The organism is Rhizobium sp. P38BS-XIX (assembly GCF_012641435.1).
Taxonomy (GTDB): domain Bacteria; phylum Pseudomonadota; class Alphaproteobacteria; order Rhizobiales; family Rhizobiaceae; genus Rhizobium.
In genome coordinates, this window is the sequence record NZ_JABAIJ010000014.1 from 57107 (window position 1) to 153035 (window position 95929).

Annotated in this window: 89 protein-coding genes and 1 pseudogene (1 of these 90 only partly in view); 49 read left to right on the top strand and 41 right to left on the bottom strand. The window is 59.1% G+C overall.

What is annotated here, in order from left to right:
• Both HGP17_RS29750 and HGP17_RS29755 read left to right on the top strand, forming a co-directional pair.
• Window positions 1–297, top strand: the 3' end of a protein-coding gene (locus HGP17_RS29750; protein WP_168814912.1) for a LysR substrate-binding domain-containing protein. It extends 609 nt beyond the left edge of the window; 297 of the gene's 906 nt are visible here — the last part of the coding sequence; its start codon lies off the left edge, out of view; it ends in the stop codon at window positions 295–297.
• 49 nt (window positions 298–346) lie between these two features.
• Window positions 347–1468: an HPP family protein gene (locus tag HGP17_RS29755; RefSeq protein ID WP_168814913.1), complete on the top strand. Its 1122-nt coding sequence runs from the start codon at window positions 347–349 to the stop codon at window positions 1466–1468.
• 176 nt (window positions 1469–1644) lie between these two features.
• On the opposite strand, the pseudogene HGP17_RS29760 reads toward HGP17_RS29755, so the two are convergent.
• The 11 genes and pseudogenes from HGP17_RS29760 to HGP17_RS29810 all read right to left on the bottom strand — a co-directional run.
• A pseudogene (locus HGP17_RS29760) lies at window positions 1645–1908 on the bottom strand (BA14K family protein); the annotation flags it as partial.
• Window positions 1909–2150: 242 nt separating this feature from the next.
• Window positions 2151–4271 carry a carboxy terminal-processing peptidase gene (locus HGP17_RS29765; RefSeq protein WP_168814915.1) on the bottom strand — a complete coding sequence of 707 codons (2121 nt, stop codon included), beginning with the start codon at window positions 4269–4271 and terminating at the stop codon, window positions 2151–2153.
• A 287-nt stretch (window positions 4272–4558) separates the two neighbouring features.
• A complete protein-coding gene (locus HGP17_RS29770; RefSeq protein ID WP_168814916.1) occupies window positions 4559–4936 on the bottom strand; it encodes a hypothetical protein in 378 nt (125 codons plus the stop codon).
• 274 nt (window positions 4937–5210) lie between these two features.
• Window positions 5211–6941: an ABC transporter substrate-binding protein gene (locus HGP17_RS29775; protein ID WP_168814917.1), complete on the bottom strand. Its 1731-nt coding sequence runs from the start codon at window positions 6939–6941 to the stop codon at window positions 5211–5213.
• 69 nt (window positions 6942–7010) lie between these two features.
• On the bottom strand, window positions 7011–7298 hold the full coding sequence (locus HGP17_RS29780; protein WP_168814918.1) for a DUF2160 domain-containing protein: 288 nt from the start codon (window positions 7296–7298) through the stop codon (window positions 7011–7013).
• A 12-nt stretch (window positions 7299–7310) separates the two neighbouring features.
• Window positions 7311–8234 carry a carbohydrate ABC transporter permease gene (locus tag HGP17_RS29785; protein ID WP_168814920.1) on the bottom strand — a complete coding sequence of 308 codons (924 nt, stop codon included), beginning with the start codon at window positions 8232–8234 and terminating at the stop codon, window positions 7311–7313.
• On the bottom strand, window positions 8231–9103 hold the full coding sequence (locus HGP17_RS29790; protein ID WP_168814922.1) for a sugar ABC transporter permease: 873 nt from the start codon (window positions 9101–9103) through the stop codon (window positions 8231–8233). The genes HGP17_RS29785 and HGP17_RS29790 overlap by 4 nt, the downstream gene beginning before the upstream one ends.
• A gap of 2 nt (window positions 9104–9105) precedes the next feature.
• Window positions 9106–10176 (bottom strand): ABC transporter ATP-binding protein, encoded by a 1071-nt coding sequence (locus tag HGP17_RS29795; protein ID WP_168814924.1) that lies wholly within the window; start codon window positions 10174–10176, stop codon window positions 9106–9108.
• Window positions 10177–10185: 9 nt separating this feature from the next.
• Window positions 10186–11268 (bottom strand): ABC transporter ATP-binding protein, encoded by a 1083-nt coding sequence (locus HGP17_RS29800; protein WP_168814926.1) that lies wholly within the window; start codon window positions 11266–11268, stop codon window positions 10186–10188.
• Window positions 11269–11975: 707 nt separating this feature from the next.
• Window positions 11976–12263 carry a hypothetical protein gene (locus HGP17_RS29805; protein WP_168814928.1) on the bottom strand — a complete coding sequence of 96 codons (288 nt, stop codon included), beginning with the start codon at window positions 12261–12263 and terminating at the stop codon, window positions 11976–11978.
• Between the two features lie 111 nt (window positions 12264–12374).
• The gene (locus HGP17_RS29810; protein WP_168815083.1) at window positions 12375–13232 is read right to left on the bottom strand and encodes a LysR substrate-binding domain-containing protein; all 858 of its coding nucleotides are present in this window, start codon (window positions 13230–13232) and stop codon (window positions 12375–12377) included.
• An 89-nt stretch (window positions 13233–13321) separates the two neighbouring features.
• Here HGP17_RS29810 and HGP17_RS29815 point away from each other — a divergent pair, with 89 nt between their 5' ends.
• On the top strand, window positions 13322–14632 hold the full coding sequence (locus tag HGP17_RS29815; RefSeq protein WP_168814930.1) for an aspartate aminotransferase family protein: 1311 nt from the start codon (window positions 13322–13324) through the stop codon (window positions 14630–14632).
• Between the two features lie 535 nt (window positions 14633–15167).
• The gene (locus HGP17_RS29820) at window positions 15168–15530 is read left to right on the top strand and encodes a hypothetical protein (RefSeq protein ID WP_168814932.1); all 363 of its coding nucleotides are present in this window, start codon (window positions 15168–15170) and stop codon (window positions 15528–15530) included.
• 48 nt (window positions 15531–15578) lie between these two features.
• Here HGP17_RS29820 and HGP17_RS29825 read toward each other — a convergent pair whose 3' ends face one another.
• Window positions 15579–16244: a YiiX/YebB-like N1pC/P60 family cysteine hydrolase gene (locus tag HGP17_RS29825; protein WP_168814934.1), complete on the bottom strand. Its 666-nt coding sequence runs from the start codon at window positions 16242–16244 to the stop codon at window positions 15579–15581.
• Window positions 16245–16464: 220 nt separating this feature from the next.
• Here HGP17_RS29825 and HGP17_RS29830 point away from each other — a divergent pair, with 220 nt between their 5' ends.
• From HGP17_RS29830 to HGP17_RS29880, 11 genes are all read left to right on the top strand, one after another.
• The gene (locus HGP17_RS29830) at window positions 16465–17214 is read left to right on the top strand and encodes an SDR family oxidoreductase (protein WP_168814936.1); all 750 of its coding nucleotides are present in this window, start codon (window positions 16465–16467) and stop codon (window positions 17212–17214) included.
• A gap of 185 nt (window positions 17215–17399) precedes the next feature.
• A complete protein-coding gene (locus HGP17_RS29835; protein WP_168814938.1) occupies window positions 17400–18260 on the top strand; it encodes a MurR/RpiR family transcriptional regulator in 861 nt (286 codons plus the stop codon).
• Between the two features lie 277 nt (window positions 18261–18537).
• A complete protein-coding gene (locus tag HGP17_RS29840) occupies window positions 18538–20727 on the top strand; it encodes a TonB-dependent siderophore receptor (RefSeq protein WP_168814940.1) in 2190 nt (729 codons plus the stop codon).
• A gap of 123 nt (window positions 20728–20850) precedes the next feature.
• Window positions 20851–21795, top strand: coding sequence for an ABC transporter substrate-binding protein (locus HGP17_RS29845; protein ID WP_246704287.1), 945 nt, complete (start codon window positions 20851–20853; stop codon window positions 21793–21795).
• A gap of 6 nt (window positions 21796–21801) precedes the next feature.
• Window positions 21802–22812, top strand: coding sequence for an iron ABC transporter permease (locus HGP17_RS29850; protein WP_246704288.1), 1011 nt, complete (start codon window positions 21802–21804; stop codon window positions 22810–22812).
• Entirely contained in the window at window positions 22812–23819 is a 1008-nt protein-coding gene (locus HGP17_RS29855; protein ID WP_168814942.1) for an iron ABC transporter permease, read from the top strand. Before HGP17_RS29850 ends, HGP17_RS29855 begins: the two co-directional genes overlap by 1 nt.
• On the top strand, window positions 23812–24627 hold the full coding sequence (locus HGP17_RS29860) for an ABC transporter ATP-binding protein (RefSeq protein WP_168814943.1): 816 nt from the start codon (window positions 23812–23814) through the stop codon (window positions 24625–24627). The genes HGP17_RS29855 and HGP17_RS29860 overlap by 8 nt, the downstream gene beginning before the upstream one ends.
• A 331-nt stretch (window positions 24628–24958) precedes the next feature.
• Window positions 24959–25942, top strand: a complete 984-nt coding sequence (locus tag HGP17_RS29865; RefSeq protein ID WP_168814945.1) for an arabinose ABC transporter substrate-binding protein — start codon at window positions 24959–24961, stop codon at window positions 25940–25942.
• A gap of 68 nt (window positions 25943–26010) precedes the next feature.
• Complete coding sequence (gene araG / locus HGP17_RS29870) at window positions 26011–27516, top strand: L-arabinose ABC transporter ATP-binding protein AraG (protein WP_168814947.1); 1506 nt, start codon at window positions 26011–26013, stop codon at window positions 27514–27516.
• Between the two features lie 15 nt (window positions 27517–27531).
• Window positions 27532–28488, top strand: a complete 957-nt coding sequence (araH, locus tag HGP17_RS29875; protein WP_168814949.1) for an L-arabinose ABC transporter permease AraH — start codon at window positions 27532–27534, stop codon at window positions 28486–28488.
• A 108-nt stretch (window positions 28489–28596) separates the two neighbouring features.
• Complete coding sequence (locus tag HGP17_RS29880; RefSeq protein ID WP_348649006.1) at window positions 28597–29373, top strand: FadR/GntR family transcriptional regulator; 777 nt, start codon at window positions 28597–28599, stop codon at window positions 29371–29373.
• Window positions 29374–29433: 60 nt separating this feature from the next.
• Here HGP17_RS29880 and HGP17_RS29885 read toward each other — a convergent pair whose 3' ends face one another.
• From HGP17_RS29885 to HGP17_RS29920, 8 genes are all read right to left on the bottom strand, one after another.
• On the bottom strand, window positions 29434–30264 hold the full coding sequence (locus HGP17_RS29885; RefSeq protein WP_168814951.1) for a PD40 domain-containing protein: 831 nt from the start codon (window positions 30262–30264) through the stop codon (window positions 29434–29436).
• Between the two features lie 26 nt (window positions 30265–30290).
• On the bottom strand, window positions 30291–31487 hold the full coding sequence (locus tag HGP17_RS29890; RefSeq protein WP_168814953.1) for a mandelate racemase/muconate lactonizing enzyme family protein: 1197 nt from the start codon (window positions 31485–31487) through the stop codon (window positions 30291–30293).
• A 5-nt stretch (window positions 31488–31492) separates the two neighbouring features.
• Window positions 31493–32248 carry a sugar phosphate isomerase/epimerase gene (locus tag HGP17_RS29895; protein WP_168814955.1) on the bottom strand — a complete coding sequence of 252 codons (756 nt, stop codon included), beginning with the start codon at window positions 32246–32248 and terminating at the stop codon, window positions 31493–31495.
• A gap of 55 nt (window positions 32249–32303) precedes the next feature.
• On the bottom strand, window positions 32304–32783 hold the full coding sequence (locus HGP17_RS29900) for a VOC family protein (protein ID WP_168814957.1): 480 nt from the start codon (window positions 32781–32783) through the stop codon (window positions 32304–32306).
• Between the two features lie 75 nt (window positions 32784–32858).
• A complete protein-coding gene (locus tag HGP17_RS29905; protein ID WP_168814959.1) occupies window positions 32859–34106 on the bottom strand; it encodes an ABC transporter substrate-binding protein in 1248 nt (415 codons plus the stop codon).
• A gap of 32 nt (window positions 34107–34138) precedes the next feature.
• The gene (locus HGP17_RS29910; RefSeq protein WP_168814961.1) at window positions 34139–35239 is read right to left on the bottom strand and encodes an ABC transporter ATP-binding protein; all 1101 of its coding nucleotides are present in this window, start codon (window positions 35237–35239) and stop codon (window positions 34139–34141) included.
• Between the two features lie 24 nt (window positions 35240–35263).
• On the bottom strand, window positions 35264–36217 hold the full coding sequence (locus tag HGP17_RS29915) for a carbohydrate ABC transporter permease (RefSeq protein ID WP_246704289.1): 954 nt from the start codon (window positions 36215–36217) through the stop codon (window positions 35264–35266).
• Window positions 36214–37113 (bottom strand): sugar ABC transporter permease, encoded by a 900-nt coding sequence (locus HGP17_RS29920; protein WP_168814963.1) that lies wholly within the window; start codon window positions 37111–37113, stop codon window positions 36214–36216. Before HGP17_RS29920 ends, HGP17_RS29915 begins: the two co-directional genes overlap by 4 nt.
• Before the next feature lie 174 nt (window positions 37114–37287).
• Between HGP17_RS29920 and HGP17_RS29925 the strand changes: the two genes are divergently transcribed.
• From HGP17_RS29925 to HGP17_RS29940, 4 genes are all read left to right on the top strand, one after another.
• Complete coding sequence (locus tag HGP17_RS29925; protein ID WP_168814965.1) at window positions 37288–38109, top strand: aldo/keto reductase; 822 nt, start codon at window positions 37288–37290, stop codon at window positions 38107–38109.
• Between the two features lie 122 nt (window positions 38110–38231).
• Window positions 38232–38678 (top strand): VOC family protein, encoded by a 447-nt coding sequence (locus HGP17_RS29930; RefSeq protein WP_168814967.1) that lies wholly within the window; start codon window positions 38232–38234, stop codon window positions 38676–38678.
• Window positions 38679–38696: 18 nt separating this feature from the next.
• Window positions 38697–39746 (top strand): LacI family DNA-binding transcriptional regulator, encoded by a 1050-nt coding sequence (locus tag HGP17_RS29935; RefSeq protein ID WP_168814969.1) that lies wholly within the window; start codon window positions 38697–38699, stop codon window positions 39744–39746.
• Between the two features lie 124 nt (window positions 39747–39870).
• Window positions 39871–41235, top strand: a complete 1365-nt coding sequence (locus HGP17_RS29940) for an amidase (protein ID WP_168814971.1) — start codon at window positions 39871–39873, stop codon at window positions 41233–41235.
• Between the two features lie 113 nt (window positions 41236–41348).
• On the opposite strand, the gene HGP17_RS29945 is transcribed toward HGP17_RS29940, so the two are convergent.
• The 3 genes from HGP17_RS29945 to HGP17_RS29955 form a co-directional block, all read right to left on the bottom strand.
• The gene (locus HGP17_RS29945) at window positions 41349–42410 is read right to left on the bottom strand and encodes a porin (protein WP_168814973.1); all 1062 of its coding nucleotides are present in this window, start codon (window positions 42408–42410) and stop codon (window positions 41349–41351) included.
• A gap of 705 nt (window positions 42411–43115) precedes the next feature.
• On the bottom strand, window positions 43116–43910 hold the full coding sequence (locus tag HGP17_RS29950) for a pyrroline-5-carboxylate reductase dimerization domain-containing protein (protein WP_168814975.1): 795 nt from the start codon (window positions 43908–43910) through the stop codon (window positions 43116–43118).
• A 13-nt stretch (window positions 43911–43923) separates the two neighbouring features.
• Window positions 43924–44553, bottom strand: a complete 630-nt coding sequence (locus HGP17_RS29955) for a TetR/AcrR family transcriptional regulator (RefSeq protein WP_168814977.1) — start codon at window positions 44551–44553, stop codon at window positions 43924–43926.
• A 142-nt stretch (window positions 44554–44695) separates the two neighbouring features.
• Here HGP17_RS29955 and HGP17_RS29960 point away from each other — a divergent pair, with 142 nt between their 5' ends.
• From HGP17_RS29960 to HGP17_RS29995, 9 genes are all read left to right on the top strand, one after another.
• Entirely contained in the window at window positions 44696–46732 is a 2037-nt protein-coding gene (locus tag HGP17_RS29960) for an NADH:flavin oxidoreductase (RefSeq protein WP_168814979.1), read from the top strand.
• Between the two features lie 45 nt (window positions 46733–46777).
• Window positions 46778–47380 carry a dimethylsulfoniopropionate lyase gene (locus HGP17_RS29965; RefSeq protein WP_168814980.1) on the top strand — a complete coding sequence of 201 codons (603 nt, stop codon included), beginning with the start codon at window positions 46778–46780 and terminating at the stop codon, window positions 47378–47380.
• Between the two features lie 85 nt (window positions 47381–47465).
• Entirely contained in the window at window positions 47466–47681 is a 216-nt protein-coding gene (locus tag HGP17_RS33835) for a hypothetical protein (RefSeq protein ID WP_246704290.1), read from the top strand.
• The gene (locus HGP17_RS33840) at window positions 47665–47889 is read left to right on the top strand and encodes a PsiF family protein (RefSeq protein ID WP_246704291.1); all 225 of its coding nucleotides are present in this window, start codon (window positions 47665–47667) and stop codon (window positions 47887–47889) included. The genes HGP17_RS33835 and HGP17_RS33840 overlap by 17 nt, the downstream gene beginning before the upstream one ends.
• 151 nt (window positions 47890–48040) lie before the next feature.
• Window positions 48041–48949, top strand: a complete 909-nt coding sequence (locus HGP17_RS29975) for a TIGR03571 family LLM class oxidoreductase (RefSeq protein ID WP_168814984.1) — start codon at window positions 48041–48043, stop codon at window positions 48947–48949.
• 85 nt (window positions 48950–49034) lie between these two features.
• Window positions 49035–50327: a hemolysin family protein gene (locus HGP17_RS29980; RefSeq protein ID WP_168814986.1), complete on the top strand. Its 1293-nt coding sequence runs from the start codon at window positions 49035–49037 to the stop codon at window positions 50325–50327.
• A gap of 393 nt (window positions 50328–50720) precedes the next feature.
• Complete coding sequence (locus HGP17_RS29985) at window positions 50721–51959, top strand: HlyD family secretion protein (RefSeq protein ID WP_168814988.1); 1239 nt, start codon at window positions 50721–50723, stop codon at window positions 51957–51959.
• A gap of 24 nt (window positions 51960–51983) precedes the next feature.
• Window positions 51984–53582 carry a DHA2 family efflux MFS transporter permease subunit gene (locus HGP17_RS29990; protein ID WP_168814990.1) on the top strand — a complete coding sequence of 533 codons (1599 nt, stop codon included), beginning with the start codon at window positions 51984–51986 and terminating at the stop codon, window positions 53580–53582.
• A gap of 107 nt (window positions 53583–53689) precedes the next feature.
• Window positions 53690–53974 (top strand): hypothetical protein, encoded by a 285-nt coding sequence (locus tag HGP17_RS29995; RefSeq protein WP_168814992.1) that lies wholly within the window; start codon window positions 53690–53692, stop codon window positions 53972–53974.
• A 109-nt stretch (window positions 53975–54083) separates the two neighbouring features.
• Here the strand turns inward: HGP17_RS29995 and HGP17_RS30000 are convergent, their stop codons facing one another.
• On the bottom strand, window positions 54084–55346 hold the full coding sequence (locus HGP17_RS30000) for an alpha/beta hydrolase (RefSeq protein ID WP_168814994.1): 1263 nt from the start codon (window positions 55344–55346) through the stop codon (window positions 54084–54086).
• Between the two features lie 60 nt (window positions 55347–55406).
• Here HGP17_RS30000 and HGP17_RS30005 point away from each other — a divergent pair, with 60 nt between their 5' ends.
• Window positions 55407–56219, top strand: a complete 813-nt coding sequence (locus HGP17_RS30005) for a TetR/AcrR family transcriptional regulator (protein ID WP_168814996.1) — start codon at window positions 55407–55409, stop codon at window positions 56217–56219.
• Between the two features lie 93 nt (window positions 56220–56312).
• Here the strand turns inward: HGP17_RS30005 and HGP17_RS30010 are convergent, their stop codons facing one another.
• The 3 genes from HGP17_RS30010 to HGP17_RS30020 form a co-directional block, all read right to left on the bottom strand.
• On the bottom strand, window positions 56313–56750 hold the full coding sequence (locus tag HGP17_RS30010; RefSeq protein ID WP_168814998.1) for a DoxX family protein: 438 nt from the start codon (window positions 56748–56750) through the stop codon (window positions 56313–56315).
• 189 nt (window positions 56751–56939) lie between these two features.
• A complete protein-coding gene (locus HGP17_RS30015) occupies window positions 56940–58298 on the bottom strand; it encodes an MFS transporter (protein ID WP_168815002.1) in 1359 nt (452 codons plus the stop codon).
• A gap of 48 nt (window positions 58299–58346) precedes the next feature.
• Window positions 58347–59324: an amidohydrolase family protein gene (locus HGP17_RS30020; RefSeq protein ID WP_168815005.1), complete on the bottom strand. Its 978-nt coding sequence runs from the start codon at window positions 59322–59324 to the stop codon at window positions 58347–58349.
• A 146-nt stretch (window positions 59325–59470) separates the two neighbouring features.
• On the opposite strand from HGP17_RS30020, the gene HGP17_RS30025 reads away from it, so the two are divergent.
• The 10 genes from HGP17_RS30025 to HGP17_RS30070 all read left to right on the top strand — a co-directional run bounded on the left by HGP17_RS30025 (window position 59471) and on the right by HGP17_RS30070 (window position 70017).
• Entirely contained in the window at window positions 59471–60019 is a 549-nt protein-coding gene (locus tag HGP17_RS30025; protein ID WP_168815015.1) for a MarR family transcriptional regulator, read from the top strand.
• A gap of 20 nt (window positions 60020–60039) precedes the next feature.
• Entirely contained in the window at window positions 60040–61236 is a 1197-nt protein-coding gene (locus HGP17_RS30030) for a 3-hydroxybenzoate 6-monooxygenase (RefSeq protein ID WP_168815017.1), read from the top strand.
• A 254-nt stretch (window positions 61237–61490) separates the two neighbouring features.
• The gene (locus tag HGP17_RS30035) at window positions 61491–62360 is read left to right on the top strand and encodes an alpha/beta hydrolase (RefSeq protein ID WP_168815019.1); all 870 of its coding nucleotides are present in this window, start codon (window positions 61491–61493) and stop codon (window positions 62358–62360) included.
• A gap of 60 nt (window positions 62361–62420) precedes the next feature.
• Window positions 62421–63326, top strand: a complete 906-nt coding sequence (locus HGP17_RS30040; protein WP_168815021.1) for a LysR family transcriptional regulator — start codon at window positions 62421–62423, stop codon at window positions 63324–63326.
• 150 nt (window positions 63327–63476) lie between these two features.
• On the top strand, window positions 63477–64298 hold the full coding sequence (locus HGP17_RS30045; protein ID WP_168815023.1) for a transporter substrate-binding domain-containing protein: 822 nt from the start codon (window positions 63477–63479) through the stop codon (window positions 64296–64298).
• 15 nt (window positions 64299–64313) lie between these two features.
• Window positions 64314–65042, top strand: a complete 729-nt coding sequence (locus HGP17_RS30050) for an amino acid ABC transporter permease (protein WP_168815025.1) — start codon at window positions 64314–64316, stop codon at window positions 65040–65042.
• Complete coding sequence (locus tag HGP17_RS30055; RefSeq protein WP_168815027.1) at window positions 65032–65775, top strand: amino acid ABC transporter ATP-binding protein; 744 nt, start codon at window positions 65032–65034, stop codon at window positions 65773–65775. The genes HGP17_RS30050 and HGP17_RS30055 overlap by 11 nt, the downstream gene beginning before the upstream one ends.
• 21 nt (window positions 65776–65796) lie before the next feature.
• Window positions 65797–67152, top strand: coding sequence for an adenylosuccinate lyase family protein (locus tag HGP17_RS30060; protein WP_168815029.1), 1356 nt, complete (start codon window positions 65797–65799; stop codon window positions 67150–67152).
• Between the two features lie 148 nt (window positions 67153–67300).
• Complete coding sequence (locus tag HGP17_RS30065; RefSeq protein ID WP_168815031.1) at window positions 67301–67912, top strand: glutathione S-transferase; 612 nt, start codon at window positions 67301–67303, stop codon at window positions 67910–67912.
• A 29-nt stretch (window positions 67913–67941) separates the two neighbouring features.
• Complete coding sequence (locus tag HGP17_RS30070; protein ID WP_168815033.1) at window positions 67942–70017, top strand: pyridoxamine 5'-phosphate oxidase family protein; 2076 nt, start codon at window positions 67942–67944, stop codon at window positions 70015–70017.
• A gap of 34 nt (window positions 70018–70051) precedes the next feature.
• Here the strand turns inward: HGP17_RS30070 and HGP17_RS30075 are convergent, their stop codons facing one another.
• Both HGP17_RS30075 and HGP17_RS30080 read right to left on the bottom strand, forming a co-directional pair.
• Complete coding sequence (locus tag HGP17_RS30075; RefSeq protein WP_168815035.1) at window positions 70052–70948, bottom strand: LysR family transcriptional regulator; 897 nt, start codon at window positions 70946–70948, stop codon at window positions 70052–70054.
• 136 nt (window positions 70949–71084) lie between these two features.
• A complete protein-coding gene (locus HGP17_RS30080) occupies window positions 71085–72299 on the bottom strand; it encodes an MFS transporter (RefSeq protein WP_168815037.1) in 1215 nt (404 codons plus the stop codon).
• Window positions 72300–72528: 229 nt separating this feature from the next.
• On the opposite strand from HGP17_RS30080, the gene HGP17_RS30085 reads away from it, so the two are divergent.
• Entirely contained in the window at window positions 72529–73407 is an 879-nt protein-coding gene (locus HGP17_RS30085) for a LysR substrate-binding domain-containing protein (RefSeq protein WP_168815038.1), read from the top strand.
• A 79-nt stretch (window positions 73408–73486) separates the two neighbouring features.
• Here the strand turns inward: HGP17_RS30085 and HGP17_RS30090 are convergent, their stop codons facing one another.
• Complete coding sequence (locus HGP17_RS30090) at window positions 73487–74203, bottom strand: class II aldolase/adducin family protein (RefSeq protein ID WP_168815040.1); 717 nt, start codon at window positions 74201–74203, stop codon at window positions 73487–73489.
• Window positions 74204–74301: 98 nt separating this feature from the next.
• Between HGP17_RS30090 and HGP17_RS30095 the strand changes: the two genes are divergently transcribed.
• Window positions 74302–74793 carry a MarR family transcriptional regulator gene (locus HGP17_RS30095; protein ID WP_168815042.1) on the top strand — a complete coding sequence of 164 codons (492 nt, stop codon included), beginning with the start codon at window positions 74302–74304 and terminating at the stop codon, window positions 74791–74793.
• A 51-nt stretch (window positions 74794–74844) separates the two neighbouring features.
• Window positions 74845–76200: an MFS transporter gene (locus HGP17_RS30100; protein WP_168815044.1), complete on the top strand. Its 1356-nt coding sequence runs from the start codon at window positions 74845–74847 to the stop codon at window positions 76198–76200.
• A 97-nt stretch (window positions 76201–76297) separates the two neighbouring features.
• Here the strand turns inward: HGP17_RS30100 and HGP17_RS30105 are convergent, their stop codons facing one another.
• A complete protein-coding gene (locus HGP17_RS30105; protein WP_168815045.1) occupies window positions 76298–77548 on the bottom strand; it encodes an ROK family transcriptional regulator in 1251 nt (416 codons plus the stop codon).
• 195 nt (window positions 77549–77743) lie between these two features.
• Between HGP17_RS30105 and HGP17_RS30110 the strand changes: the two genes are divergently transcribed.
• The 4 genes from HGP17_RS30110 to HGP17_RS30125 all read left to right on the top strand — a co-directional run bounded on the left by HGP17_RS30110 (window position 77744) and on the right by HGP17_RS30125 (window position 82669).
• Complete coding sequence (locus HGP17_RS30110; protein WP_168815046.1) at window positions 77744–78766, top strand: Gfo/Idh/MocA family oxidoreductase; 1023 nt, start codon at window positions 77744–77746, stop codon at window positions 78764–78766.
• 66 nt (window positions 78767–78832) lie between these two features.
• Complete coding sequence (locus tag HGP17_RS30115) at window positions 78833–79615, top strand: SDR family NAD(P)-dependent oxidoreductase (protein WP_168815047.1); 783 nt, start codon at window positions 78833–78835, stop codon at window positions 79613–79615.
• A gap of 112 nt (window positions 79616–79727) precedes the next feature.
• The gene (locus HGP17_RS30120) at window positions 79728–80987 is read left to right on the top strand and encodes an ABC transporter substrate-binding protein (protein ID WP_168815048.1); all 1260 of its coding nucleotides are present in this window, start codon (window positions 79728–79730) and stop codon (window positions 80985–80987) included.
• A 227-nt stretch (window positions 80988–81214) separates the two neighbouring features.
• Window positions 81215–82669: an NCS1 family nucleobase:cation symporter-1 gene (locus HGP17_RS30125; RefSeq protein WP_168815049.1), complete on the top strand. Its 1455-nt coding sequence runs from the start codon at window positions 81215–81217 to the stop codon at window positions 82667–82669.
• Window positions 82670–82829: 160 nt separating this feature from the next.
• Here HGP17_RS30125 and HGP17_RS30130 read toward each other — a convergent pair whose 3' ends face one another.
• The 4 genes from HGP17_RS30130 to HGP17_RS30145 form a co-directional block, all read right to left on the bottom strand.
• Window positions 82830–83015: a DUF3309 domain-containing protein gene (locus HGP17_RS30130; protein ID WP_168815050.1), complete on the bottom strand. Its 186-nt coding sequence runs from the start codon at window positions 83013–83015 to the stop codon at window positions 82830–82832.
• A 110-nt stretch (window positions 83016–83125) separates the two neighbouring features.
• Window positions 83126–84322, bottom strand: coding sequence for a M20 aminoacylase family protein (locus HGP17_RS30135; protein ID WP_168815051.1), 1197 nt, complete (start codon window positions 84320–84322; stop codon window positions 83126–83128).
• 184 nt (window positions 84323–84506) lie between these two features.
• Complete coding sequence (locus HGP17_RS30140; RefSeq protein WP_168815053.1) at window positions 84507–85493, bottom strand: NAD(P)H-quinone oxidoreductase; 987 nt, start codon at window positions 85491–85493, stop codon at window positions 84507–84509.
• A 9-nt stretch (window positions 85494–85502) separates the two neighbouring features.
• Window positions 85503–86039 carry a hypothetical protein gene (locus HGP17_RS30145; RefSeq protein WP_168815055.1) on the bottom strand — a complete coding sequence of 179 codons (537 nt, stop codon included), beginning with the start codon at window positions 86037–86039 and terminating at the stop codon, window positions 85503–85505.
• Between the two features lie 123 nt (window positions 86040–86162).
• On the opposite strand from HGP17_RS30145, the gene HGP17_RS30150 reads away from it, so the two are divergent.
• Together HGP17_RS30150 and HGP17_RS30155 are read left to right on the top strand one after the other, a co-directional pair.
• A complete protein-coding gene (locus tag HGP17_RS30150; protein WP_168815057.1) occupies window positions 86163–87080 on the top strand; it encodes a LysR family transcriptional regulator in 918 nt (305 codons plus the stop codon).
• Window positions 87081–87246: 166 nt separating this feature from the next.
• Window positions 87247–88128 (top strand): LysR family transcriptional regulator, encoded by an 882-nt coding sequence (locus HGP17_RS30155; RefSeq protein ID WP_246704292.1) that lies wholly within the window; start codon window positions 87247–87249, stop codon window positions 88126–88128.
• Between the two features lie 39 nt (window positions 88129–88167).
• Here HGP17_RS30155 and HGP17_RS30160 read toward each other — a convergent pair whose 3' ends face one another.
• On the bottom strand, window positions 88168–89139 hold the full coding sequence (locus HGP17_RS30160; protein WP_168815059.1) for a gluconolaconase: 972 nt from the start codon (window positions 89137–89139) through the stop codon (window positions 88168–88170).
• Between the two features lie 288 nt (window positions 89140–89427).
• On the opposite strand from HGP17_RS30160, the gene HGP17_RS30165 reads away from it, so the two are divergent.
• Entirely contained in the window at window positions 89428–90096 is a 669-nt protein-coding gene (locus HGP17_RS30165; RefSeq protein WP_168815061.1) for a glutathione S-transferase N-terminal domain-containing protein, read from the top strand.
• A gap of 154 nt (window positions 90097–90250) precedes the next feature.
• On the opposite strand, the gene HGP17_RS30170 is transcribed toward HGP17_RS30165, so the two are convergent.
• From HGP17_RS30170 to dinB, 5 genes are all read right to left on the bottom strand, one after another.
• Complete coding sequence (locus HGP17_RS30170) at window positions 90251–91837, bottom strand: DHA2 family efflux MFS transporter permease subunit (RefSeq protein ID WP_348649007.1); 1587 nt, start codon at window positions 91835–91837, stop codon at window positions 90251–90253.
• Between the two features lie 12 nt (window positions 91838–91849).
• Entirely contained in the window at window positions 91850–92938 is a 1089-nt protein-coding gene (locus HGP17_RS30175; RefSeq protein WP_168815063.1) for an HlyD family secretion protein, read from the bottom strand.
• Between the two features lie 18 nt (window positions 92939–92956).
• Window positions 92957–93493, bottom strand: coding sequence for a helix-turn-helix domain-containing protein (locus tag HGP17_RS30180; RefSeq protein ID WP_168815065.1), 537 nt, complete (start codon window positions 93491–93493; stop codon window positions 92957–92959).
• Window positions 93494–93875: 382 nt separating this feature from the next.
• Window positions 93876–94175, bottom strand: a complete 300-nt coding sequence (locus tag HGP17_RS30185; RefSeq protein ID WP_168815066.1) for a BA14K family protein — start codon at window positions 94173–94175, stop codon at window positions 93876–93878.
• A gap of 233 nt (window positions 94176–94408) precedes the next feature.
• The gene (dinB, locus tag HGP17_RS30190; protein ID WP_168815068.1) at window positions 94409–95506 is read right to left on the bottom strand and encodes a DNA polymerase IV; all 1098 of its coding nucleotides are present in this window, start codon (window positions 95504–95506) and stop codon (window positions 94409–94411) included.
• Window positions 95507–95929: the final 423 nt, after the last annotated feature.

A 95929-nucleotide genomic window follows, 5' to 3' on the forward strand; every position in this document is an offset into this window, starting at 1 on the left:
TGCACCTATCGGCGGATCGCAGAAGGCTGGGCACGCAAATCGAGTGCCGTCCAGACAAGCGAGCTCGGCTCCTACCACGCAATCCTCGCCAGCGTTGCCACCGGCAAATGCGCCGGGGTCATGCCAAAATCGGTGCTGGATCTCATGCATTGGCCGGGAGCTTCGCTCACGCATCAACTCGCTGTCGTCGACACTGTTCTTCTGTCTCGTAAAAACGATCGCCCGAACGCATTTGATGCGTTTCAAGAGGTTCTCGCTGCGACCAAAGGCAGGGACGCACGGCTAATCACAAACTAGCGGTCGAACGGCCTTACCCACAAACTTGCTTCCTGGAAACTGGCTCCCTATGCAAAATCCCGACGCCCCGAAAGCGAAGCCACACCGGTTCCGCCTGTTCGATCCGATCCTCGCCGGCGCAACCCTGCGCGACCGATTGATTGCCTGCCTTGGTGCGCTCGTCTGTATTGCTCTTACCGGCGCAATCAGCGGCTATCTGTTCGGGCAGGGACCGTATCTTCCATTCATCGTCGCGCCCATGGGCGCCTCTGCCGTGCTGCTGTTTGCCGTTCCGGCAAGTCCGCTTGCGCAGCCATGGTCGATTATCGGCGGCAACACCATCTCCGCCATGATGGGCGTCATTGCCGCTTACCTTGTTCACGATCCGGTCATTGCTATTGGCGTCGGCGTCGGGCTTGCCATTGGTGCAATGTCGCTAACGCGTTGCCTGCACCCACCGGGAGGTGCCGCGGCTCTGACGGCGGTTCTCGGAGGGCCGGTTGTCGCAAGTTGGGGTTTCCTGTTTCCGCTCGTGCCGGTTGGCCTGAATTCATGCCTGCTCGTCGGGCTCGGGCTGCTATTTCACAAGCTGTCCCGACGCAATTATCCGCATGTCGTGCCGAAGCCTGCGGAAAATACGCATCAGACCCGTGACATCCCGCCCGCCCTGCGAGTGGGGTTTCAGGAAGAGGATCTGGACGCAGCGCTTGCCGTCTTCGACGAGGCGTTCGATATCGACCGGCAGGATCTGAGCCGGTTGTTGCGTCAGGTCGAATTACAGGCGGCGGTAAGGTCGCATGGGGATATCCGTTGTGCCGATATCATGTCGCGCGATGTCATCGCGATCGGCGAGGACACGGAGCCGGATCATGCGCGTCATCTTCTGCTGAAGCACAACATCCGCACCCTGCCGGTCAAGGATCGAGACGGCCGGCTTATCGGAACGGTCGGCCTGCGCGAGCTTTCGCGAAGTGACGGCGCCATCCTACATGTCCTGTCGGAAGCCGCGGTTGCGGATATCGACGATCCCGCCCTATCGCTGCTTCCGGTGCTGACGGACGGGCGCACGCATGCTGTCATCGTCGTTGACGGAGATCGGCGAGTTCTCGGCCTGATTTCACAGACGGATCTGCTGAGCGCCATGGCGCGCCGTCTGCCAATCGACGACGCGGCGACAAAGATCGTTGCTTGAAAGAGTTGGTCGGTCATCGGCGTCCGATTCATTAATGCCGCCCGACGAGCGCAAAGCCGATAGCGCCGGCTGGGACTAAGACCACCTAACAAATACGGCCGGGATGACCCGGCCGCTCGGTATTGCAACCATGCTGGCCAAGGCGGAGCGCCTTGATCATGATGGCATCAGTTGTTCAGCGCGCCGCCGATGATGGCGCCAAGCGCGAAGGCGGCGGCCGGGTACCAAAGACCGTCCTTGTTGCGGCGGTAGCCGGGGCGGCGATCCCGATATCCGCGATAGCCGTGATAGTAACCGGGACCATCATTGCCGCGATGCGGACCCCATCCACGTCGTCCAGCATCCCTTGGCGGCATGTTGCGATGAACTTCGCCGGAACGGTTATCGCGATGATGGCGCGGCCATTCCTGAGCCTGTGCAAGAGGGGCGGAGAGGGTTGTCGCCGCAAGCGCAGCGATGAAAAGCTTCTTCATTGATTCGGTTCCTTGTCATTAGCAAGCGAACCTTAGTAGTCCAAAAGTGAATACAACGTGAAGTAAAGCTGGGTGCTCCGATTCACGATTCCGTCAAGGCTTTCGCCCGCTTGAAAAACTTCGCCCGACCAGCAGCTGTGATGATCACATTGTTGGCCGGGCGATGATGAAGGTTTGGCAAGTCCGTTGCCGGACCTGCTTGAGTGCCGTTATTTGCCGACCGTATTTCCCGATCGCTGTGCCGCAGTCTTTTGCCCTGAAGGCAGAAGATCAGCTTCATCGGCTACGATGGCGGCTGCTTCGTTCAACAGCACATCCTTCGCGTTTTTGCGGGCTTTCTCGATGGCGATATCGTCGCTGAGGCTGCGCTCATTCGCCTGCAGGCCATCGTCTTCGCCTACATCCACGCCATCATTGATCTGCTCGCGTGACTTCAGGCGCTTTGCCTGGGCCGCCAGCTCATCGCGTCGTTGAGCCTCGTTGAGCGAGACGACCTTCTTTTCGCGCTGGGTCTTCAGTTCCGCGACGTCTTCAACGAAGCGCTTGAAGTCCTGATCGGTCTGGATTCGGGCCTCGTGTCGGCTTTGCAGCTGCGGCAGCAACGACTTTATCGTATCGGAAGCCGTATATTTTGCCGGCTTGACCTGGCTCCAAGGCAGCGCGTTGTCGTAGCTCGCCTCGCCGAAGGTCTTGGGGTCGGAAAGTCCCGGCAGGGTGATGTCGGGCGTGACGCCGCGCAGCTGCGTTGTGCCACCATTCACCCGGAAAAACTGAGCGACCGTCAACTTCAGCTCGCCGAATTTCGGCTTTGCATTGTGAGCGACCTGATCGAGATTGACCACGGTCTGTACCGTGCCCTTGCCAAAGCTCGGTTCGCCGATGATGACGCCGCGACCGTAATCCTGGATCGCTGCCGCAAAAATCTCGGACGCCGAAGCCGAGCCACGGTTGATCAGCACGCCCAGCGGACCGGCCCAGGCCGGCGTGGGAAGATCGTCGCTCTCGACTTCGACCTTGCCATCAGCGTCGCGTTGTTGAACGACCGGGCCCTTGCCGACGAACAGGCCCGTCAAGTCAATCGCCTCGGACAGAGAGCCGCCGCCATTGTTGCGCAAGTCGACGACGACACCATCGACGTTGTCCTGCTTGAGTTCATCCAGCAGCTTGGCGACATCGCGGCTTGCGCTGCGATAATCCTTGTCGCCCTTACGACGAGCCTCGAAATCCTCGTAGAAGGCAGGCAGCGTAATCACGCCGATCTTCCGCGTAGAGTCGCCATCCTTGACCGAAAGAATGGTCTTCTTGGCCGCTTGCTTGTCCAGGCTGATCTTGTCGCGCACGAGGCTGATGACCGTGTGCTTGCCATCCGGTCCGGCATCCGCCGGCAGGATATCCAGACGCACGACCGAATCCTTGGCGCCGCGGATCATCTGCACGATTTCGTCGAGACGCGTTCCCACCACTTCCTTGATCGGGCCATCCGCGCCTTGTCCGACGCCGATGATGCGATCGCCGACGGCAAGCTTTCCGGACAATTGCGCCGGGCCACCCGCAACGAGTTCGCGGATGGTCGTGTAGTCGTCTCTTTCCTGCAGGACTGCGCCGATCCCCACCAGAGAGAGCTTCATGGAGATGTCGAATTCAGCGGACGCCGTTGCGCCGAAATAGTCCGTGTGCGGGTCGACGGACGTCGTGTAGGCATCCATGAATGTCTGGAAGACATCGTCGTTTTTGTATTTGTATGCACGCTCGAGCGAGTTCTGATAGCGCTTGTCGAGCGTATCGCGGATCGCCGCATCGGCCTTGCCTGCCAGTTTCAGGCGCAGCCAGTCGCTCTTGACGCGCTTGCGCCAAAGCTCATTACTTTCGGCTTCCGTCTGCGGCCACGGATCCTTGTCGCGCGACACGGTGTAGTCTTCCTTTGTGCTGAAATCGAAACCCTGTTTCAGCAGACTGCGCGCATAGGTCATCCGGTCGACAACGCGCTGCTCATAAAGATTGAAGATGGAAAACGGAATGTTGAGGTCTTCCTGGTCGATCGCATCGTCGATCTTCGTGCTGCCGGCCATGAACTTGTCGATGTCCGTCTGCATGAAAATGACGCGGTCCGGATCCAGAGACTTGATGTACCGGTTCATGATCCTCGCTGACAGAACATCATCGAGCGGGACGGGCTTATAGTGAAACCGCTCCAGGAACTGTGCGCTCAGATGCGCGGCCTGCCCCTGCTGCGGCAGCGGCGTCAAAACGGGAGGTGGGCCGGATTCCTGGGCAAATGCCGGGGGAGCAAATGCCAGGACCATGCTGAGAAAGCCATATTTTATACGCATTAAGCCTTGATCCGATTTTGTACGTTGCGTGTCTGATGTGTGATGTTGGTGGAATAATTATGGTTTTTTGGCAACCCGACAATGGTGCTGCATCTTAAAGATGTCAGAAACCCCGCCGTGAACAATCGGGCAGAGCCTTTATCGGTCCACCAAAGTCAGCTCGATTGCCGAGCAAATCCGCCGCCGACCCATTCTTGCCCTGAAACCGTAACCACGAACTATGGCACGATCGCGCCACGGAGCGACTGCAATTGGCAAGATGCTCTAGGGATCGCTTCAATGCTTCGCTAAACCTCCATGACATCATCGAAAGCTTCCGGAAAATTCTCCCGCGCCAGCTTTTCGTTGATGACCAGCATCGCTTCGTAGGACATAGGGTCGAATTCCTTGCTTGCAGGCAGCACTTCGCGCCCGAAAAGCAGGTTCAGCCTGGCGGCATCGAGGTTGCCGCGCTCGAAAGGATCCGGCCCGAAATGATGCCAAAGTGCATGCAGGAAGGCCGCATCGACCCGATGCTCGGCAGAGCCGGGACGAGCGCGACGAGGCAGGGTTTTGATCGGCGTAACGCCTCTCGGATTGCCACGCCGAATGGTGAATTGAATACCGGTTCCGGGCATTCCTGAGGGAAAGCCGCGATGCTTTGTCATTTCGGAAATTTTCGCCATAGCTACTTTTTCTCTCTCGCCATGGGATCTCGACGAAGCCTCTTCCAACACCAGGGTAACCCAATCGAAAGGCCCGCGGAACCGCACTTTGTCGTGATTTCTATCGCAGCGTCAATCCCGAGATCAAGTCTTCGCATGCCGCAAGCTGTGCGCAGACACCTGTTTCGGTTGCATGGCGATGGCAATTTCGCCATTCGATGCCTTGTAAAGACTATGCCCTCCCTGAGGTCCGCTTCAGGGAGGGCACGGTCACTTCGAAGGTCGCTATGGCCGATTATTTCTTCGCGTCGGCCCAGCTCTTGACCAGCTCGTCATAGTTGATGGTGACGGGCTTTTCCTTCTCTTCGGCGATCTTCAGCTGTGGAGCAAGATGGCCGTTCTTGACGGCATCGGCGTTCCAATAGGCAAGATCGTGCTCTTCGGCGAGCTTCGGCCCGATGTCGCCCTGAACGCCGGCGCGTTCCAGGCGCTGCATGACGCGTTCCTGATCGGCGCAAAGCGCGTCCATGGCACCTTGGGCATCCTTGGCACCCGATGCGGCATCGCCGATCGCCTGCCACCAAAGCTGGGCGAGCTTCGGATAGTCAGGAACGTTCGTACCGGTCGGCGACCACTGCACGCGGGCCGGCGAACGGTAGAACTCGATCAGGCCGCCCAGTTCCGGTGCGCGCTTGGTGAAGCTCTTGTCGCGGATGGTGGATTCTCGGATGAAGGTGAGGCCGACATGGCTCTTCTTGACGTCCACCGTCTTCGAGGTGACGAACTGCGCGTAGAGCCATGCGGCCTTGGCGCGGTCGAGCGGGGTCGATTTCATCAGCGTCCAGGAGCCGACGTCCTGATAGCCGAGCTTCATGCCTTCCTTCCAATAGACACCGTGCGGCGAAGGCGCCATGCGCCATTTCGGGGTGGCATCGGCGTTCATGACCGGCAGGCCGGGCTTGACCATGTCGGCGGTGAAGGCCGTGTACCAGAAGACCTGCTGGGCGACATTGCCTTGAGCCGGAACCGGGCCGGATTCCGAGAAGGTCATGCCCTGTGCTTCCGGCGGTGCATAAGCCTTCAGCCAGTCGAGGTATTTCTGGATGGAGTAAACGGCGGCCGGGCCGTTGGTATCGCCGCCGCGTGCGACGCAGGAGCCGACCGGGCGGGAATTGGCATCGACCTTGATGCCCCACTCATCGACAGGCAGGCCGTTCGGCAGGCCCTTGTCGCCGTTGCCGGCCATGGAGAGCCAAGCATCGGTGAAGCGCCAGCCGAGGGACGGGTCCTTCTTGCCATAATCCATATGGCCGAAGACTTTCTTTCCATCGACATCGCGGCCTGTGAAGAACTGGGCGATGTCCTCATAGGCCGACCAATTGACCGGCACGCCGAGATCATAGCCGTACTTGGCCTTGAAATCGGCCTTGTTCTTCTCGTCGTTGAACCAGTCGTAACGGAACCAGTAGAGGTTCGCGAACTGCTGGTCGGGAAGCTGGTAGAGCTTCTTGTCGGGCGCGGTCGTAAAGCTGGTGCCGATGAAATCGGCGAGATCAAGACCGGGATTGGTGACATCCTTGCCTTCGCCGGACATGAAGTCCGTCAGGTTGCGTACCTGCTTGTAGCGCCAATGCGTGCCGATGAGGTCGGAATCGTTGACCCAGCCGTCGTAGAGGTTCTGACCGGTCTGCATCTGGGTCTGGATCTTCTCGACGACGTCGCCTTCCTGGATGACGTCATGCGTGACCTTGATGCCGGTGATGGCCGTGAAGGCCGGCGCGAGAACCTGCGATTCATACTGATGGGTCGTCAGCGTTTCGGATACGACCTTGATTTCCATGCCCTGGAAAGGCTTGGCCGCATCGATGAACCATTGCATTTCCTTTTCCTGATCGGCGCGCGAGAGCGACGAGACATCGCCGATCTCCTTGTCCAGGAATGCCTTTGCCTCGTTCATGCCGGCGTGCGCGGTGCCGGCAATGGCCAGCAGAGCGACAGCCGTCGTCGCCAAGAGATGTCTTCGCATAAATTCCTCCCTACAGGTTGCGAGTACATGCCAGGACGGCCGGGAACCCCAGCCGCCATATCGGATTGCTCAGACCAGACGGAAGACGCCGATGGCGTAGACCACGGAGAGAGCAAGAGCCCACCACAGGCTTGGGCCTCCCAAGCCCAGCCAAGCGAGATGAATGAAGGCGGCGCCGAGCAGCGATATGAAAAGCCGGTCGCCGCGCGTCGTTTCGAAGCGTAGGATGCCGAGGCGCGGATTGCCGCCCGGCGAACAATATTCCCAGACTGCCATGCCGATCAAAAGCAGCAGGATGGTCGCGAAAAAGAGTGCCGTCGGCAGCGTCCAGGCCATCCAGGAAAAGTCTGTGTTCATGGCGGTTTTCCTTCAGACGCGGCCGAGCGCGAAGCCCTTGGCGATGTAGTTGCGGACGAAATAGATGACGAGCGCGCCGGGCACTAAGGTGAGCACGCCGGCGGCGGCAAGCAGTCCCCAGTCCATGCCGGCAGCCGACACCGTGCGCGTCATGATGGCGGCGATCGGCTTGGCGTCGGTCACCGTCAGCGTGCGGGCGATCAGCAGCTCGACCCAGGAGAACATGAAGCAGAAGAAGGCGGCGACCCCGATACCGCTTGCGATCAAGGGAATGAAGATCTTGATGAAGAAGCGGGGGAACGAGTAACCGTCGATATAGGCGGTTTCGTCGATCTCCTTCGGCACGCCGGACATGAAGCCTTCGAGAATCCAGACCGCCAGCGGCACGTTGAACAGGCAGTGCGCCAGCGCCACCGCGATGTGGGTGTCGATCAGGCCAAAGGCCGAATAGAGCTGGAAGAAGGGAAGCGCAAAGACGGCCGGCGGCGCCATGCGGTTGGTCAGCAGCCAGAAGAAGACATGCTTGTCGCCGAGGAAACGGTAGCGCGAGAAGGCGTAAGCGGCGGGAAGAGCACAGGCGACCGAGATCACCATATTCATGACGACATAGGTGATGGAGTTGATATAGCCCTTGTACCAGGACGGGTCGGTGAAGATGATCGCGTAATTGCGCAGCGTCGGCTGATGCGGATAGAGCGTCAGGCCGCTGACGATTTCCTCATTGGTCTTGAAGCTCATGTTGACGAGCCAATAGATCGGCAACAGCAGCAGGATGATGTAGATCGTCGGCACCAGCCAGGACCAGCGTCCTGCCTCGCCATGGCGCCGGCGGACCCTTGCACTCGTCGAGGCGATCGATGCGGATACCGCATCGGAAGGCGTGAGCGTATGCGTTGCAGCATCGTTGGCTGTGGTGGAGAGAGATTTGCCGCTCATCGGCTCTCTCCTGCATCGTAATTGGTCATGACGGTGTAGAAGACCCAGGACAGCAACAGGACAATCAGGAAGTAGACCAGCGACATGGCCGCCGCCGGTCCGAGGTCGAATTGGCCGAGCGCCATTTTCACGAGATCGATCGACAGGAAGGTGGTCGAATTGCCGGGGCCGCCGCCGGTTACGACGAAGGGCTCGGTATAGATCATGAAACTGTCCATGAAGCGCAGCAGCACGGCGATCAACAGCACGCGGTTCATCTTCGGCAGCTGGATGTAGCGGAAGACGGACCAGCGTGAGGCGCCGTCGATCTTGGCGGCCTGGTAGAACGCGTCGGGAATGGAAGCGAGACCGGCATAGCAGAGCAACACGACAAGGCTCGTCCAGTGCCAGACGTCCATGATGATGATCGTCGCCCAGGCGTCGGCCGGATCGGAGACATAATTGTAGTCGATGCCGAGATTGACGAGGACGTAGCCCATCAGGCCGATATCGCTGCGGCCGAAAACCTGCCAGATCGTGCCGACGACGTTCCACGGGATGAGCAGCGGCAACGCCATCAGCACGAGGCAGACTGGAACGCCAATCCCCTTTTTCGGCATGTTAAGCGCGATGAAAATGCCGAGCGGTACCTCGATCGCCAGAATGACGAAGGAGAAGATCAGGTTGCGGATCATCGAATCCCAGAAGCGGCCGGAGCGAAGAATTTCCTCGAACCATTGCGTGCCCGCCCAGAAGAATTGATTGTTTCCGAAAGTGTCCTGCACCGAGTAATTGACCACCGTCATCAACGGAATGACGGCGGAAAAGCCGACGAGCAGCAGAACCGGAATGAGCATGAACCAGGCTTTGTTGTTCCAGGTCTTTTCCATCGTCAGGCTCCCATCTCGATGCGCCAGGAGTCGGCGTAGATATTGATGCCGGCGGGGTCGAAGGCGATGTGCGGTTCGGCTGGCACGGTCTGGTCCTCGCCGATGACGGCGACGATGTCCTGGCCGTCGAGCTTGGCGCGCACCACCTTGCGGCGGCCGAGATCCTCAACCTTGGTCACGGTGGCGGGCATGCCCTCGCGGCCGATGCGAACGAATTCGGGGCGGATGCCAAGCTCGGAGCGGCCGGCGCCCTTGGCCTGCGGCGCACCCGGCAGCGCGATCGTGCGATTGCCGATCCGCGCGCTGCTGCCCTCGATCTCGACGGGCATCACATTCATGCCGGGCGAGCCGATGAAATAGCCGACGAAGGTGTGTCGCGGACGCTCGAACAGATCGTTCGGCGTGCCGATCTGCACGACTTCGCCATTGTACATGACCACAACCTTGTCGGCGAAGGTCAGCGCTTCGGTCTGGTCATGGGTGACGTAGACCATGGTGAAGCCGAAGCGACGATGCAACTGCTTCAACTGTGAGCGCAACACCCACTTCATATGCGGGTCGATGACGGTCAGCGGCTCGTCGAACAGGATGGCGTTGACATCCGAGCGCACGAGGCCGCGGCCGAGCGAGATCTTCTGCTTGGCATCGGCCGTCAACCCGCGCGCCTTGCGGTGCGCGCTGTCGGAAAGGCCGATCATCTCGATGATCTCGTCGACCTTGCGCTTCACGTCTGCTTCCGGAACATGCCGGTTACGCAGCGGGAAGGCGAGATTGTCGTAGACGGTCATCGTGTCGTAGACGACTGGAAACTGGAAGACCTGGGCGATGTTGCGCTCCTGGGTCGAAAGACGGGTCACGTCCTTGCCATCGAACAGGATTCGGCCCTCGGAGGCCTGCACCAGGCCTGAGACGATGTTGAGCAGCGTGGTCTTGCCGCAGCCGGAAGGGCCGAGCAGCGCATAGGCGCTGCCGTCTTCCCAACTATGGTTGACTTCCTTCAGCGCGTAATCGGCTTCGGATTTAGGGTGATCGTTGTAGGCGTGCCGGATGTGGTCGAGATCGATGCGGGCCATTGTCCCTCCTCAGGCGGCTTGTTTAAGGGCGGGAGTGACGGCGGCGCCATCGGTGTCGAAGACCATGATGTGGCGCGGGTCGATATAGACGTCGATCGCGTCGTCGACATCGATGTCCTGAACGCCCTGGGTCAGCATGACCCAGCGATGCCCCGCAAAGTCGATATGAATGAAGCTCTCGGAGCCGGTAATCTCGGTCACCATGACCTTTGCCGGCGCGGCCACGGCCTCTGGCGTCTGAGGCGATAGCGCGAGGTGGTGCGGCTGAAATGCGATGGTGTAGCGACCATCCGGCTGGTTCTCGAGGCCTGTTGGGACAGGCAGGCGGATATTGCCGTCCAGCCCGAATTCGCGACCGCGCTTGTCGAGGATGATCGTGTTCAGCGGCGGGTCGGCGAAGGTAGTGGCGGTAATCAGGTCTTTCGGATTGCGGAAGACGTCGATCGTTGGGCCAAACTGCGTAATGCGGCCTTTCGAAAGTGTTGCGGTGTTGCCGCCAAGAAGCAGCGCTTCCGACGGTTCGGTCGTGGCATAGACGAAGATGGCGCCGGATTCCGCAAAGATTTTCGGCAGTTCGGCGCGCAACTCCTCGCGCAACTTATAGTCGAGATTGGCGAGCGGCTCATCGAGCAGCACTAGCCCTGCGTTCTTGACGATGGCGCGGGCCAGTGCCGTGCGCTGCTGCTGACCACCGGAAAGACTGAGCGGCAGGCGATCCAGAAAAGGACCAAGCCGCAGGATATCGGCGGCCTTCTTCACTTCCCGGTCGATGATAGCGGCACTTTTGCCGCTCAGCCGCATCGGCGAGGCAATGTTGTCGTAGACGGTCATGGCGGGATAGTTGATGAACTGCTGGTAGACCATGGCGACGTTGCGGCGCTGCACCGGCTGCCCGGTAACATCGACGCCGTCGACATGCACCGTGCCCGTGGTCGGCTTGTCGAGGCCGGCCATCAGCCGCATCAACGAGGTCTTGCCGGCAAGCGTCGGGCCGAGAAGCACGTTCAATGTGCCGCGCTGCAATGTGAGGTCGGTTTCCGCGATATGCGTTTCGCCGCCAACCGACTTCGATACGCCCTTGAGTTCAAGCACGATACGTTCCTTCCATGCGCCGCGGTTTGATGCCGCCACGAGGATTTCGAAAACTGAATTGTTCGGGTTCGGCCTAGCCCTTCCGGGCGCCGTCTGCTGTCGAGGCTATGGTCGCGAGAGGCTTTGCATCGATCGACTTGCGCAGGCTTTGTCGCAGTAAAAACCGCGATGCGCGAAACGGACGGCGACGCGGTTCGTTGAACGGCGCTGCCTGACAAATTCCATGCGACTCTGATGTCTGGACAATGGTTCCTCCCCCATTCCGATTTGCACCCCTCACGCGAAAACCGAAACTAGAAAAACGATAAATGAAGATAAAGGAATGTCAAACGAAAACTCATCGCGTTTCAGTTTCGCTTCATAATTCGCAACTTTTGACTGGCGAAGGCGGTAGCCGACAACCCGATGTTATCCAATCGTTGCTCTGGAAGAGGGCTGCTTGTGTGCTTCTGCAAAGCGGCCAAAGAAAGTGCGATCAGGCGTCGCGAGTGCGTCTGCCATTCAAGAACTGCGGTCGAATTTTCGATATTTGCCGATGGATGCCAGAGATCCGATCGCCGACGCCGAAAGGCGAGGCATCCTATAATCGCGGATCAGAATTCTCCGGCATGGCGAAGCGTGCGCGCAACCGCCTCAATCAGCCGGATGCACGCTTGTCGCGCTTTCAAATGTCGCCCTTATATGGGAGGGGCGCTGTAGACGGAGCTTTACTTGTTCTTCAAAAGCCAGATCTTGCCGGCCATGGTGATGGCGTACGCGTCGCTTGCGGCATCGTCGTTGAGGTGGAGGCGTTCGAGAAAGCCGAGCTCGCTCAATTCCTTGAGCGTCTTATCGCTGACGGATTTGATTTTCTGGGGCCGCTCTTTCCAGCGATCGTTCTTCGCATAGGTCACCGTCGCGTTGAGGTGCGTCCACTTCTTGGGAGATTGGGGATGCAGGTCCCCTTGCTGCGCAAGCTTTAGTCCCGAGATTTGCGATGGTGCCAGTTCAGTCATGAAGGCGAGTCTCCTTAGCCGTTGTATGGGGCGCACTTAACACAAAAAAGAAGGTTGTCTTCAAAAAACGCGCCGTCGCCGGTCGAGACCATCGCGCTTGTTTCCGACAAATCAAAGGCCGGGCAGCACCGCGCGGATGTGATCGCCGAGCGCTCGCGCAACGGAAGAGGGTCTCGCTTCAGCATATTCAAGCGCTATCCCGATCGTCGGAAGCGGCGGCAGCCCGGCCTGGATGATGTGTAGATCCGGTGGAACCGCTGTCCTTGTCAACACGCTGATCGCATGGCCGGAACGGGCAATCGCGATGAGCCCGGCAAGGCTGTTGCTGGCAAAAGCCACACGGTAACGCCGATTGATCGCTTCCATCGCGTCGCAGGCGGCCCGATAGTCCAGCGTCGTCGGCGCCGAGAGCGCCAAAGGAAGATTGGGGTGATCGAGAATGACGGGTTTGGCCGCGTTGGCGACCCAGACGAAATCTTCGCTCCGAAGGACTTCGCTGTTGACCGGATCGGCAACGGAGATAAGTGCCACGTCGATCTGCCGGCGCAGCAGCTGCGGGCGCAGCTCCGTGGTCGGGGCGCAGACCATGCGCAGCTCGACATCGGGGTGCCGAGCAAAGAAGCTTTTCAGAACACCTGGCAGAAAAGCGATCGAGTAGTCCTCGGGGCAGCCGAGACTGACGGAGCCCCTGAGGGTCGTCCCGTCCATTTCCGCCAGGATTTCGTCATGCCTTGCCAGAAGAAATTCCGCGTGTGCGAGTAATTTCTCACCGGCAGACGTCGGTCGAACACCCGATCCGCTGCGATGCAAAAGCGCCTGTCCGATCTGATCCTCCAGTCTTTGCATCTGCATGCTCAGCGTCGATTGGGTTCGCCCCACCTGCACCGAGGCAAGGCTGATGGAGCCGGTTCGGGCGATGACGGCGAAGTTTCTGAGCAATGTGAGATCGAGGTCGCGCAAGATATCAATTTTCCCAATATCGGAATGAAAGAATATCAATTTGCCTGAAATGACAAGTCTCGATAGCCATTGGTTTAGCGCCAACCAGGAGAAGCACGATGTCGCTGAATTCCGATCCCGCATTCTGGACCTCCGCCAACAAGCATCTGACGCGATACGGCCCGAGCTTTGAGAGTATTATCGTGGAGCGGGCGGAGGGCAGTTTCGTCTACGATGCGGATGGGCGCGCGATCCTTGACTTCACCTCCGGTCAGATGAGCGGCGTTCTCGGCCACACGCATCCCGACATTGTGGCGACTGTCGATCGGCAAATGCGAACCGTCGCCCATCTCTTCAGCGGTATGCTCTCTCGTCCGGTCGTCGATCTCGCCGCGCGGCTGGCCGCTCTGGCGCCGGGGCTCGACAGGGTGCAGCTGTTGACGACGGGCGCTGAATCGAACGAAGCGGCCATTCGCATGGCAAAGCTGGTCACGGGTGGTCATGAGGTTGTCGCTTTCGCGCAAAGCTGGCATGGGATGACGGGTGCTGCGGCTTCGGCAACCTACAGCGCCGGCCGGCGCGGCTATGGGCCTGCCGCTGCCGGCTCTCTGGTCATTCCCGCTCCGAACGCCTATCGCCCACGATTTACGCGGCCCGATGGCAGCAATGACTGGGAGACGGAACTGGACGATGCCTTCTCGCTCATCGACCGGCAGTCAACGGGCAATCTTGCGGCCTTCATCGCCGAACCGATCCTGTCGAGCGGCGGCATCCTGGAGCTTCCGCCGGGCTATCTCGCAGCACTCAAGCACAAGTGCGAAGAGCGCGGCATGCTGCTGATCCTTGACGAAGCGCAGACAGGTGTCGGTCGAACCGGGCAGATGTTTGCCTTCCAGCGCGATGGTGTGACGCCCGATATTCTGACGCTTTCGAAGACATTGGGCGCCGGTCTGCCGCTGGCGGCCGTGATGACGACCTCGGAGATTGAAGAGAAAGCCCATGAGCGCGGCTTTCTGTTTTATACGACCCACGTCTCCGATCCGCTTCCGGCGGCGGTTGGTCTGACGGTACTCGATGTGGTCGAGCGGGACGATCTGGTTGCCCAGGCAGTCAAGCGCGGAGAGCATCTCAGGAAGGGCCTCTTGTCGCTGCAGCAGCGTTTCGAATGCGTCGGCGATGTGCGTGGACGCGGTCTTCTTCTCGGGCTCGAGGTCGTCGCCGACAGACAGACCAAGGCGCCCGGTTTCGAGCTTGGTGCAAGGATCATGGAAGAGGCCATGCTGCGTGGGCTGAGCATGAATATCGTCAAGCTTCCCGGCATGGGCGGTGTGTTCCGTATCGCTCCGCCGCTGACGGTTTCGGAGGCGGAGATCGATCGCGGTATCGCCATCATGTCTGACGCCATCGCGTCCGCAAGCAAGGCAGGCTGATCGCGGCGCGAGTGCGGCATGCCCGGCAAATAGGGTCCCCAAAACTAAATTTATCATTTCGGTTGATTTTCGACCGAATTGGTATATTTTGCATTTTAGCCGCTGCTTCGGGGTGGGGCAGCGGCGCTCGACCCAAATTGTCTGAAAGAAACCATGTTGAACCAGCGTGCAAATATGTCCGTGCAATCGGCTTTCACGGGAGGTCGATTGTCCACGATATAGCCTCTGCCGCTCGCCGCAGACACGCTATTTGCGTCGGGACGTGCAGGGCAGGATTGCCAAATTTCGGGGAATGTCGTTGCGAATGCAGCCAGCAATCGGCTTGCTTCGCGTGGTCGTGAAAACAAGCATTCAGTGATCGGGCGGCGGCGCGATTCATACTCGTCATGAATATCGGTGGCAATGAGATCCGCCCTGCGCTGACGCGCCGGGCGTCGAAGGCGCCTGCGCGCTTTTGGGTTCAATCGTCATGAAACCTCGGGTCCAAAGCTTCGGCGATGGACCTCCCGTGCTCTTTAAGGACTGACCAAAGAAAATGAAACCAGTACTTATTTCTCTTCTTGCAGCCGCCGTTACCTTGTCCGGCTGCCAATCGCCGCAGCAGTCATTGGACAGCGCCTATGCCAGCTGCGATCGCATCGGGTTGCGCCCGGGTTCGATGGAATATCGACGTTGCACGCAAAATATTTACGCGGAGAATCGCCAGAAGTCGGATCAGGCGGCGGCAGCGGTCGCCGTCGGTGTGGCGGCTACGGCGGTTGGCGCCTATGCCATCTCCGAAGCCTCCAAGAAGAAGGATCGGAGGGATCGCGACCGGTATTATCCGGATCGCAGACGATACTATGACGATTATCCGCGGCGCCCCGGCTATCCCTATGGGACGCGGCCCAACTGGTAATCGCTTAGTGCCGGATGGAGAGGCTGTTCCTCAGCCGTCCGGCATCTCTCACAATGGATAATTCGAATAGATGAGCTTGAGATTTGGATCTTGAGCGATGCTGACCGGCGTGATCAGGTCCTGATCGAGAATGTGCCGGTAACATTGATCGAAATCGTAGCCGCGCTCGGTGCACTCACCGTCGCGTTGCCATCTCGATTTGACGAGCTTTTTGACAAGCATGTTGTCGATGTTGAGCGCCGATATTTTCTGCACTTTGCCGATCGCGATGCCGGCAGCCTTGTAGGCGAGATAGGGCAATTCGCTGCAGTAGATCGCATCGTTGTTGAACGAAAAGAACAGGTCGTAAGGTTTGCCGTAGAGAGTGCGGGCAAAGGATAGAAGCTGCTGCGCTTTTTCCGGTGTGAGGCGCGGATCGCGATAGATCGCCACGCGCCTGAGCACGCCCCGATTGGCCCAGACGTTCAGCGGGGTCTCCTTGACCTTCGCGCCGGCCTCGATGACGCTGACGACGCCGTGATCGTTCTTGATGATCCCCATATGCGAAAAGGCCGAGCCCGTGGCCAATATGATGGCGCTCGATTGGTTGCTGGTCGAAGTCTGGAAGATCAGGTCGCCATCTTGCAAGGCCGGATAATCGCCGCCCATCGCGGTGTAGATGATCGCGAGCAAGAGACAGACGCACAAGGTTGCGACAGCCATCAGTTTCTTCATCTTGTCCCCCACAACCGACCACGCCCTCGGTCGATCAATCGTATCGGGCCTGTGTTACGCCGAAACATGGCGGCCGAAAGGCGGCCTATAGAAACGAAAGAGGCGGATGCAATTCTCGCGTTTGTGGGAGCGCCCGGTGTGACAGTTGAAGGCATGAAACGGGTGGTTGAGCCGCCCGCTCGTCGCTTATCCGGGTATCCCCATCAAAAGGAGATCATCTATGGGCATGCTGCAGGATAAAGTCGGGATCATCACTGGTGCATCGTCGGGGATCGGCCGCGCTGCTGCGCTTCTGTTCAGCGCGCAGGGCGCTGCGCTTGTTTTGAACGCGAGAGGCGAGGCGGCTTTGGCTGACGTGGGGGACGTCATCCGCGCCCAGGGCGGGCAGGTTCGTATCGTGGCAGGCGATGCCGGTCTGCCGGAAACCCATGAGGCACTAGTCGCTGCCGCCGTCTCCGCGTTCGGCGGTCTCGATATTGCCTTCAACAATGCGGCGACCATCGGCCCGATCAAGCCGCTTGCCGATGTCTCTGTGGTGGAATGGCAGCAGACTCTCGGGTCGAGCCTGACCTCGGCATTCCTTGGCAGTCGTTGCCAGATCCCGGCCATGCTTGCGCGCGGCGGTGGCTCGTTGATTTTCACCTCAAGCTTCGTTGGCACGAGCGTCGGGCTTCCCGGCATGGCGACCTACGCCGCCGCCAAGGCCGGACTGATGGGCCTGGTGAAGGGCATCACTGCGGATTATGCGGCCCAGGGGATCAGGGCAAACGCTCTCCTGCCCGGTGGTACGGATACGGCGATGGCAGGGGACGAGGCGCAAAAGGAATGGGCAGCCGGTTTGCATGCCATGAAGCGCATTGCCCGGCCTGAGGAAATCGCTCAGGCGGCGCTTTTCCTCGCAAGTTCGATGTCGAGCTTCGTTGCCGGCTCCGCATTGTTTGCCGACGGCGGTAATGCCGCTGTGAAATAGCGATCCATGTTCTGCCGATCCGTCCAGGGATGGATCGGCGGCATATGATACGAAAACACTGCCCCATGGATGACGGATTAGGCGCACGCTCAGTTGCGAGTTGTGTGCCATTCCTGTTTTGCGGTTTCCCGCAGGCGAAGCCTCGGCTATGCAGGGAAAAAATGAATGACACAGGAAGCAGAGCAATGCAGTCGGAGTTGAACGATCGTTTCCAGCAGCATCGGTCGAAGCTCAGTCGGTCGGAGTTGGCCGTGGCCGAACATCTGCTTGCGATGCCGCTCGAGGTTCTGATCTTTCGCAGCGCCGAAGAAATCGCGTCCGAGACGGGCACAAGCGACGCAACCGTGATTCGAACGGCAAAACGTCTCGGCTTCACCGGCCTTCCGGAGCTCAAGAGAATTTGCGGCCGTTCGCTGGCGGCAACGACACCGCCGAGCAAGCGCCTGGAGCAGCGCTTTCGCGCGACAGGCAGCGATATGACGAAGATCGCCAGGCAGATGTTTGCTGCTGCCCAGGAGGCGCTGAAATCATCGGAAGGGCTTGCCGAAGGAGAGGAGCTCGGTCAGGCGATCGCGCTGATCGAGCAGGCCGATACCGTATGGAGCCTCGGCATCGGGACGGCCGAGGCCGTGGCGAAGCACTGTGCCGTCGGTCTTAGCAGGGCAGGCATTCGGACCCGGACATCGGGAGCCACCGGCTTTTCACTTGCCAACGAACTCGTCGATGTGCGCAGCGGCGACGCGATCATTCTCTTCCATGCCCTGCGCGATATGGCGGAATTGAAGCTCATCGCCGATCAGGGCAGGGCGAACGGCATCTCGGTCATTCTCGTCAGCGGTGTTCAGTTGCAGGCCCTGTATGCCGACAAGGTATCCGTGGTGCTTCGATGTGTCGGCGTGCCGACGAAGCTCGCAAGCTGGAACCTGAGCGCCATGGTGATCGCAGACATCCTTGCCTACGGGGTTTCTGTTCGAAACCCAGCTCAGGCGATCGAGGCGAAGGAGCGGCTCGCAACGCTGCGCCGTGGCGTCGGCTCGGCCGATTGATGTTAAAAACATGATTTTTTTGGTAATGTTTGTTTGAAATCTTCGCTACATTATTGTAGTGAGGCCGACAGTCACTATCGTCTCGTCGAAACCGTACCAAACATCATGACCCAGAACTTCCGTAAAAAGGCTCATCCGCGCCTGCGAGCGCCGCCGAAATACTGCGGCTGATCGCTCAGTCTTCTCCAGTCGAAATTTCGAACATCACATTGGCGCGCCAGGCTTGCCGGGCATGGCGAAAAATTACGCTTATCCAGCGATATCAGGGGAATATCCGATGAACATCACCACGCGGGCCATTAGGGCGGCCCTTCTTTCCAGTGTCGTGCTGACGCCGTTGCATGGCTACGCTCAGGAAGCCGGCAAGACCGCAACCGATGCTCAAAACGCTGGGGCAGCGGATGCGACGCAACTGGAAGCGATCACGATTACCGGCAACTGGCTTGATCAGCCCAATGCCGAAAAGGTCCTCAAGCATCCCGGCGCGCGAACGATCATCAGTCAGGATCAGTACGAGGCACGCGGCGCCTTCGATGTGCGCGATGCGCTCAACCAGGTGCCTGGCGTCCAGGTTCAAGATAGCAGCGGTACGGGCGGTAGCGATGTTTCCCTCAATCTCGGCGTTCGAGGATTGACGTCCCGTCTCTCGCCCCGCTCGACCGTGCTGATGGACGGCATCCCCTTGTCGTATGCGCCTTACGGTCAGCCGCAACTGTCGCTGTTTCCGCTAGTGCTTGGCAATGTCGATACGATCGACGTCGTGCGTGGCGCAGGCTCCGTGCGCTACGGTCCGCAGAATGTCGGCGGCATTATCAATTTCGTGACCCGGCCGATCCCCCAAGACTTCACCGCAAGCTTCTCGTCGGGGGCAGAGGCTGCCGGCAACGGCAATGTCAAGGCAACGCCGAGCTTCCTGCTTGGTGGTACGAGCGATAATGGCCTCGGCGGCGCTTTCCTCTATTCCGGTATCCACGGCCAGGGATATCGCGACAGCAACGACCGCAGCGATATCGACGACTTTATCCTGAAGGGCAAGTATGAGCTGTCCGACACGGATACGCTGAGCGCCGAGTACCATCACTATCAGGGCGAAGGCAAAATGCCGGGCGGCCTGACGACCGCCGAATTTACCGCCGATCCCTATCAGTCCACGCGCAAGTACGACGACTTTAGCGGACGCCGCAACGATGTCTCGCTGCGCTACCAGCACAATGACGGCGAGAACAATTTCGAGATTCTCGGCTACTATGTGAATTCTTTCCGCGGCAGCCATGTCGAACAGCAGGGAACTGGCGCGAGCGCCAACCTTTATCGTCTTACATCCGCACCGCGCGACTATGAGTATTTTGGTATTGAGCCACGATATTCACGCGTTTTCGACACCGGCGACATCAGCCACGAGGTAACGGTCGGTTATCGTTTCCTCTGGGAGCAAAGCTCCGAAGTCGCGGCGAGAACCGCCTACTACAATCGCGCCACCGGCATCGATCCCTACAGTCTCTCGATGAATACCTACCAGACGAGCGATGGCGGCACGACCGCGCATGCTTTCTATATCGATGACAAGATCGAGATCGGGGATTGGACGATAACGCCCGGCGTTCGCTACGAAATCATCAGCACGCATAATGACGTCACCAATCTGGCCAGCGGTGTTGTCACCAGCACTATCTCGCCGTCGATCGACGCCCGCGAGCTGCTACCGACGATTTCGGCTTCCTACAAGCTCAATGATTCCTGGAGCGTCTTCGGCAATGTCGGCGTCTCGTTCGGTCCGGAGCAATATAGCCAGCTCGCATCGACGACCGACGGCCTGCATCCCGAAAAGGCAACCACCTACGAACTCGGCACGCACTACGAGGGCGATAGCTGGAAAGCCGAGCTGACGGCGTTCTACATCGATTTCGACAAGGAACTCTATCTCAGCCGCAGCATCGTCGGTGATGGCATGTGGACCGATCTTGGAGCGACCAAGCATCAGGGCATCGAGGCGGCGGCACAATATGATCTCGGAAGCCTGACGTCGGCATTGGATGGCATGTCGGTCTATGCCAACTACACCTTTACCCAGGCGACGTATGAGGCTGGTGCATTCAAGGGCAAGGATCTGCCCTTCTACTCGCGTAATTTCGGAACGGTCGGTGCCAGCTATCGCTACGATGACTGGGTCCTCAACGCCGATGTGACGGCGCAATCGAAGCAGCGCTCGCCCGGGACTGCAACGGATGGCGCAACATATGTCACAGAGGAGGATGCGACCGGTCGTCTCGGTGATATCCCGGGCTACGGTATCGTCAATCTGCGCGTGGCCTACCAGCCGGAAGACAAGAAGAACGCGCCGAAACTCGCGTTCGGCGTCAAGAACCTGTTCGACAAGGTCTACTTCACGCGGTCGACCGACAACAATGGCGGCAAGTTCGTCGGCCAGCCGCGCACCTTCTTCGTCAATGCGTCTATTGCCTTTTAAAGGCTTGCTTTGGCCGGCATTCGCGATCATGGATGCCGGTCACTTAACAAGAGTAAAAAACTCTGCTTAAGGTGCCGCCCGATGTCAGGGCGGCCATCGAACGTTACGGGACCGAGCATTTCAATGCTGCAAAAACATCTGTCACGGCGGGATCTGCATAAGCATATGGCCCGCGCCCTTGCGGTTTTGCTGGCGTCGCCGGCAGGCTTTCGTGCGGCTGCGGCAATGGCCGCCCAAAGCAGACAGATTGCCCATCTGCTCGGCACGACCAAAATCGACGGCATGCCTTCGCGCGTCGTTGCACTCGAATTTTCGTTCGTCCAAGCGCTCGATGCGCTCGGTGTCGTGCCCGTCGGCATCACGGACGACAATCAGGCCAAGCGCATCGATCAGCTGCTCGGCAAGCATATCGATTACAGCTCCGTTGGGACGCGACTGGAGCCGAACCTCGAACTCGTCAGCGCCTTGATGCCGGATCTCGTCATCGCGGACGAGACGCGTCATTCTGCCATCTATCAGCAGCTGGGTGCGATCGCGCCGACGATCGTGCTGAACAGCTGGGAGGGCGACTATGCGACCATCAAGGGTTCGGTCGTCGTGATTGCCGATGCGCTGGGAGACAAGGCGAGGGGCGAGAAGGCCATCGCCGACCACGAGGCGACCATTGCCGGCCTTGCGGCCAAAATTCCCGCAGGTGAGAAGCGGCGCTTCCTGCTTGCGGTCGCTACACCGGATTCCATGAGCCTGCACACATCCTCGTCCTTCACCGGATCGGTCTTCAAGGCCATCGGTTTGACGCCTGCTGTCGAATCGTCGAAGGCGGTTGAGAGCGGCGCCGGGCTGGAGCGCCTGATCGCCATCAATCCTGACGTGCTTCTCGTTGCCACCGATGCCGGCGGCACCGTGCTCGATCAGTGGAAAAGCAATAGCGCCTTTGCCAATGTTGCGGCGGTGAAATCAGGCAAGATCTTCGAGGTCGATCGCAACCAGTTCTCTCGCTTCCGCGGGTTGAAAACGGCGGAAATGATCGTCCGCGAAATCCTCGCAAAGGTCTATGATGCCGGGTAGACGCGCATGAGCGGCGGTGATCTTGCGGTAATGCGGCCGACGGGCGGCCGGACCATTTTGCTTGGAATCATTTTCCTGACGGCGTTGGTCGGCATCGTGATATCAGGCATTTCCTTTGGTGTTTCGCAGCTGCCGGTCACCCGCGCGCTGCAATTACTTCTAGCGTCCGATGGTTCGCCGGATAGCGCCCTTGTCTGGGACGTCCGCATGCCGCGAGCAATGCTGGCGTTGCTTATCGGAACAAATCTCGCCATTGCCGGCGTGCTGATCCAGACGTTGACGCGCAACCCGCTTGCCTCTCCACAAACCTTCGGCATCAATGCCGGCGCATCGCTGATGATTGTCGTCTGCCTGATCGCGATGCCCGGCTTGCGCGGTGCCGGCACAATATGGCCAGCCTTCATTGGCGCGGCTGCGGTGGGGTTTGCGATGTGGGCGCTATCGGTCTCCGGGACCATGAACGACATGAAGCTGGCGCTTGCGGGCATTTCCATTCAGCTGGTTCTCTCAGCGCTCGTGCAAGCGATCCTGATTGCCAATAATGCAGCCCAGGATATCGTCTACTGGCTCGCCGGGTCTATTAACGGCGCGCAATGGAGCAAGGTCGCGGTTATCCTGCCTTTCACGCTTCTCGGCGGCGGAGCGGCTCTGACGGCCGGCCGCCATTTCGGCGTGCTGGCGCTGGACGAGACGACCGGCGTGTCGCTTGGCCAGAACGCGCGGCGTGTCGGCGGTCTCGCGGCCGCACTCATCGTCATCCTTGCGGGCTCGGCCGTAGCCGTCGGCGGCCCGATCGGCTTTATCGGCCTGCTCGTGCCTCATATCGTGCGCCGTCTTGCGGGCAGCGATCAATTGACCGTCATCGCCCTGAGTGCCCTGGCCGGCCCATTGCTGTTAAGTGGTGCCGATCTGATCGGGCGTGTCGCCGCTTTCCCGGCAGAAATGCCTGTCGGCATCGTGACCGCATTGATTGGCGCGCCGGCCTTCCTCGTCATTCTCTGGCAGCAGAGGTCGTGATGAGCGTCGGCACTGTCTCTCCCGCAAGCCACCGCACCACGACCGTCTGCGTCGCCATTGCCGTTCTCATTCTCATCGTTGCGGTTCTCGGCATGACGATCGGCGCCGTCAGTCTTTCGATCGGACAGGTTCTTGATGGTATTGCCGGCGGCAAAAGCGCTTTCATCGTCAGAGAATATCGCGCGCCACGCGTCATCGTCTCCATCTTGGCGGGGGCTTCCTTCGGTGTCGCCGGCACATTTCTGCAGGGCGCGCTGCGCAATCCGCTGGCATCGCCTGATGTCGTCGGCATTACCAAGTGCGCCGGGCTTGGCGCGTTTCTCGTCGGCATCCTGACGCCGGCCGCCTGGGCGGTTTGGGCGATCCCTGCGGGCGTGGTGGCTGGCGCCCTCATCGGCGCGACAGCGCTGCTGGCGATCGGGCGGAGCTTTGGTGGCGGCATTGCGGCGTTGGCACTGGTCGGCGTTGCGATCGGGCTGCTGGCTCATGCCTTCATGCAATATGTCATGGTGCTTTTTCCAACCCGCGCGGATCAATCCATGGTCTGGCTCGCCGGCAGTGTCTACGGCAGCACCATGACCGACGTGTTCGTCCTTGCGCTTTGGCTCGCCGCTTGCATTCCGCTGGTGCTGATTGCGGCAATCCGCCTTGATGCCGGTGGCTTTGGTGACGATACATTGACAAGCCTCGGGCTTTCTCCCGGCCTGTTGCGTGGAGGCCTCATTCTTGTCTCCGTGCTGCTATGTGCCGGCAGTGTCGCCGCCGTCGGCAGCATGGGCTTCCTTGGGCTGCTTGCGCCGCATGCTGCCCGCCTTCTCGTCGGCCCGCGTGCGCGCCATGTCGTTCCGGCCAGCGCACTCATCGGCGGGCTGACATTGTCGTCTGCTGATCTTATCGGTCGCCTCGTCGCCCTGCCGAACGAGATTCCGGCCGGTATTGTCGCGGCCGTGGTTGGTGGCCCTTATCTCATCTTCCTGCTGATCAAGGAGGCAGGCCGCCATGACTGACGCCGTCCATCCCCGTCTCTCGGCCCAGGGACTGACGCTTGGCTACAGTGCAGTCAAAGTGCTTGAGAATGTCGATATCGCCATCCCGGACGGAAAGATCACGGCGCTGATTGGCGCCAATGGTAGCGGCAAGTCGACACTGCTGCGGGCGCTTGGCCGTATCATTCAGCCACTCGCAGGCACGGTCATGCTGGACGGCAAAGCCATCGCCAGCATGCACAACAAGGCGATTGCCCAGCTTCTGGCGCTGCTGCCGCAGAGCCCGGTCTCACCCAATGGATTGACGGTGCGCCGGCTTTGCCGCTTTGGCCGTCATCCTCACAAGAGCATGCTGGCACGCACAACCAAGGCGGACGAAGAGATCGTCGATGCCGCTCTTGCGGCAACCGGTCTTGCCGATCTTGCCGAGCGCCCGCTGGACAGGCTTTCCGGCGGTCAGCGGCAACGCGCCTGGATTGCGATGGCGCTTGCGCAGGAAACGCCCATCCTGCTGCTCGACGAGCCGACGACTTATCTGGATATTGCCCATCAGCTGGAAGTGCTCGACCTCCTCAGAGAGCTGAACAGGACGCGCGGGCGCACCGTCGTCATGGTCGTCCACGATCTCAATCATGCTGCCCAATATGCGGATCATATCGTTGCGGTTGCTAATGGCGGCGTCCACGCCGCCGGTCGGCCTGCCGATCTATTGACCCCGGAGTTGATCCGCACGGTCTTCGGTGTCGAGGCATTGGTCATTCCGCATCCCGTCGATGGCACGCCGCTATGCCTGCCGTGCGGCGAAAAGACTCTGTCTAAGCGTGCCTGAAGGTCCTTTCGCAGAGCTTTGACGTGTCGGTAAAAACCGCTTTAAAACGCGCTGACGGAAATTATCCCCGGCCGCTTTGACCGCCCGATCTCCGATCATCCGTGTACCACTCTCTCTGAAATATATGATTTATTCTGCCGTCTCAAATCATCAGACGGGATGTTTTGCGGGTAAGAGCCACTTTTCGTTGCTAAAATAGCCGCATCCTCATAACCATCTCAAAATATCCGCAATAAATAATCATACATAAATATTGACTTGTATGATGTTTATTCTTATTCAAATTCCTGCTGCCCACAGATGGCAGTAGGAGATTTGAGGGAGAGAGATCATGCGCTTTTTCAAAGCGGCAATCCTTGCAGGCACTTTTGCCGTTCTGGCGGCCGGTTCCGCTTTTGCGGAAGACGTCAAGATCGGTTTCATCGTGAAGCAGCCCGAAGAGCCCTGGTTCCAGGACGAATGGAAATTCGCCGACCAGGCCGCCAAGGAGAAGGGCTTCACGCTCGTCAAGATCGGCGCTGAAGACGGCGAAAAGGTCCAGTCGGCAATCGACAATCTCGGCGCCCAGGGTGCGCAGGGCTTCATCGTCTGCACGCCTGACGTCAAGCTCGGACCGGGCATCGTCGCCAAGGCCGCTGCAAACCAGCTGAAGTTGATGACGGTCGATGACCGCCTCGTCAATGCCGACGGCAAACCGCTCGAGGATGTGCCGCATATGGGCATTTCCGCCAGCAAGATCGGCGAGACCGTCGGTCAGGGCATCGTCGACGAAATCAAGAAGCGCGGCTGGGACATGAAGAATGTCGGTGCAATCCGTGTTTCCTACGACCAGTTGCCGACGGCCGTCGACCGCGTCGAAGGCGCGATCTCGGTTCTGAAGGGCGCAGGCTTCCCGGCTGCGAACATCTTTGATGCGCCGCAGGCAAAGACCGACACCGAGGCTGCCCTCAATGCCGCCACGACCGTTCTCAACAAGCATGCCGACATCAAGTACTGGGTCGCTTTCGGCCTGAACGACGAAGCTGTGCTGGGTGCCGTCCGCGCATCCGAATCCGTCGGCATCCCTGCCACCAACATGATCGGCATCGGCATCGGTGGTGCGGATTCAGCCATCAACGAGTTCAAGAAGCCGGCAGCTACGGGCTTCTTCGGCACCGTCATCATCTCGCCGAAGCGCCACGGCTACGAGACTGCGATCAACATGTATGACTGGATCGCCAACAGCAAGGAGCCGCCGAAGCTCACCCTGACCTCCGGCTCGCTTGCCTTGCGCGGCGACTATGAAAAGGTTCGCAAGGACCTCGGCATCGAATAATCATCTGATCAGGATGATTTCCGTCCCGGCGGCTTGAGGTCGCCGGGTACTTTCTCGATGGAGCGAAGATGGCTTTCCTCGAATTCAATAGCATTTCCAAGGGCTATCCAGGGGTGCAGGCCCTTTCCGATGTTTCCTTCGGCGTGGAGAAGGGGGCCGTCCACGGATTGATGGGCGAAAACGGCGCCGGCAAATCGACGCTGATCCGTGTCCTCTCGGGTGACCAGTCGGCGGATACGGGGAGCATCCTCATTGATGGCGTGGATCAGAAATACAGCTCCGTGCGCGATGCCTTCAATGCGGGCGTCATCGTGATCCATCAGGAGCTTCAGCTTGTTCCCGAGTTGACTGTCGCCGAAAACCTATGGCTCGGCCGCTTTCCCGGCAAGGCAGGCGTGATCAACAGCAAGGTTCTGATCGAGACCGTCCGTGCCAGGCTCAAGGAGATCGGCGTGGACGTCGATCCGTCGGCAAAGGTCGCCTCGCTCTCGATCGGTGCGCGGCAGATGGTGGAAATCGCCAAGGCCGTCATGCTCGATGCGCGCGTGATCGCGCTCGACGAACCGACATCCTCACTGTCTTCACGTGAAAGCGAACTTCTCTTTGCCCTGATCGAGCGCTTGAAGGCTAAGGGCACCGTTATTCTATACGTCTCGCATCGTCTGGATGAGATCTTCCGGCTTTGCGACAGTCTGTCCGTGCTACGGGATGGCAGGCTCGCCGCACATCATCCGAAGATCGCCGAAACGACGCGCGAGCAGATCATCGCGCAGATGGTCGGACGCGAGATCAGCAATATCTGGGGTTGGCGTCAGCGGCCGCTTGGTGAGGTCAGGCTCGATGTCAAAAACCTCTCGGGCACGAAACTGCGCAATCCGATCAGCTTTTCGGTGCGCAAAGGGGAGATCCTCGGCTTTTTCGGTCTCATCGGCGCCGGCCGGAGCGAAATGGCCCGCCTCCTTTATGGTGCCGATCATCGTCACCAGGGCAGCGTTTCGATCGATGGTGTAACCGTCTCGCCAAACAATCCGAAAGCGGCGATCAATGCCGGCATGGTTCTGTGCCCGGAAGACCGCAAGTTCGACGGCATCATCCAGGGACGATCGATCCAGGAAAATATCGCCATCTCCTCGCGACGGCATTTCTCACCCTTCGGTGTGCTTAACCCGAAGAAGGAGGCTGCTGTCGCCGATCAGTTCATCGCCAAATTGCGGGTGCGTACGCCATCGCGCAAGCAGGACATCGTCAACCTGTCGGGCGGGAACCAGCAGAAGGTCATTCTCGGCCGCTGGCTATCGGAGCAAGGCGTCAAGGTGCTCGTCATAGACGAGCCGACCCGCGGCATCGATGTCGGCGCCAAGTCGGAAATCTACGAGATCCTCTATGAGTTGGCTGCGGATGGCATGGCGATTGTCGTGATCTCCAGCGAGCTTCCGGAGGTCATGGGGATTTCCGATCGTATCATGGTTATGTGCGAGGGCCGCGTTGCGGCCGATGTCGCGCGCGAAAACTTCGACGAACGAGCCATTCTGACTGCGGCGCTGCCCGACAAGAATGCCGCCGGTACAATCTAGTTCAGGAATGTGATGATGAATTCGTTGAAAAAGATACTTCTCGGCGAACAGGGACTGGTGGTGATCTTCGCGATCGCCTTCGTGATCGTCTCGCTTTTCGTTCCGAGCTTTCTGACAGAGCGCAATATGCTTGGTCTGCTGCAGTCGGTGGTGACGATCGGCATCGTCGCCTGCACGATGATGTTCTGCCTTGCCTCGCGCGATTTCGATTTGTCGGTTGGCTCGACGGTCGCCTTCTCGGGCATGGTTGCCGTCATGGTGTCGAATTCGACGGGTTCGATTCCGCTCGGGCTCGTCGCAGCCTTGATCTGCGGCAGCATCGTCGGCGTGGTCAATGGCGTCGTCATTGCCAAGTTCCGTATCAATGCGCTGATCACTACGCTTGCAACCATGCAGATCGTTCGCGGTCTGGCGCTCATCGCATCGGATGGACGCGCAGTCGGTATCAATGATCCGAGCTTCTATCAGTTGGCGCTCTCGCGCTTTCTCACCGTGCCGACGCCGATCTGGATCATGGTCATCCTGTTCATCGTCTTTGGTTTTGCTTTGAACCGTACCGTCTTCGGCAAGAACACGCTGGCGATCGGCGGCAATCCGGAGGCGTCGCGTCTCGCCGGCGTCAATGTCGTCAATATGCGCATCTGGATTTTCGCATTGCAGGGGCTTGTTTGCGCCATTGCCGGTATTCTGCTTGCCTCGCGCATCACGTCGGGTCAGCCGAACGCAGCAACCGGGCTCGAGCTTTCTGTCATCTCGGCCTGTGTGCTTGGCGGTGTGTCGCTGGCCGGTGGTCGGGCCGCCATGACGGGCGTTGTCGTCGGGGTCCTCATCATGGGGATTGCCGAGAACGTCATGAATCTCCTGAATATCCAGGCCTTCTATCAGTATCTGGTGCGCGGCTGCATTCTGTTGTTGGCCGTTCTTCTCGATAATTTGCGCTCGTCAGCGGCCGGACGTGGTGCAAGGACATGATGGGCGATCGGATGTGTGGGGAGACATCCGTTCAGCTTACTGAAGCGCATTGATGCCGGAGCATGGTGGTACCCGCAATCGCGGCGGAGCCAGCGGAAGGGAGTTCAGGTGAAGAGTACGCATTCGGGATCTCTGCGCACCACGCACGGTGCGACATCGCCCGCGCAGGGAAAGCGTACCGTGCGGGAAGAGCTGCTGAAGAAGCTGATCGGCCAGATCGTCTCCGGCGAAATCGCCGAAGGCTCGCTGCTTCCGAACGAAGCCGAGCTTTCCGAGGTCTACGGGGTTAGCCGCACCAGCCTGCGCGAGGCCATGCAATATCTATCGGCGCTTGGAATGGTCCGCTCGCGCACGCGCGCCGGCACCAATGTCCTGCCGCGGGAAAACTGGAACTATCTGGACCCGCTCGTGCTCGATGCGACCCTGGAATTCAGCAACGACCGCAGCTTCTACGTGTCTCTGCTCGACGCCCGCCAATTGCTTGAGCCGGCCTCGGCGGCACAGGCTGCGGCCAATGCCACGGCAAAGCAGCTGGCGCAGATTGCTGCGGCTTTTGAGGACATGGTTGCGGCCAACGCCCGTGATAACGAGGCTTGGAGCCAGGCGGATCTGGAGTTCCATACCGCGATCATCAATGCCAGCGGCAATTGGGTCTTTCGCCAATTCGCGACAGCCATCAGGGCCGCTTTGCTTGCCAGTTTCCGGCTGACCAATCGCGCCAGCCAATCGCATGAATATGCGATCGCGCGGCATCAGGACGTTCTCGATGCCATCCGCATGCGTCGCCCGGACGCCGCTCGCCTTGCCATGGAACAACTGATCGGCACGGCCAGGATCGAGCTTAGCGACGCCTTGCGCGACGGCAAACTGGAAAAGCCGGACTAAGCCGGCTCTTCCAATCTGCGTCGATGTGCCTGCGATCCGGCAAAGGATGGTCGCGGCCGCCTAGTTGGCATCCTTGTGAAAGCGCACGAAGGCAAAACGTTTGCTGTCGGGTGCCCAGCAGGGGACATTGATCGTGCCTTGTCCGCCAAAGAGCGAAAGCAAAGTCTTCGTTGCCCCGCCTTGCGCGGGCATGAGGCGCAACTCGACATCGTGATCGCGCGGATGACCTTTGACGCCATGTTCATAGGCGACATAGAGCACGTGGCGCCCATCTGGCGATGGGTGTGGAAACCAGTTGACGCGCTCGTCGTCGGTCATTTTCTGCGCGTCGCTGCCATCGGGCCTGATGCGCCACAAGGCGACCTCGCCGTTCTTTTCCCCGTTGAACCAGATCCATTCCCCATCCGGCGTGAAGTCCGGACCGTCGCAATGATCGAAGGTCGATGTGGCCTGTGTTTCGTCGCCGCCAGTGATCGGGCAGGTATAGACCTGATAGGTGCCGCTGCGATTGGCGACGTAGGCGATCGTCTTTCCGTCCGGCGACCAGCCATGCCAGTAAGAGGGCGTCTTTTCGGTGATGCGCTGCGGCGTGCCGCCTGCAAACGGCAATGAGTAGATGGCGCTGGATCCCTGCTCGGTGGAGTCGCTGATGACGATCAACGTTCCATCGGGGGAAATGCCATGGTCATTGTTGATATCCTTTGCAAAGCCGGTGTCGATCGCAATCATCTCCGGCTTCGTGGGATCGACGCGAAAGAGCCGGCCGTTGCCATTGATCACGAGCCATTTCCCGTCCGGCGTCCAGTTTGGCGCCTCGATCAGCTCCGGGGTGGTCAGCACGGTCGTCACCGTACCGCTTTCCAGGTCGTAGATTGCCAATTCGCTTGTCATTGGAATTCCCTCATCAAGTTCGTGCTTTACTGGAAGAAATCGGCATCGTCGGGTGCCAGATAGCGGCTCGCCTTCTCGGGGATCAGAGTGACGCCAAGGCCAGGCCTGTCCCAGACCTTGATATGTCCATCCTGAACGAGAGGATCCGGCAGCCCTTCGACGATGTCATACCACCAGTCGGGGTCGCCGACCGGATATTCGAAGGCGATGAAATTATGCGGCAGGGTGGCCGACACCTGCACCAGCGCGGCGAGCCCGAGCAGGCCATTGGCCGTGCCATGCGGCGCCATCAGCACCCCGTGCAGATCGGCGTGCTCGGCGACCCATTTGAGCTCGGCAATGCCACCGATGTCGCCGGGGTCGGGACCGATGATGTTGACGCATTTGCCTTCGATCAGCGGCTTGAAGTTCTGCCGCAGGTAAATCTGTTCGCCGGTGTGGATCGGCGTCGATGTTGCCGTCGTCAGGTCGCGGTAGATGTCCGGATTGACGAAAGGCGAATAGTCTCCCGTCAGCAGGTCCTCGAGCCACAGGATGTTGAATGGCTCCACGGCACGGGCAAAGCGGATGGCGTCGGGAAGGGTGAAGCCGGGGCCGCAATCGAGCGCCAGCCCCACACGATCTCCTGTAACCTCCTTCATGGCGGCCACGCATTCGACGAGATGTTTGAGGCCGCGTTCCGTCAGCATGCCGCGCTCGTGGGTCCCGTGGACCCTGCCGGCCTCGGGGTCGCCATAGAAAAAGTCGGGCACCGTGCGTGCCATTGGACTATGAAAGCCGATCGGCTGCTTGATGATGGTAAAGCCTTCGGCACTTTCAACCATTGCTTTGGTGTTTGCCGCATAGTCCTCCGGATCATAACCCGACAGAGGAAGGCGCACCGCGCCGTTGTAGACGCGAACTCGATCGCGGACTTTCCCGCCAAGCAATTTATAGACAGGTAGGCCGGCCGCCTTTCCCGCGAGATCCCACAAGGCCATTTCGATGGTGCTGACGGCAGCTCCCCAGGGCTTGAAACCACCGCGCTGGCGGATGCGCATCATCACGCGTTCGACATCCGTAGGGTCGCAACCGATCAGGTTGTCGCGAAAACTCAGGATATGCGGCTTGAGGAAAGGCTTCCAGGTTTCCGCCTGCGCATAGCCGTCCAGCCCCTGATCGGTCATTATTCGCACAACCGGGCTGCGTCCGATGACGGCGCATTTGACGTCGACGATTTTCATGGCAGCTATAATCCGAGGTTGCTGAGATAATCGATCGAGCGAAGCGCAAAACGCTGCCAGTCGGAGGGGTTGTCGTGCTCCGTGACGATATGGTCGGCCGTCGTCTTGCGGAACAGCGGCGCAAGCGCCGCCCAATCGATGATGCCGTCGCCGGTCGCCGTCCATCCGTCGTCTTCGACCGTCCCCAATGGGGCCGTATCCTTCACCTGGATGCAGGCGATGCGGTCGGCATATTGCTGCAGTTCCAGAGCCGGATCTGCGCCGGCACGGGTGATCCAGCCGCAGTCGATCTCGAAAAGAACCGCCTCGCTCTGCCCGAGAATGTGCTCGATCGGGCGTGAGCCGTCAGGCAGGGCAAAATACTCGAAATCGTGATTATGCCATGCGACCTTGAGGTCACGTTCCGCCGCCTTATCCGCACCGACAGCGAGCTTATTCCCAATCCCTTTCCAGAAATCGCTCGTTTCCCGCCGCTCCTCCTTGGGCACGAAGGGCGGGATCAGATAGGTCGCGCCCAGCGTTTCAGCGATGTCGAGGTAGCGGGCGGGTTCGTTGACGAGGCCCGTCAGAGGCATGTGGAAGCCGAAGCAGGCAAGACCCGCATCATCGAGCTGCCGACGAAACAGCGCGGGATCGGCCTCATAGGCAGGCAGCCACGGTTCAATTGCGTCGTAACCCATGCTCTTCAGGATCGGCAGCTGAGTGGCGAGCGGCGGAAAGTTGCGTGACGAGTAGAGTTGATAGGCGATCTTATAGTTCATTGGATACGGCCTTTACTGGCTGCCGGGCGCGGAATTCCTCAGGCGAACCCTTCGCTTACGGCTGCGGCTCCTTATCGGCATCGAACTCGAGAAGTTCGACGAGAGCGCCAAGCTGCGGCAAGGTATCGTAGTAGGCATATCGGCCGTGACCGCCGTGGAATTCGCCGCGCTGCAACAGCCTGTGTCCCTGCGCTTCCAGAAAGGCATTCTTCTTTGTCAGATTGCGCGTCTTGAACGCGATGTGGTGGCAGCCCGGTCCCTTGGCTTCCAGCAGATCGCGCCAGGCGCTCTTTTCCGGCCCGGGCTGAAGGAATTCAAAATCGATATTGCCGAATTCGAACATGATGATGCGGCAGCCGACGGCTGCCGGCATACCATTGTAGATGGCCTGGGCCTCTTCAGGATCCGCTGCCTTGCCTTCCGGCGGAACGGGTTTTCCGGTCAGCTCGGAAAACCACTTGGCGGATTTCTGGACATCATCGGTCACGAAGCAGATCTGAAAGACCCGGTCTTCATCGAGTACGGTGGTGGTCATGGGAATACCTTTCGGTCCTGGGGGAATTGTGCGACCCGATTTCGGTCGGGTCGCTGATCGGCAGTTCTGGGAGGATCACTGCACGATCGTGTCGTAACCGGATTGGAGCTGCTTGATGGCGTCGTCGACCGACATGGACGGATCGCTCCAGAAATTGAAGGCGACTTCCCAGGTGGCGGCTAGCCAATCGGCATCGGTCATCGAATGCGGGTTTTGCACCTGCTTGTCCGGATCCTTCAGCATCGTTAGAACTTCCTGGGAGCAGCCGTCGAGTTTGGAGACGTCGACATCGTTGCGGATGGGGGTGGACCCCTTTGCGGCCGCGAAATCGGTATTGACGGTGGGATCGACAATCGTGGCGGCGAAATCGAGTTCGGCCTTATCCTTGGCCGGCGACTGATTGCCGAGAATACCCCATGAATCGACGCCGACGGCATAGGCCTTGGCGCCGGGGATCGGGATGCAGCCGAAATCCTGATTGGCATGTTTGCCGGCTGCGACCCACTCGCCCTTCATCCAGTCGCCGTGGATCTGCATCAGCGCCTTACCGGTGATGACGGTATTGGTGGTCATGTTCCAATCGCGATTGACCGAGCCTGGGTCGGCCGCCTGCTGAAACTTGCGCAGCCAGGTAAAGACATCGCGCATGGTCTGCGAATCCAGAGCGGTCCGGTCCGGTTTTTCGCCGTACACTTTCGTGTAGACGTCCTGGCCCCCAAGTGTCGCGACCAGCGCATGCATCAGATAGCCGACCTGCCATTGCTGCGCACCGAGCGCCAGCGGAACGAAGCCCGCCTGTTTGATCTTCGGAAAATCGGCGAACATGGCATCCAGCGAATCCCATTTGGTGGGATCGACGCCGGCTTTCTTGGCGACATCCATGTTGTAATAGACCATGCCGTCCATCTGGATGCCGAGCGGGATCTTCATCAATTCGCCATCAACCGTGATCGATTTCTTGACTGCGGCGGGGAAGTGGTCGACTGCGCCGATGGATGTGAAAAGCTGGGTCAACGGATGGCCAAGACCCATCTTCGTCAAGTCGCGATAGACGCCGGGGCTGTTCTCGACAAAGACGTTGGGCGGGTTGCCGCCGGTCACCAGATTGAGCAGATTGACGTTCGAGCCGGTATCATGCGGAATGCTGATATCGATCCAGTTGATCCCCTTGGCTGCCGCTGCCTTTTTCAGGACATTGAGTGCGGCCACTTCGGCCGGCGAGGACCAGTCCTGATAAATCACCAGATCTTCCGCCGAGGCAGAGGCCGCCAGAGCGGCGGCAAGCATTCCGGCACCGATGCCTAGTTTCAGCGTCTTGAACATATTTTTCCTCCCAATGAAAAATGACAAGGACGTCACATGCGCTGCCCGCTTTGGGCGTCGAAGAGATTGATCTTGGATTTCGGATAGCGGACGGGGACCATCTGCCCGGCTTTCATGCCTGCGGCACGGTCCGGTTCGGCCCGCACAGCAAGCAGGCCGCCGGCAAAATTCAGGGTCAGGATGGCGTCCGAACCCGTTCGCTCGACCGTGCGGACCGGCACCTCGATTGCGAGCGCCGTATCGCCGGAGGCCTCCTCCGGTCGCGCGAAATGCTCGGGACGCAGGCCAACGACGGCTTTTGCTCCCGCCTGTGGCGGTCGTTCGAACGGATAGGCGGAAAGCACGATGGTTTCGCCGGTCGAAAACGTACCGACGACCTCTCCATTGACGACGCCGATATCGACGTTGAACAGGTTCATGGCAGGCGATCCGATGAAACTGGCAACGAACAGATTGGCGGGGTTTTCATAGACTTCGTCGGGCGATCCGAACTGCTGGATCTCGCCGCCGTTCATGATGGCGATCTTTGTCGCCATGGTCATGGCCTCGATCTGGTCATGGGTGACGTAGACAACGGTCGGGTTGAGCGTCTCGTGCAGCTTTTTGATTTCCATTCGCATCTCGGTGCGCAGTTTCGCGTCGAGATTGGACAATGGTTCGTCAAAGAGCAGGACATCCGCATGCTTGACCAGAGCCCTGCCGATGGCAACGCGCTGGCGCTGACCGCCGGAAAGCTGCGCCGGCTTGCGCTCCATCAGCGGTCCGAGCTGCAGCATGTCGGCAGCCCATGCGATCCGCTTTTCAGCCTCTTCCTTAGGTAGGCGGCTGGCCGAAAGTCCAAACTTCAGGTTTCCTCTGACCGTCTTGGTCGGATAGAGCGCATATGACTGGAAAACCATGGCGAGGCCGCGATCCTTCGGATCGAGATCGGTGACATCGCGCGACCCGATCATGATCTGCCCGCTCGAGACGTCGTTGAGACCGGCCAGCAGATTGAGGAGCGTGGTCTTGCCGCAGCCTGAGGGACCGAGAAGAACGAGGAAGTCGCCGTCCTCGATCGAAAGATTCAAATCGTCGAGCACGGTGAGCTCGCCGTATTTCTTGACGATATGGTCGAACGAGACGCTGGGCATGCAGTCCTCCGTTGATCCGTCCGGTCAGCCTTTGATGGCGCCTGCAGAAATGCCCTGGACGAAAAATTTGCCGAGTACGAAATAGATGAAGAGCGGTGGGATGGCTGTCAGCAGCGCTGCCGCCATATTCGAGTTGTAGGATGCGGTGCCAGTTGTCACCGTCACCATGTTCGCGAGGTTGACCGTCATCGGCGCGGCGCCGAGACCGCCGAACGTCACGCCGATCAGGTAGTCGTTCCAGATGCTGGTAATCTGCATGATCAGGACGACGATCAGGATATTGCCCGACATGGGCAGGATGATCTCTGTGAAGATCCGCCAGAACGATCCACTATCCATGATCGCGGCTTTGATGAGATCAGCCGGTATATCCTTATAATAATTCCGGAAGATCAACGTCAGGACCGGCATGGCGAGAATAGTATGAATGAAGGCAACGGCCCATATCGATCCATAGATGCCGAGGTTAACCGTAATGATGATCAAGGGATACATGATGATCTGGAACGGTACGAAGGCGCATAGGAACAGGATGAACAGAAACGTCCCGGCCCAGCGGACATTCCACATGGCCAGCGCATATCCTGTCACGGAAGAAATGGCGATGGAGGCAATCAGCGACGGGATTAGGATCTTGATCGAATTGAGAAAGCCGCCCTTCAAGCCTGTGCAGGTCAGGCCGGAACAGGCCTGATTCCAGGCATAATCCCAGGGCTGAAGCGTCCAGGTATGCGGCAGAGAAAAGATCGCGCCCTCGCGGATCTGATCCATCGTCTTGAAGGATGTGACGATGAGTACATAGAGCGGCACGCAGAAGAACAGCGCCGCCATCGTGAGGAAAACGAGAACTGCGATCGACCTGGCTTTGATGCGCTTCTTTCGCCTTGGATGCATGACCACAGTGCCGGCGCTCGACTTGGCCCGCAGAGCCGGCTTGGCGGAAGGCGTCGCAAGCTGCAAGGGGTTGACGTTGCTCATGCACGACCTGCCTTGCGCGCGCCGCGCTGCTGCCAGATGACGAGAAGAACGAGCGGCAGAAAGATGACGACGGTTATCGCCAGCATCAGGGAAGCGGCTGCCGAGGCATAGCCGAGATTGTTCTTGGCCGTCAGGGCGTTGATCGTGAAATAGGCTGGCATCCAGGTCGATTGACCGGGGCCGCCATTGGTCATTGCAACGATGATATCGTAAGCCTTGATAACGCCGAGCGACAGAAGGATGGCGCAGGTCAGAAACGTGAACTTCATCATCGGAATGATGATTTCGAGATAGACCTTCCAGAGACTTGCACCATCGAGCCGGGCGGCACTCCATATCTCGGTGTTGATCGCCTTCAAGCCAGCGAGCATCAGCGCCATATAGAAGCCCGAGCTTTGCCAGATGGATGCGAGAATGATCGCGTAAATCGCCGTATCGCCGCTGGCCAGCCAGTTGAGGCTGATTCCGGTCAGTCCGATCTGATGCAGAAAGTTCTCAAGCCCGAGCTGCGGATTGAGAATCCAGCGCCAGGCAACGCCGGTGACGATCAATGATATCGCCAGCGGATAGAGGAAAACGGTCCGAAAGGCATCTTCGCCGCGTCGCTCCCGCTCGATCATGGCGGCCAGAATGAAGCCGAAAACGATGGCAAGAGCGCTTCCAATGGCGAGGATGACGAGGTTGGACAGCGAAATGTGCCAGCCCATGTCATAGTAAAGCCGCTGATATTGGCGGAAGGGAGCGGACCAATCGATCGCATAGTCCGGCAAACGGCGGCTTTGCGTGAAAGAAATATAGATTGTCCAGACAATAGAACCCGCAAATGCAACGAGTGTGACGGCCGCAGCGGGAGCCAAGGCGATCTGCGGCGATAGACGGCTCCATCGTAGCTTCATTCTTTCCTCCCTGATCTCGTCGCCCTTCTGGTTGTAAGAAGGCCTCTTGCGTCAAAATCATATTAACGATAATACTGGCATGCGATACGAGATGCGTCAAGCGCGCAGATTGACGATTGCTTATGTTTTGCGCTGCGAAATGGCTCTCGCGACCGCAAAATAAGGGGAGAATCGATGAATTCCAATCGATATGCCGCAGAAATACCGAAGATCGGTTTCGGGACATATGGCAGGCTCGGAGAGGCTGGAATTGCGTCGATCCTGACGGCGCTGGAAACCGGCTATCGGCATCTCGATACTGCGCAGACTTATGGTAGCGAGCCTTGTGTCGGTGAAGCGGTGCGACGTAGCGCTCTGCACCGTGACGAGGTTTTCATCACGACCAAGATTTCGACGGACAATCTCGCCGAGGGAAAACTCGTTCCGTCGCTGAGGCGTAGCCTGGACGATATCGGTGTCGATCGTGTGGATATGTGCCTGATCCATTGGCCCGCTCCGAACGGCCAGATACCGCTGGCGACCTACATGCACCAGCTTGTCGAAACGCAATCGCTTGGCCTTACGCGGCTGATCGGGGTGTCGAATTTCACTATCGCGCTTCTGCAGGAGGCGAAGAAGTTGATTGGAGAAGGTCTCATCGCTGCTAATCAGATCGAGCTTAATCCACTGTTTTTGAACAATAAGATTGCGAGATACTGCCTGGAAAACGATATTCTTGTCACTTGCTATCAGCCGATCGCTCAGGGTCGCGTTTCGGGTCATCCCGTTCTTGCGCCGATAGCACGCCGTCACGACGCGACCGAAGAGCAGATAGCAATCGCCTATGAGCTGGCCAAAGGCTATGCGGCTATTCCGACATCGGGACAAGCCGCGCGCATCCGGTCCAACTTTGCGGCAACGGCACTGCGCTTGACGCCGCAAGAGCTTGCCGCAATCGACGGGATTTTACCCGGCGCGCGCTCGATCAACCCCGATTGGGGTCCTGCATGGGATTGATTTAAGCAGAGGCGATGTCGCCGGCTACAGCAGGATAGTGGGTAAAATCATAGGTAGTATTATCGTTATCATTGACCCGCCGAAAATAATCTTCGGCGCTTGAACGGGAAGAGGAACAATCAATGCGTGGAATTACCAGTATCGGTCACGTCGCCATCAAGGTGAAAGATCTCGACGCGTCGCTCGATTTCTATCGGGAGCGTCTTCAGTTTCCGGAGATGCTGCGACTGAAAAACGAGGATGGCAGTACCTGGCTGGTCTATCTTCGCATTACCGACGATCAGTATCTGGAAATCTTTCCGGGTGCCGAGAACGATCGTGCGCCCGGTTGGAACGCCAATGGCGTCAATCACATGTGCTTCATCATCGAGGACCTCGACGCTACCGCCGAACGCATCAAGGCTGCAGGCATCAAGCTGACGGCAGAGATAAAGCAGGGACTTGACGGCAATCGGCAGGCATGGATTGAAGATCCTGACGGCAATCGGATCGAATTGATGGAAATGCATCCCGATTGCCTGCAATTCAAGGCGATTGCCGAGCTGCGCAAGCAGCGGCAATCGGCCTGATAGAGAGCGGAGAAGATCATGGGAAAACCTGTAGCGCGGCTGAAGGATGTGGCTGAGCGGACAGGTTTTTCCGTGAATACCGTCTCGCTTGCCCTGCGTGACAGTCCGCGCATTCCGCTGGAAACGCGAAAGCTGATCAAGCAGGTCGCCGAACAGCTCAACTATCTGCCCAATGATGTCGCCCGTTCGCTGGTGGCAAAGGAGACCAAGTCGATCGGCCTGATCCTGACCGATCTTGAAAACCCGGTGCTGACGCATGTCGCCCAGAGCATCGAACTGGCGCTGGCCCGCAATGGCTATACGACGCTGCTCGCCACCTCGAACAACAATATCGAGGAGGAGATGCGGATGATCGAAGTGTTCAGCACGCGCCGTGCCGATGGCATGCTGATTTTTCCCTGCAGCCATCGTAGCCTCGATCACATCAGGCAGCTGCGCAGACGGAACTATCCGGTCGTACTTCTCGTCGGCGATCCCAATGCCGGCATCGATGCGGTGTCGATGGACGAGCAGAACGGCGCCTACAAGGCCGTCAGCCATCTGATCGCGATCGGCCACAAGAGGATCGCCCTTATCGACGGCGCCGTCATTCTCGGCAATACCGAAAAGCAAACCGGTTACATGCAGGCACATGCCGAGGCGGAGCTTGCCGTCGATGTCGAGCTTTTCGTCGATCCAAAAGGTCATTCCGTAGAGTACGGATATTGGGCGATGGCGGCGCTCATGGAGCGGTCGGTCAAGCCTACAGCCGTCTTTGCCACAAATGACTCGCTGGCGCTCGGCGTGCTGCGTTATTGCAGCAAACACGGGATCAGGGTTCCGGCCGAGATCTCCATCATGGGTTTCGACAATATCGAGTTCGGCGAGTTCGCCGTCACGCCGCTTTCAACGGTCGATTACGATGTGAAGCGCGTGTCGCAACTGGCCGTCGATCGTATTATCGAGCTGATCGCCGTCAATGGAGATCTTCCCGAGCCGCGTATCATCCAGGTCGAGCCGGACCTATTGATTCGAGAGAGTTCGTCCAGGCCGCCCGCGCCCGTGAATGCAGGCAAGACGACTGACTGAAGAACGGCGGCGCGCAGGTGCGCGATATCGAAGTGCCTTGCGTTCCAGAATGCGGGCGGCGGATGGATGTATTTGATGTATAAGCTGCGTCATTGACGTTTTCGACAGCGAAGGAACAGCATCCATGGCGCAGACCCATCTCGGGAAATCGATCGCGCAATTATCGGTGCTGATCCAGTCTGGAAACCTCGATCCGATCGCGCTCATCGAAGAGAGCTTGGACGCAATCCGCGCCCATGGTGACCAAGCGATCTTTACGCGGCTGCTGGAAGTCCGCGCGAAAGAAGAGGCGGCTGCATCGTCACGAAGGCTACGCGAAGGGCGCTCCCGTGGATTGCTGGAAGGCATTCCGGTGGCGTGGAAAGATCTGTTCGCTATCACCGGCCTGCCAACGACGGCTGGATCGGTCGTGCTCGCCAATGATGAACCGGCGGCCGCTGATGCTGACGTGGTGAAGGCGCTGAACGCCGTGGGTATGGTGGCGATCGGCCGGGTGAATATGAGCGAGTTTGCCTTTTCCGGCCTCGGACTTAATCCGCACTACGGTACGCCGCTCAATCCGCGATCGACAGACGTTGCGCGCATCCCGGGCGGCTCGTCTTCAGGCTCGGCAGTCGCTGTTGCATCCGGTCTCGTGCCGGTGTCGATCGGTACGGACACTGGTGGCTCGGTGCGCATTCCCGCCGCTTTAAACGGTCTCGTCGGATATAAGGCCAGCAGGGGTCGCTATAGCATGTCCGGTGTCTTCCCGCTGGCAACCAGTCTCGATTCGCTCGGACCTTTATGCCGAAGCGTGCAGGACGCTATCTGGATCGACGCGGCCATGCGCGGCCGATCGGCCCCCGATATTATCCGCAGCGACCGCGCCGCACTTTCGCTCGTCGTGCCGACCAATATCGTCATGGATGAGGTTGAGGATGGTGTGATGCAGGCCTTCGAGGCGGCGCTTGGTCGCCTGAGTGCTGCCGGCGTCGAAATCAGGCGTGCAGCCGTTCCGGCGTTCGACGAACTCTTTCAGGTGATGGCCGAGCACGGCCCGCTCGTGACCGCGGAGGCTTTCGCACTTCACCATCGCCGGCTGGCGGGGCCAGAAGCGGAGGCGATGGATAGACGGGTCGTTGCACGGACGCGGCTTGGCGAGAACATCAGTCTGGTCGGATATCTCGAGATCCTGAAGGTGCGGGAAAGGCTGATCAGGGAGGTGACGTCCATGTTTGGGCCAAACGAATTCATCGCCTATCCCACCGTTGCCCATGTTGCGCCTCCGATCGCGCCATTGGAAGCGGATGAAGAATTGTTCGTAAAGGTCAATTCCAAGACGCTGCGCAATACATTGATCGGCAACTTTCTCGATTGGTGCGGTGTCTCCCTGCCATGCGGCACCGGCAGCGCCGGCATGCCGGTTGGTTTCCTGCTGTCTGCACCGAAGGATCAGGACGAGCGAGTGCTGGCGGCGGCGCGTCTCCTGGAAGACATCATCATTGCATAGCGCTGAGTTCCCTGTTCGCCGCCACGGCTATTGACGCCTCCAAACAGAAAGAAGATCCGGAGGGAAACCGGATCTTCTCCCTTACTCTGATCGGAGGTCTAGTTCAGATCAGATTAGAAGCTCCGCTCGAAGCGAAGAATACCAGACCACTGATCCTGATTGATGGAGTCCCAGTTGGTGTAGGACACTTCCGGGCGAACGGTCAGGTTCTTAACCGGGTTCCAGGTGACGTTCGTCGTAGCGGCGAAGATCTTGGAGTCGGTGTAAGCGAGCTGCAGGTTCCACTTGACCTTTTCGCTGATCGGAACGTTCACGCCGCCCCAGACAGCCCAGTCACCCCAGCCGATACCAGATGCATCGCCAGCGCCGTTTGCGCCAGCGTACTTGTTGAGCTTGTCGCCGTCGGTGTTCCAGCCGCCCATCAAGAAGGCCGAGAATGCGCCGAAGTCGGCGTCTACGCGAGCCTTGATAGCGCCTTCTTCAACGATCGAGTCGTAACCACCAACGATCTTGAAGCCGAAGTTGCCGGCCTTGTAGCCAACACCTGCAACAACGTCAGGAGCGTAGTGATCGGAGCTGTCTTCGCCGTTCGAGCCGGTTGCGCCGACGCCGGAATTGGTGTCTTCGAGCGAGATAACAGCGGTGAAGCCGTTGCCTGCGTCGTAGTTGTAGGTGATCTGGTTCAGTTCGTACGGGCCGTCATAGACCACGTCGTCGTTGATAACGTCGCCGGCATAACCGGTGAAGACGTTGAACTCGGAATCTTCCTTACCGATGGTGAAGCCACCGAGGCTGATGCTGGCGTGCAGCAGGTTGGTCTTGGTGCTGTTGCCGTCGTTCCAGTCCCAACGAATTTCGGTGTTGGTCTTCAGCGGACCGTATTCGGTGTCGGTTGCTGTTGCCAGGCGGAGTTCAGCGCGGGTGTGCCAAAGCGTGCCCAGGCGGCTGTTCGGGTTGTACGCGTCGTACCACTGACCTTCGGTACGAACCTTGCCGCCAATCTTGAGGCAGGTTTCCGTGCCGGGGATGAAGAAGTAGCCTGCACCGTATGCGTCGCAGATGCGAACGTATTCCAACGGCTCCGGCTCAGCAGCGACGATAGCGTCAGCAGCGTGAGCACCGGAAACTGCTGCAAGCGCAGCAGCGGAGCCGAGAAGAAGGCTCTTGATATTCATTTTTTCTCCAATCGATTTACCGGATCGAAACGAGGCTGGTGACCACCCGCTGTATTCTCTGATCCGGGGTTCCCTCTTAACGAAAGCTCATCAGCTTCCACGGGCACGCTAGCGATACGAACGCAGCTTCGGAACATAATATTTTCGTGGAACTATGTATTTCCTGACACAAAATTGTCTTAGATGCAAAAATACATCATTTAGATTGGATATCTTACGGTTTATTTCTTGAAATTTGCCAATTTATACTTTATAAACAGTCGAAACGTATGTATATATAGAAGTTAGCTGACTTATAATAAGTGTATATTATTAAATATACACCGAGATTTGGCGAATTTGTTTGCACGTTGCTCCCATCCCAATCCCCTACGCATGTGCATTTTCAAATTAAAAAACGTCTGATAACGGGTAGCAGGAGAGCTTGATATGAGCTGGTATACGGGAGCCCTGCGAGAGCCTCGGTGTCCGTCTATGGAAGCTTCTCTGTCGCGCGTACGGCAGAAGAATTGGCTATGCCGAAGGCGCGATCGATTATTAGGGCATGAGTGGCCTATCACCAGGCGATTTGCCGATGCAGAATCAACTCTTTTCTAATATCGGAAAAATTCCGATGGAGCCGCCCCTTATCCGGTCAGTATGGATTCATCAAACGGGGCGCCAAAGTTGTCTGCAGTCTATCCCACCTAGCAGCCTCTCAGACGATCAGGTCGTCTCTCCCATGCTGATCGACGCCTTGAACGCTGCTTCCAACCCATTGCGCACGGCCGCATCAAAGCCGCTGGCGCGCATCTCCTCGATTGCTGCCGCGGTCGTGCCACGATAGTCGAGAAAGGTTCTGACGATGTCGGCGGGACATTCGGGGCGCTGTTCGAGAAGGCGCCCGGTGCCTGTGAGTGTCGCCACCACCCCGCGGCGGGCGACGGTCTCGGCAATCCCGTGCTCTATCGCGTGGTTCATCATCGCGGAAGCCAGCAGGGCCGGAAACGCCGGCCCCGAGCCAGTCAACCCGGTGAGATAATCGATATCTCGTTCGCTTGCGACCTCGTCCTGTTCGCCGCAGGCGTCGAAGATTGCGCGGGTAACTGCGCGATCCTCTTCCGTGGCGCCGCCGGACGCGATCCAGGGTGTGTAGGATCGGGAGACTTCAGCGGCGGCGTTCGGTAGTGTTCGAACCACGCGGTCGGTGTTGTGACGTACGCAGAGGTCGGTGAGGCGTATGCCAGCCATGACCGACAGGACCAGCTTTCCATTTGCATCGAGCGACAGGGATGGCCAATCCTGAGGCCGAACGGAGACAATAATGATGTCGGATCGATCGGCGAGTTCCTGATTGTCCTCGGTCCAGAAACTGTCGCCGAACTGTTCGATCCGGCTTCGGCGATAGGAGAGTGTCAGATTGGCTGGTTCGACAACGCCGGCATTGAGGATCGAACCGGCGATCGCACGACCGAGCCAGCCGGCTCCGCCGACAATGCCAATGGTGAGGGGAACGCTCATGGCCTGCCTTTCACTAGCCGGGCTTGTATCCATGTCTCGCGCAAAAGCGATCGAACTCGCGTGGCTGCGGAGCCTGGCCCGTATAGATGGCGATATATTCCGGGATGCGCTGCATGCGGAGCGCCATGCTTTCCTTCGACTGCATCGTGATGTAGCCGATCTGAACCAGATAGGTCGTCCGAGCCCGGACATCGGCGGCATCTTCGGAGTAACCGAAACGAACGAACATGCGCGCGAGCGCTTCGATGCGCATGCGGTCGGCATCCCGAATTTCTGTCAGCACCTCATTTGATTGCAATGCCCAGCTGCGAACCGCGAACTCGAACTTGCTGTCGAACAGCTTGTCGTCGAGCCAGCAATCGAAGACGTTGAACATCGCCTCGGCGAGGGTTTCCGCGTAGGCCTCCGATTGCTTGACGATGCCGCCGGTATTCTTGTCGCGCCAACGCGCGACGAGCGCGGCCAGAAGCTCCTCACGATCCCTAAAGAACCAGTAGAAGCTGGTGCGGGATAGATTGAGCCTCTTTGCGAGCGGCAGAATTTTGACGGAATCGACGCCGGATTCCAGCAAGGATTCGTAGGCAGCCTCCAGCCATCCCTCCTGCGATCCACGCCAGCCGCTGTCATTCGATATCTGATCCATGCTGCTTCCTAGCAAATAGGCGTTACCGGCACAATAGAAATGTACATATATGTCAAGCTGAGGGACGGTAGTGTTTTGCAGATTGACACATATGTACATTATGCATAGCGTTTGGCTGCCCACCTAATCCGGAGCTCGGCACATGTCCAACGATCCCCTCCTTCAGCCCTTTCAATTGAAGCACCTGACGCTCAGAAACCGCATCATCGTCACCTCTCACGAGCCGGCTTATCCGGATGATGGGATGCCGAAGGAACGGTATCGTGCCTATACGGTGGAGAGGGCGAGAGGCGGGGTGGCACTGACGATGACGGCGGGGTCTGCCGCGGTTTCGCGTGACAGTCCGCCCGTCTTCAACAATCTGCTTGCCTATAAGGACGAGATCGTTCCGTGGATCCGCGAAATGACGGATGCCGTTCATGAAGAGGGGGCTGCGATCATGATCCAGCTGACCCATCTTGGCCGGCGCACACGCTGGGACAAGGGGGACTGGCTTCCGGTCGTTGCGCCCTCGCATCATCGCGAAGCCGCCCACCGCGCCTTCCCAAAGAAACTCGAGGACTGGGATATCGAGCGCATCGTCAAGGATTTCGCCGATGCTGCCGAGCGCATGAAAGCCGGGGGCATGGATGGTGTGGAGCTGGAAGCCTATGGCCATCTGATCGATCAGTTCGCCTCGCCGCTGACCAATGAGCTCGACGGCCCCTATGGTGGCCCGCTCGAGAACCGCATGCGCTTCTGTCTTGACGTGTTCAGGGCGATGCGAAAACGGGTGGGCGACGATTTCATTCTCGGTGTTCGCTACACCGCCGACGAGCGTCTGCCCGGCGGAACCGACAAGGCCGACGGTCTCGCGATTTCAAGAATGCTGAAGGAAAGCGGCCTCATCGACTATCTGAACGTCATCCGTGGCCACATCGATACCGATCCCGGCCTCACCGATGTCATTCCCATCCAGGGCATGGCCAGTGCTCCCCATCTGGATTTTGCAGGCGAAGTGCGCGCGGCGACCAATTTTCCGACTTTCCATGCCGCCAAGATTCAGGATGTCGCCACCGCACGCCACGCCATCGCGGCCGGCAAGGTCGATATGGTCGGGATGACGCGCGCGCACATGACGGATCCGCACATCGTGCGGAAGATCATGGAGAAGCGCGAGGACGACATCCGGCCCTGCGTCGGCGCGAATTACTGTCTTGACCGCATCTACCAGGGCGGACTGGCGTTCTGCATCCACAATCCTGCGACCGGTCGCGAGCAGACCATGCCGCATGTGGTCGAGAAGACCGATATGCGCCGAAAGATCGTCATTGTCGGCGCCGGCCCGGCCGGACTTGAAGCGGCCCGCGTCGCCGCCGAGCGCGGTCACGAGGTCGTCGTCTTCGAGGCTGCCAACAATCCGGGTGGCCAGATCCGCCTGACGGCGCAGAGCGAGCGTCGGCGCGAGATGATCAGCATTATCGACTGGCGCATGCGCCAGTGCGAAAAACATGGCGTGACGTTCCATTTCAACAGCTGGGCGGACGCCGACACTGTTCTTGCCGAGCAACCGGATGTGGTCGTCATTGCGACCGGCGGTTTGCCGCACACCGATGTGTTGACGAAGGGCAACGAGCTGGTCGTTTCTTCATGGGACATCATTTCCGGAGATGTGAAGCCCGGGACGAACGTTCTGATCTTCGATGATGCGGGCGACAATGCCGGGTTGCAGGCCGCCGAACTCATCGCCAAGTCCGGCGCAAAGGTCGAGATCATGACGCCGGACCGGTCGTTCGCGCCGGAAGTCATGGCGATGAACCTCGTTCCCTACATGCGCTCGCTGCAAAAGCTCGACGCGACCTTCACCGTGACGTTCCGGCTGGAATCGGCGGAAAAGCAAGGCAATCAGATCATTGCCAATGTCGGCAGTGACTATGGCGGCGTCTCCAAGCAACGTGTTGTGGACCAGATCGTCATCAATCACGGCACCATTCCGCTCGACGAACTCTATTTCGAGCTGAAACCTCATTCGAAAAATCTCGGCGAGACCTCTTACGATCAGCTTCTGGCGGGCGAGCCTCAGTCGGTCACGCGCAACGCAGAGGGCAAATACCAGCTATTCCGGATCGGCGACGCGGTCGCCGCCCGCAATACGCATGCCGCGATCTATGATGGTCTGCGGATCGCCAAGGATCTGTGAAGCTCGAAAATCCTGTGTTCATAAGCGCAAAGGCGGGGAATAGAGATGGCAGAACGCAGCGACCAGCTACAGCTATTCATCGCGGCGGCATCCGCTGCGTTCGAGCATCATGCGGTCGATACGCAAGCGCGCCGATCGCTATCGGAGATATTTTCAAGGTTGGAGGAGCCGGGAGAACAGCGGCTCGGCCAGGGAAGCCGGCTTCCCGCCTGCGTGCACCTTGAAACGGCTCTTGCGATGGCGGCCTTCTCCGATCCGTTGAAAGCGATGAGGGCACGGTTTCAGGCGATCGAACCTCTGTTGATCTGGCGTCGGCGTCAGGATGCATCGGGGACCGCGAGCGAAAATTTCGCCGAGGGGCATGCCAATGCGATGATCGTCGGGCCTGGCGGCCTGGAGGAGCGCAGCGACGTCTGGATCGGGGTTTCCCTTATGGCACCGCATGTTCGCTATCCCGATCACGATCATGCACCGGAGGAAGTCTATCTGGTACTGTCGCAAGGCGAGTTCCAGCATGGAACATCGGAGTGGTTCCGCCCCGGTATTGGCGGATCTTTCTATAATCCGCCCGGTATCAGGCATACCATGCGGTCGGCGGACACGCCGCTTTTTGCGTTCTGGGCGCTTTTGTCGGATCGAAAGTCGTAGGGCTGCGGATATCCAATGGCAATTTATTGGTGATGCCAGCGACGGATCGGCCTGTCGTCGTCGTTCAAGAAGAACGTCGGTCTCGATGAAGGCCGACGGCTTGAACATGAATGGCCTTCAGGTAAAAGGATATGCCAATGACCAGCAAGTTTCTATGCGCGACGGCTGCCGCTCTGTTGTCTCTATGCTCGACGACGGTGGTTTTCGCACAAACGACGACTCCTGCGACAACGGCCGCTCCGGCACCCGTTACCACGCCGTCAACCTCGACATCGGCCACGGCCATGCCATCGAAGGATGAGATCAAGACGGCGCGGCAGGCCTGCCGGCAGGATGCTGTCGGGCAGGGACTGAAGGGCCAGGCTCGGAAGGATTCGGTCAAGAGCTGCCTGCAGCAGAAGTATCCAATTCTCGCGAAACGCAAGACCTGCCATGACGAAGGCACGACCAAGGGTCTGGAAAAGAAGGCGCTGCGGGACTTTGTCAAGCAATGCGTCGCGGCCGGCTAACTGCCGTAACGACCGGTTTTAGCGAGTTATCGCCAATCAGTAGAGCCCAGCTCGCCCGAAATTCCGGGCGAGCTAAACAGCAGACGGATCTTTTTCAGAACGGCAAACGTCCCTATCTCCTTTGACAAGGCAATCCATTACAGGGCGTGACGTGCTGTTTCATCCAGATCGACTTTCTTTCGGTATCGTGTTGCCGGCGCAGGAAAGAACGCGTGCAGACGTGCAGTTCGATACGCAGCTGAGCGTCGCCAGAGATGCGGACGATTTGGGTCTGCAGGCGCTCTGGGTCAGGGATGTTCCTCTCAACAGCGATGCTTATCCCGATCCGATAGGGCATGCCGATCCCTGGGTTTTCCTCGGAGCATTGGCCGCAAGCACATCCCGGATCGCCTTGGCGACGGGCGCAATCGTGCTTCCGCTGAGGCATCCGCTTCATATCGCCAAGGCTGCGCTATCCATGGCAGCCCTGTCAAAAGGCCGCTTTATGCTGGGCCTTGGTTCCGGCGACCGGCCAACGGAGTATGAAGTGTTCGGAAGAGACATCGAAAATCGGAAATCCATCTTCCAAGCGGGATGGGACCGAATTGCCGCCGCGATCGGATCGGAACAACAGGTCACTGGCGAGGACGGCCGCGTACGGAAGGAGTTCACGATAACACCGCATCAGGCGCAGGCCGGAATCCCGATGGTTGCCGTCGGATCGTCATCGCAATCGCTTGAGTGGATCGCGCGCCATGCCTCCGCCTGGATGACCTATTATCGCCCCCTCGCTGTGCAGAAGGACCGGCTTGGCCTCTGGCAGAACGCCCAGGCCAAGGTCACCACGGAGTTTCGCGGCTTCGGACAATCCATGGTCCTGGAGTTGATCGAAAAGCCGGACGCTCCCTATGAAGAGGTGAACCTTGGCGGCAAGACCGGCAGGCGAGGGCTGATCGATGCCCTGTCGGCCATGCGCGAAGCGGGCATCCATCATGTGGCCTTCAACCTTACATCCAAAAGCAGACCGGCGCGGGAGGTCATGGAAGAGATCAGCCGGGACGTCATGCCGGCGCTCATTTAAAAACAAGCGGTAAATCGCCGCCGGTGAAACTGGTTTTTGTGGTTCCTGCAACCTATCTTTGCGGTGAACACAAAAAGGGCCAGCTTTGCTTCTCGAAATCTCCATCGTTATCGTCCTCACCATTCTCAATGGCGTGCTTGCCATGTCGGAACTGGCGATCGTCTCCTCGCGACCCGCCCGTTTGAAAGTTCTCGCCGATCAGGGAAGCAGGGGTGCTGCCATGGTGATCCGGCTTTCGGAAGAACCCGGCCGGTTTCTCTCCACGGTTCAGATCGGCATTACGCTTGTCGGTGTTCTCTCAGGTGCATTTTCGGGTGCTACGCTTGGTGCGAGATTGTCGGGCTGGCTCGCCACGCAAGGCCTCTCGACTGCCGCGGCCGATGCGCTCGGCGTCGGCTCCGTCGTTGTCGCCATTACCTATCTCTCCCTGATCATCGGAGAGCTGGTGCCAAAGCAGATCGCGCTTCGTGCCCCTGAGACTGTTGCGAGCAAGGTTGCTCCGTCGATGATCTTTCTGTCGCGTGCCGCGGCGCCATTGGTCTGGCTCCTGGATTTTTCGGGCCGATTGGTGCTGCGGGCGCTCGGTCAATCCGGTAAGGCGAGCGATGGCGTCAGCGATGAGGAAATCAGGACAGTTCTCGCCGAAGCTCATAGTGCAGGCGTGATCGCGACGGAGGAATCCGCGATGATTTCAGGCGTCATGCGGCTGGCGGATCGTAATGCGAGAGCCCTGATGACGCCGCGCCGCGATGTCGAAGTCATTGATATCGAAGACAGCTTCGAAGAGGTCCGCGACCAGTTGCGCCGGACGGAGAAAGCACGGTTGCCGCTGCGCAAGAACAGCTCCGACGAGATTGTCGGCGTACTGGTGACGCGAGATTTCTTCGACGCCGTGGCATCGGGCCGACAGGTCGATATCCTGGCCATGGCGAAACAGGTGCCGATCGTTTCGGATCTTTCAGGCGCACTTGATATCGTCAAGGCGCTGCGCCGCTCTTCATCGCACATGGTGCTCGTCTACGACGAATACGGCCATTTCGAAGGAGTCATCACGTCGGGCGATATCCTGGAGGCGATCATCGGGGCGGTTCAGGAGGAAGCCGATGTCGGCGGCGAGCAGGCAATCGTCCGCCGCCAGGATGGCAGCTATCTCGTCTCCGGCTGGATGCCGATCGACGAATTCTCCGACTTCATGGGATTTCAGGTCGAAGACGACCGCGACTATCAAACCGTCGCGGGCTTCGTGCTCCAGGAATTGCGCCATCTTCCCGATGTCGGTGAGAGTTTTTCGAAAAACGGCTGGCGGTTCGAGGTGGTCGATCTCGATGGCAGGCGGATCGACAAGTTGCTGGTCGCTGCGGATACCGAAACCGCTTAAGGCGACCGCGATCCCCAGGAGCTGCGTCCCGCATTTTCCGTCGTTCGCTCAAGGTGGAAGGGCAGGGTCGCTATTATCGACGGCAGTCCTTTCCTGTTCGAATAGTCCTCAGGTAGCGTAAGTTATTGAAAAGACGCTTCAAGGCGAACGGCTTTCACGTTCGCCATTCGGCCACGCATCGCCATATCGACTGCTCATTCCCGCATTTCCGCTAGCGCAATCGGCCTCGCACCTCGTCGGCTCCCAAAGGCGGTCTTATTTTCGACCATCAAAATTTTCCAAATTCTTGTTGACTTCAATCCGATTGAGCATATTTTGGAAAACAATAAATTTCCTTTATCTCAACCTAGGTGTTGAGGCTGGCTCTGACCAGCCGATCACAGGAGAAGCGCAATGGTTTCGAATTTGCACACGCTCAATCCCAACAAGCCTTCCGAGCCGGCGACGTCGGAAGAGGCTGTGGCGCCGTCACGCACCGTGATGGACGCTGCACAACAGGATCTCGCAAGAGAGCAGCGCGATCTGGCGAGAGACATGGCCGAAGCGGCTGGGGCCGCCAAGCCAATCAAGCGTCGCTGGGTCAAGAAGACGCTCTTCGGCGCCACGGCGTTGATTGTGATTGCCGCCGCCGCTTACGAAGGGCAGCAGTATTGGACCACGGGCCGCTTCGAAATCTCGACTGACGACGCCTATGTTCAGGCCGACAACAGTGCGATCGCTCCGAAGGTTTCGGGGTACATCAGCAAGGTTCTGGTCAGCGACAACCAGCCAGTCAAGGCTGGACAGGTGCTCGCCGAGATCGATGATCGCGATTATGCGACGGCGCTGGAACAGGCCAAGGCCGATGTCGATGCCGCCAGAGCCACGCTCGACGGCAAACAGGCAGCGCTCGACAATCAGCAGTTTGTCATCGATGCGGCACGCGCCACGATCGATGTCGACAACGCCAATGTGACCTTCGCGGAGCAGAACGACAAGCGTTATGCGAGCCTTGCCACGAACGGTTATGCCGCCGTCCAGACGGCCCAGCTGGCCGCCTCGCAAATTGGAGTGACCCATGCGACGACCGCGCGCGATACGGCAGCGCTTTCCGGAGCCGTCAAACAGGTCGATATCCTCAAGGCCGAACTGGCCCAGGCGAAGGCCGCTCTGCTGCATGATCTCGCCGTTGAGCATCAGGCCGAGCTCAACGTGTCCTATGCCTCCATCGTCGCGCCCGTCGATGGCGTCGTCGGCAATCGCACTCTGCGTGTCGGTCAATATGTCCAGGCCGGCACCCAGCTGATGACGGTGGTTCCCACGGCGGCGGCCTACATAGTCGCCAACTACAAGGAAACGCAGTTGACGGATGTGCATGCCGGACAGCCGGTCGATATCGAAGTCGATATGTTCCCGGGCAAGGTCTATCACGGCCGCGTCGACAGCCTGTCGCCCGCAAGTGGCCAGGAATTTGCGCTTTTGCCGCCCGATAATGCGACCGGCAACTTCACCAAGGTCGTTCAGCGCATCCCCGTGAAGATCACTCTCGATGCCGACAGCGTCGCGTCAGGCGATTTGCGGCCGGGCATGTCCGTGCAGCCGAGCATCGATACGAAGACGGCGACAGACAACAAAACGACAGGCGCCAAGTGAGCGAAGGTCCAGGAGGACCAAGTCATGTCTACTGTTACAGCAAATGAACCGGTGGCAGTCCCGGCTGCCGCATCGCCGGAGCGCGCCGGCACCAAGGAATGGATTGCCGTTCTTGCCGGCATGATCGGCGCCTTCATGGCGATCCTCAACATTCAGATAACGAATGCCTCGCTGCTGAACATAGAAGGCGGCATCGGCACGGGCGTCGATAATGGCGCCTGGATCTCGACCTCCTATCTGATCGGCGAAATCGTCGTCATTCCCCTGACCGCCTATTTCAGCCAGGTCTTCTCGTTCCGTAATTACATCCTCGCCAATGCGATCCTCTTTCCGATCTTCTCGATCGCGTGTGCTTTCACGCACGATCTCGGCTCGATGATCGCCATGCGCGGGCTGCAGGGTTTTGCTGGCGGCATTCTCATCCCGATGGCCTTTACCATGGTACTGACGAAACTGCCGAAGCCGCAGCAGCCTGTTGGGCTTGCGATCTTTGCCCTGTCGGTCACTTTTGCTCCCGCAATCGGCCCGACGATCGGCGGCTATCTGACGGAGAATTACGGCTGGCAGACGATCTTTTTCATCAATGCGGGCCCGAGCGCCATCATGGTCGTCGCGCTGGCCGCTACGTTGGAAAAGCAGCCCATGCAGTTGCGCCTGCTGAAGGAGGGTGACTGGGCCGGCATCATCACCATGGCCATCGGATTGTCCGCGTTTCAGACCGTGCTCGAAGAAGGCAACAAGGACGATTGGTTCGCCTCTCCCTTCATCATGCGTCTGAGTGTCATCGCCTTCGTGTTTCTCAGCGCCTTCATCATCATCGAGCTGACGGTGTCCAAGCCGCTGGTGAAGCTTAGCCTGTTCAGGCAGCGCAATTTCTCCATTGGCGTGCTTGCCAATGTTCTGGTCGGCTTTGCACTGTTCGGCTCGGTCTATATCCTGCCGCAGTATCTCGGCCAGGTGCAGCGCTACAACGCCGAGCAGATCGGCAATGTGCTGGCATGGACGGGCCTGCCGCAGCTCATTCTCATCCCTGCCATACCGATGCTGATGAAGCGCTTCGACGTCCGCTACATCGCCTTTCTCGGCATCGCGATTTTCTCGATCAGCTGCTTCATGAATGTGACGCTATCGGCCGATACAGCGGGCGATCAGTTCTGGATCCCCAACATCGTGCGCGCCATAGGCCAGGCCATGGTCATTACTCCGATCACGGCGATCACCACGGGCCTCATCGCCCCCAAGGATGCCGCTGCCGCCTCGGGTCTGACGAACATGCTGCGCAACCTCGGCGGCGCCGTCGGCACCGCGACCTTGTCCACGGTGCTGACCAAGCGCGAGCAGTTTCATTCGAACATCATCGGCCAATCCGTCACGCTGGCTCGCGATGAAGTGCGGACCCGTATCGAGCGGATGGCCGGATACTTCCAGTCGCATGGTGTCTCCGATCCCACGCTCGCCACGCAGAAAGCCGTTCTTGCCATCGCCAGCGTCGTCAAGCGCCAAGCCTTGATCATGGGGTTCAGCGACACCTTTGCCGTCATCGGCGTCCTTTTGGCGATCGCCGCCGTTTCCGTTCTTTTTGCTCAGAGGCCCAAGGCGGGAGCAGGTGCCGGTGCGCACTAGAGGACAAGCACCTCGCGAAGCCCGTCGTTTCGCGAGGTGCAGCGACCACGATTACCGGTTCGCATCGGCGAAACCGTATCCCGCCTCGAACCAGAAGGAAATCCGTCATGATAGAACTCATGTCGCTCAATGAAATGAACTTCGACGAACGCCAGGAAATGCTGACGACCGTTGCCAGGGCCCTTGAGGAGAGCTCGGTTCAGGCTTCGGCGGAGGGCCATCGCGCCTATGTCGAAAATTCGAAAAGCCTGGTTTTCGCGATTCAAAGCCTTGCACACGAAATGAAGGCGGAGCAGCTCGATGCCGCCAGCGTCCTGCTTCAGCAGGCCATGATGATGATCCTGGTGTTCCGCCAGCGAAATATCTATCCGGCCGGCGCCTTCCTGCATTGAATGACGGATTATTCGCCCGTGATCGAGAGCAATCCCATATCTTCATATTGGCCGGCGTCCATTGCCGGCCAATACATCTTTTCCCAAGTTACAGGCTGTTGCCGCTTGCTTAGTTTGCGCAATTCGGGCTGGGTGATTTCCCCGACAGTCGATCCCTGATCCAGTCAAGCTGATCGGGCACCGATGCGCTCATGGTTGGATCATGGTCCAGTCCGGGATAGGATTTGAAGGTGACGGACTGCTTGTTCTTGCAGGCACGCTCGACGACTTCCTTGATGCCGGCGATGGGAACGGAATGATCGTCCTCGCCGGCCAGCACGAGGATAGGCCCTTGGATCGGCTTGAACCCGGCGGTCTCTTCCCGATAGAACTTCGAGACCCACTTGTTCTTGCTCCAGCCGGGTTTCAACATGGCGACGTCGTCGACACCGAGATAGCTGGCATAGCCATAGAGCCAGCAACCGTTTGACGTCGCGTCCTCATAATGCTGCATGCCGATCTTCGAAAGCATGTCCGAGGCTTTGAAATCCTTGTAGCGCGTTTGCACGGCGTAGGCATGCCAGGAGAAATAGAACCCGGCCCCCTTGGCTTCCTCGGGATGGTCGAGCAGGCGGGGCAGGTGAACTGCGCCTGCAACGGCAATCGCGCCGCGATACGTCGGATCCTTGAGTTCGACCTGACGTTCCGCAACACCCCATGCAGCAAGGCCGCCCTGCGAATGACCATCGACGACCCAGTCCTTGCCAAGTGTCGAAACCGCCGCCTGCGCAGCCGGTACGGAGTAGATCACATCGTCGGCCTGGGCGGCCTTGTCCATGTAACGGTGTGGGCCCTTGGTCCCCAGACCATGATAGTCAGTGGCGACGATAGCGAAGCCGCCTTTCAGCAGGTTTGCGAGATCCTGGCCGTAATAGACATCCTTCATCAGGGAGGGTGCGCAAGCGCGCGCCATTCCACTGGTGCCATGCGCCCAGGCAATAATTGGCCAACCCCCGGCCGGCGGAGTCCCTGCCGGAACAAGCACCACTGCCGAGGTTGCGACATCGGCGCCATGGCCATCGGTCGAGTGATAGAGAATGCGTGTTGCGCTTGCTCCGGGCGGCAAGGTGTAACCATCGAAGGCCTCCTTGCGCAGCAGATCTCCCGCTTTGGTATTCTTGAGCGTCTCCGGAGCCTCGTAAAGGCTTGTAAGCGGCAGGGCGTCCTGCTGTTCGATGGTCGATGCTTCGGCTGCTGATTTGGGCATGCCGGGATCGTCCTGCCCGAAGGCCTGGTAGGATGTCAGCAGTGACGTACCTGCGAAGATGATAGTCAGCCATCTGCCTAAATGGTGACGGGTGCCCCGCGGGCGCCCGAGCTTGCAACCGGTCATACGGTTTCTCCTCCTTGTGTTTTGATGGATGCCGGCCGAAACCGGCGACTGATCCCCTCGATGACCATCGACGCTTTGTCGAGGTCGTCGCCCCGGCGTCACAATGCGAATAATAATTCGTGTTTGTCAAGACGGGGGTTTGGGTCATATTTTCGTGAGAACGAAGCAGTGGTTGAGGCAAGGCAGCGCCGGCGAATGGACGAGACTGAGAAGAAACCCAGAAGAAGAACGCGCACCGTCGAGCCGCGAAAAAAGCCCCAGCAGGGACGCTCTCAGGACATGGTCGAGCGCATCCTGGCGGCGGCGCGCGACCTGATGCGTGACGAAGGGTTCAAATCGCTGAGCACGATATCCATTGCCGGACGCGCTGGCCTGTCCGTCGGTTCGCTCTATCAATATTATCCGAACAAGGAGGCGATTATCGTCGAGCTGGCGCGGCGGTGGCTTGGGGCTTTCCAGGCGTTTCATGACGAAATGAGAGAAAGACCTCCAGCAACGGACTGGGGCGCCTTTGCGGATGATTTCTCAAAATTCACGCGAACCATTGCGTCGATCTATATCGACAACCGAAATCTTGTGCCGGTTCTGGAGGCGATGCGCAGCAACAAGGATTTACGACGGCTCGATTCGCAACACGACGGCACCATCGTCGAATTCCATGCAGACTGGTATTGCGCAGTGAACCCGGCGCTTGATCGGGCAACGGCGCTGCGTCTTGGAGAAATCGTGCTTGAAACGGGCCATCCCTGTCTGACGCAGGTGGCGGCCGGCGGCAGAGAACGGCGCGAGTTGATCCTCGCCGACCTTATTCGAATGCACCTGGCGCTGCTTCGCCCGTACCTGGATCGGAGTTTCGAACGATCCGCGTCATAGGGAACAGGGGCGTGACCGATCTGGATGCATCGGCCGTGCGAAGGAGTGCTACCTCACACGGCCGATGCATCCATTGGCGCTCGCAATTTGGTATCAGCGGCGCAGGATCCTGAGGGGGCCTGCTCCGAATGCGGCAATGATCGCCATGCCGCCGATCAGTCCGATATTTTTCAGGAAATTGAGTGTCTGCGGCACAACCATGGCCTCCGGAGACGCCCAGAAATTATGGAACATGAGCGTGGCGGCGATGATGTAGGGAATGAATGCCAATGCCACGGGGCGTGCAAATATGCCGAGCAGCAAAGCAATCGCCCCCAGCAGCTCGAGAGCCGTGGCGCCGAGCGCGAGAAACAGGCCAAACCCGTCTGCACCGCCCGGCAGGCGGGCAGCCGTGGCCGGGATGCTCATGAGTTTGCCGATACCGCTGTAGAGAAAGAGCGGTGCCATCGACACGCGCAGCAAAAGCAATGTCCAGGCCTGGGCCGTCGCGAAATTGGTGTCCTTGGGTTCTTGAATGATGCTGGAAATCATGGGGTTTCCTTTTTGGAAATGTCGGTGAATTGGCCGGGCTGACACCCGGCGCTGATGCCTGACTGTCTATTGGCGACGTTGGGCCAGTTGGACCGGCTTGCTGCTTTTCCTCAAAACTTTTGGCGAATGGCTATGCGGCGCCCGCGCCGAGAACGACGCGGACCGGCAAGGGGTATCAGCACACGATGGTCACTCGGCTTCAGCTGCGATTACCGTCGAAACGGTGCCGTTTGCCTGGCGCTGCAGGGAAACGATACCGAAGGCTGCGACGACGGCGGCAAGACCGATTGCCCAGAAGACCGGTGTCGGCGTTCCGGTCGCCTGTTGTAGCAGGCCTGCCACGTAAGGTCCGAGGATGGCACCGACGCGACCGACACCCAGCATCATGCCGACGCCGCTGGCTCTGGCACCGGTTTCATAGGAGCTCGCCGTGAAGTTGTTGAGCACATGCTGAGCGCCGACGATGCAGAAGCCGGCGATGGCGACGATGAGAATGTTGAAGAAATGGCCACCGACGAAGACGGTGGATATCACCGCAAGACCTCCGATAAGCCACCAGATTGCAAGATAACGCGGCGACGCGGACGGTTGCCTGTCGACAAGGACTGCAAGAGCCAGGCCGCCGATAAAGGACGTGGCCTGCATCAATGCGCCGAAGCCGAAGGATGCGGCAAAGGTTTCTCCGCGCTGCATCATTACGGTCGGGATCCAGCCTGTCAGGCCGAAGATTGAAAACAGGCTGAGAAAGGCTGTCAGCCAGATGGTGAGGGATGTCCGCCGGTAGTGTGGAGCGAGCAACGTCTTCAGCGGGTTGCTGCGGCGCGTTTCACCTGAGGTGGCAAATGTGCTCCCGGCGTATCGGGCTGCTCGATCCGGGCGGATGCGTGTCAACAAGGCGCGCAGCTCGTCGAAACGACGATTGGCCGCCAGGAATCGGGGGCTCTCGGGAAGAGAAAGCTGCACGGCGATGGTCAATGGCAGGGACAGCGCACCGACAAAGTAAAGGGCGGGCCACCCGTAGAGCGGGGTAACGAACACGCCGACCAGGCCGGCAAACATGCCGCCGAGCGACCAGCCGAGTGCTACACCCCACAGCGAAAACGCATTGTTGACGCGCCGGGGAGCCAACTCGTTGATGTAGGTGGCGCATATCGGCAGGAGTACGCCGAGACCAAGCCCGGTCAGAAGGCGCAGAAGACAAAAGCTCCAGAAGTCATGCGCAAAAAGCGCCGCCGCGATCGTGAAGACATTCACGATCCATAGACCCCCGATCAGCGCGCCGCGGCGTCCGAAGCGGTCCGACACGAAGCCTTGCCCGATGGCGCCGATAAGAAACCCCACCAGCCCGGAGCTGATCAGGAAGCCGGCTTGCGCCGGCGCCAGGCCCCAGGGCTGCATCACATAGTGAATGACGTAAGCCGGATTGAAGGTATCATATCCGTCGAACAGCGTGATCAGCGTTACGAGAATGCCAAGGCGCTTGTGGAACGAACCCACCGGCGCCTCCGTGAGTTCTGCATTGAAGTCCAGCTCGCGTGAGTCTGCCATTTTTCCCCTCCCATGAAAAGCCGCGCCTCCCGCACGGCTTGGCGATTGTCAGTCGAGATTGAAGAGTTTGCGGGCGTTCAGCCGCCCGATCTTGAGACGATCGTTTTCCGAGATTGCCGCGCTATCGAACCAATTTGCGGCATGATCGATGTTTTCGAACGGCCAGTCGGCGGAAAAGAGAATGCGGTCCGCCCCGATTTCCAGCATGGCGTCGATAAGCGTCTGGTTGCGGAAGTTTCCGGACGTGGTGAGATAGAAATTCTCGCGGAAATATTCGCTGACGGCTCGCTTGGCCGGATAGTTGTTTTGCTCGGACATCCATTTGTTATGGTTGTCGATGCGCCACATGGAATAGGGGAGACCTTCCCCCATGTGTCCTAGGATGATGGTGAGTTCGGGATGGCGGTCGAAGAGACCGGATCCGATGAGGCGAAGCGCATGTACCGCCGTTTCCTGGCCGAATGCCCAGGACGGGCCGAGCAGCCATTCATGCCCTTTGTAGATGGCGGCGTCCTGCGGCAGCGGATTGCGCGGATGAAGATAGAAGGGCACGCCGAGGCGTGCATGTTCGGCCCAGAAATCGTTGAAGTCGGGGATGTCGTAATAGATCGCTCCTTCGCGCCGGCTCGACTGGCTGAAGCCGTTGACGAGCGATCCGCGAAAGCCGAGCTGCTCTATGCAGCGCTTCAATTCCTGTGCTGCCTGCTCAGGCGCTTGCATCGGCAAGGCTGCGAGCCCCTGGAAGCGATTTGGTCTGCGCTCCACTTGTTCGGCAAGGAAATCGTTGGCCCGGCGGGCGAGTTCGACGGCTTCCGCTTCATCTGGAATGGCTTGCACGGCCGGCGCGTTCAACGACAGCAGCATCACCTCGATGCCGTTTTCGTCCATCTCGCGCAGGCGACGCTCCTGAATGTCGAGAAGGCGGCTTTTCAGCTCCGGCCAGTCGGCATTCGGCGCGAAGCGTGCGCTGTCCTCCAGGGTTCGTTCGATCGCGAAGTGCTCCTCGAGCGCTATCTTCCCTTCCATGGTCTTTCCTTTTCTTTCGACCCGTATTGACAACAGCGAACTACAAGCGCATTTCATTGTCAATGGGAATATTGCAAATGCAAATGTTGCAGATGATTGATACTATGTTAGAGCGGGACGGTGTTTCGTCGTCCAGGAGCTCTGACATGTACCGTCTGTCGAATTCGTTTCCCTATCTGCTCGCCCGGCTAGGCATTCGCATGGGGTCCCTCTTTGAAGACGTGGTGAAACAGGAGGGCTTGACCCTCCAGATGTACCGCATCATCGCCGCGATTTCGGAAGAGGAGCGCCCGCTCAAGCTCGTGGAGCTGGCCGCGTTAACATCGGCTGACATCTCGACCTTGTCGCGCGTGGTCGCGGCCATGGCGAAGAAGGGCATTCTTAGCCGCGAGCGCCCGGAAAACGATCAGCGCAGCCTGCAGGTGACGCTGACGCCGGAGGGCGAGCGGCTTCTGGCGCGCTACGCACCCGTCGCAGCCTATTACGAGACGATCGCCACATCCAGCTTGTCGGCTGAAGCCGCGGAAGAGCTCAAGACGACGCTGGTGCAGCTTTACGCAAATCTCGACCGCCTGGAGAGCGAAGTTCGCAATGGCACGATCCACACCATGATCGCTGCCGCCGGCAACACGCAAGGCGAGCCGCAGGCGAAGCTCAAGCGGCGCACGAAGGAAACACGCACACCATCGCAATAGCGAATGAATGGGAGGACATCATGAGTGAAGGACGTGTCATCATTGCAGGCGGAGGCATTGGTGGCTTGGCGACAGCACTGGCGCTATCGGCGAAAGGCCGCCGCATCATCGTTTTGGAGCGCGCAGCAGTCCTGGGCGAAGTCGGTGCCGGCATCCAGCTGGGACCGAATGCCTTTCATGCCCTGGACAAGTTGAAAGTCGGGGACATCGCGCGCACCGAAGCCGTCTACATCGACCAGCTGCGATTGATGAATGCCGTCTCCGGTGAGGAGATCGTCCATATTGACCTTAACGATGGGTTCCGGCAGCGTTTCGGCAATCCCTATGCCGTCGTGCATAGAGGCGATCTGCACAAAGCGATGCTGACCGCGTGCCAGGATGATCCGAAGATCGAACTTAAAACCGGGTATCAGGTCGAACGCTACGAGCAGGACGACAGCAAGATTGTCGTCGTTCTTGCCTCCGGAGAACGTGTGGAGGGCGATCTTCTCATCGGCGCCGATGGGCTGCGATCTGCAGTGCGCCGGCAGATGGTCAATGACGGGCCGCCGCGTATCGAAGGGCACACCACCTATCGGTCGGTGATCCCGGTCGATCAGATGCCCGAGGATCTGCGCTGGAATGCCGCGACGCTATGGGCCGGCGAACGCTGCCATCTCGTGCATTATCCGCTGCAGGGGTGGAAGGTCTTCAATCTTGCGATCACGACCCACAACGACGCCAACGAATTGATTGCCGGCAAGCCGGTGAGCCATGACGAAGTGATGCAAGGCTTCAAGGGCATACATCCGCGAATCCGGTCGCTGATAGAGCATGGCAAGGATTGGAAAGCCTGGGTCATCTGCGATCGCGAGCCGGTGCAGCAATGGCGGGATGGGCGTGCCGTGTTGCTTGGCGATGCCGCCCATCCGATGCTGCAATATTTTGCCCAGGGCGCGTGCATGGCGCTTGAAGACGCCGTGTGTCTGGCTGATGCGCTTGAACGTGAAAGGGCGGATTGGCGGAAGGCGCTGGATAGCTATGTGGCGTCCAGAAGCCTGCGCACGGCGCGTGTCCAGCTTCAATCGCGCGAACTTGCCAAACGTGTCTATCATCCCGCCGGCGCCCATGCTGCCCTGCGCGATCAACTTCTGAAGAGCCTCGGAAATGAGGGCTTCTATCAGAGCATCGACTGGCTGTATCGCAAGGGTGCGGCCGAAGCTGCGTCCATTCGTTGATCCAAGCCTGATCGAACAGACTCGTTCTGCGTTGCCACCGAGAAGCTGCGTCGTTCAAGGCGGTATTGGCGATGAGATCTCTTCGCCGATGCCGCCTGAGCCTTTTATATTGAGCGTACGATGGAGAGCGTGGATCGGCGCGGAGAAGCCTGCGCCACTCCTGAAGGGCCAGATGGACCCGAACGCGAGGGTGCGCTATAGCCTCGTCATCGAACATACCATCGTCCAATCCAGAGGCTTAGAGGCGGTAAAGGATGACGCTCGCATCTTTCCTGGAAGCACAATGTCTGCGAATGGACCTTTGGCCGGGTGCTCCACCCGGTGAGCGCGGACCTGCTTTGGAAGAGCATGCCGTTCCCGAGGGCGCTGTCGGTGGGATCGATGTGCCCGTTATCGAAGTCTATCGCCCACCTGAGCCCAATGGTTCGGCACTTCTCATCCTCGGGGGCGGTGGCTATCGCCATATTCAGATGGTGCGCGAATCCAACCCCGCGGCAAATCTTGCCCTTTCCCTCGGCATGACGGCGGTGATCCTGAAGCACCGGCTGCCGATCGATGGTTGGAAACCGTTGGCACCCTTGCAGGACGCGCAGCGTGCACTTCGACTTATCCGCAAGAATGCGGCCGCCTGGGGCATCGCCAACGAACGCATCGGCGTGCTCGGTTTCTCCGCCGGCGGACATTTGGCGGCAATGCTTTCCACCCGGTTTGATCTCGAGACCTATGCGGCGATCGACGATACCGATTGGCTCTCCGCAAGGCCGGACTTTGCGGCACTCCTGTTTCCGGTCATCAGCCTTGAGCCGCCGTTTGAGTTTACGGCAACCAAGCGCATGCTCAGCCGTGATGACGCGGGGGCCGACCAGCTCCAGCGCTATTCTCCGCACCGGCTGGTGACCGCAGCAGTGCCGCCGACATTCCTTGCCCATGCTGCTGATGACAAAGTGGCGCCTCCTGAGCATTCGATCCTGATGTTCCAGGCGTTGAAGGCTGCTTCCGTTTCCGCAGAATTGCATATCTTTCCAACGGGCGGACATGGCAGCGCGACAGGCGCGCAGGGAAGCCGCTTCCATCTGTGGCAGACCCTGTTTTCGAGCTGGGTCGAGCCCTGGCTTCGGGATTGATAAGCCAGGGACGGGCAAGGGGCTCGTCCAAAACCATCAACCCGATCGGAAGGTAAGGCAATGGCGCTCGAACTCAGGCACTGGCGAGCTTTTGCGACGGCTGCCGAAACTCTGCATTTCGGTCTTGCCGCGGAACGGATCGGCCTGACGCAACCGGCGCTCAGCCAATTGATCAAGGTCGTCGAAGACGAATTCGAGGTTCGCCTGTTTGATCGTTCGCATCGGACCGTAACCTTGACAGAGGCCGGCCGAAGCCTGCTTCCGGAAGCACAAGCGGTACTGGCACAGAGCCGGCGAGCCGAGCGCCTCGGGCTGGTCGCCGGTCGAAGCTCCAACCGCACGCTCGCGATCGGCTATGTCGGATCGGCGGCGTTCCATCCGTTTTTCAGCCGTCTCATCGAAAAGCTGACGACGATCAGTCCGGCATTGGTTCTCAGGCTGGATCAGTCACCGGTCAGCCGACAGGTCATGCAGGTTCGCGATCACAACCTCGATATCGGAATATTGAGATCACCCATGCCGCCGCTCGATCCGCAGATCGCAACCTTGTCTCTGCAGCGCGAGCCGATGGTGCTGGCGATCGGGCGTCAAAGTCACCACTCCGCGCAGCAGGGAGCCTGCAATCTCGCCGATTTCGCCGATGAGCCGTTTCTCCAGTATCGTCAGCAGGAGGGTGGCGGCCTCTATTTTCTGACGCAGAACGCCTGCGAGCAAGCCGGCTTCCAGCCGCGTATCTCTCAAACCGTGCCGCAGATTGCAACCATGCTCGCTCTCGTCGGCGCGGGTCTGGGTGTGGCACTTATCCCGGAGTCCGTATCGCGGCTCGGTGTCCCAGGTGTCGTGTGCCGCCGGCTGCTTCAGCCCGTTTTCACGGACTTCAATCTTATCTATCGCCGCAGCGATACCGCGCCGGCGCTTCGGGAAGCACTGCAGGCTGCTAGAGCGGTCGATAAGCTCAGCTTATGAATTTTGCAGCTTACGACACTTGGTCGAACGCCTCGAATGGGTATCCTTGCAAGCAGTTTGGAGGATGAGCTCGTTGCAGGTCGATCAAATTGGTCCATCGCGACAATCTCGTGCTCCAGCCAAGAGGAACCCTGGGGGAGGAGCCCGCTTATGAACGCCTTGATCCGTTTTTCAATCGCCGCCGCCGCGATCGCCTTGCCGACGACTATCGCCTTTGCCGAGGATGCCGCGAAGCTGAAGACCGTCAGTGCCGGCCAGCTTACGGTCGCCTATCGCACCGACGACCGGCCGGTCTCCTTCATCGATTCCGACGGCAAGCCCGCCGGCTTCCTCGTTGATTTCGAAAATGCGGTCGGCAAGAAGCTCGGGCTTGAGGTGGTTTATGTGGCGACCGACTTCGCGAGCATGGTGCCGGCCGTGCGCAACAAGCGTTATGACACGGCAGCGTTCCAGGTGCTGGTAACGCCCGAGCGCACCGCAGCTGTGGATTTCACGACGGCCACTGGTTATTCCGAGGCGCGGCTCGTCTCGCTCAAGACAAAGGCGATCGACAAAGTCGACGGCGCCAAGGGCAAGACGGTGGCCATTACGCGCGGCAGCGCCTTGATCCCGAAGCTCAACGAAATTGCGCCGGGTGTCTCCGTTCGGGAGTTCCCGAATATCGCGGCGAGCCTGAACGCCCTGCTTGCCGGCCAGGTCGACGGCCTCTTTACCGGCCTGAACACGGCGGACGAACTGGTCGAAAAGCACTCGCAGCTGGCAGCTTCCCAGGTCGTGACAACGGGCATGGCCGCCTTTCCGATCTCGAAGGACAATCCGGACCTGAAGAAGGCGATGGATGGCGCAATCGCCGAACTGATGAAGGACGGCACATACACCACCCTCTTTACCAAGTGGTATGCCGCTTCCGTGGAAATGCCCGACCAGCTGTTTGTCGATTATCCTGGCATGCCGCATCCCGTCAAAAAGTAAGGACAGGCCTGCGACATGTTCGAAGGACTTCAGCGTATCCAGCAGACCTTTTTCGACCCGGGCGAATTCGCCAGGGTCATGCCGCAACTGATCACGGTCGGCCTGCCGAATACAATTCTGCTTGCCGTCGTCGCCAGCATCATCGGTGTCTTCCTCGGATTGTTCATCGCAATCGGGCTTTCATCCGATCGCAGGCTCCTAAAGGTGCCATGCCGGATCTACGTGGATATCTTGCGCGGCCTGCCGCATATTCTGACGATCTACATCGTCGGGCAGGGTCTACCGCTCGCCGGGCTCGCCCTTTTCGGTAACAATACCTATGCCTATGCGGCGCTGGCCATTGGTCTGATCGAAAGCGGCTATATGGCGGAAATCTTCCGTGCCGGGCTTCAGAGCGTCGAACGCGGTCAGGTCGAGGCCTCGCGCTCGCTCGGAATGACGAAAATGCAGACCCTGCGCTATGTCATCCTTCCGCAAGGCGTACGGCGTGTGCTGCCGCCGCTGACCGGTCAATTCATTCTGGTCATCAAGGGCACGGCGCTGGTTTTCCTGCTCGGTCTTCTGTCGAGCCAGCGCGAGATCTTCTCCATTGCCCAGGATGCGGCGATCAACAACGCGAACCTCTCGCCGCTGATGGCGGCCGGCATTCTCTATCTCGCGCTGACGGTTCCCATGACCCATCTGGTCAACGCCTGGGAGCGGCGCATGGGCGTATCTTCAAGGAGGACTTCTGATGGCGAATGAAGCCAAGGCGGCAGTCCGCTTCATCGATCTGAACAAATCCTATGGCGCCGTGCACGTCTTGCACGACATCAATCTCGATGTGCCGGAAGCGACGACGACCTGCATAATCGGTCCTTCCGGCTCGGGGAAATCGACGCTTCTTCGCTGCACGAACCTTCTCGAGAGACCCGAAAGCGGTCGGATCCTGATCGACGGGCGGCAGATCAACGAACCCAAAGTCGACATAGACGCATTGCGCCGTCAGGTTGGCATGGTCTTTCAGCATTTTCATCTGTTCAGTCATCTTGACGTGATGGGCAATGTTACGCTCGCGCTGCGCAAGGTGCGTCGCATGAGCAAGGACCAAGCTGAAGCCTTGGCGATGGCAAAACTCGAGGCTGTGGGTCTCAAGGGCTTTGAGCGCCGCCGCCCAACGGATCTTTCCGGCGGGCAGCAGCAGCGTGTGGCGATCGCTCGTTCCCTTGCCATGGAGCCGAAGGTCATGCTGTTCGACGAGGCGACGTCGGCGCTCGATCCGGAGCTGGTCAAAGGCATCCTCGAACTCATGACCGGGTTGGCGCAATCGGGAATGACGATGATCGTCGTCACCCATGAGATGCGTTTCGCGCGCGAGGTGGCCGGCCGGCTGGTCTTCATGGACAAGGGACGCATCGTCGAACACGGGCCGCCGGGCGACCTTTTCGATCGACCACAAAGCCCGCGGCTCAAGCATTTTCTCGATCAAGTACTCTGATCTCCGTCTGAAGGCATCGACATGACTGCTGATCTCAAAACCGCGCATGCAAGCGTGGCAGACATCCGTGCACTGTTTTCCAGCCGCTCGGTGTGGAATTCCTGGCTGCAGGTCGAGGCGCGTCTCGCCGAGGTGCAGGCCGAGATTGGGCTCATTCCCGGGGAGGCGGCTGTGGAGATCACCAGGGTCGCCAATTTCAACCACCTCGACCATTCCGCCATTCTCGAAGACGTCAAGAAAACTCGCGCACCGATCGTTTCCCTCGTTCGGGCCTTGACCGAGGCATGCGACGGCGAGGCGGGCAGATACGTTCATTGGGGTGCCACGACCCAGAATGTCATGCAGACGGGGTATGCGCTCCTGATGCGCCAAGCGCATGAGGCGTTCATGCGTCGTTTCGACGAGGTCCTCGCTAACCTGGCCGATATGGCCGAAGCGGAAGCCGCAACCGTGACTGTCGCTCGCACGAATATGCGCCAGGCGCTGCCGGTTACCTTCGGCTTCAAGCTCGGCGGCTGGATCGAGGAATGGCTGCGCAATCGGGAGCGACTGCAGCAGGCCGCGCCTCGGTTCCTCCGTGCGCAATGGGGCGGGACTGTCGGCGCCATGCATGTGCTGGGAGACGCCGGACCTGAGGTCAACCGCCGCCTTGCCGAAAGGCTGGGCCTTGGCGCCTTCACGATAGCATCGAGGGCAGCGCTGGACGGCTTTGCGGAATATGCGACGGTGTTGGCGCTCTTTGCCGGTACCTGCGGCAAGATTGCCCGCCACCTCTATGCTTTGATGGCGGATGAGTTCGATGAGGTGGGCGAGCGTCTCGGTGATGATGTCATCGGCTCTTCCACCATGCCGCATAAGGTCAATCCGAAATCGTCCGTGAAGGTGATTTCGCTTTCGATGCGGATCCGGGCGCAGGCGCCGCTCGCGCTCGACGCCATGCAGTCCTCTTTCGAAGGCGATGCGTCCAGCAATGCAACGATCAACACACTTGTCGAGGAATTGGCGCCTTTGGCCTATGAACTTGTCGACGAGATCGGATCGCTGCTCGCGAGCTTGCGCATCGACGGCGTCAGAATGGAAAGAAACCTCGCGATCGGCGGCGAATTTCTCGCCTCCGAGAACCTGATGATGCGGCTTGCGCCGGAGCTCGGTCGCAATCAAGCGCACGACCTTGTTCACCACGCCGTTGCCGAGGCCGTCGATAGCAAGTCTGGTCTCGTCGACGTCCTGTTGGGACATGCCGAAGTCTCAGGCTTTTCCGAGAAGGATCTGCGTGATGCCGCCGATCCCGTTCTTTACACGGGGTTGAGCGAGCAGCTTGCGCGCGAAATGGCTGATCGTGCGCGGCGAGCCTTGGCTCCGTCCGAAAGCTCCTGAACGAACGACTGATTTCATCAAACAACGCTATTCCTGTCATTTCGCGGAATAGTCCCTTTCACTGAAACTGTCTTCAGTGAAAGCCGGGCCTCATGCAGATTCAACTCCGATGTCCCCTCACAACGAGGGCGCTGCAAAGGAGACGCACATGAAGCTCTATTATCACCCGCTGTCCGGTCACGCACACCGCGCACACCTGTTTCTGTCCCTCATCGGTCAGGATTTCGAATTGATCGAAGTCGATCTTGCCAATGGCGAACACAAGCAACCGCCATTCCTAAAGCTCAACAGCTTTGGCCAGATTCCCGTTCTCGTCGACGGCGAAACCATTATCCAGGATTCGAACGCGATTCTCGTCTATCTCGCCAAGAAGCTTGGAAAGAAGGACTGGCTGCCGGAGGATGCGATCGGCGCTGCGAAGGTCGAGCGCTGGTTGTCGATCGCTGCCGGCCAGATCGCCTATGGGCCTGCCGCAGCGCGTCTGGTTACCGTCTTCGGTGCGAAGTTCAACACCGACGAAGTCATCGGTCGCGCCCACGACTTGCTCAAGATCGTCGAGGGTGAACTCGCCGCACGCCAGTGGCTGGCCGCCGATCATGTCACCATCGCCGATGTCGCCCTTTACAGCTACATCGCTCGCGCTCCGGAAGGCAATGTCGATCTCGCGGCCTATCCGAAGGTTGGCGCCTGGCTCGCACGCATCGAACAGCTTCCGAGCTTTGTTCCGTTCGTGAAGACGCCGGTCGGACTGGCCGCATAAACCAGACACTCCGCAAAAGGTCCATGGCGATGAACAAGCACATATCGGTCTCGGTGCCGTCGCCATGGCACCGTGGGGAACTTGAAATACAGAAAAAGGCAGGTGTTGTGGAGAAGATGGACGACATCGGTCGCCGCTTCATTCGCAATCATCTGATCGAACAGCATCGTCTGTTTTACACGCAGCTGCCTTTTCTCGTCGTCGGCACAGTGGACGAGGCGGGCGATCCCTGGGCGACCATCATCACGGGCCATCCGGGCTTTTTGCGTGCGACCGACGACTACACGCTCAAAGCCGCCTTCACGCGCGATCCTTCCGATCCCGCAGACCGGGGCTTTAACGAGGGCGATCCTATCGGTGTCCTTGGCATCGAGCTTCATACGCGCCGTCGCAATCGTCTGAATGGCAACGTCGCCAATGTCGGCGCTGCTGGTTTCGACCTGAGGGTCGTTCACAGCTATGGCAATTGCCCACGCTATATCCAGCTTAGAGATTTTTATTTCGCGCGCGACCCGAGCGTGCCGTTCTCCGGGGAAATCGAAAACCTGCAGGGCTTGGACGACGAGGCGCGCAAGGCGATCACGTCAGCCGATTCATTCTTCGTCGCCTCTTACTCAGAAGAAGGTGGCAGCCGTCAGGTGGATGGATCGCATCGCGGCGGGAAGCCCGGCTTCGTGCGGATTGGCGACGATGGCGTTCTGACCATTCCGGACTTCAACGGCAACCTCTTCTTCAACACGCTTGGCAATATTCTTCTCAACGGGCGCGCCGGTCTGACGTTTACCGATTTCGCGACCGGCGACATGCTGCAGATGACCGGGAAGGCCGAAGTCGTTCTGGAATCGCCGGAAATCGAAGCTTTCCAGGGCGCCGAGCGACTGTGGCGGTTTAGACCGGAAAAACTGATCCGCCGGCGCGGCGCACTCGCCATTCGCTGGAGCGAGCGTGACGATGGCAAAAGCCCCTATTCGGAAATGACGGGCGATTGGGCGCAGGCTGCCGAGCGCATGCGGGCACAGGAGCTTGCAACGCAGTGGCGGCCGTTCCGCATCGAGCATGCGATAGACGAGAGCAGCATCATCCGCTCTCTTTATCTGAAGCCGGCGGACGGTGCCGGCATGATTGCGCACAAGGCCGGCCAGCACCTTCCGATCCGTGTCACCCTGCCTGGCGACGACAAGCCGACGATCCGCACCTATACGATTTCAGCAGCTCCTTCGGACGGCATGTATCGTATCAGCGTCAAGCGCGAGGGACGGGTATCTCAATTTCTGCATGGGCTGCCCGAAGGAGCCGAAATCGAGGTGCGTGCGCCCGCCGGCAGCTTCACGATCGATCCGGTCGGGCCGCGGCCTGCCGTGCTTCTGGCAGTCGGCGTTGGCATAACCCCAATGCTCGCGATGCTACGCAACATCCTTTACGAGGGCGTGCGGAAGCAGCGCGTGCGCCAGACGCGGCTTTACTACGCGGCGCGCTCCAAGGCAGAGCAAGCCTTTGGCGAGGAACTCGCCGAACTGGCCGCCGCCGCCAACGGCGCCATCAAGATCGTTCGCGTGTTGAGCAATACGGAAGGCGCAACACTCAAGGTAGATTTTGAGCTGGAGGGACGCATCGATATCGAGATGCTGAAAAGGTCGCTGCCCTTCGATGATTACGACTTCTATCTCTGTGGTCCTCCATCCTTCATGCAGGACATCTATTCCGGCCTTCGCTCTCTCAATATTGCCGACCGGCGTATTTTTGCCGAGAATTTCGGGCCGGCCTCAATTCAGCGCAAGCCCGATACCAGCGGGTCCGGCGATGAAAGTGTGCCGCGTGTGGCAACGCGTTCCATGCCTGTGATCTTCACCGAATCCAGCAAGGAGAGCCGCTGGACGCCAGAAAGCGGAACCTTGCTGGAGCTTGCCGAAGCTCGCGGTCTCTCTCCCGAATTCGGCTGTCGCGGCGGGACATGCGGAACATGTATGACCAAGATCGTTCAGGGCGCCGTCGCCTACAAGGAAAAGCCCGGTGCCGCAGTTGCAGAGGGCCACGCGCTGATCTGTTGCGCCTATCCAGCCGAGGAGGGCAACGAGGCCGCAGGTGGGCTTCAGCTCGCTCTCTAGTGGAGGCGCAGCTGTTGACGACCGCAATATGTGACTAGTTGATGTGCCGGTTCGCCCTGAGCCTTGTGACCGCAAAGTCGACGAAGCTGCGAACCTTGGCCGACGCATATCGCCCGTCGGGATGGACGATGTGGACGGGTAGAGGTTCCTCTTCGTGGTCTGTCAGCACCGTCTGAAGCGCTCCTGCCTCGAGTTGGGCCGCGACCTGGTAGGATAGAACGCGCGTCAGTCCCCAGCTCTGAACCGCAGCGAGAATGGCCGCTTCATTAGTGCTGCAGGACAGGCGCGGATTAATCCGCGCGGTCGTCTTCTGCCGTGTGCCGAAATGCCATTCGAGGGACGCCCAGGCGCTGGTTGCGGCGATGATGCGGTGACTGGCCAAATCTGCGGGAGTGATGGGGATGCCATGTTTTTCGAAGTAGGCAGGCGATCCGCACACGACGCGCCTGACCGCGCCGACCCGCGTGGCTGCAAACCCGGAATCCGGCAAATGTCCAATGCGGATTGCGATATCGATGCCTTCATCGACGAGATTGACGATACGGTCGACAAAATGGCTTCGACCGACCACCTCGGGATAGAGATCGAGAAACTCGGTCATCAAGGGGAGGATAAACAGGGAGCCGAACATGGCGGGTGCGGTGACGGTCAGTGTTCCTGTCGGTCGTCCGTAGGAGCCCGCCGCGGACGCTTCAGCCTCGGCAAGCTCTGCAAGAAGTCTCTGGCAATCCGCAAGGTAGCGCTCGCCTGCCTCCGTCAGCTTGACAGATCGGGTGGTTCGGGTGAGGAGGCGGGCGCCGATCACCTCTTCCAGAGCCGACACGACGCGGGTGACGGCCGGAGGGCTCATATGCAGCTGTCTTGCGGCCCCGGCGAAACTCTCGGCTTCGCCGACCTTCACAAAGACCTTCATCGCCTGCCATCGATCCATACAATCCGCTTTCCCGCAAGGAACCCCAAATTCGATCGGATTTAACGCAGGTTTGCCAATCGAAACAATAGTGAGACACAATTCGGCCTGGGTAACGCCGTCGGCAGATCGGCGCGCAATCCAAAATCAGTGGTCTCTACGGTTGTCTCTCCCTGCGTCGATGGCGAAGAAAAAGGCCCAGAAGCGCAGAAAATGCGAAAATCGAGTTCGTGAAGGCGAGCCACAGTGCCGCGTGTGGGCCGGCAGACGTCATGATTGCGGTAAAGACCGGTGGGGCGGCGGCAAAGGATAGGTTCAGCGGTACGGCCAGCCTTGCCGATGCGCGCGCATAGGCGCCAGCGGGGAAAATCTGCAGCGGCAAAGTAGCGCGGGCGACGGCGGTGATGCCGCTGGCAATGCCATAAAGCATCGCGAAGAGCAGTGCTCCCAGGAAATTGCTGGTTGCGAGGAGCACGATAAAACTCAGCGGGAACAGACTGGAGGCGGCAAGCGCGGTCGTGAATCCCGATGAACGCCCGCCGCTCAGGAAGTCCATCAAGCGGCCTGTCCATTGGGCCAGGCCGATAAAGGCTGCGGCGGTCAAGGCATGGGCGTGATCCAGGCCGGCTGTTTCGAACAGGATGATAATCGTAAGCGCAAAGCCCCAGGTGAAAAATCCATTGGCGGCGAAGCTTACGGCCATCAGCGCGAAACTTGGTCTGTCGATGGGTGTGGGATCGATGGTCGCTTGGTCCGGTGCCTTTCTTCTCGGGTGCCTTGCCAATGCGGTCCAGTGCAATGGCATGCAGAGAAGGAGCATGGTTGCAGCATAGAGCAGCGTCGTTACGCGCCAGCCCCAGAGAGCCTGCAGGAGCCCCGTCAGCGGCCAGGCGATCGTCGATGTCAATCCGCCGGCCAGGATCAGCACACCGAGCGCTCGGCGTGCGTCTTTGCCGGAGATCTCATGGACCGCGATCTGCGCCGGCGTCGTCAGCATGCAGGCGCCGGCAGTGCCCAGTACGATCCACGCCAGCACGTAGGACGACGAACCACCGGCCAGACCAATGATCGACAGGCCTGCCGCGCCGGCGCAAGACCCCGATGCCATGATCGGACGAGCGCCATAGCGTTCGAACATTGTGCTGAGTGGCCAGGACGCCAGGGCCATCACGACAAGCATGATGGTCGGCCCAAGCATGATCATGGGCAACGGCATGCCGAGTTCGTCCGCCATCGCCGGCCCTGTCACCGCCGGCAAAAAGAAGGTCGCACCCCATCCGATAAGCTGCGTTACCGAAAGTGCGGCAATGCCGCGTAAAGCGGGCGAGAAGACCAAGGCCACGTCACGGCGGCGATGTGAGGTTGGCAGCATCGATAGCTCTTGAATGGCAAGGTTATGCGGGGATCGCTTGGGAAAGACAGACATGTCGCCTGTCGCTGAATGACAAAGAAATTAATGCTGTCTCTTGCGCGTCCTCTCTTCATCCAGCTCGAGCTCGCTTGAGTTTAAGCCATGTTTGAAAGGAAATTCTGGATTGGTATGTGATCGATTTTCATGAGACACTCAAACGAGTAAATTGAGGGGAGAATGAGAAAAATTAATGCAGCAGCGACATCGCGTCTCCCTCAATGCCATTCGGGTATTTGCTATCGTGGCGCGAACTGGGAGCCTGACGGCCGCCGGGGTTGAACTTGGCGTAACCTCCGGCGCGGTCAGTCACCAGCTCAAGAAGCTCGAAGACGAGCTTGGAGTGAATTTCTTTCGCCGCGGAAACAATACGGTTTCGCTGACCGATGTCGGGCAGCGATTCTATCAGGAGGTGGCACCGGCGATTGGTCTGATCGAACGCTCGGCCGACGCCCTTTATCGGGATGAAAACGAAATCAGTGTGCATGCAACGACATCGCTCGCGCTGCGGTGGCTCATTCCCTCGCTGGATCGCTTTCGCGCGTTGTGTCCGCAGGTGCGGGTTCGGGTGGAAACGAGTTCTGCGCGCGGCTTTTCAGTCGTTGCCGATTCCGACGTCAGCATTCGCCATTTCCGCATGTGGGAGGCGGCAGATGGATGGGAGTTTCTGGCACGTGATCTGCGGCGCCCGGTCATCTCTCCATCATTGCTGGCGAAAGACACGGATCATCACAAGGAAACGCTTCCCGATCTGCCGGCGCTTCAATGCTGCGTGGGCAATTGGGACTGGAAGCTATGGTGCGAGGCATTCGACATTCCCTCAGCAACACTCAAGCTTGCCCATGCGTTCGATACGGATGATGCCGCTCTTCACGCCTGTGTTGCCGGTCTTGGGATGTTGCTCGCACCGACGATTCTGACCGGCAGAGAAACAAAATCGGGTGCCTTGGTGGCCCTGCCTGCATACGAGCCGGTCGAGACCGGCACCTATCGCTATCAGCGACGCTCCGAATCCAGGGCTGTCCGGCAATTCTGCCGCTGGATGGATAGCGAAATGAAGAGCCTCGAGTGAGAAGCGAAGCAAACCGGCCGCTGTTCGTCGGTGCAGCCGCCAATCGCGTTGGCTCTCCCATTCGGCCGCATGATCCAGCCTATCGCCTCGTTTCCGATGCCAGCCGCCAAAGATCCCATGCGCGGTCGATCTGACCGGAATTGGCTTCGTCTGCGGCCTTTGCTTCTTCCGGCGTGAGAGAAATGATCTCGCCCATCTTCATGGCCTCCGCCTGGATCCTTGCATTTCTCTCGAGATAAACAGCGCGGAAGACGGCATGGCGAATGCTCCCGCCGACCACCGTCGAGCCATGCCCTCGCATCAGGACGGCGGCGTGGCTATCGAGGCAAGTCGCAAGCTCTCGTCCGAGATCGGAATTGCGAATGAGCAGGTCGGTGCCATCCCCAGCGACCTCGCGTATCTCGAAAACGGGCGTGGTCTCGCGCAAATAGCCGCACATGTGGCAGACGGGGCGGAGGCTAATGCCTTTGACGATGCCGAACTGGACCAGGGTCGCGCTGTGGCTGTGCACGACCGCCTGCACATCGGGACGTTTCCGATATATCTCGGAATGGATGAACCGCTCAAGATAGAGCTTGGGGCCAGCGGCCTCGATCGGCTCGCCATTCAGATCGACCTCGACGATGTCGTCCGCATTGACCAGCGCGGGCGCCATGCTTCGTGAAATCAGCATGCGATCGGGGCGCGATGGATGGCGCGCGCTGACATGACCGAAGCCGTCGACGATTTGTTCGTTGAAGAGGATGTGGTTCGCATCGACGAGATCGCTGATTGTCTCACTGAATTCGTTGCTCATGCCGCTTGACCTTAGATCGTATGTATTGATACCGTATTATACCTTACGATAATTTCTTATCAGGTATTTTGGGTGGCAAGCAAGGCGAGGAGGGTGAAATGACCAAGAGCAATAGCGCAGAGGATGATGATCTCGCGCCGTTCGCATCGGGCCAGCTGACCGAGAGAAGCTTAAGCTATCTCGTTCGCCATGCGCATCGCGCATTCGTTCGACGCCTTGCCGAAGAGCTCGTTCCCTATGGTCTCAATGTTGCCGAGTGGGCCATTCTCCGCGTGCTTTGGGGAGGCGAGGGGCTGACACAGGTCGAGCTTGCACAACGGATGCGGGTTCACAAAGCGTCGCTCACGCCGACTCTTGCTGCGCTTGAGCGCAAGCAATGCATCAACCGCGCGCGTGGCGACGATCGGCGCAAGATACATCTTGAACTCACCGACAAGGGGCGTGCGCTCGAGGAAACCCTCATCCCCTACGGCATCCTGAACAACAATCAGGCGCTTGCTGGCATCAATCCGCGCGATGCGGAAACGGCTCGCCGCGTCTTGGAAGCCATCGTCAAAAACTTGGACGGTGCCGCCGCAGCGGACGACTGACGGCGGGTCGGTATCGGCTGACCGACAGACATCAAAAAATGGGAGGGGATCATGGAAAAAACGCAGGCGTTGGATATCGCGGATTTTATTAGTGCCCAGGCGATCGGACGACGCCAGTGGCTTGTCATTGCACTATGTGCGGCAGTCGCCGTCCTCGATGGCATGGACGTTCAATCGATCGGTTTGGCTGCGGCCGGCATCGGGGCTGACCTTCATATTGCGACATCCAGCTTCGGGGCGGTGTTCAGCGCAGCACTTGCCGGTTTGGCTCTCGGGGCTCTTTTTCTGGGGCCAATCGCGGATCGTATCGGTCGAAAGCAGGTCCTTTTGGGATCGACATTCACCTTCGGCCTTTTCACGTTGGCGACAGCCACTTCGCAAACTTTCTCGCAGCTGCTCGCTTTCCGTTTTCTGGCCGGGGTCGGCCTGGGAGGCGCCATGCCGAGCTTCATTGCAATAGCAAGCGAATATGTGCCGGCCCGACATCGAGCCAGTATTGTAAGTCTCGTCTGGGTGGGCTTTCCGCTCGGTGGCGTCGTCGGCGGCCTTCTTGGCGGGCAGATCATACCGGCTTTTGGCTGGCATTCGATTTTCTGGGTCGGCGGTATCTTACCGATCGCCTTTGTATTCGTCCTGGCTGCGTTGATGCCGGAATCGCTCGCATGGCTTGTCCACAATCAAGGTCGATCGGATAAGATCGCCTCGACATTGACCTGGATGTTCCCGGGCCACGATTTCAAGGGCACCCGCAGCTATGAATATTCAGGCGTGGAAAGCCATTCGAAAAGCGTTGCGGAGCTTTTCAACAACGGACGCGCAGGTGGGACGCTTCTGCTCTGGGTCGCATTTTTCTTTGTCTTCATGATCCTGGTCGTCAATTCGTCCTGGACACCGCTGCTGCTGAAGTCGCTGGATATTTCCGTACAGCAATCGTCTCTCGCAATGGCGGCTTATAACTTCGGATCGATCGTCGGCTCTGCGGCCGCCGGCTATCTCATGGCGCGCTATCATATCAAAAGCGTGCTGTTTATAAGCATTGTTGCCGGCGCGATTGCATATGCCGTCGTTGGCTGGACAGCTCCGGCGCTTGCCGGCATCTTTGCCGGGGAAGCCCTGTTCGGGCTCTTGATGGGATGCGGCAGCGCAGGTCTCATCGGCTTGGGGGCGGTCTTTTATCCAAGTGCCGTTCGCTCCACAGGTGTCGGCTGGGCGACCGCCGCGGGTCGTATCGGGTCTTTCTGTGGCCCGCTGCTAATCGGCGCACTGCTCAGTCACGGTCTGTCGCCGTCGACCATTTTCACCCTTCTGGCTCTCGGTGCAGGCATCAGCGCGGTTGCATGCCTGATCCTGCGCTTCCCCGGATATGGCGACGAGGGACAAAAACAGAAGCCGGCGCTCGCGGGTTGAGCCGTCGCTGTCCGTTCAGGTTGATTCAGCCACGCTTCATCATTGCCGGCCGCGTTTGCGCGGTCGGCGATTAACGTGGGATCTGGCAAAGGATGCCTCAGAGAGGAAAGTGAAGCAGGTCGGAAAGAACGAGGCCAGCCGCGCCGCGAAGAGCCGCCACATCTTCATGATCGCCGAGCGCCAATTCGATCTCGCCTCCAGGCCGCCAGGGCACGAGTTCATGCAGGTGCTTGGCGATCGCGGTCACCAATCGCTCGCCGCCACCCACGACATCGCCGTGCAGGATGATGAAGTTCGGTGCCATTGTCTGCTGAAGATTGGCAATTCCAACCGCGATGTTGTGGGCGTAACGATCAAGCAGCTGGCCAGCCGCAGCGACGTCCTGAGCAGCCAGTGCGCCAAGCTGCGCCGCCGTCATGGTTTCGGCGCCCGGAAGTTCAATATTGCCGGCTTCCTCGCGAAGCCAGCCGAGCGTTGCAATCGTTTCCCAGCAGCCGATCCGGCCGCACTTGCACCGGCGCCCGCCAAGCTGGACGAAGGTATGGCCGAGCTCGCCCCCTGCGCCGCCCGGTCCGCGGAAGAGGTGACCGTCGAGGAACAACGCCCCACCCAGGACGTCACCGGTATAAACGACAGCGAAGTTGCGCCGGCCGCGGCCAAGCCCGAACCAGCGGTCGCCGACGAGCAGCGCCCGGGGGTGGTGGTCGATCGACGTCGGGAGGCCAAAGCGGCTCTCGAGTTCGACACCGAGCGGAAATCCATCCAGCAACGGCGCAAGATTGACGGCGACAATCGCGCGTTTGTCGGTGTCGATCATGCCGACTGCCGCAACCCCGATGCCGATCGCCGGACGAGCCGCCGAGGCCAGCGTTTTGCCGACGCAATCCGCAATGACGTCCATCAGCACGCGTACATCGCTTGTCCCGGCGGGAAAAGCCGCTTCGGATTCGGCGGAGATTTCGCCATTCAGCGATACCAGGCACGAGCGCACGCTGTCATGCATGAGAAGGACCGCACAGATCGGCTGTGCATCTTCGGAAAACCATAACGGCCGGGCCGGTTTGCCCCCGCTTTCGTTCGCCGGGATCGCATCGCCTTCAACCAGCACCTTCTGGTCCACCATCGGCTGGATGATGCCTGAAATCGTTGCCCGGTTGACGCCCGTATATCGCGCGAGGTCGGCGCGGCTCGTCGGGCCGAGATCGAACAGCGCCTGCAGGATCCGGCCGCGATTGGCAGAGCCGACGGAAGAAGAGGAGATGAGACCATGGCGAGGCCGATTGTTCCGGCTGACGTCATCGGTCCAGCCACCGCCTGCGCGTCTATTGTCGTCGGAAAAGCTCGTCATTCACCCGCCAGTCTCTCGGCTGCTCGATACAGCCGCCTCGAATATCACTGATACCACTTGGCGAAAGCTTGTCGCCAGACCTCAGAGCCATCTCATCCATAAAATGGCGTTGACTCTTATTAAAGTATGTGTGAGCCTCATACAAACTAAAAGATGGCCAATCTCGGGGATGGCCGATACCAAGAGGGTGGATGAATGAAGACGATGAAGGTCGGTGTTGTCGGTGGCGGGCTTTGGGGCGCCAATCATGCGCGCGTGTTCGATGCCTTGCCACAAACGGAGTTGGTGTCCGTCTGCGATATTTCGCCCGAACGCGCGGCCGCGCTGAGAGCGCAGACAAAGGGAGCGAAAGCTTATACCGACTACCTTGATCTCGTCGGCGATCCCTCGATCGATGCGATCTCCGTTGCAACGCCGGATTTCACGCATGCGCCGATCATTCTTGCCGCATTGCAGGCCGGCAAACATGTGCTCAGCGAAAAGCCGCTGGCGACCTCGCTGGAAGAAACCGAAACGATCGCCAAGGCCGCCGCCGCATCCAGCGGCAAGCTGATGGTGGATTTCCACAATCGCGTCAATCCGGCGATCGTTCAGGTGCGCGACGCTGTCGCGAACGGCGAGATCGGCCAGACGGTGCATGGGTTTTCACGACTGAGCAACACCACTTTCGTGCCGCTGCAGATGCTGAGTTGGGCGGCGGAGTCCTCCGCGCTCTGGTTCCTCGGCAGTCATGTCATCGATACGCTGCGTTTCGTGCTTGCAGATGAAGTCTCGCGCGTCTTTTCCGTCTCGCGCAAAGGTGTGCTTGCGGGCCAAGGCGTGGCGACGGACGATGTGCATCTGTCCACCATCGAATTTTCCAAAGGCGCGGTCATCGTCATGGAAAACAGCTGGATCCTGTCTCCCGGCAATCCAACCGTCTTTGACTTCAAGCTGGAGCTGGTCGGCAGCAAGGGGCAAGTCCGCGCCGATACGTCGCATAATGGTGCGGTCAGCAAGACGACCGAGCAGGGGCTTCGTTACTCCGACCTTCTCGGCGTGACGCCGACCGGCGGCTCGCGCATCGGGGGCTTTGTGCTCGAGGCGATCGCCCGTTTCGTCGACAGCGTTCTTGACGATGCACCGCTGCTCGCGACCGCCGAGGATGGACTTGCCACCACGCGCGTGCTTGCCGCAATCGAGCGCTCGGCAGCGTCGGGTCAGCCGGTCAATCTATAAGGCTTCGTCTGCAGGCCGCAGAAATACCGACGACGAAAAACGCAGGGGATATGGAGAGGGATTCACATGGGTTTTCAAGATTGGTTCAGCCTGGAGGGCAAGCGCGCCCTGATAACAGGAGCGAGCAGGGGGCTTGGGCGTTCGATGGCATTGGCGCTTGCCGAAGCCGGCGCCGATATCGTCATCACCGGCCGGACGCAAAATACGCTGGATCAAACCGCTGACGAAATCCGCGCATTGGGTCGGAACGTGTGGACCGTGAAAGCGGACATGGGCAAGCCGGAGGAGTGCGAGAGTGCGTGTCAGGACGTTGTTGCAAGGCTTGGGCCTGTCGACATCCTGGTCAACAATCTCGGCAATCGCGAAATCAACGTTTCCATCGAGAAAGAGACGCTGGCCGACTGGCGGCAGATGATCGATCTCAATCTGACGAGCTGCTTCCTCGGCACCAAGATCATCGGCGGCGCGATGCTCGAGCGCGGCAAGGGCGGCCGCATCATCAACATCGCTTCGATCAGCGCCTTGATCGCCAATCGGGGCATCGGCGGCCGCGACTATGAGACGGGAAAGGCCGCCGTCCTGCATTTCACGCGATGCGCAGCGGCGGACTGGGCGCCGCATGGCATCACCGTGAATGCGATCTGCCCCGGTCTTTTCATGACCGACATCAATCGGGAATGGAATGAGAAGCATCCCGAGGTCATCGATGCCTTCGTTCAGAACGTGCCGATGGGCCGCCCCGGCGAGCCGCATGAAATCGGCCCGCTGGCGGTTTTCCTGGCAAGTCCGGCTGCTGCCTATGTCACCGGCGCCGCCTACACGATCGACGGAGGATACACGCTCTGGTGAGGAGGCCGGAGCGCATTTGGAGGTTCTGTGCCGCAATCCCGCTCCGGGGGGCTGCACGGGAAGCATGCATGTAACAATCCGGGCCATAACGGCTATAAGGAGGGGGAATATCATGACACGCATGACTTTGAGAGCTCTCATTTTAACAGCGGGACTTGTCTGTGGCGGCGGTGCAGCCTTTGCAGAAGATGTGACGCTGACGATCGAGAGCTGGCGAAACGACGATCTATCCATCTGGCAGCAGAAGATTATCCCTGCTTTCGAAGCGAAGAATCCGGGTATCAAGGTGGTGTTCGCGCCCACCGCTCCGACAGAATATAATGCCGCGCTCAATGCCAAGCTCGCGGCAGGTTCGGCCGGTGATCTGATTACATGCCGCCCGTTCGACGCGGCGCTCGAACTCTACAATCAGAAGCGGCTTGCCGATCTGACCAGCCTGCCGGGCATGGAGAATTTCTCGACGGTGGCAAAGTCGGCCTGGTCCACGGACGACGGCAAATCGACCTTCTGCGTGCCGATGGCATCCGTCATCGCCGGTTTCATCTACAATATGGATGCGTTCCAGAAGCTTGGTCTGACCGTTCCGAAGACCGAGGCCGAGTTCTTTGCGGTGCTCGACAAGATCAAGGCGGACGGCACCTATATTCCGCTGTCGCTCGGCACCAAGGATCTCTGGGAAGCCGCGACGATGGGCTACCAGAGCATCGGTCCGACCTACTGGAAGGGCGAGGAGGGCCGACTTGCCCTGATCAAGGGCGAGCAGAAGCTGACCGATCGCGCATGGGTCGAGCCTTTCGAGGTGTTGGCCAAGTGGAAGCCCTATCTCGGCGATGGTTTCGAAGCCCAGAGCTATTCCGATAGCCAGAATCTCTTCACGCTCGGTCGCGCCGCGATCTATGCAGGCGGTTCTTGGGAAGTCGCGCTCTTCAATTCGCAGGCTCAATTCAAGCTCGGCGCCTTCCCGCCGCCGGTGAAGAAAGCCGGCGATACCTGCTACATCTCGGATCACACCGATATCGGCCTTGGCCTCAATGCGGCCAGCAAGCACGCGGAGCAGGCAAAGACCTTCCTGAGCTGGGTCGCATCTCCTGATTTCGCCAATATCTATGCCAATGCATTGCCGGGTTTCTTCAGCCTCAATTCGACGCCCGTCAAGATGGACGACCAACTCGCCAACCAGTTCGTTTCGTGGCGGCAGACATGTAAGTCGACGATCCGCTCGACCTATCAGATCCTGTCGCGCGGTACGCCCAATCTCGAAAACGAAACCTGGATCGAGTCCGCGAATGTCATCAACGGCACCGATACGCCGGAACAGGCGGCCAAGAAGCTGCAAGCCGGTCTGGACAGCTGGTATAAGCAGACCAAGTAATTTCTCCCGGGCCTGAGCCTTGCCCCGTGTCCTGCTCGCAGGCACGGGGCATTTTTCATTCGACCTGGAACTGCTTTCATCAGGGGGTCGCAGTCGCCAAGTCTCTCGGGTCCAATCCTGCCTACGTCAGATGACGTAGGCCGAACCACATCGTAATTGCCACTTACATTGTTTGGGAGCATGCTGCTCGTCGAGTCTCGCAGACTCGAAGAAGAGGGGATAAAAAAGTGACAATACAAAATCCATCGCCTTCATTGTATAATGAAGACCTGGCGCCTGCCGAAGAGCGCAAGTGGGGCGCGTTCAGTATCTTCAATGTGTGGACTTCGGATGTTCACAGCCTTTGGGGATATTATCTTGCCGCAAGTCTTTTTTTGCTGTGCGGCAGCTTCATCAATTTCGTGATTGCGATCGGCATCGGTTCGCTGGTGATCTTCTGCCTCATGAGCCTTGTCGGCAATGCGGGCGTGAAGACGGGTGTTCCTTTTCCGGTCCTTGCCCGCGCCTCGTTCGGAACATTCGGCGCGAACGTTCCGGCCCTGGTGCGCGCTGTCGTCGCCTGCTTCTGGTATGGTGCGCAGACGGCCGCGGCCTCCGGCGCAATCGTCGCCCTGCTGATCCGCAACGACAGCATTCTCGCGTTCCATCAGAATAGCCATATGCTCGGCCATTCGACGCTCGAGGTCATCTGCTACGTGGTCGTCTGGGTGCTGCAGCTTATGATCATCCAGCGCGGCATGGAAACGGTGCGCAAGTTTCAGGATCTGGCCGGCCCAGCCGTCTGGGTCATGATGCTCTTGCTTGCGGTTTATCTCGTGGTCAAGGCCGGGACATTCTCTTTCGGCAGCGAGATCCCACGCGACGTATTGTTGGAAAAGACCAAGGACGCCGGTGTTCCGGGTGAACCCGGATCATTCCCGGCGCTTGCCGCGGTCGCCGCCACATGGATCACCTATTTCGCCGCGCTTTACCTGAATTTCTGCGACTTCTCACGCTATGCGACGGATACAAAGACGCTACGCAAGGGCAATCTGTGGGGTCTTCCGATCAATCTCCTGGCGTTCTGCCTTGTTGCCGGCGTGACCACCACGGCCGCATTTACCGTCTATGGCGAAGTGCTTCTGCATCCTGAAGCGATCTCGGCGAAATTCGACAGCTGGTTCCTGGCGCTTTTGGCGGCATTGACCTTCGCGGTCGCAACGCTTGGCATCAACGTCGTCGCAAACTTCGTCTCGCCGGCTTTCGATTTCTCGAATGTCTTTCCCCGGCAGATCAGCTTCAAGCGTGGTGGCTACATCGCGGCATTGATCGCGCTGGTGCTCTATCCTTTTGCACCTTGGGAAACGGGCGCTGCGCATTTCGTCAACTTCATCGGTTCAAGCATGGGGCCGATATTCGGGATCATGATGGTCGACTATTATCTGATCCGGAAAGGCGAGCTGAACGTTGCCGCGCTTTATCAGGAGAATGGCGAATTCCGGTTCCAGGGCGGCTGGCATAGAAATGCCTTCATCGCCCTGGTGATCGGTGCACTCTTCTCGTCGGTGCTGCCGACCTTCACCTCGATCCTGCCGGAATGGTGGGGAACCTACGGCTGGTTCTTCGGCGTCGGTATCGGCGGGGCGGTCTACTATGTGTTGCGGGCAAGCACGCGCGGCTCTGCGGTGGGCGCTGCGACTTAATTGAATTTGCTTCGGGTTCGGCAACGGCCCCGAAGCAGTTGTTTGAACCACCATAGATGTTTTGAAAAAGGATGGCGCTGATGCAGCGCCATCCTATCGTTGTATTGAATTCGGGTCTCGCGCTTTGGGAAGCGTTACGCTTCAAGCGACCGTCGCCCTGTTAAACGGGGCCTGGTCCCGGGCCGAAGCCGTGCAGTCCGCCCAGCAGCCACAAGATCAGCAGAATGATCACGATAAGTCCAAGTACGCCGCCGATGCCCCTGCCGCCGTAGGAGCGATGCGCATAATATCCGCCGCCGCCGCCAAAGAGCACGATCAATATAATGATGATAAGTAACAAGCTCATATGTCTCTCCTGGGATGTGGTGAGACAATAACGATAGCTGGCTTTAATTGTTCCTGGTTGAGGCAATAGTCGCTACCTGAGGGCAGCGACACACGTCCATCGAGCCTTGCCTACCGATCTTGGGCGGTCAGGCGCTGCCCCACGAGTGTCAGCCAGTAGCGCACACCATGAATGATAGCGTCGTCGTTGAAGTCATAGGCCGGATTATGTAAGTCGGCGCTGTCACCGTTGCCAAGCCAGATGAAGGCTCCGGGGCGCTTCTGCAGCATATAGGAAAAGTCTTCCGAACCCATGGTCGGCGGATAGTTGTCGTCGACGCGCGCCTCTCCGGCCACGCTCCGCGCAACCGCTGCGGCGACCTTCGTCTTCTCCGCGTCGTTGACGGTCACGGGATAGCCCGGCCGCCAGTCGATCTCGGCTTCGGCCGAAAAGGCTCTGGCCGTCATGCTGACGACATCGCGGAAACGATCCTCAACGGCCTTTCGCGTCTGCGGCTGCATCGTGCGGATCGTGCCGCCGATCCGGACATTGGAGGGAATGACGTTCAAGGCTCTGTCATTGCCTCCGTTGACGTAGGTGATCGACAAGACAACCGGGTCGAAGGGGTCGGTGAACCTTGAGGCAATCGACTGCAGCGCCGTGATGATATGTGCCATGACGACGACGGGGTCGTTGCTCAGATGCGGTGCGGCGGCATGACCACCCTTGCCGTTGATGGTGATGACGAAGCGGTCGCCACCGGCCATGATGGGGCCGCTGCGGATGGCGAAGGAGCCGACTGCGAGGCCGGGCTCGTTGTGCATGCCGTAGACCTCCTCGATACCGAAACGTTCGAGCACGCCTTCTTCGATCATGACCCGGCCGCCCCCGCCGCCTTCTTCCGCCGGCTGGAAGACAAGGACGACCTTGCCCGCAAAATCACGGCTCGCCGACAGCTGCTTTGCCGCCGCCAGCAACATCGCCGTATGCCCGTCATGCCCACAGGCATGCATCATGTTCGGCACTTTCGATGCGTGGGCGAGATTGGTTTGCTCCGACATCGGAAGCGCGTCCATGTCACAGCGCAGTGCAATTGTGCGGCCCGGCCCGTTTCGGCCATTGATCACCGCCACGACGCCGGACGTGGCAATGCCGCCGACGATCTCGTCGCAGCCGAATTCTTTGAGCTTTTCGGTGACCAGCGCGGCCGTTTTCGGCAGATCGAAAAGAAGTTCGGGGTGTTGATGGATGGTCCGGCGCCATGTCCGGGCTTCGTCAGCCAGGGCGGTGAGAGAGGAGGCGTCTCCAAGGAGGGTGTGCACGCTCATTCGAACTCCGATTTCATGCGACTACGGCATTACGCCACGCATTGCCTTAGACGGAAAACCTTAATCGAACTTGCGCGATTGTCGATAGTCGCGCGGATGAGGCGGAGGCTTCCATATCAGGCGGCGAGCCCTGGAACCTCCCCCGGCAAGCGCAACGAGCCAATCGCCTGATGTCTCGATGGCGCTAGGCGGCGTTGCTCAACACGATCTTTCCAAACACGCCTCCGTTCTCCATCCGGCGATGTGCTTCGGCCGCGTTCGCCAGCGGAAAGACCTCGGCCACCAGCGGACGAAGGCGGCCGTCCCGGAACATCGGCAATACGTGTTCGGCAAAGCGGCGCACCATGGCTCGCTTCTCATCAATGTCTCTTGATTTCATAACCGTGCCGATCAGGCGCAGATGTTTATAAAGGAGGACATCAAGCGGGATGACGGCATCGCTATCGCGGCCCAGAAGGCCGACCTGCACGAGCCGTCCGCCGGGCGCGAGACTTCGGATGTTGCGGGCAAGATAGCCGCCCCCAACGAAGTCGATGATGATATCGGCGCCCGTCGATCCGGTAGCGTCCACGATTTCCGCTTCGAAATCCTGACGCCGGTAATTCCAGACGGCGACCGCGCCTAGGGAGAGAACGTTTGCGATATTCTCCCCCGATGCGCTTGCGAAGACGTTTGCGCCCATGGCCTTGCCCAGTTTTACGACAGCGGAGCCGACCCCGCCGGATGCCGCATGGACCAGAACGGTCTCGCCCTGGCGAAGCTGCGCCAGATGGCAGAGGGATTCGTAAGCGGTCACGAAGCTTTCCATGATCGCGGCTGCTTCAATGAATGAAACGCTGTCCGGTATCGGGACGGACAGGCATTCGTCGGCTCTCGCGTATTCGGCATAGGCGCCGCCGCCGACGATGGCCATGACGCGGTCGCCGACCCTAAAGCTCTTGGTTTCCTCTCCGACGGCAATGACTTCACCGGCTACTTCCAGTCCAAGAATGGGGCTGTCGCCGAATACGCTTCTGCCGTAGTGGCCCTCGCGCTGCAGCAGATCGGCCCGATTGACCCCTGCTGCCATCACCTTGATGAGGAGGTCTTTTGACCTGAGATGCGGGATGGGAACCTCGGCCAGCCGAAGCTGCTCGGCGGCGCCGAAGTCGTCGAAAACGATCGCCTTCATGATTCTCTCCTACTTGGCAAGCGCGCGCCGGGCGATGCTGGCGGCAAACAGGGGTGTCTCGCGTCGGTTATGATCGCCGCTTGCGGCCTGTCGGGCGGCAACCGCATCTTCGAATTTGACGCCGTGTTCTTGGAGGAAAGCCATGAATGCGTCCGTCGGATGCGAGGTGACCCGGTTCGTGTAGCGAGTGCGGTTATCGTCCATTTTCTCGGCGATTAGTTCCCAGATCACGTTGACCTTGGTACGACCGTTGGCCGTGAAGACGTCGGAGATCGAGTTCATCCTGCAATAGGCGGCCTCCTCGACCTCGGCGACATAGTGCTGGACGACAAGGCCCGTGCCGATCTGCTCGACATTGATCGACATGCGGCGGCCATCGTCCGTCCATGTCACGCCGGCGGCAATGTGGTCCGGGGGGCAGCAACGGAGGTATTCCGCTTCAGGCAGATTGAAGAGCCAATCGGCGATATCGACCATTTCGAATGGTACGTCGATTTCTGCGGAATAGGCGGATTGGGACAGAATTGTATCGAGAACCTTGACCATGATGGACTTCCTTGCGTTGATCGGCGAAGCTCGCGTTCGCCTCTGACGAGAAGGAATGTGCCGCTTATGATCCCTGATGATAACGACCTGAATGCTCGAAACCGTTTTGCCTGGTAAGCAAAGATGAGAGATCCGCGTTTCGCCGAGCATCTGGCTGTTTATGTCGACGTCGTTCGCTCCGGCAGTTTTTCTGCTGCGTCTCGTCGACGCGCGGTAACGCCTTCGGCAATCGTGCGCCAGATTGACGCTCTCGAACAGGACCTCGGCGTTGCGCTTCTGGTGCGCTCCACGCGTGCGCTTTCGCTGACCGATGCGGGGCAGCATCTCTTTGATCGTGCGCAGCGACTGCTCGACGATCTTGCAGACACGCACGCCGAGGTCGCCGCCTTTGACGGCATCGTCGGCGGAACGTTGCGCGTTGCCTGCTTCCCGACGTTTGGCAAGCGGTACATTTTGCCGATTCTCGCGCCGCTGATGAATGAATATCCGGCGCTCAAGGTGGAGCTCGATCTTACGGAACGTCTGGCGGATCCCGTGGCCGAGCGTCTCGATCTTGTGATCCGCATGGGTGATCTTCAGGACAGTTCGCTGATCGCGTCGAGACTGGCGCCGCTGACGCGCCTGCTGGTCGCAAGCCCGGATTACATAGCGCGCTTTGGTGAGCCTCGTGTGGCTGGCGAGCTTTGCGCGCATCGTCTGCTCGACAAGCTGCACGGCAACGATCTTCTCGGCTGGGCCGATATTATCGGCGACAACCCGACTGGCCGCGATGGCGATCGTGCCATCTTCCGGTCGGACGATTTCGAAGCGTTGAACAGCGCCGCCATTGCCGGAATGGGTATTGCCTTGCTGCCGGCCTGGGTTTCCGGCCCTGCTGTCAAATCAGGAGAGCTTGTGCGCATCTCGCTGCGAGGCGAGACATGGAATTCAAGCCCACGCGGCATTCATCTTCTCCGGGCCTTGCATACTGCGCCTGCCAAGGTCCGGGTGTTCACGCAAGTCCTCAAGGCCCACATCGGCTCCCCGCCGATATGGGAATAGGCTGGCGCTTCAGCAAAGCGTCAAGGCTTGCTGCGAGAGATGGCTTTATTCACTCCAATCCTGCTAGATATCCGAACGACCATTCGAAGTGACAGAGGGCCTGCGAGGTCCATGGGAGTTTACAAGTTTGCGGCAGCGTTTCTCCGATTTTGATATGGGTCTGTTGATGACGCTCGACGCTATGCTGAAGGACAAGAACGTTACCCATGCGGCATCGCGTCTGAACATCACGCAATCTGCCCTCTCGGCGCGCCTGACGCGGTTGCGCCAACTCCTCAACGATCCGCTTTTCATTCCCGCCACATCCGGCAGGGGGATGATCGCCACGCCGCACGCAGCAGCGCTCGAGCCGGAACTGGCCCGCCTGCTGCAGCGCTTCGACGATTTCGCCAATACCGCACATCTGTTCGACCCGGCGACCAGCAAGCGCATCTTCCGCATTGCGGCGACAGACAATCCCGCTGCCATCCTGGCGCCTGACCTCATCCCTTTGTTTCAGGCCCGTGCGCCGCAGGCCAGGATCGCATTTACCCTGCCAAACAAGCCGCGAATTGCCGAACATCTCGAAAATGGTGACGTCGACCTGTTTGTCGGCGCAGCGGAAGATGCTGCCCCGGATCTCATTGGCCAGACCCTGTTTCAGGAAGAGTTCGTTACCGCACAGCGCAAAGGCCATCCGCGCGGCTTAAAGCCGGTATCACTGGATGAATTCTGCGAGGCGGAGCATCTCCTCGTCTCGACCAGCGGCGGCCATTTCTCGGGGATGATCGACGGCGCGCTGGCTGAGATGGGACGGGAGCGGCGCGTGTCGGTTTCGATCCAAAGCTACGCGCTCGCGCCGCTGGTCCTGTCGAATACGAATTGCATCTGCACCCTGCCTCGGCGGTTTCTGCAGAGGTTCGAGGACACGCTCGACCTGTTCGCGGCCCCTCTGCCCCTTGCCGTCTTCAGCGTGAATATCTTCTGGCATCCGAGAATGCGAACCGATCCAGCGCATAAATGGCTGCGCAAGGTGGTGGCGGATGCCGCCAAAGTGGCGACACGCTAGGCGAATGGGCCGGAGCGATTGATCTCCGGCCTGTCATTGTCAGAATTTCTGCAGAACGAAGTCGTTGACCTTCTCAGCCTTGGGATCGAACAGGTTGTCGAGGCGGGAATTCAGGACCCAGACGCTGTCGCCAACCTTTGTGGCCGCGGTTGGCATCGATCTCGCGCTTTTGACCTCGCGGGCGATTTTTGCCGTTTTCCAATCGTCCGTGGAGACGAGTTCGACAATCTTGTCGACACCCTGATTGATGACGACGAACAGGTGATCGCCATCGAACAAGTTGAAGCCGTCGGCACCTTTGAGAGGCTCGGGAAGCTTCACCAGCTGAACATTCGTCGGATCCGAAATGCTGATCCTGAAAAGATCGCCGGAATTGGATTTGCCAACGAGCAGGTAGCCGCCGCGGTGATAGGCAATGCCGTTCAGATTGAAACCCTCGGCATCGTTGAACGGCTTGTTTTGCGCAAAGATGGTTGCTTTGCCCGCCGTATCGATCTTGTAGATGATGGGTGCGAAGCTATCGGTAACGTAAGCGTTTCCTTGTTCGTCCAGCGTCAGATCGTTGGCGAAGTGTGATCCTCCGCTCAGCGCACCGAGATCGTAGTAGGCAAGCCGCTTGCCGGTCGTCTCGTCGTATTTCGCGATCCCCGCGAGCTTGCCCTTTGTCGCTGCTTGCGTGCGATCGCCGACGCCCGGATCGGCGTTGGCGGCCCAGACGGTGTTGCGGCTGTCGTCGACGAGGATGCCGACGGTGGACACAAGCTGTTCGTCGTGGATGAACGGCGCATATTTGCCATCCGGAGTGACCGTGCCTATCGTGCCGTGCGTCACCGATCCGACGAAAAAGCGCTTCTTTCGGGCCGACCAGCTCAGGCTTTCGGCGTAGTTCTTCTCGGCGGTAAATTGGATTTCGGTCTTACCGGCGAGTGGAGCGCGAGCTTCGGCCACGGTGGCGGACGATGTCAGAAGCGCGATAGCAGCGATGCCGGCAAGGGATGTACGAGAGATCATGGTTGCTCCTTTGGACCTTCGATCCCTCTGGCCTAGCCGCCCATCCGATTTGGTTGAAATCGCTTCCGGCGATTGCTGCCATCGACCGAATTCATACGTTCGTGCCATGTTTCAGGGAAAGCCGCTTTGGCAGCTTCACTAGGCCTGGGACGCCCTGCGATGGAACACGCGAGGAATGAAGACGGGCGATAGGTGTGATCGATAGCATCGATTGGTGGGCGGAAGGAAAGTCGGGCAGGTTCTGGAGATGCCGTCCCGCATGGCGGCGACCTCTTACGGATGACGATTATGAACCTTTATTTCCACGCGACACCGAACTCCATGAAGGTTGCGGTGCTATTACACGAGCTTAACCTCGCCTTCGACGTGACCCCGATCGATATTTCCAAGGGCGAGCAACACACGCCCGCATTCCGGTTGGTGAACCCCAACGGCAAAGTGCCGGCGCTTGTGGATGACGGCGTCACCCTGTTCGATTCCCATGCCATCCTGATGTTTCTTGCCGAGAAGCACGGCAAGTTTATTCCGATCCATATCGCGAAGAAAGCGGCAACGTTTTCGTGGCTGCAGCTCGTTGCGACCGGGCTTTCCCCTTACTCCGGGCAGGCGATCCACTTTCTGCACTACGCGCCCGAAGACTTGCCCTATGCGAAAAGCCGCTACACCAGAGAGGTCGAGCGGACCTACAAGGTGCTGGATGAACGCCTTCATGCATCAGAGTGGCTCGCGGGCGATGAATATACGATCGCAGACATGGCGCTTTGGGGCTGGGCAGCATCCGCAGGCTACATTTTCGGTGAAAGAGGGCTTGGCGAATATCCCGCAGTCCAGCGCTTCATGGAGACGATGCACGCGCGCCCGGCGGTTCAAAAAGCGCTGGCCATGAAAGCCGAGCATAAATTCAAAACCGAAATCGATGAGGAGACGCGGCGGTCCCTTTTCCCGCAGCTTGCGTAGTAGCGCAACAGCGCTCTTTGCCGACGAATAAACTGGAACGCGGCGGAGGTTTAATCCCGAGCCTACCCGGAAGCAGCAGCTTCCGGGTAGGCTTGTGCTGCCCACTTGCGGGCAGGCGCCTAGTCGAGACCAGCGTCAATATGTTTTGATCTGTTCAATGGCCGCTGGGCTGTGAGGCTCCCTTAGGCGGCGTGACGTTTCTCAGCAGCGGGACGAGCGCCGTCGCTACCACGAAGGCGACCATGATAGCGCCGAATGCATCGGCATAAGCCATGGTCGAGGCCTCGCGGTAGGCCAGTTTGAATAGCTGTTTCAATGCGGCGGTGTGGCCGTCATTGAGGGCGCCGGGCATCTCCGCGTAGCGGCTGGCGACGCCGCCGACCAATCTCTCCATCGCGCCATTCGCCGGCGTAAGATTGGAGGCGATTGCAGTGAAATGCATGTTGGTGCGATCGTTGAGGATGGCAGCGCAAACTGCGATGCCGACGGCGCCGCCAAGATTACGCATCATGTTGAAGAGACCGCTCGCATATTTCAATCGTTCCGGCGTCAGGCTTCCAAGCCCCAGCGTGACGGCGGGAGCCACTGCAAAGACCTGCGGGAAGCCGCGGAAGATCTGTGGCCAGAAGAGTTCGTTGCTTCCCCAGTCATGCGTGATGTAACTGAAGCCCCACATGGATATCCCGAAGGATGCCAGTCCGAACATCATCAGCCAGCGCGTGTCGAAGCGCTTGGCGAGGATGATGTAGAACGGCACACCCAGCGTGGATGCCGCGCCGGTGGAAAAGACGGCAATGCCGGTTTCCCAGGCGTTGAAGCCGCGGACATAGCCGAGAAAGAGCGGCGTCAGATAGATGGTCGAGAAGATGCCGATGCCCGTGATGAAGGACAGAAGACAGCCGATGGCAAAATTACGGTTGCCGAAGGCTCTCAGATCGACCACCGGGCGCGAATAGGTCAGGCTGCGAATGAAGAACAATATGCCGGCGATCGCTGCGACCGTGGTGGCGATCCGGATCGTGCTGTCATCGAACCAGTTCGCACGGGTTCCTTCCTCCAGCACATATTCCAGCGTGCCGAGGGAAATCGCCATCAATATGATGCCCGGATAGTCTGCCTCCTTCAGAAGCTTCAGATCCGGCTCGTCGATCTTTACGAGCATCGGCACGAGAATGGTGATCAGGAAACCGGGCAGGATGTTGACGTAAAACAGCCAGTGCCAGTTCCACGTATCCGTGATCCAGCCGCCGATGACAGGGCCGAGCGTTGGCGCGACGGAGGCGATCGTGCCGACGACGGCTGCGGAGTAAACGCGCTTCGGCCCTTGGAAATAATGGAAGGACGATGTGAAGACGGTCGGGATCATCGAGGCGCCAAGCAGACCTTGCAGGGCGCGGAAGACGATCATGCTTTCGATGTTCCAGGCAATGCCGCAGAGCATGCTGGTGAGAGTGAAGCCGGCTGCCGACATGGTGAAAAGCCAGCGCGTGGAAAAGACGCGCGTCAGCCAGCCGGATAGCGGGATGACGCAGATTTCGGCAATCAGATAGGCCGTCTGCACCCAGCTGATCTCATCCTGCGAGGCCGAGAGACCGCCGCCGATATCCTGAAGCGAGGAGGCGACGATCTGAATGTCGAGAAGCGCGATGAACATGCCGAAGCACATCACCACGAAGGGAAGCAGACTGCGCACCCAGCTTGTTTCAGCCGGGGCAGTGGGAGAGGTGGGGGCGGATGTCACTGTCTGCTCCTGTTACGGGTGCGTATCGACCGTGACTGTGGTCGACAAGCCCGGCCGCAAGACCTGAGCCTGTGGCGCAGCATCATCCAGGGCGATGCGAACGGGCACGCGCTGGACGATCTTGGTGAAGTTTCCGGTGGCGTTTTCCGGCGGGATGACGCTGAAGGTTGCGCCGGTCGCCGGTGCTATGCTGCTCACGCGGCCCCGCAGCGTATGGCCCGGATAAATATCCGCCACCACGTCAACCGTCTGTCCCACCTTGATGACCGCCAGCTGGTCTTCCTTGAAGTTCGCATCGATCCAGAGGCCGCCGGCGGGGATGACGCTCAGCAGGTAGCTGCCGTCCGATACGAAAGCACCGATCTGGGCGGCGCGATTTCCGGCATAGCCGTCGATGGGCGAGCGGACTTCGGTGTAACCGAGATTGAGGCGTGCGGTCTCGACATCCTGCCGGGCGCTTTCGAGTGCTGCCTGCGCCTGCTCGATTTGCGTGTTCAGCACGTCGATCTGCTGACGCGCCGCCGTCAGGCCGGCATCGGAGGCGTCGACGGCTGCCTTTGCCTGCGTGTCGGCCATAACAGCCTTCTGCGCATTCTGTTCCGTTCCGGTGCTCTGGCTCGCGAGGTTGCGATATCGCTCGGCATCGATCCCCGTGAAATTCGCCGCCGCCTTCTTGGCAGCGAGATCAGCTTCCGCCTGTTTGACGAGGGAGGCCTGCATGGTCAGCTGCGCATGCAGGTTGTCGAGGCTCGCCTGCTGCTGTTTCACCAGAGCCTCCGCCCGGCTCAACGCCGTCTTGTAGGTGCTGGGGTCGAGCCGAACCAGCAACTGGCCTGCCTTGACCAACTGATTGTCTTCGACCAGCACTTCTTCGACGTGACCGGACACTCTTGGCGAAAGGGCAGTCGTGTTGCCGCCGACATAGGCGTCATCCGTCGTCTGCTGCCAGCGTCCCGTCTGCCACCAATAATTGCCATACCAGCCTGCACCGGCAAGGATCGCTATTCCGATCAGAAGCCCGACGGGCTTCTTCAGGCTTCGCTTCGGCTTGAGGGAGACTGCGCCCTGCTTGATATCTGCTTCACTGACGACCTGATTCATGGCCGCGATACTCCGTGACTACGTGTTCTGATTGTTGTTTGGAGAGATCCGGATCAAAGGCGATCCCGGCCCTTCGGATTTAAGACGATAGCGAGAAGGCAGCGGTTCGCGGGCTGAAGGTCCGGCCGCCACCGCATATCTCGGCCTTGCGATCGGCTCGCGGGTTTCCCGATCGACCATGATAGGATCGGCCCAGGCGCCGGTTTCGGTGTCTACAATGACGAGGCTTGGGCCATCCGGTGCAAAATTACGGTTCCCCCAGGCGATCAGTGACCACAGGACAGGGCGGAAATCCTCGCCACAGGCAGTCAGCACATATTCGAACCGCGGCGGTCGCTCCTGATATTGCCGTTTTTCCAAGAGGCCCGCTTCCACGAGACTGTCGAGCCTGCGGGCAAGCGTTGCCGTGCCGATGCCGAGGCTCTTTTGAAAGTCATCGAACCGCGAAACTCCGCGCATCGCATCTCTGAGAATGAGGATGCTCCACCACTCGCCGATGCGATCCAGACTTTGCGCCACGGGACATTGCATCGATTTGAAGCTCTTATTTTGCATCGGAATACCTAGCAGCTTTCATCATGAAAGTTACTTAACGCGACTTTTTAGCTTTTGCAAGTGGCTGCGAGTTTGGAGACGCGGTTTTGGACGTTTGGCTTATGGATGACGCCGGTCGTGATTTGGTCGGCTCGGCAAAGCGAGCCAAGACGGCGAACTTAGTGTTTGATGATTTTGGAAGAGACTGGACAGGCCAAATCCGTCAAGGACCTGCGAGGTCCCACAGAACTGGGTGCTATAGCCAGAGAGGCAAACTCGACGCCAAAAGATCATACGGGGATCGAATGTCTTCGAGCCCCGTATGATATCAAGCAAGCTGGGTGCATCTTATTGCCCAAGCCACGAGGCGGACGGATGGACACTGGATGAGTGCCCGCTCTGCTCACTTTGGAGACTGGCATTTGATCCGACTGCCGGCCTTAGCCTCAATCGTATCATCGGTGGCGTGATAAGACATATAGCGCGACGCGCACCATGTGACATGGCGGACTTCGCTGGCGGACAAGTAGGACGCCGCTCCCGAAACGGCGTCGTTTGCGCCTCCTGCATAAGCAGATTCGGACTTGGTGCCGTCCGATTGCAAGTTTAGAGCGGGTGCGATGAGGCTAAAGGCATTCGCGGAAAAGCAGGACGACAGCAGCAATCCCGAGCCTAACATGATCGCAGAAACAGTCTTCTTCATGGTGACCATCCTGAATCTCGTTCAATCTGATTAAGGCAACGAGATTCCCGCAGATTTGTTCCGCCGGGGTGGTGAAGACTTGGGATTGGTAAGCGCCGCGAAGTAATATTAGGGCCTAGAGTTGTCTGCGCGGCGATTGGTATGCGTGTTACTCCGAGCGGCGAGAAGGCTGGTATTCGATTGGAGCTTGCCCGCCGCTCGTTTTGTCGGCCGGTTACATGCATCGTGGCAGTTCAGATATCCAGATTGAGTTGCGATTGCACTTCAGACGCCTCCGGCGCGTCGTTGGTTAGCGATGAAAGCGTAATGCCGAGCAGCCGGACGGGCCGCTTGAACGGGAAAACCGTCTCGAGAAGCGTGGACGACGTGTCTAGAATATCGGTCATGTTGCCGATCGGCACTGCGCCCGTGCGGCTGCGCGTGGCCTGGGTAAAGTCCGAGTATTTGATTTTGACTGTCACTGTCTTGCCGCTGATGCCGTTCGCCTCGCAGTGGCGCCAGAGCTTTTCCGCAAGCGGCTTCAGTTCTGCGATCGCCAGTCCGAGGTCAGAGATATCGTCGACGAATGTATCCTCTGCCCCAACGGATTTCCGGATGCGATCCGGCCTGACCTGGCGCTCGTCGATGCCACGTGCGATGCCATAGAAATACTGGCCGGACTTACCAAAATGCTCCTGCAGGAATGCAAGCGACTTTGATTTGAGATCGAGTCCTGTTTCGATACCGTATCGGCCCATCCGCTCGGCGGTTGCCGGCCCGACGCCGTGGAATTTCTTGATCGGAAGGTTTTCAACGAAGGCCGGACCGTTCTTCGGCGTGATTACCGCCTGGCCGTTTGGTTTGTTCAGGTCGCTGGCCATTTTTGCGAGAAACTTGTTGTAGGAAATCCCGGCCGAAGCGTTGAGCCCCGTTACGGCCTTGATCCGCGCCCTGATCTCCAAGGCGATCTCGGTGGCGATCTCCATGCCTTTCAGATTGTGCGTCACGTCGAGATAGGCCTCATCAAGCGACAAGGGTTCGATCATGGGCGTGTATTCAGCGAAGATGTCACGAATCTGCTGCGAAACGGCTCGGTAGACGTCGAAGCGTGGCGGCACGAAGATCAGATCGGGGCATTTGCGCTTCGCAGTCACGGAGGGCATGGCCGAATGAACGCCAAAGGCGCGGGCTTCATAGCTGGCGGCCGCGACGACGCCGCGCGCAGCCGAGCCGCCGACTGCGAGCGGCTTGCCACGAAGTTCCGGCCTGTCACGCTGCTCGACCGAAGCATAGAAAGCATCCATGTCCACATGGATAATTTTCCGGATTGTAGATGATGTCATATCGTTCATTGAGGTCTTGCAGTGGCAACGTGCGCCGGAGTTCAGAAACAAAAGAGGAACATAGCAGATCTTGCCCAAGGATAAAACCACGACACTACCCCACTTTTATGGTTGGTAAGGGCGAGGAGCGTGTCCTGGGGTTGGTTCAGCTGTGCGGCGGGCGGATTAATGCGCCGGATCGGGCATTTTGAACCGCTTTCACAGTCGTTATCGGGCATCTTCGAAAAATACCAATATATATCAATAGCTTATAAAATTCTGGAAAGTTTGCTTCGATTGCGTATTGACCGTGAGCGGGTCGTACCTCTATAAGCCCGATCACTGACGAGGGCGGCGGCGCTGCTGGCGACGAAGTCTCTCGCTCTGGTGTTTCCTAGATTGGCTGCGATGCTGATTTGTGGTTCTGGGCTTAGGTGCCTGGGATTGTGGGAA

What these genes read in the sequence shown, in the direction of transcription:
- HGP17_RS29755 (WP_168814913.1), top strand. Translation starts at nt 347, where the DNA reads ATGCAAAATCCCGACGCCCCGAAAGCGAAGCCACACCGGTTCCGCCTG.
- HGP17_RS29765 (WP_168814915.1), bottom strand. Translation starts at nt 4,271, where the DNA reads ATGCGTATAAAATATGGCTTTCTCAGCATGGTCCTGGCATTTGCTCCC.
- HGP17_RS29770 (WP_168814916.1), bottom strand. Translation starts at nt 4,936, where the DNA reads ATGGCGAAAATTTCCGAAATGACAAAGCATCGCGGCTTTCCCTCAGGA.
- HGP17_RS29775 (WP_168814917.1), bottom strand. Translation starts at nt 6,941, where the DNA reads ATGCGAAGACATCTCTTGGCGACGACGGCTGTCGCTCTGCTGGCCATT.
- HGP17_RS29780 (WP_168814918.1), bottom strand. Translation starts at nt 7,298, where the DNA reads ATGAACACAGACTTTTCCTGGATGGCCTGGACGCTGCCGACGGCACTC.
- HGP17_RS29785 (WP_168814920.1), bottom strand. Translation starts at nt 8,234, where the DNA reads ATGAGCGGCAAATCTCTCTCCACCACAGCCAACGATGCTGCAACGCAT.
- HGP17_RS29790 (WP_168814922.1), bottom strand. Translation starts at nt 9,103, where the DNA reads ATGGAAAAGACCTGGAACAACAAAGCCTGGTTCATGCTCATTCCGGTT.
- HGP17_RS29795 (WP_168814924.1), bottom strand. Translation starts at nt 10,176, where the DNA reads ATGGCCCGCATCGATCTCGACCACATCCGGCACGCCTACAACGATCAC.
- HGP17_RS29805 (WP_168814928.1), bottom strand. Translation starts at nt 12,263, where the DNA reads ATGACTGAACTGGCACCATCGCAAATCTCGGGACTAAAGCTTGCGCAG.
- HGP17_RS29815 (WP_168814930.1), top strand. Translation starts at nt 13,322, where the DNA reads ATGTCGCTGAATTCCGATCCCGCATTCTGGACCTCCGCCAACAAGCAT.
- HGP17_RS29820 (WP_168814932.1), top strand. Translation starts at nt 15,168, where the DNA reads ATGAAACCAGTACTTATTTCTCTTCTTGCAGCCGCCGTTACCTTGTCC.
- HGP17_RS29825 (WP_168814934.1), bottom strand. Translation starts at nt 16,244, where the DNA reads ATGAAGAAACTGATGGCTGTCGCAACCTTGTGCGTCTGTCTCTTGCTC.
- HGP17_RS29830 (WP_168814936.1), top strand. Translation starts at nt 16,465, where the DNA reads ATGGGCATGCTGCAGGATAAAGTCGGGATCATCACTGGTGCATCGTCG.
- HGP17_RS29835 (WP_168814938.1), top strand. Translation starts at nt 17,400, where the DNA reads ATGCAGTCGGAGTTGAACGATCGTTTCCAGCAGCATCGGTCGAAGCTC.
- HGP17_RS29840 (WP_168814940.1), top strand. Translation starts at nt 18,538, where the DNA reads ATGAACATCACCACGCGGGCCATTAGGGCGGCCCTTCTTTCCAGTGTC.
- HGP17_RS29845 (WP_246704287.1), top strand. Translation starts at nt 20,851, where the DNA reads ATGCTGCAAAAACATCTGTCACGGCGGGATCTGCATAAGCATATGGCC.
- HGP17_RS29850 (WP_246704288.1), top strand. Translation starts at nt 21,802, where the DNA reads ATGAGCGGCGGTGATCTTGCGGTAATGCGGCCGACGGGCGGCCGGACC.
- HGP17_RS29855 (WP_168814942.1), top strand. Translation starts at nt 22,812, where the DNA reads ATGAGCGTCGGCACTGTCTCTCCCGCAAGCCACCGCACCACGACCGTC.
- HGP17_RS29860 (WP_168814943.1), top strand. Translation starts at nt 23,812, where the DNA reads ATGACTGACGCCGTCCATCCCCGTCTCTCGGCCCAGGGACTGACGCTT.
- HGP17_RS29865 (WP_168814945.1), top strand. Translation starts at nt 24,959, where the DNA reads ATGCGCTTTTTCAAAGCGGCAATCCTTGCAGGCACTTTTGCCGTTCTG.
- araG (WP_168814947.1), top strand. Translation starts at nt 26,011, where the DNA reads ATGGCTTTCCTCGAATTCAATAGCATTTCCAAGGGCTATCCAGGGGTG.
- araH (WP_168814949.1), top strand. Translation starts at nt 27,532, where the DNA reads ATGAATTCGTTGAAAAAGATACTTCTCGGCGAACAGGGACTGGTGGTG.
- HGP17_RS29885 (WP_168814951.1), bottom strand. Translation starts at nt 30,264, where the DNA reads ATGACAAGCGAATTGGCAATCTACGACCTGGAAAGCGGTACGGTGACG.
- HGP17_RS29890 (WP_168814953.1), bottom strand. Translation starts at nt 31,487, where the DNA reads ATGAAAATCGTCGACGTCAAATGCGCCGTCATCGGACGCAGCCCGGTT.
- HGP17_RS29895 (WP_168814955.1), bottom strand. Translation starts at nt 32,248, where the DNA reads ATGAACTATAAGATCGCCTATCAACTCTACTCGTCACGCAACTTTCCG.
- HGP17_RS29900 (WP_168814957.1), bottom strand. Translation starts at nt 32,783, where the DNA reads ATGACCACCACCGTACTCGATGAAGACCGGGTCTTTCAGATCTGCTTC.
- HGP17_RS29905 (WP_168814959.1), bottom strand. Translation starts at nt 34,106, where the DNA reads ATGTTCAAGACGCTGAAACTAGGCATCGGTGCCGGAATGCTTGCCGCC.
- HGP17_RS29910 (WP_168814961.1), bottom strand. Translation starts at nt 35,239, where the DNA reads ATGCCCAGCGTCTCGTTCGACCATATCGTCAAGAAATACGGCGAGCTC.
- HGP17_RS29915 (WP_246704289.1), bottom strand. Translation starts at nt 36,217, where the DNA reads ATGAGCAACGTCAACCCCTTGCAGCTTGCGACGCCTTCCGCCAAGCCG.
- HGP17_RS29920 (WP_168814963.1), bottom strand. Translation starts at nt 37,113, where the DNA reads ATGAAGCTACGATGGAGCCGTCTATCGCCGCAGATCGCCTTGGCTCCC.
- HGP17_RS29925 (WP_168814965.1), top strand. Translation starts at nt 37,288, where the DNA reads ATGAATTCCAATCGATATGCCGCAGAAATACCGAAGATCGGTTTCGGG.
- HGP17_RS29930 (WP_168814967.1), top strand. Translation starts at nt 38,232, where the DNA reads ATGCGTGGAATTACCAGTATCGGTCACGTCGCCATCAAGGTGAAAGAT.
- HGP17_RS29935 (WP_168814969.1), top strand. Translation starts at nt 38,697, where the DNA reads ATGGGAAAACCTGTAGCGCGGCTGAAGGATGTGGCTGAGCGGACAGGT.
- HGP17_RS29940 (WP_168814971.1), top strand. Translation starts at nt 39,871, where the DNA reads ATGGCGCAGACCCATCTCGGGAAATCGATCGCGCAATTATCGGTGCTG.
- HGP17_RS29945 (WP_168814973.1), bottom strand. Translation starts at nt 42,410, where the DNA reads ATGAATATCAAGAGCCTTCTTCTCGGCTCCGCTGCTGCGCTTGCAGCA.
- HGP17_RS29950 (WP_168814975.1), bottom strand. Translation starts at nt 43,910, where the DNA reads ATGAGCGTTCCCCTCACCATTGGCATTGTCGGCGGAGCCGGCTGGCTC.
- HGP17_RS29955 (WP_168814977.1), bottom strand. Translation starts at nt 44,553, where the DNA reads ATGGATCAGATATCGAATGACAGCGGCTGGCGTGGATCGCAGGAGGGA.
- HGP17_RS29960 (WP_168814979.1), top strand. Translation starts at nt 44,696, where the DNA reads ATGTCCAACGATCCCCTCCTTCAGCCCTTTCAATTGAAGCACCTGACG.
- HGP17_RS29965 (WP_168814980.1), top strand. Translation starts at nt 46,778, where the DNA reads ATGGCAGAACGCAGCGACCAGCTACAGCTATTCATCGCGGCGGCATCC.
- HGP17_RS33835 (WP_246704290.1), top strand. Translation starts at nt 47,466, where the DNA reads ATGAAGGCCGACGGCTTGAACATGAATGGCCTTCAGGTAAAAGGATAT.
- HGP17_RS33840 (WP_246704291.1), top strand. Translation starts at nt 47,665, where the DNA reads ATGCCATCGAAGGATGAGATCAAGACGGCGCGGCAGGCCTGCCGGCAG.
- HGP17_RS29985 (WP_168814988.1), top strand. Translation starts at nt 50,721, where the DNA reads ATGGTTTCGAATTTGCACACGCTCAATCCCAACAAGCCTTCCGAGCCG.
- HGP17_RS29990 (WP_168814990.1), top strand. Translation starts at nt 51,984, where the DNA reads ATGTCTACTGTTACAGCAAATGAACCGGTGGCAGTCCCGGCTGCCGCA.
- HGP17_RS29995 (WP_168814992.1), top strand. Translation starts at nt 53,690, where the DNA reads ATGATAGAACTCATGTCGCTCAATGAAATGAACTTCGACGAACGCCAG.
- HGP17_RS30000 (WP_168814994.1), bottom strand. Translation starts at nt 55,346, where the DNA reads ATGACCGGTTGCAAGCTCGGGCGCCCGCGGGGCACCCGTCACCATTTA.
- HGP17_RS30005 (WP_168814996.1), top strand. Translation starts at nt 55,407, where the DNA reads ATGACCATCGACGCTTTGTCGAGGTCGTCGCCCCGGCGTCACAATGCG.
- HGP17_RS30010 (WP_168814998.1), bottom strand. Translation starts at nt 56,750, where the DNA reads ATGATTTCCAGCATCATTCAAGAACCCAAGGACACCAATTTCGCGACG.
- HGP17_RS30015 (WP_168815002.1), bottom strand. Translation starts at nt 58,298, where the DNA reads ATGGCAGACTCACGCGAGCTGGACTTCAATGCAGAACTCACGGAGGCG.
- HGP17_RS30020 (WP_168815005.1), bottom strand. Translation starts at nt 59,324, where the DNA reads ATGGAAGGGAAGATAGCGCTCGAGGAGCACTTCGCGATCGAACGAACC.
- HGP17_RS30025 (WP_168815015.1), top strand. Translation starts at nt 59,471, where the DNA reads ATGTACCGTCTGTCGAATTCGTTTCCCTATCTGCTCGCCCGGCTAGGC.
- HGP17_RS30030 (WP_168815017.1), top strand. Translation starts at nt 60,040, where the DNA reads ATGAGTGAAGGACGTGTCATCATTGCAGGCGGAGGCATTGGTGGCTTG.
- HGP17_RS30035 (WP_168815019.1), top strand. Translation starts at nt 61,491, where the DNA reads ATGACGCTCGCATCTTTCCTGGAAGCACAATGTCTGCGAATGGACCTT.
- HGP17_RS30040 (WP_168815021.1), top strand. Translation starts at nt 62,421, where the DNA reads ATGGCGCTCGAACTCAGGCACTGGCGAGCTTTTGCGACGGCTGCCGAA.
- HGP17_RS30045 (WP_168815023.1), top strand. Translation starts at nt 63,477, where the DNA reads ATGAACGCCTTGATCCGTTTTTCAATCGCCGCCGCCGCGATCGCCTTG.
- HGP17_RS30050 (WP_168815025.1), top strand. Translation starts at nt 64,314, where the DNA reads ATGTTCGAAGGACTTCAGCGTATCCAGCAGACCTTTTTCGACCCGGGC.
- HGP17_RS30055 (WP_168815027.1), top strand. Translation starts at nt 65,032, where the DNA reads ATGGCGAATGAAGCCAAGGCGGCAGTCCGCTTCATCGATCTGAACAAA.
- HGP17_RS30060 (WP_168815029.1), top strand. Translation starts at nt 65,797, where the DNA reads ATGACTGCTGATCTCAAAACCGCGCATGCAAGCGTGGCAGACATCCGT.
- HGP17_RS30065 (WP_168815031.1), top strand. Translation starts at nt 67,301, where the DNA reads ATGAAGCTCTATTATCACCCGCTGTCCGGTCACGCACACCGCGCACAC.
- HGP17_RS30070 (WP_168815033.1), top strand. Translation starts at nt 67,942, where the DNA reads ATGAACAAGCACATATCGGTCTCGGTGCCGTCGCCATGGCACCGTGGG.
- HGP17_RS30075 (WP_168815035.1), bottom strand. Translation starts at nt 70,948, where the DNA reads ATGGATCGATGGCAGGCGATGAAGGTCTTTGTGAAGGTCGGCGAAGCC.
- HGP17_RS30080 (WP_168815037.1), bottom strand. Translation starts at nt 72,299, where the DNA reads ATGCTGCCAACCTCACATCGCCGCCGTGACGTGGCCTTGGTCTTCTCG.
- HGP17_RS30085 (WP_168815038.1), top strand. Translation starts at nt 72,529, where the DNA reads ATGCAGCAGCGACATCGCGTCTCCCTCAATGCCATTCGGGTATTTGCT.
- HGP17_RS30090 (WP_168815040.1), bottom strand. Translation starts at nt 74,203, where the DNA reads ATGAGCAACGAATTCAGTGAGACAATCAGCGATCTCGTCGATGCGAAC.
- HGP17_RS30095 (WP_168815042.1), top strand. Translation starts at nt 74,302, where the DNA reads ATGACCAAGAGCAATAGCGCAGAGGATGATGATCTCGCGCCGTTCGCA.
- HGP17_RS30100 (WP_168815044.1), top strand. Translation starts at nt 74,845, where the DNA reads ATGGAAAAAACGCAGGCGTTGGATATCGCGGATTTTATTAGTGCCCAG.
- HGP17_RS30105 (WP_168815045.1), bottom strand. Translation starts at nt 77,548, where the DNA reads ATGACGAGCTTTTCCGACGACAATAGACGCGCAGGCGGTGGCTGGACC.
- HGP17_RS30110 (WP_168815046.1), top strand. Translation starts at nt 77,744, where the DNA reads ATGAAGACGATGAAGGTCGGTGTTGTCGGTGGCGGGCTTTGGGGCGCC.
- HGP17_RS30115 (WP_168815047.1), top strand. Translation starts at nt 78,833, where the DNA reads ATGGGTTTTCAAGATTGGTTCAGCCTGGAGGGCAAGCGCGCCCTGATA.
- HGP17_RS30120 (WP_168815048.1), top strand. Translation starts at nt 79,728, where the DNA reads ATGACACGCATGACTTTGAGAGCTCTCATTTTAACAGCGGGACTTGTC.
- HGP17_RS30130 (WP_168815050.1), bottom strand. Translation starts at nt 83,015, where the DNA reads ATGAGCTTGTTACTTATCATCATTATATTGATCGTGCTCTTTGGCGGC.
- HGP17_RS30135 (WP_168815051.1), bottom strand. Translation starts at nt 84,322, where the DNA reads ATGAGCGTGCACACCCTCCTTGGAGACGCCTCCTCTCTCACCGCCCTG.
- HGP17_RS30140 (WP_168815053.1), bottom strand. Translation starts at nt 85,493, where the DNA reads ATGAAGGCGATCGTTTTCGACGACTTCGGCGCCGCCGAGCAGCTTCGG.
- HGP17_RS30145 (WP_168815055.1), bottom strand. Translation starts at nt 86,039, where the DNA reads ATGGTCAAGGTTCTCGATACAATTCTGTCCCAATCCGCCTATTCCGCA.
- HGP17_RS30150 (WP_168815057.1), top strand. Translation starts at nt 86,163, where the DNA reads ATGAGAGATCCGCGTTTCGCCGAGCATCTGGCTGTTTATGTCGACGTC.
- HGP17_RS30155 (WP_246704292.1), top strand. Translation starts at nt 87,247, where the DNA reads ATGACGCTCGACGCTATGCTGAAGGACAAGAACGTTACCCATGCGGCA.
- HGP17_RS30160 (WP_168815059.1), bottom strand. Translation starts at nt 89,139, where the DNA reads ATGATCTCTCGTACATCCCTTGCCGGCATCGCTGCTATCGCGCTTCTG.
- HGP17_RS30165 (WP_168815061.1), top strand. Translation starts at nt 89,428, where the DNA reads ATGAACCTTTATTTCCACGCGACACCGAACTCCATGAAGGTTGCGGTG.
- HGP17_RS30175 (WP_168815063.1), bottom strand. Translation starts at nt 92,938, where the DNA reads ATGAATCAGGTCGTCAGTGAAGCAGATATCAAGCAGGGCGCAGTCTCC.
- HGP17_RS30180 (WP_168815065.1), bottom strand. Translation starts at nt 93,493, where the DNA reads ATGCAAAATAAGAGCTTCAAATCGATGCAATGTCCCGTGGCGCAAAGT.
- HGP17_RS30185 (WP_168815066.1), bottom strand. Translation starts at nt 94,175, where the DNA reads ATGAAGAAGACTGTTTCTGCGATCATGTTAGGCTCGGGATTGCTGCTG.
- dinB (WP_168815068.1), bottom strand. Translation starts at nt 95,506, where the DNA reads ATGAACGATATGACATCATCTACAATCCGGAAAATTATCCATGTGGAC.